The 115,343-nt window shown below is 72.3% G+C and carries 97 protein-coding genes, 5 pseudogenes and 1 riboswitch (2 of these 103 cut by a window edge); of the genes and pseudogenes, 66 read left to right on the top strand and 36 right to left on the bottom strand.

What is annotated here, in order from left to right:
• Together D6270_RS07705 and D6270_RS07700 are read left to right on the top strand one after the other, a co-directional pair.
• Positions 1-206, top strand: partial view of a response regulator gene (locus D6270_RS07705; RefSeq protein WP_109166108.1) — the 3' end only. 502 nt of this gene lie to the left of the window's left edge; the window shows 206 of its 708 coding nt (coding positions 503-708); the start codon falls outside the window, past its left edge; the stop codon is at positions 204-206.
• 152 nt (positions 207-358) lie between these two features.
• Positions 359-1,363, top strand: coding sequence for a 2-hydroxyacid dehydrogenase (locus D6270_RS07700; RefSeq protein ID WP_109166109.1), 1,005 nt, complete (start codon positions 359-361; stop codon positions 1,361-1,363).
• 30 nt (positions 1,364-1,393) lie between these two features.
• On the opposite strand, the gene D6270_RS07695 is transcribed toward D6270_RS07700, so the two are convergent.
• Entirely contained in the window at positions 1,394-3,328 is a 1,935-nt protein-coding gene (locus D6270_RS07695; protein WP_109166110.1) for an anthranilate synthase family protein, read from the bottom strand.
• 129 nt (positions 3,329-3,457) lie between these two features.
• Positions 3,458-3,526 (bottom strand): trp operon leader peptide, encoded by a 69-nt coding sequence (locus tag D6270_RS33920; RefSeq protein WP_109167551.1) that lies wholly within the window; start codon positions 3,524-3,526, stop codon positions 3,458-3,460.
• Positions 3,527-3,628: 102 nt separating this feature from the next.
• Between D6270_RS33920 and D6270_RS07685 the strand changes: the two genes are divergently transcribed.
• Complete coding sequence (locus D6270_RS07685) at positions 3,629-4,975, top strand: class II 3-deoxy-7-phosphoheptulonate synthase (protein ID WP_161032534.1); 1,347 nt, start codon at positions 3,629-3,631, stop codon at positions 4,973-4,975.
• A 177-nt stretch (positions 4,976-5,152) separates the two neighbouring features.
• Positions 5,153-5,461, top strand: a complete 309-nt coding sequence (locus D6270_RS07680) for a (2Fe-2S)-binding protein (RefSeq protein WP_109166111.1) — start codon at positions 5,153-5,155, stop codon at positions 5,459-5,461.
• Positions 5,462-5,484: 23 nt separating this feature from the next.
• Here the strand turns inward: D6270_RS07680 and bfr are convergent, their stop codons facing one another.
• A complete protein-coding gene (gene bfr, locus D6270_RS07675; RefSeq protein ID WP_030117819.1) occupies positions 5,485-5,964 on the bottom strand; it encodes a bacterioferritin in 480 nt (159 codons plus the stop codon).
• Positions 5,965-6,116: 152 nt separating this feature from the next.
• On the opposite strand from bfr, the gene D6270_RS07670 reads away from it, so the two are divergent.
• Positions 6,117-6,749: a sulfite oxidase-like oxidoreductase gene (locus D6270_RS07670; RefSeq protein ID WP_109166112.1), complete on the top strand. Its 633-nt coding sequence runs from the start codon at positions 6,117-6,119 to the stop codon at positions 6,747-6,749.
• Here the strand turns inward: D6270_RS07670 and D6270_RS07665 are convergent.
• The 5 genes from D6270_RS07665 to thiO all read right to left on the bottom strand — a co-directional run bounded on the left by D6270_RS07665 (position 6,746) and on the right by thiO (position 11,950).
• A complete protein-coding gene (locus D6270_RS07665) occupies positions 6,746-7,600 on the bottom strand; it encodes a deoxyribonuclease IV (RefSeq protein WP_109166113.1) in 855 nt (284 codons plus the stop codon). The two genes, D6270_RS07670 and D6270_RS07665, sit on opposite strands and share 4 nt — an antisense overlap.
• Positions 7,601-7,628: 28 nt before the next feature.
• Positions 7,629-9,557 (bottom strand): Stk1 family PASTA domain-containing Ser/Thr kinase, encoded by a 1,929-nt coding sequence (pknB, locus tag D6270_RS07660; protein ID WP_109166114.1) that lies wholly within the window; start codon positions 9,555-9,557, stop codon positions 7,629-7,631.
• A gap of 178 nt (positions 9,558-9,735) precedes the next feature.
• Positions 9,736-10,530, bottom strand: coding sequence for a thiazole synthase (locus tag D6270_RS07655; protein ID WP_109166115.1), 795 nt, complete (start codon positions 10,528-10,530; stop codon positions 9,736-9,738).
• A 2-nt stretch (positions 10,531-10,532) separates the two neighbouring features.
• Complete coding sequence (gene thiS, locus D6270_RS07650; RefSeq protein WP_109166116.1) at positions 10,533-10,745, bottom strand: sulfur carrier protein ThiS; 213 nt, start codon at positions 10,743-10,745, stop codon at positions 10,533-10,535.
• Complete coding sequence (gene thiO / locus D6270_RS07645; RefSeq protein ID WP_109166117.1) at positions 10,742-11,950, bottom strand: glycine oxidase ThiO; 1,209 nt, start codon at positions 11,948-11,950, stop codon at positions 10,742-10,744. Before thiO ends, thiS begins: the two co-directional genes overlap by 4 nt.
• Positions 11,948-12,060: riboswitch (TPP riboswitch) on the bottom strand. Its footprint overlaps the gene before it by 3 nt.
• 44 nt (positions 12,061-12,104) lie before the next feature.
• On the opposite strand from thiO, the gene D6270_RS07640 reads away from it, so the two are divergent.
• The 6 genes from D6270_RS07640 (at position 12,105) to D6270_RS07615 (ending at position 16,952) form a co-directional block, all read left to right on the top strand.
• Positions 12,105-12,446 (top strand): avidin-fold protein, encoded by a 342-nt coding sequence (locus D6270_RS07640; RefSeq protein WP_109166118.1) that lies wholly within the window; start codon positions 12,105-12,107, stop codon positions 12,444-12,446.
• Positions 12,447-12,475: 29 nt separating this feature from the next.
• Positions 12,476-13,720 carry an NAD(P)/FAD-dependent oxidoreductase gene (locus tag D6270_RS07635; protein ID WP_109166119.1) on the top strand — a complete coding sequence of 415 codons (1,245 nt, stop codon included), beginning with the start codon at positions 12,476-12,478 and terminating at the stop codon, positions 13,718-13,720.
• Between the two features lie 93 nt (positions 13,721-13,813).
• Positions 13,814-14,179 carry an Rv2175c family DNA-binding protein gene (locus tag D6270_RS07630; RefSeq protein ID WP_030564177.1) on the top strand — a complete coding sequence of 122 codons (366 nt, stop codon included), beginning with the start codon at positions 13,814-13,816 and terminating at the stop codon, positions 14,177-14,179.
• An 81-nt stretch (positions 14,180-14,260) separates the two neighbouring features.
• A complete protein-coding gene (gene thiE / locus D6270_RS07625) occupies positions 14,261-14,911 on the top strand; it encodes a thiamine phosphate synthase (protein WP_109166120.1) in 651 nt (216 codons plus the stop codon).
• Between the two features lie 121 nt (positions 14,912-15,032).
• A complete protein-coding gene (metF, locus tag D6270_RS07620; protein ID WP_109166121.1) occupies positions 15,033-15,950 on the top strand; it encodes a methylenetetrahydrofolate reductase [NAD(P)H] in 918 nt (305 codons plus the stop codon).
• A gap of 48 nt (positions 15,951-15,998) precedes the next feature.
• On the top strand, positions 15,999-16,952 hold the full coding sequence (locus D6270_RS07615; protein WP_109166122.1) for an SCO2102 family sporulation regulator: 954 nt from the start codon (positions 15,999-16,001) through the stop codon (positions 16,950-16,952).
• 201 nt (positions 16,953-17,153) lie between these two features.
• Here D6270_RS07615 and D6270_RS07610 read toward each other — a convergent pair whose 3' ends face one another.
• From D6270_RS07610 to D6270_RS07590, 5 genes are all read right to left on the bottom strand, one after another.
• Positions 17,154-18,656 (bottom strand): phytoene desaturase family protein, encoded by a 1,503-nt coding sequence (locus D6270_RS07610; protein ID WP_204117145.1) that lies wholly within the window; start codon positions 18,654-18,656, stop codon positions 17,154-17,156.
• Positions 18,657-18,687: 31 nt separating this feature from the next.
• Positions 18,688-19,305, bottom strand: a complete 618-nt coding sequence (locus D6270_RS07605) for a DUF4126 domain-containing protein (protein ID WP_109166124.1) — start codon at positions 19,303-19,305, stop codon at positions 18,688-18,690.
• A gap of 359 nt (positions 19,306-19,664) precedes the next feature.
• The gene (locus D6270_RS07600) at positions 19,665-20,276 is read right to left on the bottom strand and encodes a TetR/AcrR family transcriptional regulator (RefSeq protein ID WP_109166125.1); all 612 of its coding nucleotides are present in this window, start codon (positions 20,274-20,276) and stop codon (positions 19,665-19,667) included.
• Between the two features lie 29 nt (positions 20,277-20,305).
• Positions 20,306-22,393, bottom strand: a complete 2,088-nt coding sequence (locus D6270_RS07595; RefSeq protein WP_109166126.1) for a YhgE/Pip domain-containing protein — start codon at positions 22,391-22,393, stop codon at positions 20,306-20,308.
• Entirely contained in the window at positions 22,365-23,135 is a 771-nt protein-coding gene (locus D6270_RS07590) for an ATP-binding cassette domain-containing protein (RefSeq protein ID WP_109166127.1), read from the bottom strand. The genes D6270_RS07595 and D6270_RS07590 overlap by 29 nt, the downstream gene beginning before the upstream one ends.
• A 194-nt stretch (positions 23,136-23,329) precedes the next feature.
• Here D6270_RS07590 and D6270_RS07585 point away from each other — a divergent pair, with 194 nt between their 5' ends.
• From D6270_RS07585 to D6270_RS07575, 3 genes are all read left to right on the top strand, one after another.
• Positions 23,330-23,857: an SAV_6107 family HEPN domain-containing protein gene (locus tag D6270_RS07585; protein ID WP_109166128.1), complete on the top strand. Its 528-nt coding sequence runs from the start codon at positions 23,330-23,332 to the stop codon at positions 23,855-23,857.
• A 125-nt stretch (positions 23,858-23,982) separates the two neighbouring features.
• Positions 23,983-24,741 (top strand): class I SAM-dependent methyltransferase, encoded by a 759-nt coding sequence (locus D6270_RS07580; RefSeq protein WP_109166129.1) that lies wholly within the window; start codon positions 23,983-23,985, stop codon positions 24,739-24,741.
• 302 nt (positions 24,742-25,043) lie between these two features.
• Entirely contained in the window at positions 25,044-25,448 is a 405-nt protein-coding gene (locus D6270_RS07575; protein ID WP_109166130.1) for an SCO2097 family morphological protein, read from the top strand.
• 152 nt (positions 25,449-25,600) lie between these two features.
• Here the strand turns inward: D6270_RS07575 and D6270_RS07570 are convergent, their stop codons facing one another.
• The 4 genes from D6270_RS07570 to D6270_RS07555 form a co-directional block, all read right to left on the bottom strand.
• The gene (locus tag D6270_RS07570) at positions 25,601-28,021 is read right to left on the bottom strand and encodes a transglutaminase TgpA family protein (protein WP_109166131.1); all 2,421 of its coding nucleotides are present in this window, start codon (positions 28,019-28,021) and stop codon (positions 25,601-25,603) included.
• Entirely contained in the window at positions 28,018-29,400 is a 1,383-nt protein-coding gene (locus D6270_RS07565; protein ID WP_109166132.1) for a DUF58 domain-containing protein, read from the bottom strand. The genes D6270_RS07570 and D6270_RS07565 overlap by 4 nt, the downstream gene beginning before the upstream one ends.
• Positions 29,400-30,464, bottom strand: a complete 1,065-nt coding sequence (locus tag D6270_RS07560) for an AAA family ATPase (protein WP_109166133.1) — start codon at positions 30,462-30,464, stop codon at positions 29,400-29,402. The genes D6270_RS07565 and D6270_RS07560 overlap by 1 nt, the downstream gene beginning before the upstream one ends.
• 209 nt (positions 30,465-30,673) lie before the next feature.
• Positions 30,674-31,234: a beta-class carbonic anhydrase gene (locus D6270_RS07555; RefSeq protein ID WP_109166134.1), complete on the bottom strand. Its 561-nt coding sequence runs from the start codon at positions 31,232-31,234 to the stop codon at positions 30,674-30,676.
• 427 nt (positions 31,235-31,661) lie between these two features.
• Between D6270_RS07555 and rsmH the strand changes: the two genes are divergently transcribed.
• The 16 genes and pseudogenes from rsmH to D6270_RS07470 all read left to right on the top strand — a co-directional run bounded on the left by rsmH (position 31,662) and on the right by D6270_RS07470 (position 49,611).
• The gene (rsmH, locus tag D6270_RS07550) at positions 31,662-32,627 is read left to right on the top strand and encodes a 16S rRNA (cytosine(1402)-N(4))-methyltransferase RsmH (RefSeq protein WP_109166135.1); all 966 of its coding nucleotides are present in this window, start codon (positions 31,662-31,664) and stop codon (positions 32,625-32,627) included.
• Positions 32,628-32,646: 19 nt separating this feature from the next.
• Positions 32,647-33,321 carry a cell division protein FtsL gene (locus D6270_RS07545; protein ID WP_109166136.1) on the top strand — a complete coding sequence of 225 codons (675 nt, stop codon included), beginning with the start codon at positions 32,647-32,649 and terminating at the stop codon, positions 33,319-33,321.
• 4 nt (positions 33,322-33,325) lie between these two features.
• Positions 33,326-35,308, top strand: a complete 1,983-nt coding sequence (locus tag D6270_RS07540) for a peptidoglycan D,D-transpeptidase FtsI family protein (protein WP_109166137.1) — start codon at positions 33,326-33,328, stop codon at positions 35,306-35,308.
• A 40-nt stretch (positions 35,309-35,348) separates the two neighbouring features.
• Positions 35,349-37,067, top strand: coding sequence for a UDP-N-acetylmuramoyl-L-alanyl-D-glutamate--2,6-diaminopimelate ligase (locus D6270_RS07535; protein ID WP_109166138.1), 1,719 nt, complete (start codon positions 35,349-35,351; stop codon positions 37,065-37,067).
• 4 nt (positions 37,068-37,071) lie between these two features.
• Positions 37,072-38,492, top strand: a pseudogene (locus D6270_RS07530) (UDP-N-acetylmuramoyl-tripeptide--D-alanyl-D-alanine ligase).
• On the top strand, positions 38,489-39,559 hold the full coding sequence (gene mraY / locus D6270_RS07525) for a phospho-N-acetylmuramoyl-pentapeptide-transferase (protein WP_109166140.1): 1,071 nt from the start codon (positions 38,489-38,491) through the stop codon (positions 39,557-39,559). Before D6270_RS07530 ends, mraY begins: the two are co-directional and overlap by 4 nt.
• On the top strand, positions 39,541-40,983 hold the full coding sequence (gene murD / locus D6270_RS07520) for a UDP-N-acetylmuramoyl-L-alanine--D-glutamate ligase (RefSeq protein WP_202419193.1): 1,443 nt from the start codon (positions 39,541-39,543) through the stop codon (positions 40,981-40,983). The genes mraY and murD overlap by 19 nt, the downstream gene beginning before the upstream one ends.
• Positions 40,984-41,044: 61 nt before the next feature.
• Entirely contained in the window at positions 41,045-42,376 is a 1,332-nt protein-coding gene (ftsW, locus tag D6270_RS07515; protein WP_109166142.1) for a putative lipid II flippase FtsW, read from the top strand.
• Positions 42,377-42,382: 6 nt separating this feature from the next.
• Positions 42,383-43,471, top strand: coding sequence for an undecaprenyldiphospho-muramoylpentapeptide beta-N-acetylglucosaminyltransferase (gene murG, locus D6270_RS07510; protein WP_109166143.1), 1,089 nt, complete (start codon positions 42,383-42,385; stop codon positions 43,469-43,471).
• Between the two features lie 62 nt (positions 43,472-43,533).
• The gene (locus tag D6270_RS07505; RefSeq protein WP_109166144.1) at positions 43,534-44,328 is read left to right on the top strand and encodes a cell division protein FtsQ/DivIB; all 795 of its coding nucleotides are present in this window, start codon (positions 43,534-43,536) and stop codon (positions 44,326-44,328) included.
• Positions 44,329-44,604: 276 nt separating this feature from the next.
• Positions 44,605-45,828 (top strand): cell division protein FtsZ, encoded by a 1,224-nt coding sequence (gene ftsZ / locus D6270_RS07495; RefSeq protein ID WP_109166146.1) that lies wholly within the window; start codon positions 44,605-44,607, stop codon positions 45,826-45,828.
• Positions 45,825-46,565 (top strand): peptidoglycan editing factor PgeF, encoded by a 741-nt coding sequence (pgeF, locus tag D6270_RS07490; protein ID WP_109166147.1) that lies wholly within the window; start codon positions 45,825-45,827, stop codon positions 46,563-46,565. The genes ftsZ and pgeF overlap by 4 nt, the downstream gene beginning before the upstream one ends.
• 6 nt (positions 46,566-46,571) lie before the next feature.
• Entirely contained in the window at positions 46,572-47,291 is a 720-nt protein-coding gene (locus tag D6270_RS07485) for a YggS family pyridoxal phosphate-dependent enzyme (protein ID WP_109166148.1), read from the top strand.
• Between the two features lie 126 nt (positions 47,292-47,417).
• Positions 47,418-48,041, top strand: coding sequence for a cell division protein SepF (locus tag D6270_RS07480; protein ID WP_093686663.1), 624 nt, complete (start codon positions 47,418-47,420; stop codon positions 48,039-48,041).
• Between the two features lie 90 nt (positions 48,042-48,131).
• Entirely contained in the window at positions 48,132-48,416 is a 285-nt protein-coding gene (locus tag D6270_RS07475; RefSeq protein ID WP_006123846.1) for a YggT family protein, read from the top strand.
• Between the two features lie 49 nt (positions 48,417-48,465).
• Entirely contained in the window at positions 48,466-49,611 is a 1,146-nt protein-coding gene (locus D6270_RS07470; RefSeq protein ID WP_109166149.1) for a DivIVA domain-containing protein, read from the top strand.
• Positions 49,612-49,859: 248 nt separating this feature from the next.
• Here D6270_RS07470 and ileS read toward each other — a convergent pair whose 3' ends face one another.
• Positions 49,860-53,003, bottom strand: a complete 3,144-nt coding sequence (gene ileS, locus D6270_RS07465; protein WP_109166150.1) for an isoleucine--tRNA ligase — start codon at positions 53,001-53,003, stop codon at positions 49,860-49,862.
• Positions 53,004-53,577: 574 nt separating this feature from the next.
• Here ileS and D6270_RS07460 point away from each other — a divergent pair.
• The 5 genes from D6270_RS07460 to D6270_RS07440 all read left to right on the top strand — a co-directional run bounded on the left by D6270_RS07460 (position 53,578) and on the right by D6270_RS07440 (position 58,322).
• The gene (locus D6270_RS07460) at positions 53,578-54,423 is read left to right on the top strand and encodes a TraR/DksA family transcriptional regulator (protein ID WP_109166151.1); all 846 of its coding nucleotides are present in this window, start codon (positions 53,578-53,580) and stop codon (positions 54,421-54,423) included.
• 58 nt (positions 54,424-54,481) lie between these two features.
• Positions 54,482-55,072: a signal peptidase II gene (lspA, locus tag D6270_RS07455; RefSeq protein WP_109166152.1), complete on the top strand. Its 591-nt coding sequence runs from the start codon at positions 54,482-54,484 to the stop codon at positions 55,070-55,072.
• Between the two features lie 43 nt (positions 55,073-55,115).
• Positions 55,116-56,057 carry an RluA family pseudouridine synthase gene (locus D6270_RS07450; protein ID WP_109166153.1) on the top strand — a complete coding sequence of 314 codons (942 nt, stop codon included), beginning with the start codon at positions 55,116-55,118 and terminating at the stop codon, positions 56,055-56,057.
• Entirely contained in the window at positions 56,054-56,545 is a 492-nt protein-coding gene (locus D6270_RS07445; protein ID WP_109166154.1) for a GNAT family N-acetyltransferase, read from the top strand. Before D6270_RS07450 ends, D6270_RS07445 begins: the two co-directional genes overlap by 4 nt.
• Before the next feature lie 190 nt (positions 56,546-56,735).
• The gene (locus D6270_RS07440) at positions 56,736-58,322 is read left to right on the top strand and encodes a Na+/H+ antiporter (protein WP_109166155.1); all 1,587 of its coding nucleotides are present in this window, start codon (positions 56,736-56,738) and stop codon (positions 58,320-58,322) included.
• Positions 58,323-58,406: 84 nt separating this feature from the next.
• Here the strand turns inward: D6270_RS07440 and D6270_RS07435 are convergent, their stop codons facing one another.
• The gene (locus D6270_RS07435) at positions 58,407-59,558 is read right to left on the bottom strand and encodes a mechanosensitive ion channel family protein (RefSeq protein ID WP_109166156.1); all 1,152 of its coding nucleotides are present in this window, start codon (positions 59,556-59,558) and stop codon (positions 58,407-58,409) included.
• Between the two features lie 37 nt (positions 59,559-59,595).
• Between D6270_RS07435 and D6270_RS07430 the strand changes: the two genes are divergently transcribed.
• Positions 59,596-60,174 (top strand): dienelactone hydrolase family protein, encoded by a 579-nt coding sequence (locus tag D6270_RS07430; RefSeq protein WP_109166157.1) that lies wholly within the window; start codon positions 59,596-59,598, stop codon positions 60,172-60,174.
• A gap of 7 nt (positions 60,175-60,181) precedes the next feature.
• Here the strand turns inward: D6270_RS07430 and D6270_RS07425 are convergent, their stop codons facing one another.
• The 4 genes from D6270_RS07425 to D6270_RS07410 all read right to left on the bottom strand — a co-directional run bounded on the left by D6270_RS07425 (position 60,182) and on the right by D6270_RS07410 (position 65,087).
• Positions 60,182-61,873 (bottom strand): alkaline phosphatase D family protein, encoded by a 1,692-nt coding sequence (locus tag D6270_RS07425; RefSeq protein ID WP_109166158.1) that lies wholly within the window; start codon positions 61,871-61,873, stop codon positions 60,182-60,184.
• 197 nt (positions 61,874-62,070) lie between these two features.
• Complete coding sequence (locus tag D6270_RS07420) at positions 62,071-62,886, bottom strand: DsbA family protein (RefSeq protein ID WP_109166159.1); 816 nt, start codon at positions 62,884-62,886, stop codon at positions 62,071-62,073.
• A 64-nt stretch (positions 62,887-62,950) separates the two neighbouring features.
• Complete coding sequence (locus tag D6270_RS07415; RefSeq protein ID WP_109166160.1) at positions 62,951-63,682, bottom strand: hypothetical protein; 732 nt, start codon at positions 63,680-63,682, stop codon at positions 62,951-62,953.
• Between the two features lie 79 nt (positions 63,683-63,761).
• Positions 63,762-65,087, bottom strand: a complete 1,326-nt coding sequence (locus D6270_RS07410; RefSeq protein ID WP_109166161.1) for a DUF2252 domain-containing protein — start codon at positions 65,085-65,087, stop codon at positions 63,762-63,764.
• Positions 65,088-65,290: 203 nt separating this feature from the next.
• Here D6270_RS07410 and dnaE point away from each other — a divergent pair, with 203 nt between their 5' ends.
• Positions 65,291-68,827, top strand: coding sequence for a DNA polymerase III subunit alpha (dnaE, locus tag D6270_RS07405; RefSeq protein ID WP_109166162.1), 3,537 nt, complete (start codon positions 65,291-65,293; stop codon positions 68,825-68,827).
• Positions 68,828-68,924: 97 nt separating this feature from the next.
• Here the strand turns inward: dnaE and D6270_RS07400 are convergent, their stop codons facing one another.
• On the bottom strand, positions 68,925-69,104 hold the full coding sequence (locus D6270_RS07400) for a hypothetical protein (protein ID WP_109167553.1): 180 nt from the start codon (positions 69,102-69,104) through the stop codon (positions 68,925-68,927).
• A gap of 291 nt (positions 69,105-69,395) precedes the next feature.
• Between D6270_RS07400 and D6270_RS07395 the strand changes: the two genes are divergently transcribed.
• The 4 genes and pseudogenes from D6270_RS07395 to D6270_RS07380 all read left to right on the top strand — a co-directional run bounded on the left by D6270_RS07395 (position 69,396) and on the right by D6270_RS07380 (position 73,537).
• Positions 69,396-70,667: an NYN domain-containing protein gene (locus D6270_RS07395; RefSeq protein ID WP_204117147.1), complete on the top strand. Its 1,272-nt coding sequence runs from the start codon at positions 69,396-69,398 to the stop codon at positions 70,665-70,667.
• 140 nt (positions 70,668-70,807) lie between these two features.
• Positions 70,808-71,791 carry an ABC transporter ATP-binding protein gene (locus tag D6270_RS07390; RefSeq protein WP_109167554.1) on the top strand — a complete coding sequence of 328 codons (984 nt, stop codon included), beginning with the start codon at positions 70,808-70,810 and terminating at the stop codon, positions 71,789-71,791.
• 115 nt (positions 71,792-71,906) lie between these two features.
• Positions 71,907-72,752, top strand: coding sequence for an ABC transporter permease (locus D6270_RS07385; RefSeq protein ID WP_109166164.1), 846 nt, complete (start codon positions 71,907-71,909; stop codon positions 72,750-72,752).
• A 60-nt stretch (positions 72,753-72,812) separates the two neighbouring features.
• A pseudogene (locus D6270_RS07380) lies at positions 72,813-73,537 on the top strand (ABC transporter permease).
• A gap of 163 nt (positions 73,538-73,700) precedes the next feature.
• On the opposite strand, the gene ybaK reads toward D6270_RS07380, so the two are convergent.
• The 4 genes from ybaK to D6270_RS07360 all read right to left on the bottom strand — a co-directional run bounded on the left by ybaK (position 73,701) and on the right by D6270_RS07360 (position 77,849).
• Positions 73,701-74,198, bottom strand: coding sequence for a Cys-tRNA(Pro) deacylase (ybaK, locus tag D6270_RS07375; RefSeq protein WP_109166166.1), 498 nt, complete (start codon positions 74,196-74,198; stop codon positions 73,701-73,703).
• 17 nt (positions 74,199-74,215) lie between these two features.
• Positions 74,216-74,980 carry an LON peptidase substrate-binding domain-containing protein gene (locus tag D6270_RS07370; RefSeq protein WP_109166167.1) on the bottom strand — a complete coding sequence of 255 codons (765 nt, stop codon included), beginning with the start codon at positions 74,978-74,980 and terminating at the stop codon, positions 74,216-74,218.
• A gap of 5 nt (positions 74,981-74,985) precedes the next feature.
• Positions 74,986-76,026 (bottom strand): hypothetical protein, encoded by a 1,041-nt coding sequence (locus tag D6270_RS07365; protein WP_109166168.1) that lies wholly within the window; start codon positions 76,024-76,026, stop codon positions 74,986-74,988.
• A 221-nt stretch (positions 76,027-76,247) separates the two neighbouring features.
• Positions 76,248-77,849, bottom strand: coding sequence for an oxidoreductase (locus tag D6270_RS07360; RefSeq protein WP_109166169.1), 1,602 nt, complete (start codon positions 77,847-77,849; stop codon positions 76,248-76,250).
• A 168-nt stretch (positions 77,850-78,017) separates the two neighbouring features.
• Here D6270_RS07360 and hisD point away from each other — a divergent pair, with 168 nt between their 5' ends.
• From hisD to D6270_RS07310, 11 genes are all read left to right on the top strand, one after another.
• A complete protein-coding gene (gene hisD, locus D6270_RS07355; RefSeq protein ID WP_109166170.1) occupies positions 78,018-79,340 on the top strand; it encodes a histidinol dehydrogenase in 1,323 nt (440 codons plus the stop codon).
• Positions 79,341-79,383: 43 nt separating this feature from the next.
• Positions 79,384-80,466 (top strand): histidinol-phosphate transaminase, encoded by a 1,083-nt coding sequence (locus D6270_RS07350; protein ID WP_151414661.1) that lies wholly within the window; start codon positions 79,384-79,386, stop codon positions 80,464-80,466.
• Entirely contained in the window at positions 80,463-81,059 is a 597-nt protein-coding gene (hisB, locus tag D6270_RS07345) for an imidazoleglycerol-phosphate dehydratase HisB (RefSeq protein WP_109166172.1), read from the top strand. Before D6270_RS07350 ends, hisB begins: the two co-directional genes overlap by 4 nt.
• Entirely contained in the window at positions 81,056-81,223 is a 168-nt protein-coding gene (locus tag D6270_RS32850; RefSeq protein ID WP_003969742.1) for a CG2302 family histidine operon protein, read from the top strand. The genes hisB and D6270_RS32850 overlap by 4 nt, the downstream gene beginning before the upstream one ends.
• A 10-nt stretch (positions 81,224-81,233) precedes the next feature.
• Positions 81,234-81,875 carry an imidazole glycerol phosphate synthase subunit HisH gene (gene hisH, locus D6270_RS07340; protein WP_109166173.1) on the top strand — a complete coding sequence of 214 codons (642 nt, stop codon included), beginning with the start codon at positions 81,234-81,236 and terminating at the stop codon, positions 81,873-81,875.
• The gene (gene priA / locus D6270_RS07335; RefSeq protein WP_109166174.1) at positions 81,875-82,600 is read left to right on the top strand and encodes a bifunctional 1-(5-phosphoribosyl)-5-((5-phosphoribosylamino)methylideneamino)imidazole-4-carboxamide isomerase/phosphoribosylanthranilate isomerase PriA; all 726 of its coding nucleotides are present in this window, start codon (positions 81,875-81,877) and stop codon (positions 82,598-82,600) included. The genes hisH and priA overlap by 1 nt, the downstream gene beginning before the upstream one ends.
• Positions 82,597-83,010: a RidA family protein gene (locus D6270_RS07330; RefSeq protein ID WP_109166175.1), complete on the top strand. Its 414-nt coding sequence runs from the start codon at positions 82,597-82,599 to the stop codon at positions 83,008-83,010. The genes priA and D6270_RS07330 overlap by 4 nt, the downstream gene beginning before the upstream one ends.
• Positions 83,007-83,762, top strand: a complete 756-nt coding sequence (hisF, locus tag D6270_RS07325) for an imidazole glycerol phosphate synthase subunit HisF (protein ID WP_109166176.1) — start codon at positions 83,007-83,009, stop codon at positions 83,760-83,762. The genes D6270_RS07330 and hisF overlap by 4 nt, the downstream gene beginning before the upstream one ends.
• A gap of 203 nt (positions 83,763-83,965) precedes the next feature.
• The gene (locus tag D6270_RS07320; protein ID WP_109166177.1) at positions 83,966-84,898 is read left to right on the top strand and encodes a bis(hydroxyethyl) terephthalate hydrolase; all 933 of its coding nucleotides are present in this window, start codon (positions 83,966-83,968) and stop codon (positions 84,896-84,898) included.
• 190 nt (positions 84,899-85,088) lie between these two features.
• The gene (locus tag D6270_RS07315) at positions 85,089-88,256 is read left to right on the top strand and encodes a helix-turn-helix transcriptional regulator (protein ID WP_204117148.1); all 3,168 of its coding nucleotides are present in this window, start codon (positions 85,089-85,091) and stop codon (positions 88,254-88,256) included.
• A gap of 174 nt (positions 88,257-88,430) precedes the next feature.
• The gene (locus D6270_RS07310; RefSeq protein ID WP_109166178.1) at positions 88,431-90,026 is read left to right on the top strand and encodes an RsbRD N-terminal domain-containing protein; all 1,596 of its coding nucleotides are present in this window, start codon (positions 88,431-88,433) and stop codon (positions 90,024-90,026) included.
• An 18-nt stretch (positions 90,027-90,044) separates the two neighbouring features.
• Here D6270_RS07310 and D6270_RS07305 read toward each other — a convergent pair whose 3' ends face one another.
• Positions 90,045-90,677, bottom strand: coding sequence for a TIGR03085 family metal-binding protein (locus D6270_RS07305; protein ID WP_109166179.1), 633 nt, complete (start codon positions 90,675-90,677; stop codon positions 90,045-90,047).
• Positions 90,678-90,761: 84 nt separating this feature from the next.
• Here D6270_RS07305 and hisI point away from each other — a divergent pair, with 84 nt between their 5' ends.
• The 11 genes from hisI to lgt all read left to right on the top strand — a co-directional run bounded on the left by hisI (position 90,762) and on the right by lgt (position 100,111).
• Positions 90,762-91,142 (top strand): phosphoribosyl-AMP cyclohydrolase, encoded by a 381-nt coding sequence (hisI, locus tag D6270_RS07300; RefSeq protein WP_109166180.1) that lies wholly within the window; start codon positions 90,762-90,764, stop codon positions 91,140-91,142.
• Positions 91,143-91,151: 9 nt separating this feature from the next.
• Positions 91,152-92,645, top strand: coding sequence for an anthranilate synthase component I (locus D6270_RS07295; protein WP_109166181.1), 1,494 nt, complete (start codon positions 91,152-91,154; stop codon positions 92,643-92,645).
• A 14-nt stretch (positions 92,646-92,659) separates the two neighbouring features.
• On the top strand, positions 92,660-93,340 hold the full coding sequence (locus tag D6270_RS07290) for a TIGR02234 family membrane protein (protein WP_109166182.1): 681 nt from the start codon (positions 92,660-92,662) through the stop codon (positions 93,338-93,340).
• A 208-nt stretch (positions 93,341-93,548) separates the two neighbouring features.
• Positions 93,549-93,800, top strand: a complete 252-nt coding sequence (locus D6270_RS07285; RefSeq protein WP_018512043.1) for an HGxxPAAW family protein — start codon at positions 93,549-93,551, stop codon at positions 93,798-93,800.
• A 427-nt stretch (positions 93,801-94,227) separates the two neighbouring features.
• Complete coding sequence (locus tag D6270_RS07280; protein ID WP_109166183.1) at positions 94,228-94,731, top strand: DUF2752 domain-containing protein; 504 nt, start codon at positions 94,228-94,230, stop codon at positions 94,729-94,731.
• A 115-nt stretch (positions 94,732-94,846) separates the two neighbouring features.
• A complete protein-coding gene (trpC, locus tag D6270_RS07275) occupies positions 94,847-95,656 on the top strand; it encodes an indole-3-glycerol phosphate synthase TrpC (protein WP_109166184.1) in 810 nt (269 codons plus the stop codon).
• 16 nt (positions 95,657-95,672) lie between these two features.
• Positions 95,673-95,885 (top strand): tryptophan biosynthesis modulator TrpM, encoded by a 213-nt coding sequence (gene trpM, locus D6270_RS07270; RefSeq protein ID WP_109166185.1) that lies wholly within the window; start codon positions 95,673-95,675, stop codon positions 95,883-95,885.
• A 145-nt stretch (positions 95,886-96,030) separates the two neighbouring features.
• Positions 96,031-97,317: a tryptophan synthase subunit beta gene (trpB, locus tag D6270_RS07265; protein ID WP_109166186.1), complete on the top strand. Its 1,287-nt coding sequence runs from the start codon at positions 96,031-96,033 to the stop codon at positions 97,315-97,317.
• Entirely contained in the window at positions 97,314-98,126 is an 813-nt protein-coding gene (gene trpA / locus D6270_RS07260; protein ID WP_109166187.1) for a tryptophan synthase subunit alpha, read from the top strand. Before trpB ends, trpA begins: the two co-directional genes overlap by 4 nt.
• A 76-nt stretch (positions 98,127-98,202) precedes the next feature.
• Positions 98,203-99,030, top strand: a complete 828-nt coding sequence (locus D6270_RS07255) for a DsbA family protein (protein ID WP_109166188.1) — start codon at positions 98,203-98,205, stop codon at positions 99,028-99,030.
• 121 nt (positions 99,031-99,151) lie between these two features.
• On the top strand, positions 99,152-100,111 hold the full coding sequence (lgt, locus tag D6270_RS07250) for a prolipoprotein diacylglyceryl transferase (RefSeq protein ID WP_109166189.1): 960 nt from the start codon (positions 99,152-99,154) through the stop codon (positions 100,109-100,111).
• A gap of 46 nt (positions 100,112-100,157) precedes the next feature.
• Here lgt and D6270_RS07245 read toward each other — a convergent pair.
• The 7 genes and pseudogenes from D6270_RS07245 to D6270_RS07215 all read right to left on the bottom strand — a co-directional run bounded on the left by D6270_RS07245 (position 100,158) and on the right by D6270_RS07215 (position 108,693).
• A pseudogene (locus D6270_RS07245) lies at positions 100,158-101,004 on the bottom strand (HpcH/HpaI aldolase/citrate lyase family protein).
• Between the two features lie 11 nt (positions 101,005-101,015).
• Positions 101,016-102,215: a CaiB/BaiF CoA transferase family protein gene (locus D6270_RS07240; RefSeq protein ID WP_109166190.1), complete on the bottom strand. Its 1,200-nt coding sequence runs from the start codon at positions 102,213-102,215 to the stop codon at positions 101,016-101,018.
• A pseudogene (gene rbsK / locus D6270_RS07235) lies at positions 102,212-103,095 on the bottom strand (ribokinase). Before rbsK ends, D6270_RS07240 begins: the two are co-directional and overlap by 4 nt.
• A complete protein-coding gene (locus tag D6270_RS07230) occupies positions 103,092-104,630 on the bottom strand; it encodes an ADP-ribosylglycohydrolase family protein (protein ID WP_109167557.1) in 1,539 nt (512 codons plus the stop codon). The pseudogene rbsK and the gene D6270_RS07230 overlap by 4 nt, the downstream one beginning before the upstream one ends.
• Before the next feature lie 113 nt (positions 104,631-104,743).
• Positions 104,744-105,939, bottom strand: a pseudogene (locus D6270_RS07225) (ADP-ribosylglycohydrolase family protein).
• Positions 105,863-107,374, bottom strand: a complete 1,512-nt coding sequence (locus tag D6270_RS07220; protein ID WP_225976784.1) for an ADP-ribosylglycohydrolase family protein — start codon at positions 107,372-107,374, stop codon at positions 105,863-105,865. The pseudogene D6270_RS07225 and the gene D6270_RS07220 overlap by 77 nt, the downstream one beginning before the upstream one ends.
• A 224-nt stretch (positions 107,375-107,598) precedes the next feature.
• Positions 107,599-108,693, bottom strand: a complete 1,095-nt coding sequence (locus tag D6270_RS07215) for an ADP-ribosylglycohydrolase family protein (protein ID WP_109166194.1) — start codon at positions 108,691-108,693, stop codon at positions 107,599-107,601.
• A 297-nt stretch (positions 108,694-108,990) separates the two neighbouring features.
• Here D6270_RS07215 and D6270_RS07210 point away from each other — a divergent pair, with 297 nt between their 5' ends.
• The 3 genes from D6270_RS07210 to D6270_RS07200 all read left to right on the top strand — a co-directional run.
• On the top strand, positions 108,991-109,722 hold the full coding sequence (locus D6270_RS07210) for a VIT1/CCC1 transporter family protein (RefSeq protein WP_109166195.1): 732 nt from the start codon (positions 108,991-108,993) through the stop codon (positions 109,720-109,722).
• A 433-nt stretch (positions 109,723-110,155) separates the two neighbouring features.
• Positions 110,156-114,715: a glutamate synthase large subunit gene (gene gltB / locus D6270_RS07205; RefSeq protein WP_109166196.1), complete on the top strand. Its 4,560-nt coding sequence runs from the start codon at positions 110,156-110,158 to the stop codon at positions 114,713-114,715.
• Positions 114,708-115,343: the 5' portion of a glutamate synthase subunit beta gene (locus D6270_RS07200; RefSeq protein ID WP_109166197.1), read on the top strand. The gene runs 825 nt beyond the window's last position; only the first 636 of its 1,461 coding nucleotides appear in the window; its start codon is at positions 114,708-114,710; the stop codon falls past the right edge of the window. Before gltB ends, D6270_RS07200 begins: the two co-directional genes overlap by 8 nt.

Raw genomic sequence — 115,343 nt, 5'->3', positions numbered from 1 at the left:
CCAAGGCCCCGCAGCTCACCGACCGCGAGACCGAGGTGCTGCGGCTGGTCGCCAAGGGACTCTCGTACAAGCAGATCGCCGAGCGTCTGGTCATCTCGCACCGCACCGTCCAGAACCATGTGCAGAACACCCTGGGCAAGCTCCAGCTGCACAACCGGGTGGAGCTCGTGCGGTACGCGATCGAGCGCGGCCTCGACGACGTCTGATCCGGGCCGGCGACGACCGGGACCGGCGGCCGGACGACCGGGACCGGCGGCCGAACGACCGGACGACCGGCACCGGTGGCCGGGACCTTCGGCCCGGCCGGCGGGCCGTCCGGCCACAGGCGCGCCCGGCGGCACAGCCGTATATTCGCGCTATGGAGATCTTGGCGTTCGGTGTGCAGTCCGATGAGAAGCCCCTGATCGAGAAGGCCTTCGCGGGGCTGCACGAGGTCCGCTGCCTCGACGTCTTCCTGAACCGGGACACCGCCCCCATCGCGGCCGGGTACGAGATCATCTCCACCAGCGTCAACGCCGACCTCGACGCCAAGGTCCTCCAGACCCTGGCCACCGGCGGCACGCAGATGATCGCCCAGCGCTCCACCGGCTTCAACAACATCGACCTGGACGTCGCCGAGCGGCTCGCCCTGCGCGTCGCCCGGGTCTCGTACTACTCCCCGTACTCGGTCGCCGAATTCGCCTGGACCCTGGCCATGGCGGTCAACCGGCGCGTCATCCGGGCCGCGAGCCGCACCCGCGACTTCGACTTCCGCCTCGACGGGCTGCTCGGCCGCGACATGCACGGCCGGACCGTCGGCGTGGTCGGCACCGGCAAGATCGGTGAGGCGTTCACCCGGATCGCCCACGGCTTCGGGATGAGGCTGCTCGGCTGGGACGTCGCGGAGAACCCGGCCTGCCTGGAGCTGGGCATGGAGTACGTGGAGAAGGAGCGACTCTTCGCCGAGGCCGACCTGATCAGCCTCCACGTCCCGCTGCTCCCCGCCACCCAGCACATCATCAACGAGGCCGCCCTGAAGTCGATGAAGGACGACGCGATCCTCGTCAACTCCAGCCGTGGCGGCCTCATCGACACCGCCGCCCTGGTCACCGAGTTGCGCGCGGGCCGCTTCCTCGGCGTCGGACTGGACGTGTACGAGGCGGAGGCCGGGCTCTTCTTCCTCGACAAGTCCCTGGAGGGGGTCGACGACGACACCCTGGCCCGGCTGGTGACCTTCCCGAACGTGATCGTCACCTCGCACCAGGCGTACTACACCGAGGACGCGGTGGGCCAGATCATCGACGCGACGGTCCGGAACGTCACCGACTACCTGGCCGGCCGGCACAGCGAGAACGTCCTCGTCCCGCCGCCGCCCACCCGCTAGGGGCGGGCGGCGGCGGGAGGCGCGGAGGGTTCAGCTCAGCACCGGCAGCCCCGCCAGCAGCTCCGTCACGATCGCGGCCCCCCGCACGGTCAGCACCGACTCCGGGTGGAACTGCACCGAGGCGAAGCCCGGCCCGCGCAACGCGTGCAGTTCACCGCTCTCCTCGTCCCGGCTCACCTCGACGCCGTGCGCGGCCAGTTCGGCGGCGGCCGGTCCGTCGCACCGAGCGGTGAAGCTGTTGTAGAAGCCGACCGTCTCCGGCCGCCCGAACAGTTCGATCCGGGTCTGCGCGCCTTGGTACGGCACCGCCTTGCGCACGATCTCCATGCCCAGCTCGGCCGCGATCAGCTCATGCCCGAGGCAGACCCCGAGCAGCCCGTACCGGTGCTCCCGCACCAGCCCGGCCGCCACCTCCCGCAGCAGCCGCATCTTCGGGTCCGTGCGATCGCCCGGGTTCCCGGGACCGGGGCCCAGCACGACCGGCCCCTGATGCGCCCGCACCACCTCACGCAGTCCCGGCTCGTCGAACCGGCGCACCGAGACCTCCAGCCCCGACGAGCGCAGCAGATGGGCCAGCATCGCGGTGAACGTGTCCTCGCCGTCCACCACCAGCGCGTGCCCGGTCAGCTCCCGGGTGCGCTCCTGCATCCGCAGCCAGAACGGGGCGAGCCCGCCCCGCCGGTCGTCCAGCGCCGCCTGCACCCGGGGATCGGCGGCGAGCAGCGGACGGCCCGCCTCCGCCTCCGGCCGCCCCGGCCGCACGCCGAGCGCGGCCAGCACCCCGGCCGCCTTGGCATGCGTCTCGGCGACCTCGCTCCCGGGGTCCGAGTGGCGTACGAGGGTGGCCCCGACCGGCACCGCGAGCGAACCGTCCGGGGCGATGTCGGCGGTCCGGATCAGGATCGGCGAGTCCAGCGTCTGCGCCCCGTTCGCGTCCTGCCCCACCAGGGCCAGCGCACCCGCGTAGTAGCCGCGCCCGCCCTGCTCGTACCGCTCGATCACCCGGCAGGCGTTCTGCACCGGTGAGCCGGTGACGGTGGCCGCGAACATGGTCTCGCGCAGGACGTCCCGTACGTCCAGCGAGGAACGGCCCCGCAGCTCGTACTCCGTATGGGCGAGGTGGGCCATCTCCTTGAGCCGGGGCCCGACCACCACCCCGCCCATGTCGCCGACCGTGCACATCATCTTCAGCTCCTCGTCGACCACCATGGACAGCTCCTCGCTCTCCTTGCGGTCCCCGAGGAAGGCGAGCAGGCCCTCGGCGGTGGGGCCCTCGGCCGGGTAGCGGTAGGTCCCGCTGATCGGGTTCATCACGACCGTCCCGCCGGACATCCGCACGTGCACCTCCGGGCTCGCCCCGACCAGCGTCCGCCCACCCGTCGCCCGCCGCCCCGAATCGGAGGCCCCTTCGGTCCCGCTGCCTCCGGTGTGGACGACGAACGTCCAGTACGCGCCCCGCTCACCCGCCAGCAGCCGCCGGAACAGCGCCAGTGCGTCCGCCCGCCCGAACCCCGGGATCTCACCCCGGAACGTCCGCCGGATCACGAAGTTCGCGCCCTCGCCCTGCCCGATCTCGTCCCGGATCACCCGCCGCACGATCTCCGCGTACTCCCCGTCCGGCACGTCGAAGCCCCGGTCCTCCACCACCACGTCATGGGCGGGCAGCGCCGCCAGCACCTCCGCCAACTCCAGCTCGTGCGTCTCGTCGGCGACCAGCACGCTCAGCGGCGTCCCGTCGTCCTGTACGTCGAAGCCGCGCTCGGCGATCTGCCGGAACGGCACCAGCGCCAGCGCGGGCGCCGCGCCCACCGGCAGATCGGCCAGCCTCCCCGCCTCCCGCACCCGGCCGATCAGCACTTCCACGTGATCGTGGTCACGGCCGGGCGTACGCCGGCGCAGCAGGGCGAAGGGCGGGGCGTCGTCGGCCAGCAGCCGGCGGACGAGGTCAAAGGCGGTACGGGACATGGGAGCGGGTTCCTTCCGGACGGTCCGTACGAGGGCCTCGTACGGGATTCACGGGGGAGAGGAACGGCTCCGCAACGCAGAAAAGGCCGCCCCTCGGGCGGCCTTCGCGGTGTGTGTCAGCGCGATGTGTCAGCGGGCCGCCGGATGAGCGGTCCACCACCAGTTCTGGATCGAGATCTGGATCTGTCGCGTCGACATGCTCAGACCCTAGCGGACGTTCCGGGCATCGGAGCGGGTGTCTCAACTATTGAGCGCTCGGATGGACGCCTCCCGCGACCCCGTAATGTTGTGCACGTGACCGTGAACGCCAATACCTCCGTCGCCGGTGGCAACACCTGGCGAGACCTTCCCGCGGCGCAGCAGCCCGAGTACCCCGACTCCGAGGCCCTGCGCGATGTACTCGCGGACCTCGCGTCGTATCCGCCGCTCGTCTTCGCGGGCGAGTGCGACCAGCTGCGCGCCCGCCTGGGAGCCGTCGCCAAGGGCGAGGCGTTCCTGCTGCAGGGCGGCGACTGCGCCGAGGCCTTCGACGCCGTGTCCGCCGAGCACATCCGGGCCAAGCTGAAGACCCTGCTCCAGATGAGTGCCGTCCTGACCTACGCGGCCTCCGTGCCCGTGGTGAAGGTCGGCCGGATCGCGGGCCAGTACAGCAAGCCGCGCTCCAAGTCGACCGAGACCCGCGACGGCGTGACCCTGCCGACCTACCGGGGCGACTCGGTGAACGGCTTCGCCTTCACCGAAGAGGCCCGGATCCCGGACCCGCAGCGGCTGAAGCAGATGTACCACGCGTCCTCCTCGACGCTGAACCTGGTGCGCGCCTTCACCACCGGTGGTTACGCCGACCTGCGCCAGGTGCACGCCTGGAACCAGGACTTCGTGAAGTCGTCCCCGGCAGGCCAGCGCTACGAGGCCCTGGCCCGCGAGATCGACAACGCGCTCAACTTCATGAAGGCGTGCGGCACCGACCCGGCCGAGTTCAAGGCGGTCGAGTTCTACGCCTCGCACGAGGCGCTGCTGCTGGACTACGAGACGGCGCTGACCCGCACCGACTCGCGCACCGGCGAGCTGTACGACACCTCGGGCCACATGGTCTGGATCGGTGAGCGCACCCGGCAGATGGACGGTGCGCACATCGAGTTCGCCGCGAAGGTCCGCAACCCGATCGGCATCAAGCTCGGCCCGACGACCACCGTCGACGAGGCGCTCGGCTACGTCGACCGCCTCGACCCCGAGCGCGAGCCCGGCCGGCTGACCTTCATCGTCCGCATGGGCGCCGACAAGGTCCGCGACAGGCTCCCCGAGCTGGTCGAGAAAGTCACCGCGTCCGGCGCCACCGTGGCGTGGGTGACCGACCCGATGCACGGCAACACCTTCGAGGCCGCCTCCGGCCACAAGACGCGCCGCTTCGACGACGTCCTGGACGAGGTCAAGGGCTTCTTCGAGGTCCACAAGGGCCTGGGCACCCACCCGGGCGGCATCCACGTGGAGCTGACCGGCGACGACGTCACCGAGTGCGTGGGCGGCGGCCACGAGATCTTCGTGGACGACCTGCACCAGCGCTACGAGACGGCCTGCGACCCGCGGCTCAACCGCAGCCAGTCCCTCGACCTGGCCTTCCTCGTCGCCGAGATGTACCGCGACCAGTAAGCAGTCCCCGGTGGGTGTTTCCGCCGGACGCGCCTATGGGGCACGGATCCATGTGATCCGTGCCCCACAGTCCGTTCCGGGGCTTCTCCGCGCCTCGCCATGTGGGTAAGGTTAGGTTAGCCTCACCGATGAAGACGGGGACGGCGCCAGCGACCGACCCGCAGGGAGGTGAACCGCATGTACGTCTGCTCCTGCTTCGGCATCACCGAGGCGCAGGTCAAGAAGCACGCGGATGCCGGGGCCTGCACCCCGCGTCAGATCGCCTCGGCCTGCAAGGCCGGCACCGACTGCGGCGGCTGCGTCCGGCGGATCCAGGCCCTGCTGGGGCGCGACTGCTCGCGCCGCGACCTGGTGGGCCGGCAGCGGGAGCCCGCGGTGGCGCCCGTCACCCAGCCGGTCCCCGCGGCCGCATCGGTCGCTACCCCGGTCACGGCGGGGGCCGCCCTCTCCGCGATCCGGGACGTCCAGCTCTCCGACGCCGCCTGAACGGCCTCTCCTGACGCGTCGGCTCAGCTCTCCGGCTGTTCGATCAGCTGCGCGATGTACAGCGGCTCACCGAGCTTCTCCACCAGCTCCAGCTGGGTGTCGAGGTAGTCGATGTGGTGCTCCTCGTCCTCCAGGATCGACTCGAAGATGTTCGCCGAGGTGATGTCCCCCTTGGCGCGCATCACCTCGATCCCGCGCTTGAGGCGGTCGATCGCCTCCACCTCGACCTGGCGGTCCGCCTGGAACATCTCGGTCACCGTCTGGCCCACCCGGACGTGGAAGAGCCGCTGGTAGTTGGGCAGCCCGTCCAGGAACAGGATCCGGTCCGTGAGGATCTCGGCGTGCTTCATCTCGTCGAAGGACTCGGCCCTGGTGTACTTGGCGAGCTTGGTCCAGCCGAAGTTCTCCTGCATCTTCGCGTGCAGGAAGTACTGGTTGATAGCGGTCAGTTCGGCAGTCAGCTGTTCATTGAGGAACTCAAGGACCTCGGGGTCGCCCTGCATCGCAGAGGCTCCTTCCAAGCGTGATCGACAAGGTGGCCGCATCCTCGCACCGCACTCACCGGCCGTCCAGTAAGTGCACGCTTAGTACGAGTTGACCCCATGGGGGTCCGCCCTGGTCATGACCACCCCTGCCTGTCTGTCACCATGGAGGCATGGGTCAGCCGGAAAGCCGGGAATACCGCGAATCAGAACAGTCGGAGCTTCCACCGGGACAGCGACTGCAGCGCGGATGGCCGGTCACCCACTACGGACCCGTTCCCAAGTTCAAGCCGGAGCGCTGGGAGTTCCGGGTCTTCGGGGCCACCGCCGACGGCGACAAGCACTGCTGGAACCACCAGGACTTCTCGGCGCTGCCGTTCTCCTCGGTCGTCGCCGACCTGCACTGCGTGACGAAGTTCAGCATGATCGGCGCCGAGTGGGGCGGAGTCCTCGCCCGTACGGTGCTGGATCTGGCACCCCCCGCCCCCGACGCCACCCATGTGATGGTCTGGGCCGAGTACGGCTTCTCCTCGAACCTGCGCCTGGACGACTTCGCCTCCGAGCGCACCCTCTTCGCCACCCACAAGGACGGCGACCTCCTCACCGCCGAGCACGGCTTCCCGCTCCGCCTCGTCGTCCCGCACCTGTACGCCTGGAAGGGCCCTAAATGGGTCCGCGGCATCGAATACATGACGGCCGACCGGCGCGGGTTCTGGGAGGAGCGGGGCTACCACAACATCGGCGACCCCTGGAGCGAGCAGCGCTACTCCTACCAGGAGGAGCCCGGGGACGGCCCCGAGCTCTAGAGTCCCCGGAGCTGCTTGAGCCGGGCCACGTCCGCAGCGTGCCCCTCCCTGCCGCCCGGTGTCTCGATGACCAGGGGTACGCCCTCGGTCGCCGGGTGCGCGAACAGCTCCCGGAAGGGCTCCGCACCGATGTGACCGGCGCCGATGTTCTCGTGCCGGTCCTTGTGGGCGCCCACCACGTCCTTGGAGTCGTTGGCGTGGATCAGCTTCAGCCGCCCCTCACCGACCGTCTCCACCAGCAGGTCGAGTGTCTGCCGCATCCCCGAGGGGCCGGCCAGATCGTGTCCCGCCGCGTAGATGTGGCAGGTGTCCAGACAGATGCCCAGCTTGGGGTGGGCGTCCAACGCCTCGAAATACGGCCCGAAGTCCCACGTACGGGAGCAGAGCGAGGAGCCCTGGCCCGCGGTGGACTCCAGCAGCAGATACGGATCGTCGTCGTGGGTCAGCTCGTCCAGGAGCGGACGCAGGTGCTCCCGCACCTGGGCCAGCGCCTCGGAGCGGGGCCGTCCGCCGGTCGCCGAGCCGGTGTGCACCACCACACCCAGCGCGCCGATCTCCCGGGCCCGCCGCAGCGAGTGGCGCAGCGACTCCACGGACCTCTCGACCGTCGCCTCGGTGTGCGAGCCGAAATTGATCAGATACGGGGCATGGACGTACGCCGGTATCGACGCGGCCGCGCACTCCGAGCGGAACAGCTCGTCCTGGGCCGGGTTCCCGGCGGGCGTCGCCCAGCCGCGCGGGTTGGCGACGAAGACCTGCACGGTCTCGGCCGCCAGCTCCCGGGCGTAGGAGAGGCCGACCTTGGCCAGACCGCCGGCCACCGGGACATGTCCGCCTACGGGGTTACGCATAGATCGCTTCCGGCCTTCCCATGTGGTCCTAGAGCCCCTTGGTCCTGATAGTGATGGTGGAGCCCTCGGGGGCCTGTTCGCCGCCGTCCACGGACTGGCTCGCGATCGTGTCGCTGAAGGAGAGGAAGGGCCGGTCGACCTTCACCTCGAACCCCGCCTCCTCCAGGGTGTCCCGGGCCTCGTCGACGTCCCGGCCGGTGACGTCGGGGACGTCCAGCATCCGGGGGCCCTTGGAGACGGTCAACTCGATGGTGTCGCCCTCGGCCGCCTCGGTGCCCGCGCCGGGGGACTGCTTCGCGATGTCGCCGTCGGCCTCGGCGGAGTGGACCTTGCCGGGCAGCACCTCCACCTTCAGCCCCTCCTCCGCCAGCTCCTCGGTGGCGTCCTCGACCGAGAGGCCGGTGACGTCCGGGACCTCGACGGGGCTGCCCTTGCTGACGATCAGGGCCACCGCCGTGTCGGGGGCGCGGTCGGTGCCCGCGCGGGGATCCGTACGGATCACGTCACCGCGCGCCACGTCCTCGCTGAACTCCTTGGTCACCATGCCGGGGGCCAGGCCCACCTTCTTCAGGGAGCGCCGGGCGTCCGCGAGGGAGGAGCCCGCCACATCGGGGACCCGGACGATCTCCGGGCCGCGCGAGACGACGAGCTTCACCGAGCCGTTGCCCCGGATCCGGTCGCCGGAGGCGGGATCGCTGCCGACCACCGAGCCCCGCTCCACCGTGTCGCTGAAGACCCGCTCCACACCCTTCAGCCCGAGCCCCTCCTCCGAGAGCCGCTGCTCCGCCACCTTCTGGGTCTGGCCGAGCAGCGAAGGGACCTGGGTGAACTGGCCCGAGTTGATGTACCAGACGCCCGCACCGACGCCGAGCGTCAGCAGGACGGCGGTGACGATCGTGATCAGCTTGCGGTGCGGTCCGCCGAACGGGCCGCGCCGGGCGGCCCGGCGCCGGGGCGGGGCGACCGGCGGCGGCATCTCCAGGCGGCTGGTGCGGTGCACGCCGCCCCCGTCGCCGTTCACCGGAAAGGCACGGGGGAGCACGCTCGTACGGTCCTGCGCGCCGTCATGGGTGTCCGACAGGGCCTGCGGGGGTACGGCGTCCAGCTCGGCCTCGGTCAGCGCGGCGCGGGCCTCCCGGGCCTCGGCAAGGAGCAGCACCGCGTCGTGCGGGCGCACCTCGGGGTTGCGGGCGGTCGCGCTCGCCACCAGGGAGTCCAGCGCCACCGGGAGCCCCGGCACGACGGCGGACGGGGCCGGGACATCGGTGTTGAGGTGCTGGTAGATGACCTGGGCGGCGTTCTCCCCGGTGTGCGGCTTGGCGCCGGTCAGCATCTCGTAGAGCACGACCCCGCAGGCGTACACATCGCTGCGGGTGTCGGCGGTGCCGTGCTCGATCTGCTCGGGCGCCAGATACGACACCGTGCCCAGCAGCGAACCGGTGGTGTCGGTGGCGGTGCCGACCGCCCTGACCAAACCGAAGTCGGCGACCTTGACCCAGCCGTCGTCCCCTATCAGGACGTTCTCCGGCTTCATGTCGCGGTGGACGAACCCCGCCCGGTGCGCGGCGCCGAGCGCGGCGAGGACCGGCTCCAGGATGTCCAGCGCGGCCCGGGGCTGGAGGGCGCCGCGCTCGCGCAGGACGTCGCGCAGGGTGCAGCCCGCCACGTACTCCATCGCGAGATAGACGTACGCGCCCTGGGCGCCCTGGTCGAAGACCGCGACGACATTGGGGTGGGCGAGCCGGGCCACCGACTTGGCCTCGCGGATGAACCGCTCCACGAAGGCGGCGTCGGTGGCGAGCGCCGGGTGCATCACCTTGAGGGCGAGCACCCGGTCCAGGCGGGTGTCCACGGCCCGGTAGACCGTGGCCATCCCGCCGACGGCGATGCGCGCCTCAATGCGATACCGGCCGTCGAGAAGCTGCCCGACGAGAGGGTCCTGGAGGGTCGTGTCCACCCCGAGAGTCTACGAGCCGCCACCGACACCCCGGACGGGCCGGGGCATTCCCGGGGCCGTTCTGCAGCCGATCCGTGACAGGGACACGTCCCAGGTGGGGGCACGTCTCCGTAGGGCCGGCACCCCCGGGGCCCCGCCCCGCACCCCCCTCTCCGCCGACGCCGGAGGAGCTGGACGGTCAGAACGCCGGCCGCTCCGGATCCAGCGCCGCCCGCCCGGCCACCGGCGAGGACGCCTCGGCGAAGTGACGGCGCGGGATGCGGCCCGCCCGGTACGCCAGCCGCCCGCCCTCCACCGCGTGCCGCATCGCGCCCGCCATCAGCTCCGGCTCCTGGGCCCGGGTCACCGCCGAGGCGAGCATCACCGCCGCGCACCCCAGCTCCATCGCCAGCGCCGCGTCCGACGCGGTCCCGGCCCCCGCGTCCAGGATCACCGGCACCCCGGCCCGCTCCACGATCAGCTCGAAGTTGTGCGGGTTGCGGATGCCGAGGCCGGAGCCGATGGGGGAGCCGAGCGGCATGATCGCCGCACACCCCACGTCCTCCAGCTTCCGGGCCAGGACCGGGTCGTCGTTGGTGTACGGCAGCACGGTGAACCCGTCGTCGACCAGGATCTCCGCCGCGTCCAGCAGTTCGATCGGGTCGGGCAGCAGCGTCCGCTCGTCGGCCACCACCTCCAGCTTGACCCAGTCGGTGCCCAGCGCCTCCCGCGCCAGCCGCGCGGTCAGCACCGCCTCACCAGCCGTGAAGCAGCCCGCCGTGTTCGGCAGCACCTGGATGGAGAGCCGCTCCAGCACGGAGAGGACGGAGCCCCGCACGGTCGGGTCGAGCCGGCGCATCGCGACCGTGGTCAGCTCGGTGCCCGAGGCGACCAGGGCCCGCTCCAGCACCTCCAGGCTCGGTGCCCCGCCGGTACCCATGATCAGCCGGGAGCCGAAGGCGGCGGGTCCCAGGGTGAAGACGTCGTCGGACACGGTCAGCCTCCCTGGACGGCGGTCAGGACCTCGACGCGGTCGCCCTCGCCGAGCGTCGTCTCCGCCCACCGGCCGCGTGGCACCACGCACTCGTTGACGGCGGCGGCGACCCCGGAGGGCGCTGTGGTCAGGGCGGCGACGAGCCGGTCCAGCGCGGTGCCGGCGTCGAGGCTGCGCGGCTCCCCGTTGACCGAGACGGATACCTGAGGGGTCATACGGACTGCTCCTGGAGTACGGGGGCGGAGCCGGCGGACGTGAACCGGCCCGGGGTGAAGGGACGGGCCACCTCGGGCAGCTCGCCGGTGGTCAGCGCCTCGGCCATCGCGTCGCCGGTGACGGGCGTCAGCAGGACGCCGTTGCGGTGGTGGCCGGTGGCGAGGAGGAGACCAGGCAGGGCGGTCGGGCCGAGCAGCGGGGCGTTGTCGGGGGACGCGGGGCGCAGTCCGGCCCGGGTCTCGGTGAGCGGCAGCTCGGTGATGCCGGGCACCAGCTCGTGGGCGTCGCGCAGCAGCTCGTAGACGCCGCCGGCGGTGACCGTGGTGTCCCAGCCCATCTCCTCGCTGGTGGCGCCGACGACCAGCTCTCCGTTCTCGCGCGGTACGAGATAGAGGTGGCCGCCCCGGACGACGGCCCGCACGGTCCGGCTGAGGAAGGGGGCGTACGCCGGGGGCACGGTGAGCCGTAGGACCTGGCCCTTGACCGGCCGGACCGGCGGCAGAACCTCCTCGGGCACCCCCGCGAGCCGCCCGCTGAGACTGCCCGCCGCCAGCACGACCTGGTCGGCCGCCGGCTCCGTACCGTCACCGAGCATCGCCCCGGCGGCCCGGCCCCCGCTGACGGTGAGCCGCTCGGCGGCCGCCCTGCGGAACACCACCCCCGCCCGTTCGCACGCGGCCAGCAGCGCCGCCGCGAGCCGGCGCGGATCCACCTGGTGGTCACCGTCCACCCGCAGCCCGCCCCGCACCCCGGGCGCGAGCATCGGCTCCAGACGGCGGCACTCACGGCCGCTCAGCCAGACCGACTCCAGCCCCGAGCGCTCCTGGAGAGCGTGCAGCTCCCGCAGATGGGCCCGGTCGTCGGAGTCCAGCGCGACGGCCAGCGTGCCGCAGGTGCGGAAACCGGTCTCCCGGCCGCTCGCCGCCTCCAGCTCCGCGACGAACTCCGGATAGCGGGCGGCGGAGGCGAGGTTGAGGCCGAGCAGCATCTCCTCGCCGTAGTGCAGTTCGGTGACGGCGGCCAGCATGCCCGCCGCGACCTGGGCGGCGCCGCCGCCCGGATCGGGGTCGGCCACGGTGACGCCCAGCCCGCGCTGGGCCGCCCGCCAGGCGGTGACCAGGCCGATGATCCCGCCCCCGATGACGAGGACGTCGGATCCTGAGCTTCCCCCCGGGATTCCGGAGGCTTTCCCCGAGACGCGCATGGGTGTCCAGCCCCTCCCTTCGCCGGCATGACCCGGATCAGGTTCGTACGGTCGGAGGCCGCCCAGCCTCCCTCTCAGCCCGGTGCGTCCGGGCTCCCGCGAGTGTTCTACCGTGGCCAGCCTAACGCTCGCCGCCGACAAGGGAGCAGCCGCCGTGGCCCGTTCACTCGACGGACTCGTCCTGTCGCCCGTCGCCGACCAGGCCCCGGGCCAGGTCGGTACCCGCACCCGCTTCACCTACCACGAGCGGGGCGGCACGGTCTGGGCCGAGTACGCGGGCGGTGACGTGGTGCGCGGCCATCTCGTCGGCACCCGCCGGGGGGACGCCCTCGACTTCCGCTACGTCCAGCTCAAGGAGGACGGGACGACCTCTTCCGGACACTGCCTCTCCACCGTCTCCGAACTCCCGGACGGCCGGGTGCGGCTGGACGAGCGCTGGGCGTGGGAGTCCCAGGAGGGCGGCGGGACGAGCGTGGTGGAGGAAGTCATCATCTGATCCGTAGTCAGATGAATAGACTGGTACGCGTGAGCGAGCAGACGGAACACCACGCGGCGCGGCAGCGCACACGGAACGCCGTGATCGTCGGAGCGGGCATGGCGGGTGTGCAGACCGCCGTCGCCCTGCGGGAAGCCGGCTTCACCGGCACCGTCACCCTGATCGGCGCCGAACCCCACCAGCCCTACGACCGGCCGCCGCTGTCCAAGGCGGTGCTGCTCGGCAAGGCCGAGGACTCCGCCTTCGACGTCGACTTCGAGGCGCTGGAGATCACGCTCCGCCTCGGCCTGGACGTCACCGCCCTGCGCGCCGCCGACCATGTCCTGGACACGGCGGGCGGCCCCGTCCCCTACGACGTCCTCGTCCTGGCGACCGGTGCCGAGCCCATCGCCCTGCCCGGCACCGAGGGCGTCCCCGGCGTCCATCTGCTGCGCACCCTCGACGACGCCGCCCGGCTGCGGCCCGTCCTGGAGCAGAGCCACGACGTGGTCGTCGTCGGGGCGGGGTGGATCGGCGCCGAGTTCGCCACCGCCGCCCGCGCCGCCGGGTGCGCGGTCACCGTCGTCGAGGCCGCCGCCCGCCCGCTCGCCGGCACCCTGCCCGCCGAGGTCGCCGCCCCGATGGCCGACTGGTACGCGGAGAGTGGCGCCGAACTCCTCACCGAGGCCCGGGTGGAGCGCGTCGAGGGGTCCACCGTGGTCCTCGCGGACGGCCGGACCCTGCCCGCCGGAGCCGTCGTGGTCGGCATCGGCGCCCGCCCCGCCACCGGCTGGCTCGCCGGCTCCGGGATCGAACGCGGCCCGGACGGCTCGGTCACCGCCGACAGCGCCCTGCGCACCTCCCTGCCCGATGTGTACGCGGTCGGTGACTGCGCCTCCTTCCCCTCCGCCCGCTACGGCGAACGCCTGCTGATCCACCACTGGGACAACGCCCTTCAGGGGCCGCGCACCGCCGCCGCCGCGATCCTCGCCGCGGAGAGCGGCGCGCCGCTCCCGGTCCACGACCCCGTCCCGTACTTCTGGTCCGAGCAGTTCGGCCGCTTCGTGCAGTACGCCGGCCACCACGCCCACGCCGACGCCCTGGTCTGGCGCGGCGACGGTGCGGAGGCCACCTGGTCGGTGTGCTGGCTGAAGGCCGGGGCACTGGTCGCCGTCCTCGCGGTGGGCCGCCCGCGCGACCTCGCCCAGGGCCGCAAGCTCATCGAATCCGGGGCCGTCCTCGACCCCGACCGGGTCGCCGACCCCGCCGTACCGCTGAAGTCCACCGCCCTGTGACACCCCGGGCCGACCCCCTGTGACCACCCGGGCCCACCCCCGTACGGTCGGCCCGGCTACCGGCTGTCAGTCCCGGATGGCACGCTTGTCCTTGTGACCGAGATCGACGCAAAGACCGATGCACTCGTCCCCGCCTGGCTCCACCTCCCCGACATCGCGGAAAAGCTCGACGTCGAGGTGACGCGTGTACGGCAGCTGGTCAAGGAAGGCCAGCTCATCGCCGTACGCCGTGGTGAGAACCGGACGCTTCAGGTGCCTGCCGCCTTCATCGACGGCGACAAGGTGGTCAAGGGCCTCTCCGGCACCCTGACCCTCCTGAGGGACGACGGCTATTCCGACGAAGAGATGCTGGAGTGGCTCTTCACCCCCGACCCGACCCTGCCCGGCACCCCCGCCCAGGCGCTGAGCGAGAATCGCGGTACGGAGGTGAAGCGCCGCGCGCAGGCGCTCGCCGTCTGACCGACACGACAGGAAGCGGCGTACGGGCCCCGCGTGCAGCGCGCGGCCCGTGCACCGCCACGACCACGGGGGGACTCCACCATGCCCACGCCTCGCGAGCAGCTGTCCGATGCCCGGCTCTATCTGTGCACGGACGCCCGTAAGCGGCAGGGCGACCTTCCGGCCTTCCTGGACGCCGTGCTCTCCAGCGGTGTCGACGTGGTCCAGCTCCGGGACAAGGGCATGGAGGCCGCCGAGGAGCTGGAGCACCTCGAGGTCCTCGCTGACGCCTGCCGCCGCCACGGCAAGCTCCTCGCCGTCAACGACCGCGCCGATGTCGCGCACGCCATCGGCGCCGACGTCCTGCACCTGGGCCAGGGCGACCTGCCCGTGCCGGCCGCCCGCGCGATCATCGGGAACGACCGGCTGATCGGCCGCTCCACGCACGCCGAGTCCGAGGTCGACGCAGCCGTCGCCCAGGACGGTGTGGACTACTTCTGCACCGGCCCCTGCTGGCCCACCCCCACCAAGCCCGGCCGCCACGCCCCCGGCCTCGGCCTCGTGCGGTACGCCGCCTCCCTGGAGCAGCCCCGCCCCTGGTTCGCGATCGGCGGCATCGACGCGGGGAACCTGGACGAGGTGCTGGAGGCGGGCGCCCGCCGCATCGTCGTCGTCCGGGCGATCACCGCGGCGGACGACCCGGCGGCAGCCACCGCCGAGCTGGCGAAGCGGGTCCGGGCGCACGCCCTCTGAACAGCTCTTTCGCCCTCTCCGATGCGCTGCCGTCCCAAGGGGTGGACGACAAAACGGCAAAACGAGACAATCTCGGCCGCTCTGGTTGGGGAGGCGTCCACCCCCTGGTTAACCTCGCCATATGGCCCTTGGGACACCTTCCACCAGGACGGACCACGCACGCACGGTGCGTGACCTTCTCGCGACCGGCAAGACCTCGTACTCCTTCGAGTTCTGGGCGCCCAAGACCGAGAAGGGCGAGCGCAACCTCTGGAACGCGCTGCGCCGGATCGAGTCGGTGCGCCCGAGCTTCGTCTCGGTGACCTACGGGGCCGGTGGCTCCACCCGGTCCGGGACCGTGCGGGCGACCCAGCAGATCGCCGCCGACTCCACGCTCACCCCGGTCGCCCATCTCACCGCCGTCAGCCACTCGGTCGCCGAGCTGCGCAACATGATCGGCCAGTACGCCGACGCCGGGATCAGGAACATCCTCGCGGTCCGCGGCGACCCGCCCGGCGACCCGATGGGGGAGTGGGTGGAGCACCCGCAGGGCGTGAAGTACGCGGCCGACCTCGTCCGCCTCATCAAGGAGTCCGGCGACTTCTGCGTCGGCGTCGCCGCGTTCCCCGAGATGCACCCGCGCTCCACCGACTGGGAGAGCGATATCGGCCACTTCGTCGACAAGTGCCGGGCCGGGGCCGACTACGCGATCACCCAGATGTTCTTCCGCCCCGAGGACTACCTCCGGATGCGTGACCGGGTGGTCGCGGCCGGTTGCGATACGCCGGTGATCCCCGAGGTCATGCCGCTCACCAGTGTGAAGCAACTGGAAAGATTCTCCCGGCTCAGCAACGCGACCGTCCCTGAGCCGCTGAAAGAGCGGATCCTCGCGGTCAAGGACGATCCGGCCGCTGTACGCTCCATCGGTATCGAGTTCGCAACGGAGTTCTGCGCGAAACTGCTGTCCGAGGGTGTGCCCGGGCTGCACTTCATCACGCTCAACAACTCGACGGCAACGCTCGAAATCTACGAGAATCTCGGACTGCACAAGCAGTCGTGACCGGCCGTACCCGCCCCCGAGCGGCTGCGGCCGCAGGAGGGGGCGGGCGTGGGCTGGACGGTCCTCTACATCGCATTCGGCTTGGTGGCGCTGTGGCTGCTGGGTGAGGTGCTGCTGCAGTACAAGGCACGGCTGCGCTGGCGGCTCCTCGCCTTCGGCGGCTTCCTCGGCGTGGTCATGGGCGTCCTGCTCGCCTCCGTCCCGGTCATCGTCGTCGGCGCCCTCGCCTTCGCCACCGGCCAGACCTACGTGACGCTCTCCTTCCGGCGCGGCTTCTCCACCGGCTGGGCCATAGGCGGCAGTCCGGGCGAGAGCCGCCGTCGCAAGCGCGGCGAGGGCGCGGCGGCCAAGGAGCCCACGCTGGAGGTCTCCGGCCTGGAGGTCTCGGACCCCGCGGCGGAAGCGGACTTCGACTCCTTCGGTCACGGCTCCGGTACTCCGGCCGCCGCGTCCAACACCCCCACCTCGGTGTACGAGCCGCAGCCGCTGCCCGACGACACCGGCCAGTACGGCGTGTACAGCGACCCCGGCTACGCGGCGAACGGCGCCGGGGGCCAGGACCAGCACGGGTACGAGCCGGACCACGCGGCCCAGCCGCAGTTCGCCGCGTACGACCCGTACACCGGTTACGACCCGCAGCAGGGCCAGGACACCTACACGGGACCGTACGACTACGGGACCGGCCAGCAGAGTTACGCCGCCTACTCCGACCCGTACATCGGCACCACCAACGGGTCGTCCCCCTACGCCGGTTACGACGCCTACGGCAACGGCGGCACCGGCTACGACAGCCAGGGCGGCCAGCAAAGTTACGCCGACCCCCACGCGCAGGGCTACGGCGCGGACCCGTACACCACGGACACCCCGCCCGGGGGCGTCTGGGTCCCGCAGCAGCGCGACGCCGAGCAGCACCCCCCGATGCCTCCCGAGCAGCCCGCCCCGTACGGCCAGGGCAATGGCAACGGCTACGACACCGGCCAGAACGAGCAGTACCGCTACTGAGACGGACTCCGCGGCTCGTCAGGCCTTACGGCGAGCCGCGGACGTCGTCGCCGAGGACCCCGGAAGCGCGCACTGACGGCTGCGGGAGCTGTCGCCGAGGCCCCGTAAGCCCTCACCGCCAGCTGCGGAAGTCGTCGCCGAGAGGCTCCGGAAGTCCTCACCGCCGGCTGCGGGAGCCATCGTCGAGGACCCCGGAAGCCCTCACCGCGAGCCCCGGAATCCGTCGCCCTCCACCACGAGTCCGGCCACCAGCGTCCCCGACATCCCGGCGTGCGCCAGCCCGCCGCCCGGGTGCGCCCAGCCGCCCGCCAGATACAGCCCCGGCAGCCGGGTGAGGTTGCCGGGGTGCAGATACGCGCCCCCCGCACCCGCCAGCGCGGGCGGCGGCACCGCACCGCCCTCGGCCCCCGTCTCCGCCTCGGTCTCCGCAGGCGTACGGATCTCGGTGTGCAGGATCCGCTCCCGCAGCCCGGGCACGGCCGCCTCCGCCCGCTCCACCAGCACGTCCGCGAACCGCTGCCGCACCGCCGGGTCCGTCCACTCCACCGGGCCCCGCGGGGCCACCACCGCGCTCAGCGTCACCGCCTCGTGCGCCTCGTCCGGCCGGGTCGCCGGGTCGTCGGGGCGCAGCACCGTCACCGTCGGGTGCGCCGCGACCCGGCCGCCGAACACCGCCTCCCGCTCCGCCGCCGCGTCGGCGCTGTGCACCACGCTCCGGTGCGCCGCGCCCGCCTCCCGGCCCCCGCGCAGCGACAGCAGCACCACGAACCGCCCCGGCACCGTGCCCGCCCGGACCGTCACATCGTCCGCGCCCCACACCTGCTGACCCGGCACCAGCTCCTCGTGCGGCCGGACCCCCAGCACCACCCGGTCCGCCTCGGCCACCTCACCGCCCGTCAGCTCCACGCCCGCCGCCCGGCCGTCCTTCTCCACGACCCGGACCACCTCGGCCCGGAAGACGAACTCCACCCGCCGGGCCACGCACCGCTCGTACACCGCCCGGGCCAGCTCGCGCATCCCGCCCACCACGTACCAGCTGCCGAAGGTCTGCTCCATGTACGGCAGCAGCGCGGCGCTCGCGGGGGCGGCCCGCGGGTCGAGGCCGTACGAGAGCGCGTACGCGTCCAGCAGGGCGGCGAGCCGGGGGTCCGCCAGCTCCCAGGCGCCGGTCTCCGCCACGGTGGCCGCCTGCCGGGTGCGCAGCAGCCGCCGTTGTCTCAGGGCGGGATACGGGTCGCGGCCCAGCACCTGGTGGTCCGCCCGCAGCGGCTCCTCCAGCAGCGGCCGCCGCGACCGGTCCCAGGCGTCGCGGGCCCGCTCCAGGAACCCGGTCCACCGCTCCCCGGCGCCGGATCCGAGCGCCGCGTCCAGGGCGGAGGCCACTCCGGCCCGGGAGGCGTTGGGCAGGGAGACCGCCGTGCCGTCGGCGAAGAGATGGCGGCTCGCCGGGTCGACCTGGGTCAGCGTGACGCACTGCTCCAGGGACTCCTTGCCGGTCTTGACGAAGAGGTCCCGCTGGACGGCGGGCAGATGCAGCAGCCCGGGCCCGGTGTCGAAGACGAAGCCCTCGTGCTCATGGCGGCCGAGCGAGCCGCCGTAGCTCGCGGACCGCTCGTACACCGTCACCTTGTTGCCCGCGACGGCGAGCCGGGCGGCCGCCGCCATGGCGCCCGTCCCGGCGCCGATCACCGCAATTCGTGCCATGCCGGTGACTTTATCGACCACCACCGACAGCTCAGCCCGGAGGCCAGGGCCCCTCCGCTCCGGCCAGGCGTTTCTCCTCGCGGCGCTGGGCCCGGCGGCGCAGGAAGCGGCGGATCCGGGAGGTCAGGAAGACCACGAGGACGATCCCGAGCACCAGCAGCACCCCGGCGATGACGGCCGCCGCCACCGGGTTGAATATGGCGAACGTGACGACCCCGGCGACCCCGAGGTCCTCCACGACGCTCATCCCGATGTTGCTGAAGGGCTCCGGGGAGGTGTTGACCGCCATCCTCGTACCGGCCTTCACCAGATGGCTCATCAGCGCCGTCGATCCGCCGATCGCCCCGGCCGCCAGCTCCGGCAGCGAACCGCTCTCCCCGGCGAGCAGCGCGGCGATCACCGCACCCGCCACCGGGCGGATCACCGTGTGCGCGGTGTCCCAGACCGAGTCCACGTACGGGATCTTGTCGGCCACCACCTCGCAGAGGAAGAGCACACCGGCCACGATCAGGACGTCGGTGCGCTGCAACGCGGCGGGCACCTCGTCGGAGACGCCGGTCGCGCCGAAGACACCGAGCAGGAGGACCACCGCATAGGCGTTGATCCCGCTCGCCCAGCCACTTGTGAACACCAGAGGGATTACGGACACGGGGGAGATCGTAACGACCCGGTCGGACAAGGGGCTGGGGTCGGGTGCGCAGCCCTGAGTACCCGTACTCAGGGAGCGAGATGAGTAGCCGCGCGGATAGGCCCGGACCTGCGTGGACGGAAGAGTGGTGACCACGGAAGGGGCGCGGCGCCCGGACCGCCGGCACGGGGCGGCGGAACGGCGCGGCCCCTGACGGAACGGGGGTGCACGACGTCAGGACCCGGGGGCCGCGGGGGAACACACGGGGTCACGGGGAACGGGTCCGACGGATGCACGGAAGACGCCGGTCCGGTGGAGTTCGCAGGGGGGATGCGAACTCCGGCGGCCGGCGTCTTCGTGTTCTCCGGGAGCCGTGGCCCTCAGTGCCCGCTGACCCGCCCGTGCAGCAGCAGGGACAGCGCCGAGTGGACCTCGTCGATCGACCGCTCCGGCTGGAACGCCTGCCAGTCCAGCGCCGCCACCAGCACCATCCCGACCAGGGCCGCGGCGGTCAGCGGGATGTCGATCTCCTCGCTCAGCTCACCGCTGCGCACCGCCTCGCGCAGCACGCCCTCCACCACCGCGACGGCCTCCTGCCGCACCACCAGCAGCGTGGACTGCCAGGCGCGGTTGGTGCGCCAGAGCTCGGCCACGTACAGCTGGGTGAAGGCCGGGTAGCGGTCGATGAAGGCCAGTCCGGCCCGGATCATCGCGTCCAGCGCCTCGACCCGGGTGCCGCCGCGCTCCTCCGATTCCTCGGCGGCGGCCCGCAGCGAGGCCGTGAGCAGCCCGACGCCGTGCCGGAGCAGCTCCTCGAACAGTTCGGTCTTGCTCTTGAAGTTGTAATAGACCGTGCCCTTGGCGACCCCGGCCCGCTCGGCTATCTCGTCGACGGTGGTCGCCGAGAAGCCCTTCTCGGCGATGAGGGTCACCGCCGCCTCGTAGAGCCTCTGCCGGGTGGCCTGGCGGCGCGTGGTGCCACTGCTTTCCATGAGGCCGATTCTCCCAGCTTCCGGCACGCTCACAGGCTCAGCTCCGGGTGCAGCCGGCTCAGGCTCCACACCTGCTTGCGGCGTGCGGTGAACGCGGTCAGGGCGAGGGCGCCGACGGTGAAGGCCGCCAGCACCGCGCAGCCCAGCCAGACCGGTCCCAGGGGGCCGCCGGTGATGAGCCTGCGCAGCCCCTCGACGACGTACGTCATGGGCAGGTACGGGTGGATCGCGCCGAAGAAGCCGGGGCTGGTCTGGACGGGGTACGTGCCCCCGGCCGAGGTCAGCTGGAGCATCAGCACGACGAGCACCAGGATGCGCCCCGCCGCGCCGAAGCAGGCGTTGAGCCACTGCACGATCGCGCCGAAGCAGCAGGTCACCAGAGCCAGGAAGGCGATCGTCCCGGCGGAGCGCTCCATCTGGAGACCGAGGCCCCAGTGCAGGACGGCCATCAGGGCGCCGACCTGGAGGATGCCGATCGCGGCGACCGGGAGCCAGCCGGCGAAGGCGATCCGCCAGGCGGAGGCGCCGGTGGAGAGCGCCCGCTTGTTGAGCGGCTGGATGATCATGTACGCCACCATCGCGCCGACCCAGAGGGAGAGCGGGATGAAGTACGGGGCGAAACCGGTGCCGTAATTGGGTGCCGCGTGAAGGGACTTGGAGGCCAGTTTCACCGGGTCGGCCATGACGTCCGTACGGGCGTCGCGGTCCTTCTTGTCGTAGTCCGGGATCTTCTCGACGCCGTCGTTGAGGCCCTGGGCGAGCTCGGCCGAGCCGTCGCCGAGCCGGAACAGCCCGCCGTCCAGGTTCTCCGCGCCCGATTTGAGCTTGCCCATGCCGGTGTCCAGGTCGGCGGAGCCGGTACGGGCGCTGCCGAGGCCGGTGCGCAGGTCAGCCGCGCCCTTGGCGACCTTCTGGGCGCCGGTGTTGAGGGCGTTGACATCCTTGACGGCCTGTTCCAGGTCGTCGTCCAGGGCCGGCGCGCGCTTGGACAGCGCCTCGGCCTGCTTCTGGAAGGCGGCCAGATGGGCGTTGAGCTTCTTCAGGTCCCCGTTCTGGTTGGTGACCAGGGTGTTCACATCGGCGGCGATCCTCGCGACGTCGACGGCCGTGTTCCTGGCGCGCTCCAGCGGCGGGCAGACCGTCGCGTCCGGCTCGTCGGCCTCCGCGCACTGGGTCCGGTGGATCTCGGTCAGGTCGTCGGCCGCCTTCTTGGACTCGGCCGCGGCGGTGGGCGCGCTCTTCACGAGCACGTCGAGGTTGTTCTGTACGGCCTGCGAGGTGTCGGCGACCAGCCGTGCGGTGTCCCCGATGGACTTCCCGTTGTCCTTGAAGAAGGGGCGGACATCCCCGGCGATCGTGTTGACCTTGTCGGCCAGCGCCTGGGTGCCACCGGCCACCTGCCGTGAACCGGAGGCGAGTTCGCCCGCCCCGGTGTTCAGCTTGCCGATTCCGTCGGAGAGCCGCTTGCTGCCCGCCTTGGAGTCCTTGAGGCCGTCCGCGAGCTCCTTGGAGCCCTTCTTCGCCTTCGATATGCCGCCCTTGAGCTCGTCGGCGCCCTTGGCGGCGTCGGCGGTCTTGTCGTGCAGATCGGAGAAGTTGATGAAGATGCGGTCCAGGAAGCCCCGCGAGGCGTTGGTGGAGGCGGCGTTGCGCACCTCGCCGAAGACCGTCTTGGAGATCTGCCCGACGATGTAGTTGTTGGCGTCGTTCGTCCGCACCTGGAGCGCGCCCGTCTCGGGGGAGTCCCCGCCGCTGGACGCGATCTTCTCGCTGAAGTCGGCCGGCATCGTCAGCGAGAGGTAGTACGTCCCGTCCTCGACGCCCTTGTCCGCCTCCGCGGAGCTCACCTCATGCCAGGCGAACACCTGGGAGTCGAGGAGCTTGTCGCTGATCTCGTCCCCCGCGTCGACCCGCTTGCCGTCGTTCACGGCGCCCTTGTCGTTGTTGACCAGGGCGACGGGCAGCTTGTCGAGGTTCCCGTACGGGTCCCAGAACGAGAACAGGTACAGGGCGCCGTAGAGAAGCGGCAGGAGCAGCAGCGCGACCAGCGCGGCGGCCGGCAACTTCCCCCTGCGGAACCGCCTCAGCTCAAGCGCGGCCAGTTTCGGCGAACGCATCGGCCGTCTCCTCTTCGGTGGTGGGTGCGGTCGGGGCCTCGTCGGCGGCGGGCGTGGTGCGGACGACCTGGGCGTCCTCGGGGGCCTCGCTGCACACGGCGAGCACGGTGGTGCCCGAGTCGGCGATCGCGCGCAGCGTCCCCCAGGCCTCGGCGCGTTCGGCGGGGGAGAGCTTGAGGTCGGCGTCGTCCAGGGCCAGCAGCCGCGGGGTGCCGATCATCGCCAGGGCGACGGAGAGCCGCAGCGCTTCGAGCCGCTCCAGATCCCGTACGGAGGTCCGTTCGGCCTTGGGCAGGGTCGCGGGGTCCAGCCCCGCGGCCTCCAGCGCCGCGTCGATCCGGGCCCGGGCGGTGGCCCGGCGCTCGGCGCGCGGGCGCAGCAGGGTGCGCAGGGAGGACCCGTAGCGGCCCTGGAGCAGGGCCCGTTCGCGCAGGTGCTCGGCGACGGTGAAGGCGGGGTCCAGCTCGCTGACGCCGGGCACCGGGCCCAGGGCCGCGATCCGGCGGACGGCGGCCGCCTTGCGGGGCAGCGCGAGGCCGCCCACCTCCGCGCCGCCCTCGGTGGCGCGCATGCGACCGGTCAGGGCGAGCAGAAGGCAGGTGCGTCCGGAGCCGGACGGCCCCTCGACCGCGACGAGCGACCCCGGCGGAGCGCTGAACCCCACGTGGCGGAAGACCCAGCCGCGCGGCCCCTTGAGTCCGAAGTCCTCGGCGCCGAGCGCGGCGCCGTGCGGGCTCTCCACAGACCCTCCCCTGATCTCGTCCGTGATCCGGTCGCCACTCTTTTGAACTGACCGGTCAGTTCAAAAAGTTATCCCGAACTCGCGCTCGAAGCAAAACGGCAGGTCAGGGAAGGTTTCTGACCGATTGTCAGTGGTAACCGCCACCATGGACACATACGGCCATGGAGCCGTCACACGACGACAGGAGGTTCGTCATGGCCAGCTCGTCCGCAGCCGCCGCCCCGCGGCGCCGCGCAGGCAGCCCTGCCCCCTCACTGACCGGTCCCGCCGACGATGTGCACCCCGTGCTGCGCCGCACCACGGCACCGCCCGCCGCCCTCGACCTGCTCGCCAAGGCCCGCACCGGCCTGGACGAGGCCGCCGTGCTCCACGAACCGAACGAGCGCTACGCCACCGCCCACCTCGCGGCCCTGCGCACGGCGGCCGCCGTGCTGGCCGCCCGTGGCCGCCCCGAGACGAACAAGCGCGACCGCGACCGCATCCGGAGCGTCTGGGAAGTCCTCCCGGAGACCGCCCCGGAGCTGACCGACTGGAGCGACCTCTTCGCCTCCGGGGCGCCCCGGAGGGCCCGTGCGGAGGCCGGCATGCCCGGCGCCGCCGACGACCGGGACGCGGACGACCTGCTGCGCGACGCCGCCCAGTTCCTGCGCCTGGTGGAGCGGCTGCTGGTCCTCCAGCCGGTGCTCCCGCAGCCGAGGACGGAGAGGCCGGCCACGGGGTGAGACGGGCCGGTGCCGGATGACCGGGACGGCGGCGCGAGGCAATAGGGTGGTCAACGCTCGCATCACCACCCGCACTGTTCACGCTCCGCCGTCCCAGGCGGCACCGTGCCGAGGAGTCATCTGCCGTGTCGGACCAGCTGCGCCCCCGCGCCTCCCTCCGTACCGCCGTGGTCTGGGAGGTCCTGAAGGACGCTCTGGACCGTCAGGTCAAGGCGGCCGGCCGGGACGCCCTGGACGTTCTGGACACGGGCGGCGGCACCGGCAACTTCGCGGTCCCCGCCGCCCGACTCGGCCACCGCGTCACCGTGGTCGACCCCAGCCCCAACGCGCTCTTCGCGCTGGAGCGCCGCGCCGCCGAGGCCGGGGTCGCCGACCGGGTGCGGGGCGTCCAGGGCGACATCCTCGGCCTGTTCGACGTCGTGGAGCGCGGCGGCTTCGACGCGGTGCTCTGCCACGGCGTCCTGGAGTACGTCGACGACCCGGCCGAGGGCGTACGGAACGCGGTGGCGGCCCTGCGCCCCTCCGGCGCCCTCAGCCTGCTCGCCGCGGGCCTGGGCGGGGCCGTCCTGGCCCGTGCGCTGGCCGGCCACTTCACCGAGGCCCGGCAGGCGCTCGCCGACCCGGCGGGCCGCTGGGGCGAGGGCGACCCGGTGCCCCGCCGCTTCACCGCCGAGCAGCTCACCGAGCTGGTCTCCGGCGCGGGCCTGGAGGTCGGCGCCGTGCACGGCGTGCGGGTCTTCGCCGACCTCGTACCGGGCGTTCTGGTGGACACCGAGCCGGGCGCCGTGGACGCGCTCCTCAAGCTCGAAGCGGCCGTGGCCGAGCTGCCCGCCTTCCACTCCGTCGCGACCCAGCTGCACGTTCTCGGCGAGAAGCGCCCCTGAACCAGCCCTGCGGACCGGCCCCCGGGAGCACCCGCGCGAGCCGGTACGGGGCTGATCAGCAACGAAGCTGTACATGGAGTGGGACTCGGGACCCCCGTAGCGGGCAGGAGCCCCGTATGATCGGGTGACACCATCCGGCATGACGGATCGGTCGTCGGGGAATCTACGCCTCAGCAGCCGAGCCGACATAGCGGTCCGGACTGGCTGAGCGCTAGAGGGCGGGTTTCACGGGGGCGAATCCCTGCCTATCCTGGAAGGGCCGCATACCGGTCGCCCCCGCGGCCGACGACGAGGAGGATCCCGTGCCGCTCTCGGAGCACGAGCAGCGCATGCTCGAGCAGATGGAGCGAGCGCTGTACGCCGAAGATCCCAAGTTCGCGACAGCGCTTGAGGGAAGCGGGCTGCGTACGTACACCCGACGAAGGGTCTACCAGGCGGTCGCTGGCTTCCTGGTGGGTATCGCGCTCCTCATGGCCGGAATGGTCGCCCAGCAGATCTGGATCAGCGTGGTGGGGTTCCTCGTCATGCTCGGCTGTGCCGTGCTCGCGGTCACCGGATGGCGCAAGGCGCCCAAGCCCGGTGAGCAACAGCAGGCCGCCGCGGACAGCGGGGACAGCGGCTCGCGCCGCCGACCGAGACAACGCCGGTCGATGATGAACCGCATCGAGCAACGGTGGCAGCGCCGCCGCGACGAACAGGGCCAGTAGAACTCTCCACTCAGACCCGGCCCCGGAGCACATGACGGGGCGGGGCCTGCTGGACACGACGCACCACCTGGATACTTACGGGTGAGGGGCGGCCGCATTTCTGCGGCCGCCCCTCACCCGTCCAGCGCGTCGGCGCTCCCGGCCCGCGCCCTTCAGCCGTGCTGGCGCGACAGCCTGCGCCACCGGGCCGTCCAGCGGCCGGGTCCCGGGCGGTCCGTCCACCGCTGGACGAGCGAGGCCCGCCGGTCCGATACCGCCCACACCACCCGGACGGCCGAGCGGGGTGCCAGCTTCGCCCGCAGCCGTGCGCCCCGGCCCGCGTTGGCCTCCAGACCCGCCCGTACCGTCAGCGCGTCCTCGGTCAGACCGGCCGCGAGCCGCGGCTCGGGGGCGTACAGCACCTGCTCCACCGCGCCCGCGATCCGGTGCACGGCCTCGGCCGTCATGATGTCGAGACCGCCCAGACGCACGATCCGGGCCGCCGCCTTCCGGGGCGTCAGCGACTCGTCCGGCGCGATGCCGTAATCCCAGGCGCAGTCGGTGATCTCCTGCCAGGCCGCCAGGGCCCTGGCCGCCGCGTCCGCGGGCGTACGCCCCCCGGACCCCAGCCGCCGGTTCCTCGCCCGGATCCGCCAGAGCAGCGGCAGCAGGGGAAGCACCAGGACCAGGAGCGCCCCGAGAACCACCAGCAGGACCGTCCCGGCCGGGGTGCCCCGATCGGTCGGAGCCGTCGCGCCGGGTGCGGCGGAGAGACCGCACTCACCCTGTCGGCGCATCTGCGGCGAGCAACTTTCCGGGGCGGACGGGAGTGCGGACGGGGCGGCGGAGGCACCGGCCGACGGCTGCGCCGGATCGCTCGCGCCATCCGTGGGGGTCTCCGGCAGGGTGTACGTCGGGGCCGACCCCCGGCTCGGGGTCGGCTCGAACCGGGTCCACCCGACGCCCTCGAAGTACAGCTCGGGCCAGGCGTGCGCGTCACGCAGCCCGACCGAGTACGCGCCGTCCCCCTTGAGGGCCCCCGGGGTGAAACCCACCGCCACCCGGGACGGAATGTCCAGGGTCCGGGCCATCGCGGCCATCGTGAAGGAGAAGTGGATGCAGAACCCCTCCTTGTCACGGAGGAACCGCGCTATGGCCGAGGACCCCGTCCCCGAACTGACCGAGGTGCTGTACCTGAAGCCGCCCTCGGAGGCGAACCAGCTCTGGAGCTTCACGGCCCGCTCATAGGCGTTGGCCGAGCCCTCGGTGATCTTCTCGGCCTCCTCGGCCACCACGTTCGGCAGCGAGTCGGGGACCTGGGTGTACTCGCTGAGCAGCCCCCGCGGCGGCGGTCCGGCCGCCGCCAGCTGGGCCGCGGTCGGCTGCACGATCAGGCTGGAGACCTCGTACTGCGCGCCACCGGTGTTCTGCCCCTTGTCGCCGATGAGCGTGCGGCCCTCCGGCTCGTACCGCCAGCGGCCGCCGATCGCCACCTCGCTCGCCGGATAGGGGAGCGGCAGATAGTCCTGCTGGTACGAGGGCGAGGTGGAGATGTTCGTCCGTATCTCGGTGACGGAGACGTCCCGGCCCAGACCGGTGGGCTGCGGGAGGCGGTCCGGCACATCCGTCAGACGCCGGGTCGAGGAGCGCCACTCGCTGCCGTTGAACTCGTCCAGGGCCAGGATCCGCAGATAGAGGTCGCGTGGGTCCTGGGCGTTGGAGCGGTACGTCATCACCTCCCGGTTCTCCGGCTGGTTGAGGTTGTCCTTGAGGGACACCAGCGGGTTCACCGCGGTGATGGTGCCGCCACCGCTGCCCTTGCCGCTCCCGCCGCCCCGGCCGCCCAGCAGGCCGCTGTCCAAGGCGGGCAGGGCCAGGGGGACCACCAGGGCGATGCCCAGCGCCAGCACACCGATGCGCCGCCCGGTGCGGACCGGTGCGGACGCACCGCCGCTGCGGCCGGACAGTCCGTCCGACAGCCCTCCCGGCGACCGGTTGGCACCGCCGAAGACGCGCCCCCACTGGGAGAGCCGGTCGCGGCCCTCGGCCAGCAGGAGGAACAGATAACCGCAGGCCGCCAGCAGGAACCAGAGCCACCCCGTCCCGCCGTCGCCCAGCCCGGCGGCCACCGAGTACAGGGCGAGCAGCGGCAGTCCGGCCGGGGCCGCGCTGCGGAAGGTCACCGCCAGGGCGTCCACCGCCAGCCCGATCAGCACCACCCCGCCGACCACCATCAGCCGGATGCCGTCCGTCATCGGGGCCGGGACGGCGTACGTACCGATGTCCTCGCCGCCCGCCACCAGCAGCTCACCCAGGCGCATGACGGCCTGCGGGCCCGGGACCACACCGAACACGGCCTGGTCCCGCGCGAAGACCACGGTCAGCAGCAGCAGGGTCACCAGCGCCTGGGCGGCGATCGTCAGCGACCGGGCCAGCGGGACCCGGCGGGCGAGCGCGCCCACCCCGCCCTGGACCCCGAGCAGCAGCGCCGCCTGCAGAAGCCAGCCGGTCCCCTCCACCAGCGGGAGCAGGGCCCCCGACGCCAGGAGTGTCGCCGCGAAGGCGCAGAGCGCCAGCCGGGTCCGCCCGCTCATGACCATCCTCCCGGGAAGCCTGTCGAACCGCCCTTGCCGGCGGACTGCGTGTCGCTGCGCATCTGGCCCGCCAGCTGCCACAGCGCGGGCAGCTCGGCCCCGGGCTCCACGGGCACCACGATCCAGCCCGCCTCGCGCAGCCGGCGCACCCGCTCCTCGGCCCGGGTGGCCGTCGGGATCACCGAGAGCTCGCCGCCGCCGGGCCAGCGGGCGCTGTCCAGGACGAACGCGACCGCGGCCCCGGCGCGCTGCCGCATCCGGGCCGCCACCGCGGTCTGCTCCTCGTCGAGATCGCCGAAGAACGCGATCAGCAGCCCCTCGTTGCCACCGCGCAGCACGTCGTGGGCGCGTGAGAGGCCGCCGCCGTCGGAGTGGCCGACGACCGCGAGGGTGTCCAGCATCAGGCCCGCCGAGTCCGCGGACTCCTGGGTCGGCCCCGCGAAACCGTCGGACCCGTCCCCGGGCACCGCGTTCCCGTCGTCCGTGAGCAGCCGTACGGCGAAGCCGCGCTCCAGCATGTGCACCAGGGCGGAGGCCGCCCCCGAGACCGCCCACTCGAACGCCGAGTCGGGTCCGGCGCCCGCGTACCCGATCTGGCGGGTGTCCAGCAGCACCGTGCAGCGGGCGCGCTGGGGCTGCTCCTCACGGCGGACCATCAGCTCGCCGTAGCGTGCGGTGGAGCGCCAGTGGACCCGGCGCAGGTCGTCGCCGTGCCGGTAGCCGCGCGGGATGATGTCGTCCTCACCGGCCAGCGCGAGCGAGCGCTGCCGCCCGTCGCCGTACCCCGACGCCTCGCCCGCCAGCCGCAGGGTGGGCAGCGCCACCGTGCGCGGGATGACCACGAGGGTGTCGTACGCGCTGAAGGAACGGGTCAGCTCGCACATCCCGAACGGGTCGGTGAGCCGCAGCTGCAACGGGCCCAGCGGATAGCGGCCGCGCAGGTCGGAGCGGACCCGGTAGGACACCTCACGGCGACCGCCCGCCTCCACCCGGTCCAGCACGAACCGGGGCCGGGGCCCCAGCACGTACGGCACGCGGTCCTGGAGCATCAGCAGCCCCGTGGGCAGCCGGGAGATGTTGTCCATCCGCAGGTGCACCCGGGCCTCCGAGCCCGCGGGCACCCGGGACGGCGTCAGCCGCCGGGTCCCCGTCACCCGGTAGCGCGTGCGGTAGAGCACGATCACGCAGACCAGGGGCAGCACGGCCAGCAACAGCCCGACACGCAGCAGATCGGCCTGGCCCAGGACGTAGGCGCAGACGGCGGCGGCCACCCCGGCGGCGAGGAAGGACCGCCCCCGGGTGGTGAGCCCGCCGAAGGCCGCGCGCAGACCGCCCTTGCTGGAGCCGTCCTGCACGGCGCCGGGCTCGCCGGCCGTCATCACAGCCGCCGGGTGCCGGGCGGCTGCTGGCCGTACATCGGGCGGCCCGGCTCGTGCCCGCCCTGCGCCGGGGGCACGGGGCCGCCGCGCACGGCGCCGGGCTCGGTCGGGACGGGGGTGCGCTGGACGATCTCCAGCACCACCTGCTCCGCCGTGCGCCGGTTCAGCTGGGCCTGCGCGGTGGGCAGCAGCCGGTGGGCGAGCACGGGCGCGGCCAGGGCCTGGACGTCGTCCGGCAGGGCGTAGTCACGGCCGCTGAGCGCCGCCGAGGCCTTCGCGGCGCGCAGCAGGTGCAGCGTGGCGCGGGGTGAGGCCCCGAGTCTGAGGTCCGGGTGGCTGCGGGTGGCCCCGACCAGCTCCACCGCGTACCGCCGCACGGCGTCGGCGACGTGCACCGTACGAACCGCGTCGATCAGCTTGACGATGTCATGGGCGTGCGCCACCGGCTGGAGGTCGTCCAGCGGGGAGACGCCCCCGTGCACGTCCAGCATCTGCAGCTCGGCCTCCGGGCTCGGATAGCCGATGGAGACCCGGGCCATGAAGCGGTCGCGCTGGGCCTCGGGCAGCGGGTAGGTGCCCTCCATCTCCACCGGGTTCTGGGTGGCCACCACCATGAAGGGGTCGGGCAGCTCGTACGTCTTGCCGTCGATGGTGACCTGGCGCTCCTCCATCGACTCCAGCAGCGCCGACTGCGTCTTCGGCGAGGCGCGGTTGATCTCGTCGCCGATCACGATCTGCGCGAAGATCGCGCCGGGCTTGAACTCGAAGTCGCGCCGCTGCTGGTCGAAGATCGACACACCGGTGATGTCCGACGGCAGCAGGTCCGGCGTGAACTGGATGCGCCGCACCGAACAGTCGATGGACCGGGCCAGCGCCTTGGCCAGCATCGTCTTGCCGACCCCGGGCACATCCTCGATGAGGAGATGCCCCTCGGCGAGCAGCACGGTCAGCGAAAGCCGTACGACCTCAGGCTTGCCCTCGATCACACCCTCCACCGACCTGCGCACCCGCTCCGCTGTGGTGGTCAGATCTGTGAGGCTCGCTCGATCGTCATAGGTCGTCACCCGGCCCTCCTCGGCCCTTTTTGCGCATGGACCGGTGTGCGTACCCGCCCGGCCCACCCCGAAATACGGACACCCCTCCGGAAGGCCCGGTGGAGGTCACCCACGCATTCTTGTTGCCGTTACCGCTTCGTGTCACTCGCCTGTGGATAAGTGGGTGTGATTTGTCAGTCTCTGCCGTGTTTCGCCGGGTGGGCGGGGCGGGTGGAGGGTCAGGCGGGCTGGATCTCGCGGAGCAGGCCGGTGGTCACGTCGAAGACGAAACCGCGGATGTCGTCCGTGTGCAGGAGGAACGGCGAGGTCCGCACCCGCTGCATCGACTGACGTACGTCCTGGTCGGCGTCCGTGTAGGCCTCGACCGCCCAGACCGGCCGCTGGCCGACCTCGCGCTCCAGGTCCTGCCGGAACTCCTCGGTGATGGATTCCAGGCCGCAGCCCGTGTGGTGGATGAGGACGATGCTGCGGGTGCCGAGCGCCCGCTGGCTGATGGTGAGTGAGCGGATCACGTCGTCGGTGACGACACCGCCGGCGTTGCGGATGGTGTGGCAGTCGCCGAGTTCGAGACCCAGCGCGGCGTGGAGGTCGAGACGGGCGTCCATGCAGGCGACGATGGCGACCTGGAGGACCGGCCGGGCGTCCATGCCCGGGTCGCGGAAGCCCTTCGCGTACGTGGAGTTCGCCTGGACCAGCTGATCGGTGACCTGGCCCCCCTCGCGGACCGCCGCGGCGGTGGACGTCACGGAGTCGGCGGGGGAGTGAGCAGAAGTCGACATGGCTATGACGTTAGCCTTCCCACCTGGCCCGGGTGGGCTGTGGGAGCTGACAAAGAACGTCAACGCGGCTTGTTGTGAGCTAACCCACAAGCACCAGGAAACGCGCCCGTTCGGGTGAGGTCGCCGCTTCCGGACGGGTGGCGCGACTCGCTGCCCGGTTCGTTGATCGCGAATCGATCGAATGGCAGGGTGGACTAAAGTAACGCGAAGTCACCACCCTGAATCCGTAACACCCCCACTCCGCACACCCCGCACCTCCTGCATATTCCGTTTTTCCCCCGTGATCTGCGGCGTACGTGCGGCCCGGCCCTCTCCCGCTCTCGGTCGGCCGACGCCCCTTCCCCGGCGCCGGCGGACCTCCCCTTCAGAGCGGGCGGGGACCAGGACGTACGTACCGGCCGCGCGGGACAGAGCCTGAGAGGGCGCATTGAGCCAGACCCGACACGTCCCGGTGATGCTCCAGAGGTGTCTGGACCTGTTGGCCCCGGCTCTCCAGGACCCGGCCCACCCGGAGCCCGTGGTCGTCGACTGCACCCTCGGCCTCGGCGGCCACAGCGAGGCGCTCCTCGAGACCTTCCCCACCGCCCGGCTGATCGCCCTGGACCGGGACAAGGAGGCCCTGCGGCTCTCCGGCGAGCGGCTCGCCCGCTTCGGGGACCGCGCCACCCTCGTCCACGCCGTCTACGACGAACTCCCCGACGTACTCGCCCGGCTCGGCGTCCCCAAGGTGCAGGGCGTCCTGTTCGACCTCGGCGTCTCCTCCATGCAGCTGGACGAGGCCGACCGAGGTTTCGCGTACGCCCAGGACGCCCCCCTCGACATGCGGATGGACCAGTCCACCGGCATCGGCGCCGCCGAGGTGCTCAACACCTACCCGCCGGGCGAACTCGTGCGGATCCTGCGCGCGTACGGCGAGGAGAAGCAGGCCAAGCGGATCGTCTCCGCCGTCGTGCGCGAGCGCGAGAAGGAGCCGTTCAGCAACAGCGCCCGGCTCGTCGAGTTGATCCGCGACTCGCTGCCGCAGGCCGCCAAGCGCACCGGCGGCAACCCGGCCAAGCGGACCTTCCAGGCCCTGCGCATCGAGGTCAACGGCGAGCTCGGCGTTCTGGAGCGGGCCATCCCGGCGGCCGTCGCGAGCCTCGCGGTCGGCGGCCGGATCGCCGTCCTCTCCTACCACTCGCTGGAGGACCGGCTGGTCAAGCAGGTCTTCGCGGCCGGCGCCGCCAACACCGCGCCCCCCGGCCTGCCCGTCGTCCCCGAGCGTTACCAGCCCCGCCTCAAGCTGCTGACCCGGGGCGCCGAGCTGCCCACCGAGGAGGAGGTCGCCGAGAACCGGCGCGCCGCCCCCGCCCGGTTCCGCGGCGCCCAGCGCATCCGGGAGGACGAGCGATGAGCACCACGGGGGGCGCGCGGTGAGCAGGCCGTCCGCACCGCTGAAGGGGCGGGCCGGACGGCTCGCCCGGCTGATGCCGGCCGCGTCGCCCAGCAGCGCGGCCCGCACCCCCTTCGTGCTGCTGGTCGTGCTCCTCCTGGGCGGCGGGCTCATCACCCTGCTCCTGCTGAACTCCGCGCTCAACGAAGGATCGTTCAGGCTCAGCAAGCTCAAGCGGGACACCACCGAGCTCACCGACGAGCAGCAGGCCCTCCAGCGCGACGTCGACAGCTACTCCCAGCCCGACGCCCTGGAGCGTCGCGCCCGGGAACTCGGCATGGTCCCCGGCGGCAGCCCCGCCTTCCTCGACCCGGACGGCACGGTCCGCGGAGTCCCCACGAAGGCCACCGCCCCGCCGCCCAGCCCTACTCCCACCCCGAGCCCCGAGGCGACGCCGGAGGGCGGCGCGCAGGCCGAAGGTTCAGACCCCACAGACCCCACGGACCCCGCCACCCCCTCCGGCTCCGCGCGCCCCTCACCCGGCGCGTCCGCCGAGCCCGCAGACACCGCGCAGCCCGAGGCCCAGGGCGCGCCCGAGGCCCAAGGCACCCCAGCGGCCCCCCGGGCCCAGGCATCCACCGAACCCGAGGCCCCAGGCGCCCCCGCCTCGGAGGACACCCCGGCGCCCCCGCCCCCGACCACCCCCGGCAGGTGACGCAGTGCCGCCCAAGGAACCGCCGCGCCGCCGCGTACCCGGCCCGGCACGCCCCCGTAACGGGGCCAACGGCCGCTCCGGCGCGCGCCCCCCGGCTCGCCGCCCCCGCCCCGCCCCGGGCCGCACCACCGCACGCGGGCGCGCGCCCCGGTCCCTGCGGCTGGGCAGCCCGCGCCCCCGGCTGCGGCTGGTCAGCCTCGGGCTGACGCTGGTCATGCTGCTCTTCGTGGCCCGGCTGCTCCAGGTCCAGGCCGTCGACGCCACGGCGTACGCGGCCAAGGCCGAGAAGAACCGCTACCTGGAGTACACGGTCGCCGCCGAGCGCGGGGAGATCACCGACCGCAGGGGCGTCGCGCTGGCCACCAGCGTGGACGCGCACAACATCACGGCCGACCCGAAGATGTTCACGCCCGAGGACAGCAAGGCCCCCGACGCACCCCAGCAGGCCGCGGCCCTGCTCGCGCCGATCCTCGGCAAGGACGTCGACGAGCTCGTCAAGAAGCTCTCGGCCCCCAAGAGCCGCTACACCGTGCTCGCGTACCGGCAGACCCCCCAGGTCTGGAAGCAGATCAAGGACCTCAAGGCCGTCTTCGCCGAGAAGGCCGCCGAGGACGCGCTGAACGGCGGCACGGGCGCCAACGTCCTGGCCGGGGTCCTCCAGGAGCCCACCACCAAGCGGGTCTACCCCAACGGGGGCCTCGCCGCCGGGATACTGGGATTCGTCAGCGCCGACGGCAAGGGCGGCGGCGGCATCGAATCGCAGCTGGACAAGGAGCTCGCGGGCGAGGACGGCAAGATCCGTTACGCCCAGTCCGGCGGCCGCCGCGTCCCCACCGCGGGCAGCAGCGAGATCCCGGCCGTGCCCGGCTCCGACATCGAGCTGACCATCGACCGCGACATCCAGTGGGCCGCGCAGAAGGCCATCAGCGACCAGGTGGCCAGGTCCAAGGCCGACCGCGGCTACGTCATCGTGCAGAACACCCGGACCGGCGAGCTGCTGGCCATGGCCAACGCGCCCGGCTACGACCCCAACGACCTCTCCCAGGCCACCTCGGCGTCGCTCGGCAACGCGGCCCTCCAGGACGTGTACGAGCCCGGCTCCACCAGCAAGGTCATGTCGATGGCCGCCGTACTGGAGGAGAAGGCCGCGACCCCCGGCACCCACGTCACCGTCCCCAACCGGCTGCACCGGGGCGACCGGCTCTTCAAGGACGACGTCGACCACCCCACCTGGTACCTCACGCTCAACGGGGTCCTCGCCAAGTCCAGCAACATCGGCACCATCCTGGCGACCGGTCAGTTGGGCAAGAGCCAGGCGGAGTCGAACAAGGTGCTCTACGACTACCTGCGGAAGTTCGGCCTCGGCACCAAGACCGGGCTCGGCTACCCCGGCGAGTCGCCCGGCCTCCTGGCCCACCCCAAGGACTGGTCGACCTCGCAGCAGTACACGATCCCCTTCGGCCAGGGCCTCTCGCTCAACGCCGTCCAGGCCGCCTCGGTCTACTCCACCATCGCCAACGGCGGCGTCCGGATCGCCCCCACCCTCGTACGCGGGACGAAGGGCGCCGACGGCCGCTTCACCGCCGCCGACGCCCCCGAGGAGACCCGGGTGGTCAGCGAGAAGACCGCCAAGACCCTGGCGACCATGCTGGAATCCGTCGTCGACGACCAGGAGGGCACCGGCACCAAGGCCGCCATCCCCGGCTACCGGGTCGCGGGCAAGACCGGCACCGCCAACCGGGTCGACCCGGTCCGCGGCGTCTACAAGGGGTACACCGCCTCCTTCGCCGGCTTCGCCCCGGCCGACGATCCGCAGATCACCGTCTACTGCGCGATCCAGAACCCCACCAAGGGAAGCTACTTCGGCGGCCAGATCTGCGGCCCGATCTACAAGCAGGTCATGGAGTTCGCACTCAAGACGCTCCAGACCCCACCGTCCGGCAGCAAGCCGCCCCGGCTGCCGGTGTCCTTCAAACCCGGCGAGTGAACACGGGGATGCGCGAGCATCTCCTCCAAGGGAACCCTCAGTGACAACCATCACCCCCGATCCCGGGAACCGGAACGAGAACTTCCCGGCACCCGGTCCCTCGCTTCGCGAGAGCCCGCACCGGCCCGGTACGCTCACCGCCGTGCCCCACGCTGATCAGTCCCAAACCTCTCAGAAGGACGCGCCTGTGACCTACCCGGGAGCGCCCCGACCGGACCGGCTCCGGCCCACCCCCCTCGGCGAGCTGGCCGACCGGCTCGGCGCCGACGCGACGGGAGCCGGTGATGTCACCGGCATCACCCACGACTCGCGGGCCGTGCGCCCCGGAGACGTGTACGCGGCCCTGCCCGGCGCCCGGTTCCACGGCGCCGACTTCGCGGCCCAGGCCGCCGGCCTCGGCGCCGCCGCCGTCCTCACCGACCCGACGGGCGCCGAACGCGCCGCCGCGACCGGCCTGCCGGTCCTCGTCGTCGAGGACCCGCGCGCCGTCATGGGCGAGCTGGCCGCCGACATCTACGGGCGGCCCGGCATCGGCCTCCTCCAGATCGGCATCACCGGAACCTCCGGCAAGACCACCACCGCGTACCTGGTCGAGGGCGGACTGCGCGCCGCCGGCCGGGCCACCGGACTCATCGGCACCGTCGAGATGCGCATCGGCGACGAGCGCATCAAGTCCGAGCGCACCACCCCCGAAGCCACCGACCTCCAGGCCCTGTTCGCCGTCATGCGCGAACGCGGCGTCGAGGCCGTCGCGATGGAGGTCTCCAGCCACGCCCTCGTGCTCGGCCGGGTCGACGGCTGCGTCTTCGACGTCGCCGTCTTCAACAACCTCAGCCCGGAGCACATGGAGTTCCACTCCGGCATGGAGGACTACTTCCAGGCCAAGGCCCAGCTCTTCACCCCCGAGCGCAGCCACCGCGGCGTGGTGAACTTCGACGACGAGTACGGCCGCCGGCTCATCACCGAGTCCGGCGTCCCCGTCACCACCTTCTCCGCCGAGGGCCACCCGGACGCCGACTGGCACGCCGAGGACGTCCAGGTCGGCCCGCAGGACAGCACGTTCACCGTCGTCGGCCCCAAGGGCGAGCGGATCACCGCCCGCGCCCCGCTGCCCGGCCCGTTCAACGTCGCCAACACCCTCGCCGCGATCGTCACCCTGGCCGTCGCGGGCGTCGACCCGCAGATCGCCGCCGACGGTGTCGCCGCCGTCCCCGGTGTCCCGGGCCGGCTGGAGCGGGTGGACGCCGGACAGCCGTACCTCGCCGTCGTCGACTACGCGCACAAGACCGACGCCGTCGAGTCCGTGCTGCGCTCCCTCCAGAAGGTCACCGAGGGCCGGGTGCACATCGTCCTCGGCTGCGGCGGCGACCGCGACACCACCAAGCGCGGCCCGATGGGCGCCGCCGCGGCCCGCCTCGCCCACACCGCCGTCCTGACCTCCGACAACCCCCGCTCCGAGGACCCCCTCGCCATCCTCGCCGCGATGCTCTCCGGCGCCGCCGAGGTCCCCGTGCACGAACGCGGCGACGTCCTGGTCGACGCCGACCGCGCCTCGGCCATCGCCGCCGCCGTCGCCCGCGCCGAACCGGGCGACACCGTCCTCGTCGCCGGCAAGGGCCACGAGCAGGGCCAGGACATCCACGGGGTCGTACGGCCCTTCGACGACCGCAAGGTCCTGCACGACGCCATCGAGCGGTCCCTGGGGCGCAGCGGCGCCGCGGACCGTGCCCCTCACCACGAGAACAACAGTCAGGGATGACCAAGTGATCACCCTTTCCCTCGCCGAGATCGCCGAAATCGTCGGCGGGCAGCCGCACGACATACCGGACCCGGCAGTCACCGTCACCGGACCCGTCGTCATCGACTCCCGCGAGGTCGCGCCCGGCAGCCTGTTCGCCGCGTTCGCCGGCGAGCGGGTGGACGGCCACGACTACGCGCAGCGCGCCGTCGAGGCGGGCGCGGCAGCCGTCCTGGCCGCCCGTCCCGTCGGCGTTCCGGCGATCGTCGTGGACGACGTCGTCGGCGCGCTCGGCGCCCTCGCCCGTACCGTCGTCGAACGCCTCGGCACCGCCGTCGTCGCGCTCACCGGCTCCGCGGGCAAGACGTCCACCAAGGACCTGATCGCGCAGCTCCTCCAGCGCAAGGCCCCCACGGTCTGGACGCCGGGCTCCCTCAACAACGAGATCGGCCTGCCGCTCACCGCCCTCAGCGCCACCTCCGAGACCGAGCACCTGGTCCTGGAGATGGGCGCCCGCGGCATCGGGCACATCCGCTACCTCGCCGAGCTCACCCCGCCCCGCATCGGCCTGGTCCTCAACGTGGGCTCCGCCCACCTCGGGGAGTTCGGCAGCCGCGAGGCGATCGCCCAGGCCAAGGGCGAGCTGGTCGAGGCGCTCCCCGAGGACGGCTGCGCCGTGCTCAACGCCGACGACCTTCTCGTACGCGCGATGGCTTCGCGCACCAAGGCCCGCGTCCTGCTCTTCGGAGAAGCCCCGGAAGCGGACGTACGGGGCGAGAAGGTCCGGATGACCCCCGACGGGAGGCCCGCGTTCGAGCTCCACACACCCACCGGGTGCAGCGACGTGACCTTGCGCCTGTACGGTGAGCACCACGTGTCGAACGCGCTCGCCGCGGCCGCCGTCGCCCATGAGTTGGGCATGTCCGTGACCGAGATCGCCGATGCGCTCTCGGAGGCGGGCACCCTCTCCCGCTGGCGCATGGAGGTCACCGAGCGTCCGGACGGTGTGACGGTCGTCAACGACGCCTACAACGCGAACCCCGAATCCATGAGAGCCGCACTGCGTGCGCTGGCTGCCATGGGTCAGGCCCGAGCGGCCGACGGGGGACGCACCTGGGCGGTGCTCGGTCAGATGGCCGAGCTCGGTGACGCGTCGCTCGCCGAGCACGACGCGGTCGGACGGCTCGCCGTCCGGCTCAACGTCAGCAAGCTCGTCGCTGTCGGGGGAGAGAAGCCTCCTGGCTGCAACTGGGCGCATATAACGAGGGTTCGTGGGGTGAGGAGTCGGTGCACGTGTCCGACGCACAGGCGGCCGTCGACCTGCTGCGCAGTGAACTGCGCCCGGGAGACGTCGTGCTGGTGAAGGCGTCCCGGTCGGTCGGCCTGGAGAAGGTCGCCCAGGCACTGCTGGAGAACTCGACCGAGGGCGAGGTCGCCGGCCGATGAGGCAGATCCTCTTCGCGGGGGCCATCGGGCTCTTCCTGACCCTGGTCGGTACCCCGCTGCTGATCAAGCTGCTGGCCCGCAAGGGATACGGGCAGTTCATCCGGGACGACGGCCCGCGCACGCACGGCAGCAAGAAGGGCACGCCCACGATGGGCGGCATCGCCTTCATCCTGGCGACCGTCATCGCGTACTTCCTCGCGAAGGTGATCACCGGCGAGGACATCCGGTACTCCGGCATCCTCGTGCTGTTCCTGATGGCGGGGATGGGGCTCGTCGGCTTCCTCGACGACTACATCAAGATCGTCAAGCAGCGTTCGCTGGGTCTGCGGGCCAAGGCGAAGATGGCCGGCCAGCTGATCGTGGGTATCGCCTTCGCGGTGCTCTCGCTCCAGTTCGCCGACTCCCGGGGCAACACCCCCGCCTCCACCCGGCTCTCCTTCGTGGAGGACTTCGGCTGGTCGATCGGCCCGGTGCTGTTCTGCGTCTGGGCGCTGTTCATGATCCTCGCCATGTCCAACGGCGTGAACCTCACGGACGGCCTGGACGGACTGGCCACCGGCGCCTCGGTGATGGTCTTCGGCGCCTACACCTTCATCGGCCTCTGGCAGTTCCAGGAGTCCTGCGCCAACGCGGCCAACCTGACCAACCCCAGCGCCTGTTTCGAGGTACGCGACCCACTCGACCTGGCCGTCGTCGCCGCCGCCCTGATGGGCGCCTGCTTCGGCTTCCTGTGGTGGAACACCTCGCCCGCCAAGATCTTCATGGGCGACACCGGCTCGCTCGCCCTCGGCGGCGCGCTGGCGGGCCTCGCGATCCTCTCCCGCACCGAGTTCCTGCTCGCCATCCTCGGCGGCCTCTTCGTGATGATCACCATGTCCGTGGTCATCCAGGTCGGTTCGTTCAAGATGACCGGCAAGCGGGTCTTCCGGATGGCACCGCTCCAGCACCACTTCGAACTCAAGGGGTGGTCCGAAGTCCTGGTGGTGGTCCGCTTCTGGATCATCCAGGGCATGTGCGTGATCGTCGGCCTCGGCCTCTTCTACGCGGGATGGGCAGCCAAGAAGTGAGCACCGTGGACTGGCAGGGCAAGCACGTCACCGTCGCCGGACTCGGGGTCAGCGGCATCCCCGCGGCCCGCGCCCTGCACGAGCGCGGCGCGCTCGTCACCGTCGTCAACGACGGCGACGACGAGCGCGCCCGCGCGCAGGCGGCCGAACTGGAGGCGCTCGGCATCACCGTTCGCCTCGGCGACGGCGCCACCCTGCCGCCGTCCACGGAACTCGTCGTCACCGCCCCCGGCTGGCAGCCGGACAAGCCGCTCTTCCTGGCCGCCGCCGAGGCGGGCGTCGACATCTGGGGCGACGTCGAACTCGCCTGGCGGCTGCGCGGGACCAACGGCCGCGAGGCCGCCCCCTGGCTGGCCGTCACCGGCACCAACGGCAAGACCACCACCGTACGGATGCTGGCCTCGATCCTCGAAGCGGCCGGCCTGCGCACGGCGGCGGTCGGCAACATCGGCGTATCGCTGCTGGACGCGGTGCTCGGCGAGCAGGAGTACGACGTCCTCGCCGTCGAACTCTCCAGCTACCAGCTGCACTGGGCGCCCTCCCCGCGCGCCCACTCCGCCGCCGTCCTCAACCTGGCCCCCGACCACCTCGACTGGCACGGCTCCATGGAGGCGTACGCCGCCGACAAGGGCCGGGTCTACGAGGGCAACACGGTCGCCTGCGTCTACAACGCGGCCGACCCCGCCACCGAGGACCTGGTCCGCGAGGCCGACGTCGAGGAGGGCTGCCGGGCCATCGGCTTCACCCTGGGCCCCCCCGGCCCCTCGCAGCTCGGCGTGGTCGACGGCATCCTCGTCGACCGGGCCTTCGTGAAGAACCGCCAGAAGCAGGCCCAGGAGCTCGCCGAGGTCTCCGACGTCAACCCGCCCGCCCCGCACAACATCGCCAACGCGCTCGCCGCCGCCGCCCTCGCCCGCGCCTTCGGCGTGGAACCGGCCGCCGTCCGCGACGGGCTGCGCGCCTTCCGCCCCGACGCCCACCGCATCGAACACGTCGCGGACATCGGCGAAGTGGCCTACGTCGACGACTCGAAGGCCACCAACACCCACGCCACCGAGGCCTCCCTCGCCGCCTACGACTCCATCGTCTGGATCGCGGGCGGCCTCGCCAAGGGCGCCACCTTCGACGAGCTGGTCACCGGCGCGGCGAAGCGGCTGCGCGGGGTCGTGCTGATGGGCGCCGACCGCGCGCTGATCCATGAAGCCCTGACGCGACACGCCCCCGAAGTCCCGGTGGTCGACCTCGACCGGACCGACACTGGGGCGATGTCCGAGGCGGTGGAGCATGCCGCCCGGCTGGCGCGGCCGGGCGATACGGTACTGCTGGCCCCGGCCTGCGCCTCGATGGACATGTTCACCAACTACAACAAGCGGGGCGAGGCGTTCGCGGACGCGGTCCGCGCACGCGCCGAGACGAGCGCCTGACCGACCGGGCTCCGCGCCGGGGCCGCGCCCCCGGGCACGAGCAGTGGAGGGGACAGCGACAATGCCGGCCGAGAAGAGCTCCGCCGTACGCAGCCGCCGGCCGGCGCCGCCCCGTGGCGCGGGACGCGGCTCCCCGGCCCCCCGCACCCCGCGCGGCGGCGGCGTACGGCGCCTCTACGAGCAGGCACGCCGGGCCTGGGACCGGCCCCTGACGGCCTACTACGTGATCCTGGGCTCCAGCCTCCTGATCACCGTGCTGGGCCTGGTGATGGTCTACTCCGCCTCGATGATCAAGGCGTTGAGCATCGACAAGTCGTCGACGTACTTCTTCGGCAAGCAGTTCGTCGCCGCCGTCATCGGGGGCGCGCTCATGCTGGTCGCCTCCCGGATGCCGGTGAAACTCCACCGCGCGCTGGCCTACCCGATGCTGATGATCACGGTCTTCCTGATGGTCCTGGTCCAGGTGCCGGGGATAGGGATGTCGGTCAACGGCAACCAGAACTGGCTCTACCTGGGCGGCCCGTTCCAGATCCAGCCCAGCGAGTTCGGCAAGCTCGCGCTCATCCTCTGGGGCGCCGACCTGCTCGCCCGCAAGCAGGACAAGCGGTTGCTGACGCAGTGGAAGCACATGCTCGTCCCGCTCGTGCCGGTCGCCTTCATGGTGCTCGGGCTGATCATGCTGGGCGGCGACATGGGGACCGCGATCATTCTCACGGCGATCCTCTTCGGCCTGCTCTGGCTGGCCGGCGCCCCCACCCGGCTCTTCGCCGGGGTGCTCGGATTCGCCGCCGTCATCGCCTTCCTGCTGATCTGGACCAGCCCCAACCGGATGTCCCGGCTCTCCTGCATGGGCATCATCGGCGAACCCGACCCGGACGACGGCTGCTGGCAGGCGGCCCACGGAATCTACGCGCTGGCCTCCGGCGGATGGTTCGGTTCCGGGCTCGGTGCGAGTGTGGAAAAATGGGGTCAACTCCCGGAAGCCCACACCGACTTCATCTTCGCGATCACCGGTGAGGAACTGGGTCTTGCGGGGACGCTGTCCGTGCTCGCCCTGTTCGCGGCTCTAGGCTATGCGGGTATCCGCGTGGCCGGACGCACGGAGGACCCCTTCGTCAGGTATGCCGCGGGAGGCGTGACCACCTGGATCATGGCCCAGGCCGTGATCAACATCGGTGCGGTGCTCGGCCTGTTGCCGATCGCCGGTGTCCCGCTCCCGCTGTTCTCCTACGGAGGGTCCGCCCTGCTGCCGACGATGTTCGCGGTCGGGCTCATGATCGCCTTCGCGCGGGACGATCCCGCCGCGCGGGCGGCCCTGGCCATGCGGAGGCCCGGGGTGAGATGGAAGACGATGAGACGGCGCGTCAAGAAGCGTTCGTCCGGAGAGCGGTGAATTTCGGTGCATGTCGTACTCGCCGGCGGGGGGACCGCCGGACACATCGAGCCCGCGCTTGCCCTCGCAGACGCCCTGCGCAGGCAGGACCCGACCGTGGGAATCACTGCCCTCGGTACGGAACGCGGCCTGGAGACCAGGCTCGTACCCGAGCGGGGGTACGAGCTCGCCCTCATCCCTGCCGTGCCGCTGCCCCGTAAGCCCACCCCCGAGCTGATCACCGTCCCGGGCCGGCTGCGCGGCACGATCAAGGCCGCCGAGCAGATCCTGGAGCGCACCAAGGCGGACTGCGTGGTCGGCTTCGGCGGTTACGTCGCGCTGCCCGGCTACCTCGCCGCCAAGCGCGTCGGCGTACCGATCGTGGTCCACGAGGCCAACGCCCGACCCGGCCTCGCCAACAAGATCGGCTCCCGGTACGCCCACGGGGTCGCCGTCTCCACGCCGGACAGCAAGCTGCGCGGCGCCCGCTACATCGGCATCCCGCTGCGCCGCACCATCGCCACTCTGGACCGCGCCCGGGTCCGTCCGGAGGCCCGCGCCTCCTTCGGCCTCGACCCCAATCTGCCCACGCTGCTGGTCTCCGGCGGCTCGCAGGGCGCGCGCCACCTCAACGAGGTCGTCCAGCGGGTCGCGCCGCTGCTCCAGCGCTCCGGGATCCAGATCCTCCATGTGGTCGGCCCGAAGAACGAATTGCCGCGGATCGACAACATGCCCGGGATGCCGCCCTACATCCCGGTACCGTACGTGGACCGGATGGACCTCGCGTACGCCGCGGCCGACATGATGCTCTGCCGCGCGGGCGCGATGACCGTCGCCGAACTCTCCGCCGTCGGGCTTCCCGCCGCCTACGTCCCGCTGCCCATCGGCAACGGCGAACAGCGGCTGAACGCCCAGCCGGTGGTCAACGCCGGCGGCGGCCTGCTGGTGGACGACGCGGCACTGACCCCGGAGTGGGTGCAGGGCAACGTCCTGCCGGTGCTCTCGGACCCCCACCGGCTGTACGAAATGTCCCGTGCCGCCGCGGAGTTCGGCCGGCGCGACGCCGACGACCTGCTCGTCGGCATGGTGTACGAAGCGATCGCCTCACGCCACTAGGCGTGCGGCGCGAGGCGGTGCGGACCCGGGACGGGCGTCCCGGGTCCGGCGAAGGAGCGAGCGTGGCCGGACCGACGACCGCCCAGCGCGGCGCAGCGGGGCGTGCGGACACCCCCGCCCGCCCGCCGCACATCGGCCCCGAGGAGCGCCGGATCAGCCGCCGTACGCTGCTGATCCTGATCGGCGTCGCGGCGGCCCTGCTCACCGCGTTCACCGTCTGGGTGCTCTACGGCTCCTCCTGGCTCCGCGTCGAGGGCGTCTCCACGAGCGGCGTCGAGGTGCTGACCCGCGAGGAGGTGGAGGCCGTCGCCGCCGCCCCGGTCGGCGCTCCGCTGATCTCCGTGGACACCGGCGCCATGGAGGCCCGGTTGCGCCAGAAGTTGCCTCGTATCGACTCGGTGGATGTCGTACGGTCCTGGCCGCACCGCATCAGCCTTAAGGTGACCGAACGCAAACCGGTCCTGCTGGTCGAAAAGGGTGCGAAGTTCGTCGAAGTGGACGGTACGGGCTTCCGGTTCGCCACGGTGGACCGGGCTCCCAAGGGCGTACCCCTGCTGGAGCTGAAGCCGGAACGGTCGGCGAGTCTACGCCGGTTCGGCAGTGACCGTCTGTTGCGGGAGGCGGTTCAGATCGCGGGTGAACTCCCCGAGGGTGTCGCCAAGGACACCGAGGCCGTACGGATCACCTCGTACGACGCGGTCTCCTTGCGGCTCACCCGGGATCGGGTGGTGATCTGGGGCAGTGGTGAGGACGGGCCCGAGAAGGCGCGTGTTCTCACCGCTCTCATGAAGGCGGAGCCCAAAGCGGGACAGTTCGACGTGAGTGCCCCCAGCGCCCCTGCGGTATCAGGGAGTTGACGTGCATTTGTGCTGGCCAGCACCCTGGTTGGTCAGCGCTACGGGTGATCACATAGGGTGAAAAGAAAAACGGGAGGTTCGGCGTGTTCGTTGAACGTGCGCCACTTGTCGACTTAGTGTCCTGTTCGGAAGAGTCCAGGAAGCAGACACACTGGTAACCCTAAAGTTGAACGTTAGGGTTTGGGTCGGCGTTCGGACCGTCCCCATCGACATCAGTCGTCGCCGCGGGTCCTCCGCAGAGCGACGACACGTAACTCGAGGCGAGAGGCCTTCGACGTGGCAGCACCGCAGAACTACCTCGCAGTCATCAAGGTCATCGGTGTCGGCGGCGGTGGTGTCAATGCCATCAACCGAATGATCGAGGTCGGTCTCAAGGGCGTCGAGTTCATCGCGATCAACACGGACGCACAAGCCCTGTTGATGAGCGACGCCGACGTCAAGCTCGACGTCGGCCGTGAACTCACCCGGGGCCTCGGCGCCGGGGCGAACCCGGCCGTCGGTCGTAAGGCGGCAGAGGACCACCGTGAGGAGATCGAGGAGGTCCTCAAGGGGGCCGACATGGTCTTCGTCACCGCCGGAGAAGGCGGCGGCACCGGCACCGGCGGCGCACCCGTCGTCGCCAACATCGCGCGCTCGCTGGGCGCCCTGACGATCGGTGTGGTCACCCGCCCGTTCACCTTCGAGGGCCGGCGACGCGCCAACCAGGCGGAGGACGGCATCGCCGAACTCCGCGAAGAGGTCGACACCCTCATCGTCATCCCGAACGACCGCCTGCTGTCCATCTCGGACCGTCAGGTCAGCGTTCTCGACGCCTTCAAGTCGGCCGACCAGGTCCTGCTCTCGGGTGTCCAGGGCATCACCGACCTGATCACCACCCCGGGCCTGATCAACCTCGACTTCGCCGACGTCAAGTCGGTCATGTCCGAGGCCGGATCGGCGCTCATGGGCATCGGGTCGGCGCGTGGCGACGACCGCGCGGTCGCGGCGGCCGAGATGGCGATCTCCTCGCCGCTGCTGGAGGCGTCCATCGACGGCGCCCGAGGCGTCCTGCTCTCCATCTCCGGCGGCAGCGACCTCGGTCTCTTCGAGATCAACGAGGCCGCCCAGCTGGTGAGCGAGGCGGCCCACCCCGAGGCCAACATCATCTTCGGCGCCGTCATCGACGACGCCCTGGGTGACGAGGTGCGGGTCACCGTGATCGCGGCCGGGTTCGACGGCGGACAGCCGCCGACCCGCCGGGAGAGCGCCCTCGGGGGCAACACGAACAAGCGGGAGGAGCCGGCCGCTCCGGCCAGGCCCTCCGCCGAGTCCGCGCGCCCGGCCGGCGGCCTCGGTTCCGTACCTCCGCGCGAGGAGAGCCCGGCCCCGGCCGAGCCCACCCCCGCGTCGGCTTCGAGCGAGAGCCCGCTGTCGCCGGTCTCTCCGCCGCACGTCCCGCCGGCCCGTCCCTACCAGGACACCCAGGCCGAAGAGCTGGACGTACCGGACTTCTTGAAGTGATAGGTCACCACCAGGCGGAACCCGTCACGGGCAGCGCTCATTTCGCCTTCACCGACCGGTGGGGCGGAGTGAGCGCCGCTCCGTACGGTGAGCTCAACCTCGGCGGCGCGGTCGGTGACGACCCCGCCGCCGTCGGCGCGAACCGCGAGCGCGCGGCCCGCCGGCTCGGCCTCGACCCGGCCTCGGTCGTCTGGATGAACCAGGTGCACGGCCGGGACGTGGCGGTGGTCGACGGACCCTGGGGCGCGGACGCGGAGATCCCGGCCGTGGACGCGCTGGTGACCACGCGGCGCGGACTGGCGCTCGCCGTCCTCACCGCCGACTGCACCCCCGTCCTCCTCGTCGACCCGGTCACCGGAGTCGTGGGGGCGGCGCACGCCGGGCGGCCGGGGCTGGTCGCCGGAGTCGTCCCGGCCGTGGTCGAGGCGATGACCGCGCTGGGCGCACGCCCTTCCCGGATCACCGCGCACACCGGACCGGCCGTCTGCGGACGGTGCTACGAGGTGCCGGAGGAGATGCGCGCCGAGGTCGCCGCGGCGGTCCCCGGCACCTGGGCCGAGACCAGCTGGGGGACCCCGGCGGTCGACGTCACCGGCGGAGTCCACGCCCAGCTCACCGCTCTCGGCGTGAGTGACCTGCACCGTTCGCCGGTCTGCACCCGTGAATCGGGCGACCACTTCTCGTACCGCCGCGACCGCACCACCGGGCGGCTCGCCGGATATGTCTGGTTGGACTGATAGGGCATGACGGACCGTAAGGCTCAACTCGCGGCGAATCTGGCACAGGTGGAGGAAAGGATCACCTCCGCCTGCGCCGCGGCCGGCCGCGAGCGCGAGGAGGTGACCCTGATCGTGGTCACCAAGACCTACCCCGCGAGCGATGTACGGATGCTGCACGAACTGGGTGTGCGCCATGTCGCGGAGAATCGTGACCAGGACGCGGCACCCAAAGCCACCGCTTGTGCGGATCTTTCCCTGACATGGCACTTTGTCGGACAATTGCAGACGAACAAGGTTCGTTCTGTGATGAGTTATGCCGATGTCGTGCAGTCGGTGGACCGGATCAAGCTGGTCACGGCCCTCTCGGGGGCGGCGGTCCGCGCGGAGCGCGAACTGGGCTGTCTGATCCAGGTCGCCCTGGACGCGGAGAGCGGCGAGCGAGGCGAGCGCGGCGGGGTCGCGCCGGACGGGATCGAGGAGTTGGCGGCCGCGGTCGACGCGGCCGAGGGGCTGCGGCTGGACGGTCTGATGACCGTGGCGCCGCTGGCCGGACCGTTTGCCGGCAGGCAACGGGCCGCGTTCGACCGGCTGATGGAAATCGCCACCCGCCTGCGCACCGGTCATCCTGCTGCCACCATGGTCTCCGCAGGTATGAGCGCGGACCTCGAGGACGCGGTGGCGGCCGGAGCGACACATGTACGCGTCGGTACGGCGGTACTCGGAGTCCGACCCGGGCTCGGGTAACGTCGCGAAGCAAGTCGGACCACAGCAGAAAATATGGTCATTCCCCAGTACAACGGGGCGGACCACAGTGGATCGCGGGCACTTGGTGACGAATGCCGATCCACCACAGAGCGGAGGACTCGGAGCATGGCCGGCGCGATGCGCAAGATGGCGGTCTACCTCGGCCTCGTGGAGGACGATGGGTACGACGGTCCGGGGTTCGACCCCGACGACGAATTCGAACCTGAGCCGGAGCCCGAGCGGCGACGGCATCAGCCCCCGCACCAGGTGGAACGCGAGCGCGAGCGGGAGCGCGAAAGGGACGAACCGGTACGAGTGGTGCAACCGCCCGCTCAGCGCGAGCCGGTTCAGCTCCCCGCGGAAAGCGGGCGACCCGCCCGAATCGCCCCCGTGGCATCCATCACACCTGAACGTCCGAACATGGAGAAGAACGCACCGGTGATCATGCCCAAGGTCGTGTCCGAGCGGGAGCCGTACCGCATCACCACGCTGCACCCCAGGACCTACAACGAGGCCCGTACCATCGGGGAACACTTCCGTGAGGGCACTCCGGTGATCATGAATCTCACGGAGATGGACGATACGGACGCGAAGCGACTTGTCGACTTTGCCGCAGGACTCGTCTTCGGGCTCCATGGCAGCATTGAACGCGTGACGCAGAAGGTGTTCCTGTTGTCGCCTGCTAACGTCGATGTCACGGCGGAGGACAAGGCCCGCATCGCAGAGGGCGGATTCTTCAACCAGAGCTGAGAACACGACACCGGGAACAACCCGGCCGCGAGGCCGGAACCGGCCGAGCGGCCGGAGCTATGAGAGCCAGGGGAGAGGGAACAGCGGGACATGGGCGTCGCACTGGATGTGGTCTATATCGCGCTGATGTGTTTCCTCATCGTGCTGATCTTCCGGCTGGTCATGGACTACGTCTTCCAGTTCGCACGTTCATGGCAACCCGGCAAGGCGATGGTGGTCGTACTTGAGGCCACCTACACTGTCACCGATCCACCGCTCAAGCTTCTGCGGCGGTTCATCCCGCCGCTGCGTCTCGGGGGCGTGGCACTCGACCTGTCCTTCTTCGTTCTGATGATCATCGTCTACATCCTGATCAGCGTTGTGGTCAGGTTGTGAGCGATACGGTCTTGCCGACTGCCGACGACTACGTAGAGGTGAAGAAGAGATGCCGTTGACCCCCGAGGACGTGCGGAACAAGCAGTTCACGACCGTCCGCCTCCGAGAAGGCTATGACGAGGACGAGGTCGATGCCTTTCTCGACGAGGTCGAATCGGAGCTGACCCGTCTGCTCCGTGAGAACGAGGACCTGCGCGCCAAGCTGGCCGCCGCGACGCGTGCCGCCGCGCAGAACCAGCAGCAACAGCAGCAGCAGGGCATGCGCAAGCCCCCGGAGCAGCAGGATCGCCCGGGCGCTCCCGTACCCGCCGCCATATCTGGACCGCCGCAGCAGCAGCAGCCTCCGCAGATGGGTCCGCCCCAGCTGTCCGGTGGAGCTCCGCAGCTGCCTGCCGGCCCCAGCGGTCACGGCCCCCAGGGTGGTCACGGCGGCCCGCAGGGTCCGCACGGCCCCGGCCCGATGCAGGGCGGTCCCATGGGTGGCCCGATGGGCGGCCCCATGGGTCAGCACCCCCAGCAGCAGATGCAGCAGATGCAGCAGCCGCAGATGCAGCAGCAGGGGCAGGGTCCCGGTGGCGACAGCGCCGCCCGTGTCCTCTCGCTCGCGCAGCAGACCGCCGACCAGGCGATCGCGGAGGCCCGTTCCGAGGCCAACAAGATCGTCGGCGAGGCGCGCAGCCGTGCCGAGGGGCTGGAGCGCGACGCCCGTGCCAAGGCGGACGCCCTGGAGCGGGACGCGCAGGAGAAGCACCGCGTGGCGATGGGCTCGCTGGAGTCGGCCCGCGCGACGCTGGAGCGCAAGGTCGAGGACCTGCGCGGCTTCGAGCGCGAGTACCGCACCCGGCTGAAGTCCTACCTGGAGAGCCAGCTGCGTCAGCTGGAGACCCAGGCGGACGACTCGCTCGCCCCGCCGCGGACGCCGGCCGCCGCTTCGCTGCCGCCGTCGCCCTCGCTGGCTCCGGCCGGTGCGGGTGCGATGGGTCACTCCATGGGCAGCTCCAACCACGGTGGCCACGGTGGCCAGCAGATGGGTGGCGGTCAGTCCATGGGCGGTGCGCCGTCCTACGGTGGGCAGCAGCAGATGTCGCCCGCGATGACGCAGCCGATGGCGCCGGTTCGGCCTCAGGCGCCGCAGCCGATGCAGCAGGCGCCCTCGCCGATGCGCGGGTTCCTGATCGACGAGGACGACAACTGAGCGGATCGCGCTCGCTGAGCGCGTAGCCGTCGGCAGTCGAAGGGCCGGGCCCCGGGGTTTCCCCGGGGCCCGGCCCTTTGGCGTGGGAGCCGCCGGTGCTGCCGGTGACGGGAAGGGGCGGGGCGGGCCGCTCCCCGCCCCTTCCCTGCCCCCTTTGTCCTCAAGCGCCGGACGGGCTGGGGTTCCGGGGAGACGTGGAAGGGCCCGGCCGGGGCGTATCCGGCCGGGCCCTCTCGTAGGGGTACGGGCTACCGCTTGCGCAGACGGAACGTCAGGGACAGGCCCTCGTCCTCGAACGGCGTGCCGTACGTGTCGTCCGCCTCGCCCTCCGCGTACTCCACCGCCAGCACCTCGTCCGCGATCAGCGGCTTGTGCTCCGTGAGGGCCTCCACCGTGGCCGGGGACGTGGAGGTCCAGCGGACGGCGATGCGGTCCGCCACGTCCAGGCCGCTGTTCTTGCGGGCCTCCTGGATCAGGCGGATCGCGTCACGGGCCAGGCCCGCGCGGCGCAGCTCCGGGGTGATCTCCAGGTCCAGCGCCACCGTCGCACCCGCGTCCGAGGCGACCGACCAGCCCTCGCGCGGGGTCTCGGTGATGATGACCTCTTCGGGGGTGAGGGTGATCTGCTCGCCCTCCACCTCCACCGACGCCGTGCCCTCGCGCAGGGCCAGGGAGAGCGCCGCCGCGTCCGCGTTCGCGACCGCCTTGGCCACCGCCTGGACGCCCTTGCCGAACCGCTTGCCCAGCGCCCGGAAGTTCGCCTTCGCCGTCGTGTCGACCAGCGAGCCGCCCACCTCCGAGAGCGTGGCGAGCGATGTGACGTTCAGCTCCTCCGCGATCTGCGCCCGCAGGTCCGAGGGCAGTGCCTCGAAGCCGCTCGCCGCCACCAGCGCCCGCGACAGCGGCTGGCGCGTCTTCACGCCCGACTCCGCGCGCGTGGCCCGGCCCAGCTCCACCAGGCGGCGCACCAGCGCCATCTGCGTGGAGAGCGTCGGATCGATCGCCTCCAGGTCCGGCTTCGGCCACGAGGCCAGGTGCACCGACTCCGGGGCGTCCGGCGTCACCGGCGTGATCAGGTCCTGCCAGACCCGCTCCGTGATGAACGGGGTCAGCGGGGCCATCAGCCGGGTGACCGTCTCGACGACCTCGTGCAGTGTGCGCAGTGCCGCCTTGTCACCCTGCCAGAAGCGGCGGCGCGAGCGGCGTACGTACCAGTTGGAGAGGTCGTCCACGAACGCCGAGAGCAGCTTGCCGGCGCGCTGGGTGTCGTAACCCTCCATCGCGACCGTCATCTGGTCGACCAGCGCGTTGAGTTCGCTCAGCAGCCAGCGGTCCAGGACCGTGCGGTCCGCCGGGGCCGGGTCGGCCGCCGACGGGGCCCAGCCCGACGTGCGCGCGTACAGGGCCTGGAACGCGACCGTGTTCCAGTAGGTGAGGAGCGTCTTGCGGACGACCTCCTGGATCGTGCCGTGACCCACCCGGCGTGCCGCCCACGGGGAGCCGCCCGCCGCCATGAACCACCGCACCGCGTCCGCCCCGTGCTGGTCCATCAGCGGGATCGGCTGGAGGATGTTGCCCAGGTGCTTGGACATCTTGCGGCCGTCCTCGGCGAGGATGTGGCCCAGGCAGACCACGTTCTCGTAGGACGATTTGTCGAAGACCAGCGTGCCGACCGCCATCAGCGTGTAGAACCAGCCGCGGGTCTGGTCGATGGCCTCCGAGATGAACTGCGCCGGGTAGCGGCTCTCGAAGACTTCCTTGTTCTTGTACGGGTAGCCCCACTGCGCGAACGGCATCGAACCCGAGTCGTACCAGGCGTCGATGACCTCCGGGACCCGGTACGCCTCCAGCTGGCAGTTCTCGTGCGTGCAGGTGAAGGTGATCTCGTCGATGAACGGGCGGTGCGGGTCGAGGGACGACTGGTCCGTGCCCGTGAGTTCCGTCAGTTCCGCCCTCGAGCCCACGCACGTCAGGTGGTTGTCCTCGCAGCGCCAGACCGGCAGCGGTGTGCCCCAGTAGCGGTTACGGGAGAGCGCCCAGTCCACGTTGTTGTTCAGCCAGTCGCCGAAGCGGCCGTTCTTGACCGAGTCCGGGAACCAGTTGGTCTTCTCGTTCTCCTGGAGCAGGCGGTCCTTGATCGCCGTCGTCCTGATGTACCAGGACGGCTGCGCGTAGTAGAGCAGCGCCGTGTGGCAGCGCCAGCAGTGCGGGTAGCTGTGCTCGTACGGGACGTGGCGGAAGAGCTTCCCCCGCGCGTCCAGGTCCGCGGTGAGCGCCTCGTCGGCCTTCTTGAAGAAGACGCCGCCGACCAGGGGCAGCTCTTCCTCGAAGGTGCCGTCGGGGCGGACCGGGTTGACCACCGGCAGGCCGTACGCGCGGCAGACCAGGAGGTCGTCGGCGCCGAACGCGGGGGACTGGTGGACCAGACCCGTACCGTCCTCGGTGGTGACGTACTCCGCGTTGACCACGTAGTGGGCCTCCGCCGGGAAGTCGACCAGCGTGAACGGGCGCTCGTAGGTCCAGCGCTCCATCTCGGCGCCGGTGAACGACTGGCCGGTCGCCTCCCAGCCCTCGCCGAGGGCCTTCTCCAGGAGCGGCTCGGCGACGACGAGCTTCTCCTCGCCGTCCGTCGCGACGACGTAGCGGACCCCGGGGTGCGCGGCGACCGCCGTGTTGGAGACCAGGGTCCACGGCGTGGTCGTCCAGACCAGGAGCGCCGCCTCGCCGGCCAGCGGGCCGGAGGTGAGGGGGAAGCGGACGAAGACCGAGGGGTCGACGACCGTCTCGTACCCCTGGGCCAGCTCGTGGTCGGAGAGGCCCGTGCCGCAGCGCGGGCACCAGGGGGCGACGCGGTGGTCCTGGACCAGCAGGTCCTTGTTGAAGATCTCCTTCAGCGACCACCAGACGGAGTCGACGTACTCCGGGTCCATCGTGCGGTAGGCGTCGTCCAGGTCGACCCAGTAGCCCATACGCGTCGTGAGCTCGGTGAAGGCGTCGGTGTGGCGGGTCACCGACTCACGGCACTTGGCGTTGAACTCGGCGATGCCGAACGCCTCGATGTCCTTCTTGCCGTTGAAGCCCAGCTCCTTCTCGACGGCGAGTTCGACCGGCAGGCCGTGGCAGTCCCAGCCGGCCTTGCGGCCCACGTGGTAGCCCTGCATGGTCCGGAAGCGGGGGAAGACGTCCTTGAAGACGCGGGCCTCGATGTGGTGGGCGCCGGGCATGCCGTTGGCGGTGGGCGGGCCCTCGTAGAAGACCCACTCGGGGCGGCCCTCGGACTGGTCCAGGCTCTTGGCGAAGACCTTGTTCTCCTGCCAGAAGTCCAGAACGGCGTGTTCCAGTGCGGGCAGGTCGACCTGGGCGGGTACCTGGCGGTACTGCGGCGATGTCATGTGCGGCTTCCTCCGGCGGACGTATTCCACTTCCGTCGGAGGGACGAGAGCGTCTCGGCTCCCGCGGTACCACCCTCCTTGGCCCCGGGCGTGCCCGTGGCCCCCTCATTGGGGTCGCGACGCCGGGTCTAGTTGCCTCGGTCCCCCTGGGGCACAGCCCGTGGTCCGAGGCGTTCTTCCGGCGGCTCCGGGGTGATCTTCACGACGCGCTCGCCCCCGGGCTCCCACCGTCCCCGGGTCGCTGCTGGCTGCGTACGGCGCTACTCGTCCCGTCCATGCCTTTCGCTGGGCCCAGTGTACGGGCCCGTACGGCTGACGGCCGACCGGTTCAACCCGCGGCCGGGGCGTGACCCGAATGGCCAGTCGGGGCCTACCGAGTCGGCCGCGGCGGTCCGGGGGCGTCCGGGGGCTGGATTACCGGGCGGGGAGCTGGGAACAACGGAGGCAGGTGCGCCACGACCGGGTACGGGGAGGGGCGAAAGGGCGGCGTGCCCCGTTGCCGCGGAGCTGGGGTCGATTTATCGTCCCAGCACGATTCGCGTGCAAGATCACAATATGTGAAGGGGCCGCGGCCATGGTGGCGAAGAAGACGGCGGAAGAGACCGCGGCCGGGCAGAAGGCCGACGGGAAGCCACCGGCCGACGGAGCGTCCGAGGACGGGACGGTCGACGAGAAGGCGCCCGCGAAGAAGGCGGTCGGCAAGAAGGCGGTCGGTAAGAGAACGGCCGCCAAGAAGGCCGCCGCGAAGAAAGCGCCTGCCAAGAAGGCGGCGGCGAAGAAGACCGCCGCCAAGAAGAGCACCGCGAGCACCAAGAAGAGCACCACGAGCACCAAGAAGAGCGCCGCGAAGAAGAGCGCGGCCGAGAAGGCTTCGAAGACGGCCGCGGAGACGGCCACGGGGGCGGCTGCGGCCGCCGAGGAGACGGGAGCCCACACGGTGGTAGCCAAGAAGAGCGCGAGTCGCCCCGCAGCCGGTACGGACGAGGCGGCCGTGCCGCCCGCCCGGGCCGCCGCGACCGCTCCCGGCGAACTGGCGGTACGGCCCGGGGAGGACCCCTGGACGGCCGAGGAGGTCACCGAGGCCCGCACACTGCTGACCAGCGAGATCGCGCGGCTGCGCAGCGAGCTGGAGGCCTCCGGCGCCGCGCTGGCCGGGCTGATGCGGGACTCCGGCGACGGCGCGGGTGACGACGAGGCCGACACCGGCACCAAGAACATCACGCGTGAACACGAGCTGTCGCTCGCCGCCAACGCCCAGGAGATGCTGGAGCAGACCGAGCGGGCCCTCGCGCGGCTGGAGGCGGGGACCTACGGGCTCTGCGAGGTGTGCGGCAAGCCGATCGGCAAGGCACGGATGCAGGCGTTCCCCCGGGCCACCCTCTGCGTCGAGGACAAGCAGAAGCAGGAGCGGCGCGGCTGACCCGCGCAGGGGTGTCGTACCCTCGTCCTCAGTCAGGCACCTAGGTTGAGGGACTCACGTGGCAGAGGCGGAGCGCATCATCGGTACGCCGGACAATCCCGAGACCGAGCACACGGACCAAGGCGGCTCCACGGCCGCCGACGCCGCGGTGAACGCGGGTAGGGGCAAGCGCAAGATCCTGGTGCTCATCGGCGTCTCCGTCGTCGCCTACCTGCTGGACCTGGTCAGCAAGCTGATCGTGGTCGCCAAGCTGGAGCACCAGCCGCCGATCGACATCATCGGCGACTGGCTGCAGTTCCGGGCGCTGCGCAACCCGGGGGCCGCCTTCGGGTTCGGCGAGGCGTTCACGGTGATCTTCACCGTCATCGCGGCCGGGGTGATCGTGGTCGTGATCCGGCTGGCCCGCAAGCTTTACAGCCTGCCGTGGGCCATCGCCCTGGGGCTGCTTCTGGGCGGTGCGCTCGGCAACCTCACCGACCGGATCTTCCGGGCGCCCGGCGTGTTCGAAGGGGCGGTGGTCGACTTCATCGCCCCCAAGCACTTCGCCGTCTTCAACCTCGCCGACTCCGCCATCGTGTGCGGCGGCATCCTCATCGTCATCCTCTCCTTCAAGGGCCTGGACCCCGACGGGACCGTCCACAAGGACTGACCGGGCGGCGCGGGGACCGGTGGGCGCAAGGCATACTCGACAGGTGAGTACGCACCCCGAGATCCGCACCCTGCCCGTACCGGACGGCCTGGAAGGCGAGCGTGTCGACGCCGCCATCTCCAGGATGTTCGGTTTCTCCCGCACCAAGGCCGCCGAGCTGGCCGCTGCCGGGAAGGTCCAGGTGGACGGGTCGGTGGCCGGCAAGTCCGAGCGCGTGCACGGCGGCGCCTGGCTGGAGGTCGAGATGCCGCAGGCACCCGCCCCCGTCCAGGTCGTGGCCGAGCCCGTCGAGGGCATGGAGATCGTCCACGACGACGACGACATCGTGGTCATCATGAAGCCGGTCGGCGTCGCGGCCCACCCCAGCCCCGGCTGGACCGGCACCACCGTCATCGGCGGCCTCGCCGCCGCCGGGTACCGCATCTCCACGTCCGGCGCCGCCGAGCGCCAGGGCATCGTGCACCGCCTCGACGTCGGCACCTCCGGCCTGATGGTCGTCGCCAAGTCCGAGCGCGCCTACACCCTGCTGAAGGCCCAGTTCCGCGACCGGGTCGTCGACAAGAAGTACCACGCGCTCGTCCAGGGCCACCCGGACCCGATGAGCGGCACCATCGACGCCCCCATCGGGCGCCACCCCAACCACGACTACAAGTGGGCCGTCACCGCCGAGGGCAAGCCGTCGGTGACCCACTACGACCTGATCGAGGCGTACCGCGCCGCCAGCCTCCTGGACATCAAGCTGGAGACCGGCCGCACCCACCAGATCCGGGTCCACATGTCCGCCCACCGCCACCCCTGCGTCGGCGACCTGACGTACGGCGCCGACCCGACGCTGGCCAAGCGGCTCGGGCTGACCCGGCAGTGGCTGCACGCGGTGCGCCTGGGCTTCGAGCACCCGAGCGACGGCAGCTGGGTGGAGTTCTCCAGCACCTACCCGGCCGACCTCCAGCACGCCCTCGACACCATCGCCGCGGAGAGCCAGTGACCGCCGTACCACCCCCGTACACCACCCGCAGGGCCGTCGAGGAGAGCGACCTGGCGGCCTGCTTCCAGGTGCGCAAGGAGGTCTTCGTCGGCGAGCAGAACGTGCCCGAGGAGATCGAGTACGACGCCTACGACCCGACCGCCGTGCACGTCCTGGCCGTCGCGGCCGACGGCTCCGCCCTCGGTACGGGGCGGCTGCTGCACGGCGAGATCGCGGCCGGGAAGACCGGCGGCGACCTCACCCTCGGCTCGCTCGGCCGGCTCGCGGTGACCCGGCAGGCGCGCGGCCTCGGTGTCGGCGCGGCCCTGGTGCGGGCCATCGAGGACGAGGCGGCGCTGCTCGGCCTGGCCGCGGTCGACCTGCACGCCCAGACCCACGCCCTCGGCTTCTACGAACGGCTCGGATACGTCGCGTACGGTCCCGAGTTCCCGGACGCGGGCATCGCGCACCGGGCGATGCGGCGCGCACTGTCCCCGGCTCAGGACTGACTCCGTCCGCGGGGGGTCTCGCCCTTCTCGCCAACCGTGCGTGGCAGGGTGGAGGCCCTGCCCGGCCGGCGACCCGGCCGGGCTCCTTACGGCCGCTCACCCGGCCGGACCCGCAGGCACACCCAGCAGTGACCTGTACGTCGGTCCGGCGTGAGGGGGCCGGAACCGTACGCTCCGGAAGGCATCTCCCGTGGATCAAATGGCCCTGCTGCTCCTCTTGCTGCTCGGAGCCGTGGTCACGGTGCCGCTCGGCTCCCGCCTGGGGCTGCCGGCACCGGTCCTGATGACGCTGGCCGGGGTCGCGATGGCGTTCGCGCCCTTCGTGCCGAACGTCAGCATCCCGCCCGAGATCATCCTCCCGGCCCTGCTGCCGCCGCTGCTCTACGCCTCCGTGCAGCGCACCTCCTGGCGCCAGTTCGCCGCCAACAAACGCCCGATCTTCCTGCTGGCCGTCGCCCTGGTCTTCGTCACCACGGCCGCCGTCGCCGCGGTCGCCAACTCCATCGTGCCGGGGCTGCCGATCGCCGCCGCCGTCGCGCTGGGCGCGCTCGTCGCCCCGCCCGACCCGGTCGCCGCGACCGCCGTGGCCGGCTCGGTCGGGCTGCCGCGCAGGCTGGTGTCGATCCTGGAGGGCGAGGGGCTCTTCAACGACGTCACCGCGATCGTGCTGTACCACGTGGCCATCGCCGCGGCGGTGAGCGGCAGCTTCTCGGTGCCCGAGGCCTTCGGGCTGCTGATCCTCTCCGCCGTGGTCGCGATCGCCGTCGGCCTCGCGCTCGGCTGGCTCACCATCAAGCTGATGGGGCTCCTCGGCGACGCCACCCTCCAGGTCGGCCTGAGCCTCCTGGTGCCCTTCGTCGCCTACGTCCTCGCCGAGGAGCTGATGGGCTCCGGCGTGCTCGCCGTCCTGACCATCGCGCTCTACCTCGCCGAGCACACCGCCGACGCCGACGACGTGCTCGGCCGGCTCACCGGACGTACCTTCTGGGAGATCGTCGACACCCTGGTCACCGGCGTGGCCTTCGGGCTGATCGGCCTGGAACTGCACAGCGTGTTCGGCACCTCCGACGGCCGCGAGTTCCAGATGCTCGGCTGGGGGCTGGCGATCGTCGGGGTCGTCGTCGGCGTACGGCTGGCCTGGCTGCTCCCCGCCACCTGGCTCGCCAAACGGCTGCACACCCGGCGGGACGTGAGCGAGGAGATCCCCACCAGCTGGCGGGAGACCGTCGTCATGTGGTGGGCCGGGATGCGCGGCGTGGCCTCCGTCGCACTGGCGCTCGCCATCCCGCTGGAGACCGACGACGGACAGCCCTTCCCCGGCCGCGACGAGATCATCTTCATCGCCTTCTCCGTGATCATGGTCACCCTCGTCTTCCAGGGGCTCACCCTGCCCTGGCTGGTCCGCAAGCTCGGCGTACGCGCCGACGCGGATGCCGAGGAGGCCCTGGAGCGGGAGCTCGCCCTGCGCGCCGCCAAGGCCGCCAAGCACCGGCTCAAGGAGATCCAGGAGGTCGAGGAGTTTCCCGACGAGGTCATGGAGCGGCTCCAGCGGGGCGCGTACGACATCGGGGCCCGGATCAACCCGGAGATCGTCGACGAGGAGCGGCGCGAGGCGTACGCACAGCGGGCCGAGCGGTTCAAGGCGGTCAGCCGGGTCCAGCGCGAGATGATGTCGGCCGCCCGCCACGAGGTGCTCTCCGCCCGGAACGAGGCCGGCTCCGACCCGGAGGTCGTGGACCGGGTGCTGCGCTACCTGGACGTGCGCTCCCTGCGCTGAACACCCCGGGGTGTACGGAGCCGGCCGCGCGGCCCCCGGGGGCGTACCGGGATCATCCGCCTCGGACCCCCGGGCCCCGGCCCCTCAGCCGCGCCCCGTCCGGGGTGCCTTGGAGTCGTCCAGGTCGCGGGAGGGGCCGGAGCCGTTGCGGCCGGGCCGGGGCCGGGCCCCCGTCAGCTCGGCCCACTGCTCGCCCGGCGGCAGCGCGGCGGGGGAGCTGGCGATGCGCGGCAGCGCGTACGGATGGTGGTCGCGGAGCCAGCCGATCAGCTGCTCGCGCACCGCGCACCGCACCGTCCAGATGTCGTTCGCGTCCTTCGCCGTGACCACCGCCCGCACCTGGATCGTGGACGGCGTCGTGTCGGTGACGGCGAGCGACCAGTCCCGGCCGTCCCAGGCGGCGATGTCACCGAGGATGTCCCGCAGCTTCTTGCGCATGGCGGAGACCGGAGCCGCGTGGTCCAGGTGGAAGAAGACCGTGCCGGTCATCTGGACCCCGCCGCGCGACCAGTTCTCGAACGGCTTGCCGGTGAAGTACGAGACCGGCATCGTGATCCGCCGCTCGTCCCACGTCCGTACCGCCAGGAACGTCAGCGTGATCTCCTCGACCGTGCCCCACTCGCCGTCCACCACCACCGTGTCACCGATCCGGACCATGTCCCCGAACGCGATCTGGAGCCCCGCGAACAGATTGCCGAGCGTCGACTGGGCGGCCACACCGGCGACGATGCCGACCACCCCGGCCGAGGCCAGCATCGAGGTGCCGACCGCGCGCATCGCCGGGAGCGTCAGCATCATCGCGGCGAGGGCGACGACCGTCACCACCGCGATCACCACCCGCTGGATCAGCGTCACCTGCGTACGGACCCGGCGGACCCGGGCGGGGTCGCGGGTGGCCGTGGCGTACCGCGCGTAACTGGACTCGACGACCGTCGCGGCGACCCGGACCACCAGCCAGGCCGTGGCGCCGATCAGCACGAGCGAGAGGACCTGGCCGATCCCGACCCGGTGCTGCCACACCCAGGCGATGCCCGACTGGCGGTAGCTGCCGCGCAGCAGCGCGGTGATGATCACCACTTGCAGGGGTGGCCGGCAGCGCCGCAGCAGACCCCACAGCGGGGTCTCGTGGTGGCGGCTGTCGGCCCTGCGCAGCAGCCGGTCGACCAGCCAGCCGATCAGCAGGGTGATCACCACGGATCCGCCGAAGACGATCAGCGGGCGCAGCACGTTCTCCATCGTCCGGTCCTCCAAGCATTGAGGCACAACTGGCACCATGGGCCTCATGAACATCATGCTTTTCCACTCGACCTACGGGCTCACGCCCGCAGTGCACGCCGCGGCCGCACGTCTGAGGGACGCCGGCCACGAGGTGCGCGTGCCCGATCTGTTCGAGGGGCACACCTTTGACACGGTGGAGGAGGGCATGGCCTTCAAGGAGGAGGTCGGCAAGGAGGAGCTGCTGAAGCGCGCCGTGCTGGCCGCCGCGCCCTACTCCGACCAGGGGCTCGTCTACGCGGGCTTCTCCCTGGGCGCGGCGACCGCGCAGACCCTGGCCCTCGGCGACGCGAAGGCCCGCGGGCTGCTGCTCCTCCACGGCACCTCGGACATCGCCGAGAACGCGACGGTGGACGAGCTCCCCGTCCAGCTGCACGTCGCGGACCCGGACCCCTTCGAGTCCCACGACTGGCTCAACAGCTGGTACCTCCAGATGCAGCGCACCGGCGCGGACGTGGAGATCTACCGCTACCCCGGGGCCGGCCACCTGTTCACCGACCCCGATCTCCACGACTACGACCAGGCGGCCGCCGAGCAGACCTGGAAGGTCGCGCTCGGCTTCCTGGCCACGCTGTAGGGGCGGCTCAGCGCACCGGGCGGTCCACCCGCTCCACCCGCTGCGTGCCCCGGCGCGTCCGGTAGGAGCGGGACCAGGCGGAGGAGGCGTCCTCGGCGGTCTTGTCGGAGAGCACGTAGTAGTCCATCTGCGCCTGCTCGGCGGTGACGTCCAGGACGCCGTAGCCGTGCGAGTCCATGTCCACCCACTTCACATGGCGGTTGGCGGTGCGGACGGCCGCCGCCGCGGCCAGTGACACGGTCTGCGGCGCGACCCGCAGGATGTCGTCCAGGTTGTCCGAGGTCACCGACGTGACGACGAACTCCGTCGCCGCCGAGGGTGACAGCGGATACGTCGCCGCCCGCACCGGCACCTCGCTGGCCCAGGCCATGTGGATGTCACCGGTCAGGAAGACCGTGTCGGTGATCCCGCGCTCCCGCAGATGCGCGATCAGCTCCCGGCGGTCGTCGGTGTACCCGTCCCACTGGTCGACGTTGACCGCCAGCCCCTCCTTCGGCAGCCCCAGCAGCCCGGTGAGCGGCCCCAGCAGATGGGCGGGGAGAGCCCCGAAGGCGACCGGCGAGATCATCACCGACGTGCCCACCAGCTTCCACACCGCGTCCGACCCGGCCAGCCCCGCCTTCAGCCAGTCCAGCTGGGCCCGGCCGGTGATCGTACGCTCCGGAGCGTCCACCGCGCCGTTGCCGATGGACGCCTGCTCGGAACGGAAGCTCCGCAGGTCCAGCAGGTGCAGATCGGCCAGCCGTCCGAACCGCAGCCGCCGGTAGACGGTCCCCTCGGTGGAGGCGCGGACCGGCATCCACTCGAAGTACGCCTGCTTGGCGGCCGCCACCCGCTCCTCCCACACCCCCTCCGTACCCGGGGTGTGGTTCTGCGCCCCGCCCGACCAGGCGTCGTTGGCGAACTCGTGGTCGTCCCAGATCGCGATGACCGGGTGCGCGGCGTGCAGCGCCTGGAGGTCGGTGTCGGTCTTGTAGGTGCCGTGCCGGAGGCGGTAGTCGGCCAGGTTCAGGATCTCGTGGGCGGGCCGGTGCTCGCGCAGGGCCGCGCCCTGGGCCGGGTAGCCGCCGCTCGCGTACTCGTAGAGGTAGTCGCCCAGGTGCAGCACCGCGTCCAGGTCGGCCCGGGCGGCGAGATGGCGGTACGCGGAGAACCAGCCCGCCTCCCAGTTGGCGCAGGACACCACACCGAACCGGACCCCCGCCACGCTCGCCCCGGTGGCGGGGGCGGTGCGGGTGCGGCCGACGGGGGAGCGGACCTCGGCGTCCTCCCCGGTCCCGCCGCCCCCGCCGTTCGCCGTGAAGCGGAAGTAGTACGAGGTGGCCGGCCGCAGTCCGCGGACGTCGGCCTTCACCGTGTGGTCGGAGGCGGCCGAGGCGAGCGTCGTCCCGCTCGCGGTCAGCGCGGTGAACTCCCGGTCCTCCGCGACCTCCCAGCGCACCGGCGTATCGGCCCCGCGCCCCGAACCGGGCTCCGCGCCGGGCTCGGGGGTGACGCGGGTCCACAGCAAAACCCCGTCGGGCAGCGGGTCACCGGAGGCGACGCCGTGCAGGAAGGCGGGTGCCGGGGCAGCCGCCCCCGATGCGGGGGAGGCGGAAGCGGACGCGGTGACGGAGAGTACCGGAACGGCTGCGGCGGTCGCGGCGGCGGCCCGGACGACCGTGCGGCGGCTCGGCGAGGGTGCGTGTCGACTGGTCACGGCCGATCACCCTACTGGCGCGTACAGCGAACGGGCGGGCGAACAGGGGAAGTTCGCCCGCCCGTCGGTGAACGGTCGCCGGGAGGTGGGCCGCCGGTCGGTGGAGCGCCCGGCTCCGGTCGGCCGAGCGCCCGGAAGCGGACGCTCCGGAGGCGGTCACGCCATCAGCGCCTCGCCGGTCGCCACCCTCTGAGGCCTTACGCCTTCAGCGCCTTGTCCACCGCCGCCGTGAAGTCGGCCACCGTCATCGGGGCGTTGTCGCTGCCCTCGGCCGTGACCTTCTTCCCGTCCATCTTCAGCGTCGGCGTGCCCTTGACGCCGCTCTTGTCGAACGCGGCGGACATCTTCATCGCCCAGGCGTCGTACGTACCGTCCTCGACGTCCTTCTGAAAGGCCTTGTTCCCCTTCAGGGCGTCCACCGAATCGGCGACCTCGATGAGGTAGCTGTCCTTGGCGAACTTGTCCTCGCTCTCCTGCGGGTGGAACTTCGCGGAGTAGAGCGCGGCCTTGTACTCCATGAACGCCTCGGGGCTCACGTTCAGCGCGGCGCCGAGGGCGCTCAGGGCGTTCTTGGAGCCCTCACCGTTGTCGGTGTTGTCGATGAAGGTCGCACCGACGTACTTGACCTTGTACTTGCCGGCGTCGACGTCCTTCGTGACGGTCTCGCCGACGCCCTGCTCGAACGTGGCGCAGACCGGGCAGCGGGAGTCCTCGTACAGCTCCAGGGTCTTCTTGGCGTCGGACTTGCCGATCACCACGGTGGTGCCGTCCTTGCCCGAGGTGTTCTTCGGCGCTGTGACGTTCTTCGCGTCGGCGGCGGCGTCCCAGGCGGAGGGCTTGTTCAGCTGCATCACGCCGTAGCTGATGCCGCCGACGACGGCGAGGGCCGCGACGACCGAGACGCCGACGACGAGCTGCTTGCGGGTCTTGTCCTTCTTGGCCTGCGCCTCGCGCTCGGCGCGCAGCCGCTCACGGGCCGCTGCCTTGTTCTGCTGGGTGTTGCGCTTGCTCATGGTGGTGTTCTCCGTGAATGCGTGGGGAGTGGAAGGGTGCTGCTCGGCGCCGGCCGCCCTGCCCTCAGGCAGCGGTGGCGTACGCGGTGAGCGGCGGCCCCCTCCGTCCCACGGAGTGCACGAGGAGACGGGCCGGGGAGAGCGGGTGCACGCGCCCGGCGGCACGGGGAGGACGGGCTGCGGAGCGGACGGACCCGCGCACCACGGCGACCGCGGTGAGCAGCGGCCGGAACGCCACCAGGGCCGCCGCGCGCAGCAGCCCCGCCAGCGCCGCCTCGCCGCGCCGCAGCCAGGCGGCGGCGAGCAGCCCGAGGGCCACATGGGCGGCGAGCAGCAGCCACGGCACGGCCGGACCCGGCTGCGCCAGCAGGGCCGCCGCGCGGTCGCCCGCACCGGTCACCCCGGCGAGCGGGGTGCCCACCGTGCCGACGCCCGCGAGGTGCGCCCCCTTGGCGCCGACCTCGCCGCCCCCGCAGAGCACATCGAAGCCGACCGAGCGCAGCGGACCCGCGATGGGCCCGCCGGCCGCCCCGTAACAGAGGTGCTGGCCGGTGGTGAAGAGCGTGTCGGCCGCCAGCTCCAGCGGCACCAGCAGCCCCGCGATGGCGCCGAAGCCACGCTCCCGGCCGGCCAGGGCGTACGCCACGGTGAAGACGGCCGCCGCGAGGAGCGCGACGGCCGTCAGCGGCAGCGGGACCCCGGAGAGCAGCACATGGGACGCGGTGGACAGGGTGACGACGAGCGCGGCGAAAAGCGCCGCGCGCACCACCCTGAGCTGCGTACCTGAGATGTCCATCGCCGGAAAGTGTGTCATGTGCGGAGGTAAGCGGACCTTAAAAGATGCTGAGAGTCACAGCACGGCCGGACCCGGACGCCTACAGGCCCGGGATCTTCCCGTTGCGGAAGAGGTCCACGAAGATCTGGTGGTCCGCGCGGGCCCGCGCCCCGTAGCTGTGGGCGAAGTCGGCCAGCAGCTCGCCGAACCCCTCCTCGTCGGCCGCGATGGCCGCGTCGATCGCCCGCTCCGTGGAGAACGGCACCAGCGAGTGGCCGCTCTCGTCGTCCGCCGCCGCGTGCATGGTGGCCGTGGCCCGGCCCAGGTCGGCGACGACCGCCGCGATCTCGTCCATCTCGTCGATCTCGGACCAGTCCAGGTCGACCGCGTACGGCGAGACCTCGGCGACCAGCTGGCCCGCGCCGTCCAGCTCGGTCCAGCCGAGCCACGGGTCCGCGTGCGCCTGGAGCGCGCGCTGCGAGATCACCGTGCGGTGCCCCTCGTGCTGGAAGTAGTCCCGCACGGCGGCGTCCGTGATGTGCCGGGAGACCGCCGGGGTCTGTGCCTGCTTGAGGTAGATCACCACATCGTTCTCCAGGGCGTCGCTGTTGCCCTCCAGGAGGATGTTGTACGAGGGCAGCCCGGCCGATCCGATGCCGATGCCCCGGCGGCCCACCACGTCCTTGACCCGGTAGGAGTCGGGGCGGGTGAGACTCGACTCCGGCAGCGTCTCCAGATAGCCGTCGAACGCGGCCAGCACCTTGTACCGCGTGGCGGCGTCCAGGTCGATCGCGCCGCCGCCGTCCGCGAACCGCCGCTCGAAGTCCCGGATCACCGTCATCGAGTCCAGCAGCGAGAACCGGGTCAGCGAACGGGCGGCGCGCAGCGCGTCCAGCAGCGGGCCCTCGGCGGTGTCCAGCGTGAAGGGCGGCACCTCGTCGTTCTTCGCGCCTGTCGCCAGCGCGTGGATGCGCTCCCGGTAGGCGGCGGCGAAGATCCGGACCAGGTCGGTGATCTGCTCGTCGGACAGCGCCTTGGCGTACCCGATGAGCGCCACGGAGGCGGCGAACCGCTTCAGGTCCCAGGTGAAGGGGCCTACGTACGCCTCGTCGAAATCGTTGACGTTGAAGACGAGGCGGCCGTTGGCGTCCATGTAGGTGCCGAAATTCTCCGCGTGGAGATCACCGTGGATCCAGACCCGGCCGGTGCGCTCGTCCAGATACGGGCCGCCGCGCTGCTCCCGCTCCAGGTCGGTGTAGAACAGGCAGGCGGTGCCCCGGTAGAAGGCGAAGGCCGAGCCCGCCATCTTGCGGAACTTGACCCGGAAGGCGGCCGGATCGGCGGCCAGCAGCTCCCCGAAGGCGGTGTCGAAAACGGCGAGAATCTGCTCCCCGCGCTGCGCTGCGCCGGTCTGCGTTTCCGACATCTCTTGCTGCCTCCTGCTGTCGTTGGCGTGCCTGCCCGGGAACCCGGTGCGCTTGACGGAGTGCATGACAAAACGGGCACCCGCCCCGCCCTCTCCAACGCTCGGCGGAAGCCGGGAGTGCCCGTCGTCCGGGTCCGTCACGTCGTAGACTTCCACGCTGTCCCCCCGTCCGTCATCGCCCGACTTCCCGGAGGCCCGACGCCGTGACCAAGCCGCCCTTCACGCACCTGCACGTTCACACCCAGTACTCGCTGCTGGACGGTGCGGCGCGGCTCAAGGACATGTTCGAGGCGGCCAACGAGATGGGCATGACGCACATCGCGATGACCGACCACGGCAACCTCCACGGGGCCTACGACTTCTTCCACTCGGCGAAGAAGGCGGACGTCACGCCGATCATCGGCATCGAGGCGTACGTCGCTCCGGAGTCGCGCAAACACAAGCGGAAGGTGCAGTGGGGACAGCCGCACCAGAAGCGCGACGATGTGTCCGGATCCGGTGGGTACACCCACAAGACGATCTGGGCGTCCAACAAGACCGGGCTGCACAACCTCTTCCGGCTCTCCTCGGACGCGTACGCCGAGGGCTGGCTCCAGAAGTGGCCCCGGATGGACAAGGAGACCATCTCCCAGTGGTCCGAGGGGCTCATCGCCTCCACCGGCTGCCCCTCCGGCGAGGTGCAGACCCGGCTGCGGCTCGGCCAGTTCGACGAGGCGGTGCAGGCGGCCTCCGACTACAAGGACATCTTCGGGGCGGACAAGTACTTCCTGGAGCTGATGGACCACGGCATCGAGATCGAGCGCCGGGTCCGTGACGGGCTGCTGGAGATCGGCAAGAAGCTGGACATCCCGCCGCTGGTCACCAACGACTCCCACTACACGTACGCCCACGAGGCGACCGCCCACGACGCCCTGCTCTGCATCCAGACCGGCAAGAACCTCTCCGACCCGGACCGCTTCCGCTTCGACGGCACCGGCTACTACCTGAAGACGACGGACGAGATGTACGCCGTCGACTCCTCCGACGCCTGGCAGCAGGGGTGCGCCAACACCCTGCTGGTCGCCCAGCAGATCGACACCACCGGCATGTTCGAGGCGAAGAACCTCATGCCGAAGTTCGAGATCCCGGACGGCTTCACGGAGATCACCTGGTTCCAGGAGGAGGTCCGGACCGGCATGGCCCGCCGGTTCCCGAACGGGGTCCCCGACGACCGGCAGAAGCAGGTCGAGTACGAGATGGACATCATCATCCAGATGGGGTTCCCGGGGTACTTCCTGGTCGTCGCCGACTTCATCATGTGGGCCAAGAACAACGGCATCGCGGTGGGACCGGGGCGTGGTTCGGCGGCCGGTTCGATCGTGGCGTACGCGATGGGCATCACCGACCTCGACCCGATCGAGCACGGGCTGATCTTCGAGCGGTTCCTCAACCCCGAGCGCGTCTCCATGCCTGATGTCGACATCGACTTCGACGAGCGTCGGCGCGTCGAGGTGATCCGGTACGTCACCGAGAAGTACGGCGCCGACAAGGTCGCCATGATCGGCACCTACGGCAAGATCAAGGCCAAGAACGCCATCAAGGACTCGGCCCGCGTGCTGGGCTACCCGTACGCGATGGGCGACCGCCTCACCAAGGCGATGCCCGCCGACGTCCTGGGCAAGGGCATCGACCTCAACGGCATCACCGACCCCAAGCACCCGCGCTACAGCGAGGCGGGCGAGATCCGGGGGATGTACGAGAACGAACCGGACGTCAAGAAGGTCATCGACACCGCGAAGGGCGTCGAGGGACTGGTCCGGCAGATGGGCGTGCACGCCGCCGGCGTCATCATGTCCAGCGAGCCGATCGTCGACCACGCACCGGTCTGGGTCCGGCACACCGACGGCGTCACCATCACGCAGTGGGACTACCCGCAGTGCGAGTCGCTCGGGCTGCTGAAGATGGACTTCCTGGGCCTGCGCAACCTGACGATCATGGACGACGCCATCAAGATGGTGAAGTCCAACAAGGGCATCGATCTGGAGATGCTCTCACTGCCGCTGGACGACCCCAAGACGTACGAACTGCTCTGCCGCGGTGACACGCTCGGCGTCTTCCAGTTCGACGGCGGGCCGATGCGCTCCCTGCTCCGCCAGATGCAGCCCGACAACTTCGAGGACATCTCCGCCGTCTCGGCCCTCTACCGGCCGGGCCCGATGGGCATGAACTCGCACACGAACTACGCGGAGCGCAAGAACGGCCGCCAGGAGATCACCCCGATCCACCCGGAGCTGGAGGAGCCTCTCAAGGAGGTCCTCGGCCTCACCTACGGTCTGATCGTCTACCAGGAGCAGGTCCAGAAGGCAGCCCAGATCGTCGCCGGGTACTCGCTCGGCGAGGCCGACATCCTGCGACGCGTGATGGGCAAGAAGAAGCCCGAGGAGCTGGCGAAGAACTTCGTCCTCTTCGAGAAGGGCGCCAAGGAGAAGGGCTTCTCCGACGCGGCGATCAAGGCGCTGTGGGACGTCCTGGTGCCGTTCGCCGGGTACGCGTTCAACAAGGCGCACTCCTCGGCGTACGGCCTGGTCACCTACTGGACCGCCTACCTGAAGGCGAACTATCCCGCCGAGTACATGGCCGCCCTGCTGACCTCGGTCAAGGACGACAAGGACAAGTCCGCGGTCTACCTCAACGAGTGCCGCCGCATGCGGATCAAGGTGCTCCCGCCGAACGTCAACGAGTCGCTGTCCAACTTCGCCGCCCAGGGCGACGACGTGATCCTCTTCGGGCTGACCGCCATCCGCAACGTCGGCCAGAACGTCGTGGACTCGATCATCCGGTCCCGCAAGGCGAAGGGGAAGTACAGCACCTTCCCCGACTTCCTGGACAAGGTCGAGGCGGTCGTCTGCAACAAGCGCACCGTCGAATCGCTGATCAAGGCCGGCGCCTTCGACGAGATGGGCCACACCCGCAAGGGGCTCGTCGCCCACCACGAGCCGATGATCGACAACGTGGTGCAGGTCAAGCGCAAGGAGGCCGAGGGGCAGTTCGACCTGTTCGGCGGCGGCGAGGAGGAGAGCGGCGAGCCGGGCTTCGGCCTCGACGTGGAGTTCTCCGACATCGAGTGGGAGAAGGCCTACCTGCTCGCCCAGGAGCGGGAGATGCTCGGCCTGTACGTCTCCGACCACCCGCTGTTCGGCCTGGAGCACGTGCTGTCCGACAAGGCCGACTCCTCGATCTCCCAGCTCATGGGCGGGGATTACGGGGACGGTGCGATCGTCACCGTCGGCGGCATCATCTCCGGCCTCCAGCGCAAGATGACCAAGCAGGGCAACGCCTGGGCCATCGCCACCGTGGAGGACCTGGCCGGCTCCATCGAGTGCATGTTCTTCCCCGCCACCTACCAGCTGGTCTCCACCCAGCTCGTCGAGGACACCGTCGTCTTCGTCAAGGGCCGTCTCGACAAGCGCGAGGACGTACCCCGGCTGGTCGCCATGGAGATGCAGGTCCCCGACATCTCCAACGCCGGGACCAACGCGCCCGTCGTCCTCACCATCCCGACCGTGAAGATCACCCCGCCGATGGTCACCCGGCTCGGCGAGGTGCTCAGCCACCACCGGGGCGACACCGAGGTGCGCATCAAGCTCCAGGGCCCCCGCACGACCACCGTCCTGCGCCTGGACCGCCACCGGGTCAAGGCCGATTCGGCCCTCTTCGGCGATCTGAAGGTGCTGCTCGGCCCGGCCTGCCTGGCCGGCTGAGCGGCGCGGGGTCTTCCGAAGGGCGTACGAGGACGAGAGGGGCGTCCCGCACCGTGCGGGACGCCCCTCTCGTGCATGACCGCGAGCGGCCGACGCGTCAGTTGTGACCGAAGCGCCGCTGGTGCTTGCGCGCCACGTCGGACGGGCTGCCCTGGGACTGCGACTGCGACTGGCCCTGCGACTCGAACACCGTCGACTTGGCCTGCTCGGCGCTACGCTCCGACGCGGACGCGCGATCGTGCTGGCTGCCCTGCTTGCGGTTCTTGTTCTTGGCCATGGTGAATGCCTCCTGTGGGGAATCCTGGGGGGCCAGGACCATCGTCAGACTCACATAGCGCCGCAAACCGTGCATGTTGGATCATTACCGTGCGTAGCGGTATCCGCAGAGAGGGCCGTTCCGGCCTTGATCCCCAGACCTTTTCCAGCCCTTTCCCGATTCGCCACGCCGATGATCGAGTTCCGGCCGTTAACCCCTGTGCGGTCGGGCAGACTCGAAAGAAACCCTGGGTAAGCGGACCCGGTCATCGAGGGGCGGGCCGCTGAACCGTTCCCGAACTCCTGGAAGAGGGTGGAACGCGTGGACCGTTGCGTCGTCCTGGTGGACGCCGGCTACTTGCTGGGCGCAGCCGCGAGTCTGCTGGCCGGAGAGCCCGCCCGTTCCCGCATCACCGTCGACCACGCGGCCCTGATCCAGGGGCTGCGCGAGCGCGCCGAGGCCGATACGCAGCAGCCGCTGCTGCGGATCTACTGGTTCGACGGCGCCCCCGACCGGGTGCCCCAGCCCGAGCACCGCAGACTCCGCGTGATGCCCCGCGTGACCGTACGGCTGGGAGCCCTGACCCGCAGCGACGGACGCTGGGCGCAGAAGGGCGTGGACGCCGCCATGCACGCCGAGCTCACCGAACTGGCCAGGAACCGGGCCTGCTCGGACGTGGTCCTGGTGACCGGCGACGGCGATCTGCTGCCCGGCCTGATGTCCGCCAAGGAGCACGGGGTCGCCGTCCACCTGTGGGCCGTGCAGGCCGCCGACGGCGACTACAACCAGTCCGAGGACCTCGTCGCCGAGGCGGACGAACGCCGCGTCCTCGACCGGGCCTGGATCACCAAGGCCGTCCGCGCCAAGGACACCGGCGGCGCCTGCGCCCCGCCGCCCGCCCCGCGGCCCGAGATCGCCGCCATCCTCTCCGCACCGCTGCCCGAGGCCGCCCTCGCCGCCTCCGCCGAGCGGGCCTCCGAGGCGGCGCAGGCAGCCCGGGCCGCCGCCCGCAACGGGCCCGCCGAACCCCCCGAGCCCGGCCCCGCCGAGCCCGCGCCCGCCGCCGGCCACAGGACCGTCCCCACCCCCAAGGACCTCGCCGCCCTCCGCGCCCACGCCACCCACCCCGACCGGACGGCCGCCCAGAACGCGGCTCCGGCCAACGCCACCCTGCGCTGGTCCTCCGACAAGGGCTGGGTGGAGCGCTCCGGCCCCCTGGGCGAACCGGCCGAGACCGCCTCCCTGCCGACCCTCGCCCAGCTCACCAGCGCCGAACAGCGCTGGGCCGACCGCGAGGAGGACATCACCACCGTCGGCGGCGACCCCTTCGAGGTCGGCCAGGTCTTCGCCCGCCGCTGGATGGAGCGCCTCCCGGAGACCGTCCACCTGCAGAAGCTCTCCACCATGTACCCGCGCATCCCGCACCGCATCGACGGCGAACTCCTGCGGTACGCGGCCCGCTTCGGCCTCCTCGCCCACAAGGACGACCAGATCGACGAGCACGACCGCTATGCGATCCGGGCCGGGTTCTGGCGCGAGATCGACGTGCGCGCGGCGGCGGAGCACGTGCCCGCCGGGGAGTAGGGGCGTACGGAGGGCGTGAGCAGCCCGTCCGGGGGCTGCGCGACGCGGGGTGGCCCCGAGCGCAAACCGGGGCGTGTGACCCCGTACCCTCGTACCTCGTGAGTACGGGCACAGCACAGGCGCAGAGCGACACCGGCACCGTGTGCGCGGTGCGTGACCTCGTCAAGACCTATCCCGCCGTCCGGGGCCGCCGCGGCGCGCCCGCCACGCCCGAGGTGCGCGCCACCGACGGGATCAGCCTCGATGTCGAACGCGGCGAGATCTTCGGACTGCTCGGCCCCAACGGCGCCGGAAAGTCCACCCTGGTCCGCCAGCTCACCGGGCTGATGCGCCCCGACTCCGGCTCCGTCGAGGTCCTCGGCCACGACCTCGTACGCCACCCCGAGCGGGCCTCCCGGCTGATCGGCTACCTCGGGCAGGAGTCCACCGCCCTCGACGAGCTGACCGTCTCCCTGGCCGCCGAGACCACCGGACGGCTGCGCGGCCTCCACCTCCGCGAGGCCCGCGCCGAACGCGACGCCGTACTGGAGGAGCTCGGCCTCACCGAGCTCGCCGGGCGGCCGCTGAAGAAGCTCTCCGGCGGTCAGCGCAGGCTCGCCTGCTTCGCCGCCACGCTCGTCGGGGACCGGCCCGTGCTGGTCCTGGACGAGCCGACGACCGGCATGGACCCGGTGGCCCGGCGGGCCGTCTGGGCCGCCGTCGACCGCCGCCGGGCCGAGCGCGGCGCCACCGTCCTGCTGGTCACCCACAACGTCATCGAGGCCGAGACCGTCCTCGACCGGGTCGCCGTCCTGGAGCGCGGCCGGGTCATCGCCTGCGACACCCCCTCCGGGCTCAAGGAGAAGGTCGCCGGCGAGGTCCGCGTCGAGCTGATGTGGCGTGAGCGGGCCCCGCTGGACGTCCCGGAGGTCGCGGCGCTGCGCCCGTCCGCCCAGGAGTCCGGGCGCCGCTGGGTGCTGCGGCTCAGCCCCGACGAGGCGCGGGCCGCGGTCGCCGCGGTGACGGGCGGCGCGGCCTTCGCCGCACTCGACGATTTCACCCTGGCCACACCCAGCCTGGAAGATGTGTACCTGGCGCTCGGGGGAGACGCGGCCAATGCGAGCAAGGGGCTGGTGAAGGCGTGAGGATCCGGGGACGCGGGGCGCGGGTGCTGAACGGTGCGCGGGCGCGGTGCGTCATGCGGTACGTGATGGTGGGCGCGGTGCATGCGCCGGACGGGTGTAAGGGGAGCGGCCTCAGGTGACGAGCATCATTCCGGCCCGGACCGCTCCGTCGCGGCCCCGGCCCCTGCCCCGCCCCTCCGGTCCCGGCTCCGCCGCGCGGACCGTGCCCGCGCCTCTCGCGCCGCGCGCCCGGCTGCTGCCCTCGCTGGCCGCCGTCTACCGCGCCCAGCTCTCCCGGGCACGGGTCGCCCGGATCCCGCTGCTCTTCGTGGCGACCTTCCAGTCCGTCGGGATCATGGTCCTGATGCGCGGTGTCGTCGACGGCGGGTCCGAGGCGCGTGCGGTGGTCGCCGGCTCCAGCGTGCTGGTGGTGGCGTTCGTCGCGCTCAACCTGCTCGCCCAGTACTTCGGCCAGCTGCGGGCCGGCGGCGGACTCGACCACTACGCCACCCTGCCGGTGCCGCCCGCCGCCGTGGTGCTGGGGGCGGCGGCCGCGTACGCCTCGTTCACCGTGCCCGGCACGGTCTTCACGGCGATCACCGGGAGCGTGCTGTTCCAGCTCCCGATGACCCATCTGTGGGTCCTGGTCGCCGTCATCCCGCTCTCCGGCGCCGCACTGGCCGGTCTCGGGGCGGCCCTCGGGCTGCTCGCCCCGCGCCAGGAGCTGGCCACCCTGCTGGGGCAGCTGGGCATGTCCGCCGCCCTGCTGCTCGGGGTGCTGCCGGCCGACCGGCTGCCGGGGCCGGTGGGGTGGGCGCGTGACCTGCTGCCCTCGACGTACGGGGTGGAGGCGCTGGCCCGTTCCTTCGACGCCTCTCCCGACTGGGGCATGATCGGCCTCTTCCTCGCCGTCTGCGCGGTGGTGGGGGTGCTGTCGCTGGCGGTGGCCACGTGGGCGTACCGGCGGGCGGCCGTACGGTAGGCGGGGCCACCGGTGTGTCCCGTACGCACGGGTGCGGTATCCGGTGAGGCGCCGCACAGGGTGGCCTGGCACGATGGCACGGTGACCGCACCTCTGACGCCGCCTCACCAGCCGAACCCCCACGATCCGTGGCAGTCCCCGCCCTCGGGCTCCCACCTCGCGCCCGCCTCCGGCTCGCCCGACGACCCGGACACGGCGACGGAGCTCCGTCAGTCCGGGCTGGTCGTCGTGGCCGTGGCGCTCGCCGGGATCGCGCTCGGGCTGCTGTGGCTGTGGCTGGCCCCCGGATCCCTCTGGTCTCCGACGGCAGCGCCGTCTTCCTGCAGAACAGTGAGGGCGAGGAGGCGATCGGGGCGGACGGAACGTTTGTCCTGCTGGCGGCCGGGTTCGGGGTGCTCTCGGCGGCGGCCGTCTTCTGGCGGCTGCGGCGGGGCGGTGTCTTCGTCGTGGTGGGTCTGGCGCTGGGCGGGGTGCTCGGCTCGCTGCTGGCCTGGCGGGTCGGGGTCTGGCTGGGGCCGTCCTCCGACGTGGTGGCCCGGGCGCGGGAGGTCGGTAAGGGAGTCGTCTTCGACGCGCCGCTGGAGCTGCACGCGGTGGCGGTGGCGGTGCTGGTGTGGCCGTTCGTGGCGCTGGCGCTGCATCTGCTGCTGACTGCGGCGTTCGGGCCTCGGGAGCCGGAGCCGGAGTGGGCGGGATGGGGCTCGTCCTACGGGGGGCCGGGGGTGGAGGGGGCCGGTGGGCCGCCTGTGCCTCCGGCGCCGGGTGGGGATTCGAGGGCGTCGTAGCGGCGGTGCGGGCGGGGTGCCCGCGGTGGGCTGTTCCCCGACCCGCCCCTTGCCGGAACCGGGGCGCTGCCCCGGGCACCGCTCTGTCCTCAAGCGCCGGACGGGCTGGGACGGCCGGCCCGGACGGGCTGCGATGAGCCCGGCCTGATCCGAACGAGAGGCCCTAGGCGCGGCCGATCTCCGCGAACACCGCCCCCGTCAACCCCGCCAGATCCTCCGCCGCCAGCTCCACCTCCAGGCCCCGGCGCCCCGCCGAGACGCAGATCGTGGGGTGGGTGCGGGCCGACGCGTCCAGCACCGTGCGGAGGCGTTTGCGCTGGCCCAGGGGGGAGATGCCGCCGCGGACGTAGCCCGTGGTGCGTTCCGCCGCCACCGGGTCCGCCATCGTGGCGCGTTTGCCGCCGACCGCCGCGGCCAGGGCCTTGAGGTCCAGGGAGCCGGCCACCGGGACGACCGCGACCGTCAGTTCGCCGTCGACGTCGGCCACCAGGGTCTTGAAGACCCGGCCGGGGGAGACGCCCAGGGCCTCCGCGGCCTCCTCGCCGTAGGAGGGGGAGGCCGGGTCGTGGTCGTAGGCGTGGACCGTGAAGGCGGTGCCCGCCCGGGTCAGGGCGACCGTGGCGGGGGTGCCGCCCGACTGCTTCTTCGGCTTCTTCGCCACCGGTGCGGAGTCCTCGGTCAGTTGGGGTGTGTCGGGGCGCGGGTCAGGTCGGACGCGGGGAGCGAGGGGAGGTGGCGGATGACCGCCGTCTCCCGGCGCAGCAGCGTCAGCTCCTCACGCAGGCGGGTCGCGGTGTCCGGGGCCTGGAGGAGGCCCTGTTTGGTGGGGATGTCCAGGACGGTTGCCGCGGCGACCAGGTAGGAGACGACGGAGGGGTCGTCGGGGAGCTCGGCGCCGGTGGCGAGGGAGCGTTCGGTCGCCCCGGCCAGGCGCTTCTGGTACGAGCGGAACGCCCGCAGGACGCCCTCGGCGAGGGCTCCGGCCTCGTCGGCCTCGTCCTCGCCGGGCGGCTCCTCGGTGACCTCCTCGACCTCGGCGCTCAGATACGGGCCGCTCGCGTCGATCGAGAGCAGCCTGACCCGGGTGGTGCCGGTGGCCAGGACCTCGTAGCTGCCGTCGGGGCGCTCACGGATGGTCGCCGCGTCGGCGATGCAGCCCACCCGGTGGAAGGTCTGGATGGGGTCGGGGCCGAAGCCCTCGGCGGGGGCGCGCTCGGCGGGGGGCGCGGAGGCGACGGGGTCCGGCATCCCGGTGCCGGTCACCGCGGTCTCGCGGCCGTCGCGGATGGCGACCACGACGAAACGGCGAGGTTCGTCCTCGTCGCTCTTCAGCAGCTCCCGCATCATGGCGCGGTAGCGCTCCTCGAAGACGTTGAGCGGCAGCACGAGGCCGGGGAACAGCACCGTGTTGAGCGGGAAAAGGGGGAGGCGGGCGGTGGTCACAACGCTCAAGCGTAATGGCCGCGCGGACGTCCGCGGTCGGCCCGGTTGCGCAAGGGGGTCACGGAGGCCACCTGGAGCCGTGCGCCGTCCCGTGCGTCGAGGAATCGGCCCAGCGCGTCGTCGGAGACCGAGGACCACGGGAACGAGGTCGCGTGCTGCCCGATCAGCGTGAACTGCTCCAGCGCCTCGGCCCAGCGCCCACGGGCGAGGAGCACGTACACGAGGAGGTTCCGGACCTCGGCGGGCCACGGGTCGCCGGGCCGGTAGGCGGCCGACAGCCGGATCGCTGCGTCGGCCGCCGCGTCGATCCGCTCCTCCAGTACGGAGGTGGCGCGGCCCACCGCCTGCGGGTCCAGGAGCAGCGCGAAGGCCGCCCGGACCGGCAGGGCCTGCACCAGCGAGTGGGGTGCGGCGTCCTCGGCCGCCCGCTCGGCGAAGTCGAAGCACTCGCGGTGCGAGCCGTACCAGGCGGCCGAGAGGTAGCGCAGCGCCGCCACATGGCAGCCGTAGTGGTGCGCGGAGCGCCGTATGGCCTGTTCCCACAGCGACTCGAAAGCGGTGTGCGTGGCGTGGGTGCCCCGCGCGTGGTCCAGGGCGAGCCGCCAGGGCACCGGGTCGCGCGGGTCGGCCTCGGCGGCGGCGGTGATCAGCGGGCCGACCTCGTGGAGCCGTTCCGCGCGGGCGGGCGACTCCCAGGCCCGGCGGACCGCCAGCTCCGCCTTGACCAGCAGGGCGTCGGGGTCGCGCGGGGCGGCGGCCAGCCAGTCGGCGAGCCAGCCGTCCCGGTGCCGGGCGAAGGTGACGAGCCGGCCGAGGTAGCGGTCCCGGTTCTCCCAGTCGGCGGCTTCGCGGGTGGTGGACAGGAGTCCGGCGGCCGGTTCGGGGTCGCCGAGGGCAGCGGCCACCAGCGCCGGGGAGAGCCGCTCGTCGGGGGCGTCGAGCAGCACGGCGTCATCCGCGGGCAGTCCGGCGGACAGCGGAGGGCTGTGCCGGATCATGCGCGCGGTACTGAGCAGAGCGCGAAGGAAGGCCATGGTGCAGACCATTGAAAAGCGCTGGTGAGGGCCGCGCCAGGGGTGCGCTGTGAAGCTTCTGTGCCGAGTGGATGGGTTGTATCGGGTCGGGTCAAGAAAGGGCAAAGGAAATGTCCGGGGATGGCTTGAACATGACCATCGGGGCACCTCGTCACCGGCGCCGCAGCGGCCCCGTCCATCCCTCGGATCCGCCGGTCCCGGCCTCCTCCACCCACTTCGAGCTGCCCTTTCGGTCAGCCCCTGCGCAGCAGCCGAGAGGCGCCGGCGGCCACCGTCGTGGCCAATATCCACCCCACGAGCACCAGGGCGGCCGCGGCCCACTGCCAGCCGCCCTCCATCCGCCAGTAACCGTCCTGGCCGAGGTTGATCACCGGGATGAGGAGGTCCAGCGCGTAGAGCGCCGGATTCCACATCGGCGACTCGTCGTCCTTGATCGACGCCGGGTCGTACTGCGAGAAGGCCGCCGTGCCCGCCGCCCACAGCACCGCCATCCACACCGCCGCCCGCCCGGGCCGGTACCCGTACGCCACCGTCCAGTCCTGGAGGAACCCCCAGGCCTTCGCGGCGGGCGGCAGCGTCTCGCGGCGGCGCCGCTGCTTGGCCAGCAGCACCTCCCGCGCGTCGGAGTCCTCCCCGCTGCCGCGCAGCACCGCCGCGAGCCGCTCGTACGGCTCGGGGACGTACTCCGGGGTCGCCGCCAGCACCCACTCCAGCCGCCGTGAGAGCGGGAAATGGCCGTAGGGAACGAGGTTCTCGTAGACGAAACCGCCCATCGCCAGGCCGCCGGGCCCCGGCCAGCTGGTGGAGAGGTCGATCAGTGTCACCACCTTCGCCCCGTTCAGCACGACCCGGCCCTCCTCCGGCCGCTCCGCGTTGAACCGCAGCTCCGGCGTGACGATCCTGCGCAGCGACAGCTCCTCCTGCCGGGTCATCGAGAACCGGGCCTTGTGCAGGTCCACCGCGTCCCCGAACCGCCCGTCGTCCAGCCGCACCCCGCCCTTGCACTCGAAGATCTGCGACCGGGTCCCGCGCGCCGGGGTCGGGGCGTAGACCACGCCGTACGGGGGAGTCGTGCCCTGGTTCCCGGTGTCGACGCTCACCCACGCCTCGGTCATGTAGAGCGTCCGCTCCACCGTCAGCTGCGGCGCGTTCAGCGCGCGCCGGTCCTCCGCCGCCCGCAGGTGGCTGCCGCGCAGACTCAGCGAGCCGCCCACCTTCGCCCCGCGCAGGCTCAGCTCCCCGTGCGTCTCGATCATCTCGGCCTGAAGGTCCTGGGCGACCGACATCCCGTCCCCGACGAAGGCCCGCCCGTGCCGGTCAGGTCCCACGCTGAGCTGGTTGATCAGCAGGTCCGTGCCGATCTGGGCGTCGGTGAGCCGGATGCCCCGGTCGATCCGGCAGCGCGGCAGATGCAGATCGCCCTCCGTGTGCAGCCGGGCCGCCTCCAGCCGGGGCAGCAGACAGCCCACCATCCGCAACGTCGTGAAGTGGCACTCCGGCAGCACCACCTCCTGCTCGAAGCGGCACCCCGTCAGCTCCACGTACGGCGCGACCCGGCCGCCCGCCAGATCCAGCTTCCCGGTGATCCGCACCCCCCGGAGCTTGAGCGCCGGCACCCGCCCCGGCCGCGCGGGCGGCCCGCTCAGCAGCAGCCGCGCCACCGTCCGCGCGCCCACACTCCGCTCGGGCCCCCAGGAGTGCGGGCCGAACGGATCGTTGCGGGCGGAGTCGTACGTACGTAAGTCATAGGTCGTCCCGTTCCGGAAGGACTGCCACATGCCCAGCTCCGCCGCGCTGAGTCCGTCCGGGATATCGCCTTCGTGCGGCTCGGTCACGGCCGCTCCCTCCGTGCGCACATGCTGTAGTGCTGTTCTTCCCTCTGTGTGACGGTGTGAAAGCTATCGGTCAGCAGTGACAACGGGTGCGGCCCGAGTTGGCCGAGACATGTATCAGCCAGTGATACGGGCGACCGGCGCTCCTGAGCGGTCTGCGAGAATTGCGGAGTGATCTCTCGAATCGATCTGCGCGGCGACACCCTCCCCGAGGGTGCTGCCCTGCGCGACCTGCTGCCCCGTGCCGAGTTCGACGTGGAAGCCGCCCTGGAGACGGTGCGGCCCATCTGCGAGGACGTGCGCCATCGTGGCTCGGCGGCAGTGATCGAGTGGGGGGAGAAGTTCGACGGTGTCCGGATCTCATCGGTCCGGGTGCCGGCCGAGGCGCTGACCCGGGCGCTGGACGAGCTGGACCCCGCCGTCCGCGCCGCGCTGGAGGAGTCGATCCGCCGCGCCCGCCTGGTCCACCGCGAGCAGCGCCGCACCACGCACACCACCCAGGTCGTCCCCGGCGGCACCGTCACCGAGAAGTGGGTCCCGGTCGAACGCGTGGGGCTCTACGTCCCCGGCGGACGCTCGGTCTACCCCTCCTCCGTCGTGATGAACGTCGTCCCGGCCCAGGAGGCGGGCGTCGAGGGCATCGCCGTCGCCTCCCCGCCGCAGAAGGACTTCGACGGCCTCCCGCACCCCACGATCCTCGCCGCCTGCGCCCTGCTCGGGGTGGACGAGGTGTACGCGGCGGGCGGCGCCCAGGCCGTCGCGATGTTCGCGTACGGCACCGAGGACTGCCTCCCGGTCAACCTGGTCACCGGCCCGGGCAACATCTACGTCGCCGCCGCCAAGCGCCTCCTCAAGGGCCGCATCGGCATCGACGCCGAGGCCGGGCCCACCGAGATCGCGATCCTCGCCGACGCCACCGCCGACCCGGTGCACGTCGCCGCCGACCTGATCAGCCAGGCCGAGCACGACCCGATGGCCGCCGCCGTCCTGGTCACCGACTCCGCGGAGCTGGCCGCCGCCACCGAGGCGGAGCTGGCCCCCCAGGTCGCCGCGACCAAGCACGTCAAGGACCGGATCGAACCCGCGCTGGCCGGGCGCCAGTCCGCGATCGTCCTGGTCTCCTCGGTGGAGGACGGCCTCAGGGTCGTCGACGCGTACGGCGCCGAGCACCTGGAGATCCAGACCGCCGACGCGGCCGCCGTCGCCGACCGGGTCCGCAACGCCGGAGCGATCTTCGTCGGCCCCTGGGCCCCCGTCTCGCTCGGCGACTACTGCGCCGGCTCCAACCACGTCCTGCCCACCGGCGGCTGCGCCTGCCACTCCTCGGGCCTCTCCGTGCAGTCCTTCCTGCGCGGCATCCACATCGTGGACTACACCCGTGACGCGCTCGCCGAGGTCACCCACCATGTCGTGACCCTCGCCGAGGCGGAGGACCTCCCCGCCCACGGCGCCGCCCTCAAGGCACGGTTCGGCTGGAAGGTTCCGCAGCAGTGACGTACGACAGCACCACCCCGGCAACCCCTGGGACGAGCTCCCCATCCGCGACGAGCTGCGCGGCCAGTCCCCGTACGGCGCCCCCCAACTCGACGTCCCGGTACGCCTCAACACCAACGAGAACCCGTACCCGCTCCCCGAGGCCCTGGTCGACCGGATCGCGGAGCGGGTCCGCGAGGCCGCCCGCGACCTCAACCGCTACCCCGACCGGGACGCGGTCGAGCTGCGCACCGAGCTGGCCCGCTACCTCACCCGGACCGCCGGGCACCCGGTGACGGCGGCCGACGTCTGGGCGGCCAACGGCTCCAACGAGGTCCTCCAGCAACTGCTCCAGACCTTCGGCGGTCCCGGGCGTACGGCGATCGGCTTCGAACCCTCGTACTCGATGCACGCCCTGATCTCCCGTGGCACCGGCACCGGCTGGATCTCCGGGCCGCGCAACGACGACTTCACCATCGACGTCGAGGCCGCCCGCGCCGCCATCGCCGAGCACCGCCCCGAGGTCGTCTTCATCACCTCGCCCAACAACCCCACCGGCACCGCCGTGGACGCCGACACCGTCCTCGCCCTCTACGACGCCGCCCAGGCCGCCGGGCCCTCGATCGTCGTCGTCGACGAGGCGTACGGCGAGTTCAGCCACCACCCCTCGCTGCTCCCGCTGATCGAGGGCCGCCGCCACCTGATCGTCTCGCGGACCATGTCCAAGGCGTTCGGCGCGGCCGGGCTGCGCCTGGGCTACCTCGCCGCCGACCCCGCCGTGGTCGACGCGGTCCAGCTGGTGCGGCTGCCGTACCACCTCTCCTCCGTCACCCAGGCCACCGCGCTCGCCGCCCTGGAGCACACCGATACGCTGCTGGGGTACGTCGCGCAGCTCAAGAGCGAGCGCGACCGGCTGGTGGCCGAGCTGCGCGCCACCGGCTACGAGGTCACCGAGTCGGACGCCAACTTCGTCCAGTTCGGCCGCTTCGACGACAGCCACGCCGTCTGGCAGCAGATCCTCGACCGGGGCGTCCTGGTCCGGGACAACGGCGTACCGGGATGGCTGCGGGTCACCGCGGGAACCCCGGCAGAGAACGACGCGTTCCTCGATGCGGTACGCGAACTCAAGAAGGAGCACGACGCATGAGCCCCCGCGTAGGCCGCGTGGAACGCACCACGAAGGAAACGTCCGTGCTGGTCGAGATCAACCTCGACGGCACCGGAAAGGTCGATGTCGCCACCGGGGTCGGCTTCTACGACCACATGCTGGACCAGCTCGGCCGGCACGGCCTCTTCGACCTCACGGTCAAGACCGAGGGCGACCTGCACATCGACAGCCACCACACCATCGAGGACACCGCGCTCGCGCTCGGCGCCGCCTTCAGGCAGGCCCTCGGCGACAAGGTCGGCATCTACCGCTTCGGCAACTGCACCGTCCCGCTGGACGAGTCGCTCGCCCAGGTCACCGTCGACCTCTCCGGCCGCCCCTACCTCGTGCACACCGAGCCCGAGAAGATGGCGCCGATGATCGGCGAGTACGACACGACGATGACCCGGCACATCCTGGAGTCCTTCGTCGCCCAGGCGCAGATCGCCCTCCACGTCCACGTGCCGTACGGGCGCAACGCCCACCACATCGTGGAGTGCCAGTTCAAGGCGCTCGCCCGCGCCCTGCGGTACGCCTCCGAGCACGACCCGCGCGCCGCCGGCATCCTGCCCTCCACGAAGGGCGCACTGTGACCGGCCTCAACACCATTTTGATCGTCGTCGGCCTCTTCCTGGCCGGCGGCGTCTACTCCTTCGCCAAGCAGGGGATGCCCAAGGGCGTCATCGTGCTGCTGTCGATCGGCTCCGTGATGTGCCTGGTGGCGGGCATCCTGCGGATCCAGGGCCTGTGGGACTGAGGGGCACGCTGTGACTGACTCCAAGAAGGTCGTCGTCTTCGACTACGGCTTCGGCAACGTCCGCTCCGCAGAGCGGGCCCTCGCCCACGTCGGCGCGGATGTCGAGATCACCCGCGACTACGACCGCGCGATGAACGCCGACGGGCTGCTCGTCCCCGGCGTCGGTGCCTTCTCCGCCTGCATGGACGGGCTGAAGCGGGCCCGCGGTGACTGGATCGTCGGCCGCAGGCTCGCCGGCGGCCGCCCTGTGATGGGCATCTGTGTCGGGATGCAGATCCTGTTCGAGCGCGGCATCGAGCACGGCGTGGAGACCGAGGGCCTGGACGAATGGCCCGGTACGGTCGGACCCCTGAAGGCCGACGTCGTCCCGCACATGGGGTGGAACACCGTGGAGGCCCCCGAGGACTCCCGGCTCTTCGCGGGCCTGGACCCCGAGGCCCGCTTCTACTTCGTGCACTCCTACGCGGCGCACGACTGGTCCCTCGAAGTCACCAACGCCAAGATCCGTGCCCCCAAGGTCACCTGGGCCACGCACGGCGAACGGTTCGTGGCCGCCGTGGAGAACGGCGCGCTGTGGGCCACCCAGTTCCACCCCGAGAAGTCCGGCGATGCCGGCGCCCAGCTGCTGACCAACTGGATCGAGACGCTGTAATGCCGAAGCTTGAACTGCTCCCCGCCGTCGATGTCCGCGACGGCCAGGCCGTCCGCCTCGTGCACGGCGAGTCCGGCTCCGAGACCTCCTACGGCTCCCCGCTGGAGGCCGCCCTCGCCTGGCAGAGCGCCGGTGCCGAGTGGCTGCACCTCGTCGACCTGGACGCCGCCTTCGGCACCGGTGACAACCGGGACCTGATCGCCGAGGTCGCCGGGGCCATGGACATCAAGGTGGAGCTCTCCGGCGGCATCCGCGACGACGCCTCGCTCGCCGCCGCGCTCGCCACCGGCTGCCGCCGCGTCAACCTCGGCACCGCCGCCCTGGAGACCCCGGAGTGGGTCGCCAAGGTCATCGCCGAGCACGGCGACAAGATCGCCGTCGGCCTCGACGTCCGGGGCACCACCCTGCGCGGCCGGGGCTGGACCCGCGACGGCGGCGACCTCTACGAGACCCTCGCCCGCCTCGACTCCGAAGGGTGCGCGCGGTACGTCGTCACCGACATCGCCAAGGACGGCACCCTCCAGGGCCCCAACCTGGGCCTCCTGCGCGACGTCTGCGCCGTCACCGACCGCCCGGTCGTCGCCTCCGGCGGCGTCTCCTCCCTCGCCGACCTCCGCGCGATCTCCCTCCTCGTCCCCGAAGGCGTCGAGGGCGCGATCGTCGGCAAGGCGCTGTACGCGAAGGAGTTCACGCTGGAAGAGGCGCTCAAGGCGGTAGCCGCATGACGGAGCCCACCGCTTCGGCCTCCGTGCGCCGGATCTCCACCGGCGCCCCCTGGGAGGAGAAGTTCGGCTACTCGCGCGCGGTCGAACTCCCCAACGGCCTCGTCCTGGTGGCCGGCTGCACCTCGGTGATCAACGGCGAGATCGCCGCCGGCTCCCCGTACGAGCAGGCCATCACCTCCTTCGACGTCGCGTTCGCGGCGCTGGAGCAGGTGGGGCTCACCCGTGAGGACGTCGTCCGCACCCGGATGTACCTCACGCACGCCCGGGACGTGGACGACGTCGGCCGCGCCCACAAGGAGCTGTTCGACGCCGTACGCCCCGCCGCCTCCATGATCATCGTGTCCGGGTTCGTCGACCCGAGCCTGGTCGTCGAGGTAGAGGTCGAGGCCTATCGGGGAGGCGCCGGGTGACTCTCGCCGTACGGGTCATCCCCTGCCTCGACGTCGACAACGGCCGGGTCGTCAAGGGCGTCAACTTCCAGAACCTGCGGGATGCGGGCGACCCCGTCGAGATGGCCAAGCTGTACGACGCCGAGGGCGCCGACGAGCTGACCTTCCTCGACATCACCGCCTCCAGCGGTGACCGTGAGACCACGTACGACGTGGTCCGCCGCACCGCCGAGCAGGTCTTCATCCCGCTCACCGTCGGCGGCGGCGTCCGCACCCCCGACGACGTGGACAAGCTGCTGCGCGCCGGAGCGGACAAGGTCGGCGTCAACACCGCCGCGATCGCCCGCCCCGACCTCATCCGCGAGATCGCCGAACGCTTCGGCCGCCAGGTCCTGGTGCTCTCGGTGGACGCCCGCCGTACCCCGTCCGGCACCTTCGAGGTCACCACCCACGGCGGCCGCAAGGGCACCGGCATCGACGCCGTCGAGTGGGCCCACCGCGCCGCCGGGCTGGGCGCGGGCGAGATCCTGCTCAACTCGATGGACGCGGACGGCACGAAGGACGGGTACGACACGGAGATGATCGAGGCGGTACGGAAGCACGTCACCGTCCCCGTCATCGCCTCCGGCGGCGCGGGCCGCCTCGCCGACTTCGCCCCGGCCATCGAGGCGGGCGCGGACGCGGTGCTCGCCGCGTCGGTGTTCCACTTCGGCGACCTGCGGATCTCCGAGGTCAAGGACGCGCTGCGGGAGGCGGGCCACCCGGTCCGCTGAGTTCATACGGAGTGCAGGCGGTATCACCGGTCCGCCAAGACCGGTGATACCGCCGATGCGTATCCACGGGAAGCACCGTGAGAGTGGCGATCGCCGACGAACGACGACGGCAGCCACGCGGTGCACCCCGACAGCCCCGGACGACGGGCTCGTGGGTCTCGCGTGGTGTGGTTCCCCCCCGCCACCACCGAGAGGATCCCCCCGTGCAGCAGCACCGCCTCCTCCCCGCCCGCCAGCACTCCCCACGCCCGAGCCGCCCCCGTAGGCTGACGGGCCTGCTGGCCTCCGCCGCGGCCACCGCCGGCCTCCTGCTGACGGCCCTGGCGCCCGGCTCCCAGGCCGCCGTCGCCGCCAACCCCTACGAGCGCGGCCCGGCCCCCACCAACGCCTCCATCGAGGCGAGCCGCGGCTCGTACGCCACCTCGCAGACCTCGGTCTCCTCGCTCGCCGCGAGCGGTTTCGGCGGCGGCACGATCTACTACCCGACCTCCACCGCCGACGGCACCTTCGGCGCGGTCGTCATCTCGCCCGGCTTCACCGCCTACCAGTCCTCCATCGCCTGGCTCGGCCCGCGCCTGGCCTCACAGGGCTTCGTGGTCTTCACCATCGACACCAACACCACCCTCGACCAGCCCGACAGCCGAGGCCGCCAGCTCCTGTCCGCGCTGGACTATCTGACCCAGCGCAGCTCGGTACGGACCCGGGTCGACGCCACCCGGCTCGGCGTGATGGGCCACTCGATGGGCGGCGGAGGCTCGCTGGAAGCCGCCAAGAGCCGTACGTCGTTGAAGGCGGCGATCCCGCTGACCGGCTGGAACACGGACAAGACCTGGCCCGAACTCCGTACGCCCACCCTGGTGGTGGGGGCGGACGGCGACACGGTCGCGCCGGTCGCCACGCACTCGAAGCCGTTCTACGAGTCGCTGCCCGGCTCGCTGGACAAGGCGTATCTGGAGCTGCGCGGTGCCTCGCACTTCACGCCGAACTCGTCCGACACCACGATCGCGAAGTACAGCCTTTCGTGGCTGAAGCGCTTCATCGACAACGACACCCGCTACGAGCAGTTCCTCTGCCCGATCCCGCGGCCGAGCCTGACCATCGCGGAGTACCGGGGCACCTGCCCGCACACCTCGTAGAACCGGCGTAGCCGGTACGCGACCGGCGCGGAAACCGTCGCGCGTCCGGCGCGGAACCGGTCACCCGGCGGCTCCGGCACTGTGCCCGCGCACAGCGCCGGAGCCGTCCTGCTGGGAGCCCGCACCGGCCAGGACGGGCCGCCGGACGCGCACCTTCCGCCCCGGCCCGCACGGTCCTACCGTGCCGGACGTGACCTCATCGACGACCGTGCACAGTCCGCTCCGGCTGTACGGCCGCAGCGGTGAACTCGCTACCCTGGAAGGGCTGCTGGCCCGGCTGGGCCAGGGCGACGGCGGCGCCCTCGTCCTGTCGGCACCGCCCGGACTCGGCCGCACGGCGCTGTTGCGCGAGGCGGCCGCCGCACACCGGCCCCGGGGCCCGGTGCTGTACGCCACCGCCGCCCCCGCCGAACGCGCCCTGCCCCACAGCGGGGTGCACGCCCTGCTCGGCTCGGCCCCCCTCACCCGGCCCACCCCGCAGTCGCTGCTCGCCCGTCTGCGGGAACTGGGCGCCGCCCGCCCGCTGCTGGTCTGCGCCGACGACGCCCACGCCTGGGACCCGGCCTCCCGCACCGCCCTCGGCTCCGCGGCCCGCGGACTCGGCACGGGCAGCCGGGTCGCCATCCTGATCACGGCAGACGACGGCCCCGCCTTCGCCGGCCTTCCCACACTCCGCCTCGGCCCACTGGACGAGGAGGCGTCATCGGCGTTGCTGGAGCGGCTGATCGGGGTTGCGGAGGGAGCGGTCGGCGGTGGGGAGGGGCTTGGGCGTGGTGCGGGGTTCATCGGTGGTGCGGAGGGCTTCGCCGGTGGTGCGGAAGGCCTTGGGCGTGGCGTGGGGCTCAGCGGTGGTGCGGAGGACTTCACCGGTGAGGTGAGGGGTTGCGGCGTCGCGGGGCGGCTTGCCCGTGGCGCGGGCGAGGGCTTTTCCGGTGGTGTGTGGCCTTCCGGCATTGCGGAGGCCCCCGGCCGCCGTCCGCGAACGCTTTCCAGCGTCACGGGGGGACTCGACCCGGTCGTCCGCGCCGAGCTTCTCCGGGAGGCGGCCGGCAACCCCCGCCTCCTCACCGGGCTCACCGCCCGCCTCACCCCGGACCAGCTCGCCGGGCGGACCCCGCTGCCCTGTCCGCTGCCCGGCGCAGAGGGCGTGCTGGCCGCGCACGCGGACCGCCTCGACGGGCTTCCGGCGTACACCCGGGCGCTGCTCCTGCTGGCGGCCGCCGCCCAGGAGCACGAGCCCGCCGGCGCGGGGGCGGACGCGTTGCTCCTGCTGCGCGCCGGCACCCGGACCGGGCTGCCCCGGGACTTCCTGGACGGCCTCCTGTCCGGTTCGGCCGCCACCGAGGGGTTGCTCCAACGGGCGGGAAGCCGGGTCCACTTCAGCCACCCGCTGTTCGCCCGCGCGGTCCTGCACCACGCCCCGCCCGCCCGCCGCCGCGCCACCCACGAGCTGCTGGCCACGCTGCTGGCGGAGACCGGCGACCGCGCCACCGCCCCTGCCGCGTCGACGCCTGCCGGCGGCCACCCAGCCTCGCCGGGCGCGCCGGTGCGCTCCGGCCGGGGGCCCGAAGAGGCGGGGCACTCCGGTTGCGTACCCGGCCAGGTCCTCTTCGTCGGCCACCCCGCCCCCCTCGCCTCCCTCGTCCAGCTGGCCTGCGCCGCCCCCGGCCCGGACAGGGGGCTCGCCGCCCGGCTGGAGGCCGCCGCGACCGTCCCGTACCCGCATGCCGAACGCTCCTCGGCCCTGGCCCGCGCCGCCGCGCTCACCACCGACCAGCCCCTGCGCTCGGCCCGGTTCGCGGCGGCGGCCGAACAGGCGGCCCTCGCCGGGGACCCGGACCGGGCCCGCGCCCTGCTGGCCCGTACCGGGGCGGCGGTGGAGCAGGCCGCCACACCCCGCCACGGGCTCGCCCCCTACGTCCACGGCCTGCTCGCCCTGCGCACCGGGCCCGCCGCCGACGCCCACGCGGCCCTCCTCGCCGCAGCCGCGCTGCTCGGCCCGTACGACCCCCGGCGGGCCCTCGACGCCCTCCTCGGTGCGGCCGAGGCGGCCTGGGTGATGGGGGACGCGGCCGGCTACCTGGAGGCCATGGGCCGCATCGACCCCACCCCGTACGACCGTGAGTTCGCCGCCTACCGGGCCGGGATGTGCGCGGTGCTCGCCGGACGCACGGAGACGGGGCACGCGCTGCTCCGACAGTGCCTGCACCCGGCGGACCGGGCGGACGCGGTGAGCCGCGCCGCCCTCACCGACCCCGCCGCCCTCCTCCGCTCCGGGGTCGCCGCCCTCGTCGTCGGGGAGGTCGCCACCGCCTGCCGGACCGGGGCGCGGGCACTCGCCGCCGTACGGACCGGTGGGCCCGACGCACTGTTGCCGCAGGCCCTGGAGCACCTCGCCTACGCCGAGCTGCGGGCCGGGCTCCACGCCGGGGCCCGCGCCCACGCCCTGGAGGGGCTGCACGCCGCCCGCCGTACCGGGCAGCCCAACAGCTCCGTCCACCTGCACGCCGTCCTGGCCCTCGCCGCCTCCGTGGAGGGGCCCGCCGAGGCCTGCGCCGCCCACTGCGACGCCGCGCTCGCCGGGGCGGGGCCGCACGGGCTCGCCCAGCCCGCGACCCTCGCCACCTGGGCCAGGGCCCGGGCCGACCTGGCCGCCGGACGCTCCGAGGAGGCGGCCGCCCGGCTCGGCCCGCTGGTGCGCCCCGGGCCCCGGCAGGGCCACTTCGCCGCCCGGATGCTCGCCGTGCCCTGCTACATCGAGGCCGCCGTCCTCGCGGGCCGGACAGCCGAGGAGGCCGGCGAGCTCCACACCGCCGTCGCCGAGTTCGCCGGGTGGACCGCCCGGACCGCCGACCCGCAGGCCCCCGCCCAACTCGCCCGCTGCCAAGCCCTGCTGGCCACCGCCGACGAGGCCGACGCCCGGTACGCGCAGGCCCTGGCCCACCACGAACGGGCGGGCGGAGACTTCGAACGGGCCCGTACCCAGCTCCTGTACGGGCAGTGGCTCCGCCGCCGCCGGCGTACCCGCGAGGCCCGCACCCCGCTGCGCGACGCCCTCGTCGCCTTCCAGCGCTGCTCGGCCCGCGCCTGGGCGGAGCGAGCGGCCGGCGAGTTACGGGCGGCGGGGGAGCAGGGCCCCTCGGTGCGGCCCGCGACGGGCGGCGCGCTCTCCACGCTCACTCCGCAGCAACAGCGCATCGCCCGCTGCGTCGCCGAAGGCGCCACCAACCGCGAGGTCGCGCTCCGCCTCTCGCTCAGCCCGCGTACGGTCGACCACCACCTCCGCAACGTCTTCGCCGCCCTCGGCATCCGCTCCCGCACCGAGCTGGCCCGGCTCCTGGGTCCCGAGGGCCTGTGAAGGCCGGTGGTTGCGAGACCGTGATGACAAAGTTCCGCGCAGACCCCTAGGTACCGACCGGGCGGTATGTCATTCTGCGGGCGTCAGGATCATTCGGCTGCGCTCGTGCCCTGCCGGGCCGGGTGCTCCGAGCCGGCCGATCGCGCAGCCGGCCGATTCCCGGTGGAGGCCGCCATGCCACAGGTCGTACGTTCCCGGATCGCGGTGCTGCGGGGCACCCACCCCGTGTCGCCGTTGCCCCAGCGCCTGCGTTCCCTGGCCGACCGCGAAGCCGTCGAGGTGCTGCACCGGGCCGCGCGGGTCCTCGTCGCCTCGCTCCCGGTCCTCACCGACCGGCTCGTCGACGCCCTGTACGAACAGGAACCCGGCTACCGGGCGGCGATCGACGCCGACCGGGGCGAGGTCTGGCAGGAGGTCCACCACTCGCTGCGGCACAACGTCGGCTCGCTGATCCAGCCCCGGGAGTACCGCGAGGCCGCCCACCGCACCTCCCGCTGGATCGGCGAGATCCGCGCCGAACAGGGCGTGCCCCTCGACGCCGTCCTCCACGCCTTCCGGATGGGCGGCGCGATGGTCTGGCAGGACCTGGTGGACGAGACGGCCCGCCGCGACCCCGACGACGTACGGCTGCTCGTCCATGTCGCCGCCGACGTGTGGAACTTCGTCGACGAACACTGCGGCATCGTCGGCGACGCCTACCGGCAGGCCGAGCGGCGGCTGTCCTGGCGGCGCGAGAACCAGCAGCGGCTGATGATCGCGGCGCTGCTGGACGGGACCGCCCGGATCGCGGACCTCTGCGAGGCGGCGGCCATGCTGGGACTGCCGGAACAGGGGCGGTACGCCGTACTCGCGGTGGCCTCCGCCCCGGGGGGCCCGCAACAGCCGGGCTCCATCCGGCCTTCGCTGAACCTGCCGTCCGCGCTGGCCCCGGGCGCGGCTCCGGACGGGCGGACAGGGCCGGAGGGGCGGACAGAGCCGGACGGGCGGACCGGATCGGAGGGGCGGACGGCCCTGGACGGGCGGACCGCGTCGGACGGGCGCTCGGGCGCGGCGCCGGGCCCCGGACGGGACGGGCGCCCGCATGCTGCCCCGAGCCCGGCACGGGACTGGAATCCTCACGCGGCCCCGAGCCCGGTCCAGGACGGGCGCCCGCACGTGGTCCCGAGCCCGGCCCCGTACGCGGCCCCGACCCCGTCCCCGGACGGGCCCCCGCACACGCCCCCCGCCAACGCCCCCCTCTGGCACACCGGCCCCGACGCGGAGTTCGCCATCCTCCGGCTCACCGGCCAAGCAGACGACCCCGGCGAGCTCCGCGCCATCGCCGCCGCCCTGAGCGCCCCCGCCGGCACCCGGGCCGGGATCGGCTCCGCCGTGGACGGCCTGGCCGCGCTCGGGGACGCGCGGCGGCTGGCGGAGACCGCGCTCCGCGCCTGCCCGGCCTCCGGGGGCACCGTCCTGCTGGACGAGCACCTCCCGGACGCCCTCGTCGTCTCCTCCCCGGCCCTCGGCTCCGCCCTCGCCGACCGGGTGCTCGGCCCGCTGGACCGGCTGGACCCCTCGGACCGGGACGTCATCGTGGAGACTCTGACGGCCTGGCTGGACGCGGACGGCTCGGCGCAGCGGGCGGGCGCGCGGCTCTACTGCCACCGGAACACCGTCCTCAACCGGCTGCGCCGCTTCGAACAGCTCACCGGCCGCTGTCTGACCCGCCCCCGGGACGCCGTCGAGGTCTCCCTCGCCCTGGCGGCCCGGCGGCTGCTGGCAACGTAGGAGCCACCCGGAGGGCGGTCACATCCCCAGCGCGGCCCGGTGCAGCCGGTCCACCGCCTCCTTCTCGCCCTCCACCTGCACGTCCGCGGCATCCTGCCGGCCGGACGCGAACAGCAGCAGCTCCGAGGGCTCCCCGGTCACCGTCACCACCGGGGCGCCCTTGTGGGCCACCGCCGTCCGGCCGTCCGGACGGCGCAGCACAAGACCCACCGGGGACTTGCGCCCCATCACCCGGGCGGTCTTCTCGACGTTGGACCAGAGCGCGTCGGCGAAGACCGGGTCCAGCTCGCGCCGGGACCAGTCCGGCTGGGCCCGGCGCACGTCCTCCGCGTGGACGAAGAACTCCACCGTGTTCGCCGCCTCGTCGATCTGCTTGAGGGACATCGGGGAGAACCGGGGCGGCCCCGTACGGATCAGCTGGATCAGCTCCTCGTACGGCTTCGCCGCGAACTCGCCCTGCACCCGCTCAAGACGGTTCTTCAGGGCGGAGATCACCAGCCCGCCCGCCGCGTCGGCGCGGCGCTCACGGACCACCACATGGGCGGCCAGATCACGGGTCTTCCAGCCTTCGCACAGGGTCGGTGCCTCGGGACCGGCCGCTTCCAACAGATCGGCGAGCAGAAGACGTTCACGCTTCGCATGGGTCGACATGCCAGCCAGCGTACGACCGTCACCCGGGGTCCGCCCAGTGGACGTCCGCCCGGAAGGCCCCCGCCGCCACGGCACAATGGGCCCATGACCAGCACGCCCGGCCCCACGCCGCCCGCCAGCAGCCTCGACCCCGCCATCGCCGCCCGCCTCAGGCGCGGCGCCGACGGCCTGGTCCCGGCCATCGCCCAGCAGTACGACACCGGCGAGGTGCTGATGCTCGGCTGGATGGACGACGAGGCGCTGCACCGCACCCTCACCACGGGCCGCTGCACCTACTGGTCGCGCAGCCGCCAGGAGTACTGGGTCAAGGGCGACACCTCCGGCCACATCCAGCGGGTGAAGTCCGTCGCCCTGGACTGCGACGCCGACACCGTGCTGGTCAAGGTCGACCAGACGGGCGCCGCCTGCCACACGGGCGACCGCACCTGCTTCGACGCCGACGTCCTCACCCTCCTCGACAGCTAAGGTCCGGCCATGGATCTCGACACCTTCCGCAAGCTGGCCGTCGACCGGCGCGTCGTCCCCGTCAGCCGCCGCCTCCTCGCGGACGGCGACACCCCGGTCGGCCTGTACCGCAAGCTCGCCGCCGAGCGCCCCGGCACCTTCCTGCTGGAGTCCGCGGAGAACGGCCGCACCTGGTCGCGCTACTCCTTCATCGGCGTACGCAGCGACGCCACCCTCACCGCCCGCGACGGCGCGGCCCACTGGCTCGGCACCCCGCCCGTCGGCGTCCCGGTCGACGGCGACCCGCTGGAGGCCCTGCGCGCCACCGTCGAGACCCTCCACACCCCGCGCGACCTGGTGAGCGACGCGGGCCTGCCGCCCTTCACCGGCGGCATGGTCGGCTACCTCGGCTACGACGTCGTCCGCCGCCTGGAGAAGATCGGCGAGCACGGCGGCGACGACCTGAGGCTCCCCGAGCTGACCATGCTCCTCACCTCGGACCTCGCCGTCCTCGACCACCAGAACGGCACCGTCCTGCTGATCGCCAACGCGATCAACCACAACGACCTCTCCACCGGCGTCGACGAGGCCTACGCGGACGCCGTCGCCCGCCTCGACACGATGGAGCAGGACCTGCGCCGCCCGGTCGAGAACGCCCCGGCGGTCCTGCCGCCGTCCGAGCTGCCGCCGTACACCGCGCTCTGGGGCGGCGAGGCCTACCAGGACGCCGTCAAGGACATCAAGGAGCGCATCCGGGCGGGCGAGGCCTTCCAGGTCGTCCCCTCCCAGCGCTTCGAGACCCCGTGCACGGCGAGCGCCCTGGACGTCTACCGGGTGTTGCGGGCCACCAACCCGTCCCCGTACATGTACCTCTTCCGCTTCGACGGGTTCGACGTCGTCGGCTCCAGCCCCGAGGCCCTCGTCAAGGTCGAGGACGGGCGGGCCATGGTCCACCCGATCGCCGGGACCCGGCACCGCGGCGCCACCCCGCAGGAGGACCAGGCGCTCGCCGAGGAACTGCTCGCCGACCCCAAGGAGCGGGCCGAGCACCTGATGCTCGTCGACCTCGGCCGCAACGACCTGGGCCGGGTCTGCGAACCGGGCAGCGTGGAGGTCGTCGACTTCATGTCGATCGAGCGGTACTCCCACGTCATGCACATCGTCTCCACCGTCACCGGCCGCGTCACCGAGGACCGCACCGCCTTCGACGTCCTCACCGCCTGCTTCCCCGCGGGTACCCTCTCCGGCGCCCCCAAGCCGCGCGCCATGCAGATCATCGAGGAGCTGGAGCCGAGCCGCCGGGGCCTGTACGGGGGGTGCGTCGGCTATCTCGACTTCGCCGGGGACTCCGACACCGCGATCGCCATCCGTACCGCGCTGCTGCGGGACGGTACGGCGTACGTGCAGGCCGGAGCGGGTGTCGTAGCCGACTCGGACCCGGTCGCGGAGGACACCGAGTGCCGTAACAAGGCGGCCGCCGTGCTGCGCGCCGTCCATACCGCCAACCGGCTCCACGACCGCTGAGGCCGTAAGGGATAGTGGATGACGTGAGTGCTGTCCCCGTACCCCAGCCCCGTGCCCGAACCGCCGACGACGTGCCCGACGCGTCCTCCGGAGCCGCGCCCGACTCCTCGGGCAGCCGCCGGTCGCTCGCGGCCGCGCTGCTCCTGGGTGCGGCCGGTGCGACCGTCGTCCTCCTGGCCTCCGGCCAGATCTGGGCCGAGGGCCGGGCGGCGACCGGCGGCGGCGCCCTGCCGCTGACCGCCGACGGCCGGGACGTCACCGGTGCCCCGGCGGCCCTGGCGATCGTCGGCCTGGCCGCCCTCGTCGCCGTCTTCGCCGTGCGCGGCGCGGGCCGCCGTGTCGTCGCCGCGCTGCTCGCCCTCAGCGGCCTCGGGGCCGCGCTCAGCGCCTGGGCCGGCGCCTCCGACAGCACGGCCCTCGACGAGGAGGCCGCCCGCACCACCGGTGACACGGCGGCCACCATCGACGCCCTCACCCACACCGCCTGGCCGTACGTCACCGCCGCCGGGGGCCTGTTGATCCTGCTCGCCGGGCTGCTCGCCCTCCGCTTCGGCGGCCGCTGGCCCACGATGTCGGGCCGGTACGAACGCGACGGCACCCCGCGCCCCCGCAAGGCGCCCCGCACCGCCCCGGACCCGGACCGGCCCGAGGAGCTGTGGAAGGCGCTGGACCGGGGCGAGGACCCGACGGGCTGAACCCCTCCCTGAGGGGCGCCCCGGCCCACCTGCGACGGCCCCGTACGGGACAGACCCCCGGCCGACCTCCGACGGCCCCGTACAGGACAGACCCCCGGCTCATCCCCGGTGGCCCCGTACGGGACAATGGAGGCGAGCCGTCCCCCGAGCGACAGCTGCAGCGACACCTACGCGATACCCACCGCGCAACACCAACAAGGAGCAACTCATGGCGGGCACGAGCCACGGACACACCCCGGCCGCCTGGACCGGTGTCATCATCGCCTTCATCGGCTTCTGCGTCGCAGGCGTCTTCATGGTCGCGGCCAACCCGCTCGGCTTCTGGGCCGGTATCGCCGTCATCTTCGCCGGTGGCATCGTCGGTTACGCCATGAAGCTCGCGGGCCTCGGCATGCCGAAGGAGTCCGCCGAGCTGGTGGAGGCCCGGGCGCGCGCCGGCGAGGCCCAGGTCTCGCACTGACCCGCGCGTCCGACACGCAGCGAGGCGCAGCCCCGGGTGGGCTGCGCCTTTCCGTATGACCGGGGACAATCACGGGGTGGACGCCACCCCGAACCCGCCCCCCGAAGCCGCCCCCCAGGGGGTCGGCCCCGCCGACCGGCCCCGCCCGGAGACCGCCCCCCAGGGCGTCGGCCCCTGGAACATGCCCTTGACGGTCTGCCCAACCCCAGAAATGGCCCGGCCCCTCCCGGCCGACCCGGCGCCCGGGGACGAGCCCTCCGCCCCTTCAGCCCGTCCGGCTTCCGGGGACGGAACCCGCGCGATTCCAGCCCGTCCGGCTTCCGGGGACGGAACCCGCGCCATTCCAGCCCGTCCGGCGTTTGAGGACGGAACCCTTGCCGGGGTGGCCCCGGAGCTCACAGGGCCCTCGGGTGAGGACCCTTCTCAGATGCCCGGCCCCCAGAGCCACCGTTCCGTCCTCGAACGCCGGACGGGCTGGATGGCGCCCCGGACCGCCCAGACAGGCTCTCCAGCGCGCCAGCCAGGCCCTCCGGCCACCCGGGTACGCCGCCTGGCCACCCCTCTCGGCGTCCTCGCCACCGTCACCGCCGCCTTCGCCTACGTCGGCACCGTCGATCCCAACGAGCCCGGCCACTACCCCGTCTGCCCCCTGCTCAAGATCACCGGCGCGTTCTGCCCCGGCTGCGGCGGACTCCGCAGTGCCCATGCCTTCATCCACGGCGACCTCGGCGCCGCGTTCTCCTCCAACGCGCTCGCCACCACCGGCTACTTCCTCTTCGCCGCCGTCTGGGTCCTGTGGCTGGTCCGGGCCTGGCGCGGACAGTCGCTGCGGATCGTTCTCGCGCCCGCCTGGTGGTGGGGCATCGGCGCCCTGCTCCTGATCTTCACCGTGGTCCGGAATCTGCCGTTCGGCTCGGCGCTGGCGCCCTGAATGCCCAGGTAGTGGGACGCGGCGTGGCCGGATGCGGGCCCCGGGGCCTCCTGCGGATACCATCGGTATGGCTGATCCTGTTCACCGTCAACCGTTCCGGAAGGGGGCCGCTCGCGTGAGTGTGCTCGACGAGATCATCGACGGCGTCCGCGCCGACCTCGCGGAGCGGCAGGCGCGCGTCAGCCTCGACGAGCTGAAGGAGCGCGCCGCCCGCGCCCCCCAGGCCAAGGACGGAGTCGCCGCCCTGCGCGGCGAGGGCGTCACCGTCATCTGCGAGGTCAAGCGCTCGTCCCCGTCCAAGGGGGCCCTTGCCGCCATCGCGGACCCCGCCGCGCTCGCCGCGGACTACGAGGCCGGTGGCGCGTCCGTCATCTCGGTCCTCACCGAGGAGCGCCGGTTCGGCGGTTCGCTCGCCGACCTGGAGGCCGTCCGCGCCAAGGTCGACACCCCGATCCTGCGCAAGGACTTCATCGTCACCTCGTACCAGCTGTGGGAGGCCCGGGCGTACGGCGCCGACCTCGCCCTGCTGATCGTCGCCGCCCTCGACCAGGAGGCGCTGGTCTCCCTGATCGAGCGCGCCGAGTCGATCGGGCTCACCCCGATCGTCGAGGCGCACGACGAAGAGGAGGCGGAGCGCGCCGTGGACGCCGGGGCGAGGATCATCGGTGTCAACGCGCGCAACCTGAAGGACCTCAAGGTCGACCGCTCCACCTTCGAGCGCGTCGCCCCCGAGATCCCCGACCACATCGTCAAGATCGCCGAGTCCGGCGTCCGGGGCCCGCACGACCTGATCGCGTACGCCAACGCCGGCGCCGACGCCGTCCTCGTCGGCGAGTCCCTGGTCACCGGCCGCGACCCGCGCGCCGCCGTCGCCGACCTGGTCGCCGCCGGCGCCCACCCGGCCCTCCGCCACGGCCGCGGCTGACCGGGAGCGCCACGACATGACCGACCACCCCGTGCCCCGCACCCGGCCGGGCCTGCGCCCCGCCGGGGCACCGGCCCGGGACCCGCACGCCCCGCTGGCGCGCGGGTGCAGGCCGCGAGGCTGCCGCGCCCCCGCCCGGCGTGTGCACGGACGGCGTGTGCGGTACGTGATCGGTGACGAGCCCGGCCAGGTGAACGGGATGCGATGGCGCCCGGGGTCCGCGCAGTAGCGAGCCCCGGCCGACGTACCGCAGCACCCCACATCTCCACCCGTACGTACGACCGCACTGCCCCGACCGCACGCCGGTCCCGGTGGCGCTCGCTCCTTCGCGCATACGGTGAACCCACCCGTTGCCAGGCCAAGGAGCACGTCGCATGACGTCCGAATTCTTCATCCCGGACCCCGAGGGTCTGATCCCCAGCGCCGAGGGCTACTTCGGTGCGTACGGCGGCAAGTTCATCCCGGAGGCGCTCGTCGCCGCCGTGGACGAGGTCGCCGTCGAGTACGACAAGGCCAAGTCCGACCCGGCCTTCGCCGCCGAGCTCAACGAGCTCATGGTCAACTACACCGGCCGCCCCAGCGCGCTGACCGAGGTCCCGCGCTTCGCCGAACACGCGGGCGGCGCCCGGGTCTTCCTCAAGCGCGAGGACCTGAACCACACCGGATCGCACAAGATCAACAACGTGCTCGGCCAGGCGCTGCTCACCCGGCGCATGGGCAAGACCCGGGTTATCGCCGAGACCGGAGCCGGCCAGCACGGCGTCGCCACCGCCACCGCCTGCGCCCTCTTCGGCCTCGACTGCACCATCTACATGGGCGAGATCGACACCGAGCGCCAGGCGCTCAACGTGGCCCGGATGCGGATGCTCGGCGCCGAGGTCGTCGCCGTGAAGTCCGGCTCCCGGACCCTCAAGGACGCCATCAACGAGGCGTTCCGCGACTGGGTCGCCAACGTGGACCGTACGCACTACCTCTTCGGTACGGTCGCGGGACCGCACCCCTTCCCCGCGATGGTCCGCGACTTCCACCGCGTCATCGGCGTCGAGGCCCGCCGCCAGCTCCTGGAGCGCACCGGCCGCCTCCCCGACGCGGCGGTCGCCTGCGTCGGCGGCGGCTCCAACGCCATCGGCCTCTTCCACGCCTTCATCCCGGACGCCGAGGTCCGCCTGGTGGGCTGCGAGCCCGCCGGGCACGGCGTGGAGACCGGCGAGCACGCGGCGACCCTGACGGCGGGGGAGCCCGGCATCCTGCACGGGTCGCGCTCCTACGTCCTCCAGGACGACGAGGGCCAGATCACCGAGCCGTACTCCATCTCCGCCGGTCTGGACTACCCGGGCATCGGCCCGGAGCACTCCTACCTCAAGGACATCGGGCGCGGCGAGTACCGCGCGGTCACCGACGACGCCGCCATGCAGGCCCTGCGCCTGCTCTCCCGCACCGAGGGGATCATCCCGGCCATCGAGAGCGCCCACGCGCTCGCCGGTGCGCTGGACCTCGGCAAGGAGCTGGGCAAGGACGGGCTGATCCTCATCAACCTGTCCGGCCGGGGCGACAAGGACATGGACACCGCTGCCCGCTACTTCGGGCTGTACGACACCGACGCCGCCGTCGAGGCGGACGCCGACAGCGACCGCGCCGAGATCGAGGGGGACGCCAAGTGAGCGGCAACATCGAGCTGTTGAGCACCACCCTCGCCGCCGCCAAGGCGGAGGACCGGGCCGCGCTGATCGCCTACCTCCCGGCCGGCTTCCCGACCGTCGACGGCGGCATCGAGGCGGTCAAGGCCGTCGTCGCGGGCGGTGCCGACGTCGTGGAGGTCGGGCTCCCGCACAGCGACCCGGTCCTCGACGGGCCGGTCATCCAGACCGCCGACGACATCGCCCTGCGCGGCGGCGTCCGCATCGCCGACGTGATGCGGACGGTCCGCGAGGCGTACGAGGCCACCGGCGTCCCGATCCTGGTCATGACGTACTGGAACCCCATCGACCGGTACGGCGTGGAGCGTTTCACCGCCGAGCTGGCCGAGGCAGGCGGTGCCGGGTGCATCCTGCCCGACCTGCCGGTCCAGGAGTCCGCGCTGTGGCGCGAGCACGCCGACAAGCACGGCCTGGCCACCGTCTTCGTCGTCGCCCCCAGCAGCCAGGACGCCCGCCTCGCCACCATCACGGCGGCCGGCAGCGGCTTCGTCTACGCCGCCTCCCTGATGGGTGTCACCGGCACCCGCGCATCGGTCGGCGCCCAGGCCCAGGAGCTGGTGGGCCGCACCCGCGCCACCACCGACCTGCCGGTCTGCGTCGGCCTCGGGGTCTCCAACGCCGAGCAGGCCGCCGAGGTCGCCGGATTCGCCGACGGGGTGATCGTCGGCTCGGCCTTCGTCAAGGCGATCCTGGACGCCCCGGACGAGGCCGCCGGCCTCGACGCCGTCCGGTCCCTGGCGGGCGAGCTGGCCCAGGGCGTTCGAAAGCGGTGACCCTCGAAGTCACCTGAACGGGTGGAATATGGACCGGGGAGGCGCGTACGTGCCTCCCCGGTTCGTTGCTGCGGGTGTGAGCGACAAGATTCCTGAGGGAAACCGAAGTGCGCGTGAGCGCCTGGCCCAGCAGCGCGAGCGGGAGAAGGGCCGCGAGAAGCGCCGCCGTACGCTGATCGTCTCCTCCGCCGTGGTCGGCGTCCTGGCGCTGGCCGCCGTGGTCGGCCTGATCGCGGCCAACGTGGGCAAGGACAGTGGCGGCGACAGCGCCTCCGGCCCCGCCATCACCCCGTCGGGGGCGACCGGCGAGGACTCCCTGACCCTCCCGGTCGGCGCCTCCGACGCCCCGTCCACGCTCACGATCTGGGAGGACTTCCGCTGCCCGGTCTGCGCCCAGTTCGAGAACGCCTTCCGGGACACCGTCACCGAGCTGGTCGAAGCGGGTCAGCTCAAGGTGGAGTACCACCTGGCCACGATCATCGACGGCAACCTCGGCGGCAAGGGCTCGCTGCGCGCCGCCAACGCCGCCGCCTGCGCCCAGGACGTCGGCAAGTTCGCCCCCTACCACGACGTGCTCTTCCGCAACCAGCCCCCCGAGCCCGACGACGCCTTCGCCAAGAACAGCCGGCTGATCGAGCTGGCCGGCGAGGTCGAAGGCCTCGACACGCCGGGCTTCCGCAGCTGTGTGGAGAGCGGCGAGCACGACAGCTGGGTCCAGAAGTCCGACACGGCGTTCCGTGAGGGCGGCTTCCAGGGCACCCCGACCGCCCTCCTCAACGGCGAGTCGATCTTCCCGAAGAAGGGCGACGAGCAGATCTCCGTGGAGAACCTGAAGAAGTGGGTCGCCGAGGCCAACAAGGGCAAGAAGCCCGGCACCGCCACCCCGTCCGCGCCCGCTTCCTGAGGGGCGCGGGGGAGCCCTCCGAGGGGCGGGCGGCACGGGCCCGTGACCGGGCCCTCGTTATCCAGACGTTGCCGGGTGGCTTGCCGTACCCACCGCCCGGCAAGGTAGCGTCGACCCCGTCATGAACCTTGCCTCCATTCCCAGCCCGTCGACCGGCGTGATCGAGCTCGGCCCGATCCCGCTCCGCGGCTACGCGTTCTGCATCATCATCGGTGTCTTCGTCGCCGTCTGGATCGGCAACAAGCGCTGGGTCGCCCGTGGCGGCAGAGCGGGCACCGTCGCCGACATCGCCGTCTGGGCCGTGCCCTTCGGCCTCGTCGGCGGCCGGCTCTACCACGTGATCACCGACTACCAGCTCTACTTCAGCGACGGCCAGAACTGGGTCGACGCCTTCAAGATCTGGGAGGGCGGCCTCGGCATCTGGGGCGCCATCGCCCTCGGCGCGGTCGGCGCGTGGATCGGCTGCCGCCGCCGGGGCATCCCGCTGCCCGCCTGGGCGGACGCGCTGGCCCCCGGTATCGCCATCGCCCAGGCGATCGGCCGCTGGGGCAACTGGTTCAACCAGGAGCTGTACGGCAAGCCGACCGACCTCCCCTGGGCGCTGGAGATCAGCGAGGGCCCCAACCGGGTCGCCGGGACGTACCACCCGACCTTCCTCTACGAGTCGCTGTGGTGCGTCGGCGTCGCGCTGCTGGTCATCTGGGCCGACCGCCGCTTCAAGCTCGGCCACGGACGGGCGTTCGCGCTGTACGTCGCGGCCTACTGCGCCGGTCGCGGCTGGATCGAGTACATGCGGGTCGACGAGGCCCACCACGTCCTCGGCCTGCGCCTGAACGTGTGGACCGCGATCACCGTCTTCGCCCTCGCCGTCGCCTACATCGTGATCTCCGCGAAGCTCCGCCCGGGCCGCGAGGAGATCGTGGAGCCGGACCGGGACGCGGAGGCCGCCGCGAAGAAGGACGAGCCCGAGGACACGGACGCCCCCGAGACCTCCGGCGACCCGCTGAAGAAGGACACGGACACGGCGGACGCCGAGGCCCCGGCCGAGGACTCCGCCCCCGAGGCCGCCGACAAGCGCTGACCTCGCGCACGCACTGCCCCCGATCGCCGGGCGGACCTGGGGAACCTCAGGACCGCCCGGCGATCGCCAGTGTGCGGCGCGCCGACGCCACCACCGCCGCGTCCACGAACCGCCCGTCGGGCAGTGCCAGCGCCCCCGCCTCCACCGCCGACGCCGCGACGATCTCCTCCGCCGCCTCGATCTCCCGGGCCGACGGCCAAAACGCCCTCTCGATCACCTCCAGCTGACGCGGATGGATCGCCGCCCGGCCCAGCAGCCCGAGCCCCCGCCCCCGTACGCACGAGGCCCACAGCCCGTCCAGGTCCCGTACGTCCGGGAAGACCGACTGCGCGGGCGGCGGCAGCGCGGCCGCCCGGGCCGCCACCACCAGCCGGCTGCGCGACCAGTCCAGCCCGCTGTCCTCCCGTACGCCGAGATCGGCACGGAGATCCGCCTCGCCCAGCGCGATGCCCCGGACGGCGGGGTCGGCCGAGGCGATCGAGTACGCGTGCTCCATGGCGAGCGCCGACTCCAGGAGCGGATAGAGCGGTACGCCGGGTGCCACCGCCGCCACATGGTGCACGGAGACCGCGTGCGTGATCTTCGGCAGCCGGAGACCGGAGAGGCCCGGGAGCGCCATCAGCGCCCGGATGTCGTCCTCGCCGTGCACCCGGACATGGACCGGCACGGCGTCGGCGGTGGTCACCGGGTCGGCGAGGAGTTCGGCGGTGGCGGCGCGCGCGTACTCCTTACGGTCGGGGGCGACGGCGTCCTCCAGGTCGACGATCACCACGTCCGCCCCGCAGCCGAGCGCCTTCGCCACCACCTCCGGCCGGTCCCGGGGACGTACAGCCAGGTCAGCGGGGGCCTGCCGACCGGCGGAGGAGGCCCTCCGGCAGCGGCGGACCCGGGATCGGCCGGCCGTTCACAGCGCCCCCTGGTCCCGCAGCGCGGCGATCCGGTTCTCCGAGAGGCCGAGCCCGGCCAGGATCTCCTCGGTGTCCGCGCCGTGCGGGCGGCCCGCCCAGCGGATGGCGCCCGGGGTCTCCGAGAGCCGGAAGAGGACGTTCTGCATCCGCAGCGGCCCCAACTCCGGGTCGTCGACCTCGGCGATCGTGCCCAGCGCCCGGTACTGCGGATCCTCCATCACCTCCCGTACGTCATGGATCGGCGCCACGGCCGCCTCCGCCTTCTCGAAGCCGTTCAGCACCTCCTCGCGGCTGTGGCGGGAGATCCAGTGGCCGACGGCCTCGTCCAGCTCCTCCGTGTGTTCGGCCCGGGTGGTGCCCGCGCCGAACCAGGGCTCCTCGATCAGCTCCGGGCGGCCCACCAGCCGCATCACCCGCTCGGCGACGGACTGGGCGGAGGTGGAGACCGCGACCCAGTGGCCGTCGGCGGTGCGGTAGGTGTTGCGCGGGGCGTTGTTGCGGGAGCGGTTGCCGGTGCGCGGCTGGACGTAGCCGAGCTGGTCGTACCAGAGCGGCTGCGGCCCCAGCACGGTCAGGATCGGTTCGATGATCGCCAGGTCCACCACCTGCCCCTCGCCCGTCCTCTCCCGCCCGGCGAGCGCGGCCATCACCGCGTACGCCGTCGCCAGCGCCGCGATGGAGTCCGCCAGCCCGAACGGCGGCAGCGTCGGTGGCCCGTCCGGCTCCCCGGTGATCGCCGCGAACCCGCTCATCGCCTCGGCCAGCGTGCCGAACCCGGGCCGGTGCGCGTACGGCCCGAACTGCCCGAAGCCGGTGACCCGCGCCAGCACCAGCCGAGGGTTGACGGCACGCAGCTCGTCCGGTCCGAGGCCCCAGCGCTCCAGGGTCCCCGGCCGGAAGTTCTCGACGATGACGTCGGTCTCGGCGGCCAGCTGGAGGAGCACGTCCCGGCCGCCGGGGGCGGACAGGTCCAGCGTCAGGGTGCGCTTGTTGCGGCCGAGCAGCTTCCACCACAGGCCGACCCCGTCCTTGGCGGGCCCGTGCCCACGTGAGGGGTCCGGCTTGCTGGGGTGCTCCACCTTGATCACATCGGCGCCGAAGTCCCCGAGCATGGTGGCGGCGAGCGGCCCGGCGAAGAGGGTGGCAAGGTCGATCACCTTCAGCCCGGTCAGGGGCCCTGTCGCTGTCGTACTCATGCTGCCTCGATCTCGCTGCGGTACGGCATGGACGTGGACGCGCCCGGCCTCTGGACGCAGAGGGCGGCGGCCGAGGAGGCGAACGCCAGCGCCTTCGCCACCGGCCGCCCTCCCCGAGCGCCACCGCCAGCGCCCCGACGAAGGTGTCCCCGGCCCCGGTCGTGTCGACGGCCCGCACCTCGGGCGCCTCGAACAGCACCGGCTCGCCGCCCCGGGCCGCGTACAGGCTGCCCCTCGCACCGAGCGTGATGATCACCTCGGGCACCTGGCGCAGCAGGATCTCCGCCGCCGCGTGCGGTTCGGCCTGTCCGGAGAGTTCGGCGGCCTCGTGCTCGTTGGGCACCAGCAGGTCGATGTGGTCCAGGAGTTCATCGGGCAGTGGCTGTACGGGGGAGGGGGTGAGGATGGTCCGTACGCCCTGGGCGCGGGCGGCGCGGGCGCCCTCCACGACGGCGGAGAGCGGGAGTTCGAGCTGCATCAGCAGCAGGTCGGCGGCGGCGATGGCCGCGATCTCGCCGGGGCCGAGCGCGGTGACGACGCCGTTGGCGCCGGGGATCACCACGATGGCGTTGGACCCGGAGTCGTCCACCACGATGTGCGCGGTGCCGCTGGGGCCCTCGGCGGTGTGCAGCAAGTCCGTGTCGACACCGGCGTGTTCGAGGCCGTCGCGCAGCTGGGCGCCGTACGCGTCGTCGCCGACCGCGCCGATCATCGTCACCTCGCCGCCCGCGTGGGCGGCGGCGACGGCCTGGTTGGCGCCCTTGCCGCCGGGGACGGTCCGGAACTCCCGGCCGGTGACCGTCTCCCCGCGTTCCGGGGCGCGGGCGGTGTAGGCGACGAGATCCATGTTGGTGCTGCCGAGCACCGCGATACGGGTCATGGGCGCAGAGCCTCCTGGTGGGTCAGTGCGGCGAGGGTGTCGAAGCCGACCTGGCCGAAGCCGGGTACGGAGGTGGCGAGGCGGTTCTTCAGAGGGGCCGTCCAGTGGTCGGGCAGGGCGGCCGGGGTGCCCGCGAGGAGTCCGGCGAGGGAGCCGGCGGTGGCCCCGTTGGAGTCGGTGTCCCAGCCGCCCGAGACCGCGTTGCCGATCGACCGGGTGAAGTCGCCGTCGGCGTGGGTGAGAGCGGCGGCGACGAGGGCGGCGTTGGGCAGCACGTGTACCCAGTGGTGGGTGCCGGCATACGCGGCGTGCAGCCGGTCCACGACGGTGTCGAACTCCCCTTCCGCGCACGCCGTTCCGATGCCCAGCCGGACCGCCCGGGCGTACCGCGAATGCGGCGGCACCACCCGCAGCCCGGCGGCCAGGCAGCCGTGCACATCGCTCTCACCGCCCGCTGCCGCGGCGAGCGCGGCCGCCGTGAACATCGCGCCGTAGACCCCGTTGGCGGTGTGGGTCAGGACCGCGTCGCGGTGGGCCTGCGCGGCTGCTCCGGCCGGGTCGCCGGGGTGGGTCCAGCCGTGCACATCGGCCCGGATCTGGGCGCCGATCCACTCACGGAAGGGGTTGCGGAGGCGGGCGGTCCGCGGGGGTTCGACGCCCGCGAGGAGATTGCCGTACGCGATCCGCTCGGCGGTGAAGGTGCGGCCCGCCGGGAGTTCGTCCAGCCAGAGGCGGGCCAGGTCGGCGGTGGTGAAGGAGCGCCCGTGCCGTTGGAGCAACAGCAGGGTGAGGAGAGGGTAGTTGAGGTCGTCGTCCTCCGGCATGCCGTCGATGTTCTCGGCGAGCGAGGTGGGGGCCGAGCGGCGGTTCCAGGGGTGGGCGGCGAGGAGTTCGGCGGGTACGCCGTGTGCGGTGAAATAGGTGGTGAGGGGCCAGTTGCCGGTGGCGCGGGCGAGGGCGCGGATGCCGTGCAGCGGCAGTTTCTCCACCGGCTTCCCGAGCAGACAGCCGGCCGCCCGGCCGAGCCAGGCGGCGTGCAGGCGGGCGAGGGTGATGGCGGGCGTGCGGTCCCGGCCGGCGTCGGGCAGCCTGTCCCGGCCGGTGGTGGCCGTCCCGTCCTGCCCGCCACCGGCCGTCCCGTCCAGGCCGGTGGCGCGTGTCGGGTCCGGTCCGGCCGGCGCCTGATCGCGGCCCGCGACGGCGATTCCGCCCCGGCTGGCGGCGGCCGCCCCGGCCCGGCCCGCGACCGCCGGGCCGGTCTCCGGGGGTCCCGGCCACTGCGGGCAGGCGGCCACGATCCCGTCCAGGCCGGTCGGCTCGTCGGCCGCCAACGGCGATTCCAGCGTGGCGAGTTCGTCCAGCAGCTCACCGGCCAGTGCGCGCAGGCGCGGTGATGCGGCCGGCTCGGAGGCGCCCGCACGGTCCGGGGCGGGGGAGCCCCCGGCCGCGTACCACCGCTCCTCGATCCCCCGGGCGTCCCGCCCGTCCTGCGCGGCCTGCCGCAGCTCGTGCCCGACCAGGTCCTCGGGCTGCACCCAGGTGAGGCGGACGGGCGGGCCCTGGGGCGTAGGGGCATGCGGGGCCTCGGGCTGGGCCCGGGTGGTGCACGCGTAAGGGCCTCCGGACCGTGCCCCGCTCAGGTCGACGCTCACCGCGTGCCTGCCAGCGCGGTGAAGGCCTCCTCGTGGGCCCGGCGGCGCTCCAGGTCCCGGGCGAAGACCTCCCGGGTCACCCGCGCCAGGGTCCGGGCCGGGGCCTGAAGGTCCAGCCGGCTCGCCTCCGCCACCGTCTCCGCCCAGTCGTCCGGGACCTCACCGCCCAGCGCGCCCGCGATGGCGCCGCTCATCGTGGCGATGGAGTCGCAGTCCCGCCCGTAGTTGACCGAACCGAGCACCGTACGCCGGTAGTCGCCGCCTCCGACCAGCAACATGCCCAGGGCGATGGGCAGTTCCTCGATGGCGTGCAGCCGGGAGGGGCGGCGGGCGCCGAGCGAGGGGGAGCGGTAGTCGGGGCCGACGGTGTCGAACGGCTCCACGGCGGCGCGCAGCGGGGCGAGCGCGGACTCGAAGTCGTCGTGGTGCGCGGCGACTTCGCAGACGGCTTCGATCGCGGACCGGGTGCCGTCCTTCGCGAGCGCGAGGGCCGCGTCGACCACCGTGCCCGGCGTCGCGCCCGGGCGGCAGGCGGCGGCCACGGCGGCGGCGAAGACCCCGGCGGCCTCCCGCCCGTAGGAGGACTGGTGGGGCGCGGCGACCTCCAGCGCCTCGGCGTAAGCGGCCTCCGGGTGCCCGGCGTTCACCAGCCCGACCGGGGCCATGTACATCGCGGCCCCGCAGTTGACGATGTTCCCCGCGCCGGCCTCGCGCGGGTCGACGTGCCCGTAGTGCAGCCGGGCCACGATCCACTTCTCCGCCAGGAAGATCCGCTGGAGGGGAGGGCGTCCGCCTCCAGCTCCGGGATCCAGCGCGGGGAGAGCAGATCCGGTACGAGGTGATCGGCGACGGCGTACGCGTCGAGGTGGTCGCGTACGCGGTCGTAGACCCGGACCAGGGCGTGGGTCATCAGGGTGTCGTCGGTGACGTGCCCGTCGCCCTTGTGGTACGGGGCGATGGGGCGTGCGGTGCGCCAGTTCTCGCCGTGCCAGGGGCCGACGATCCCGGTCACCCGGCCGCCGTGGCGCTCGGCGATCTGCTCGGGCGTCCAGCCCTCGACCGGGCCGCCGAGGGCGTCCCCGACGGCGGCGCCGACGAGGGCCCGGGTGATGCGGTCATCGAGGCCGGGAGGGGAGTGCGGTGTCGAGGGGGCGGGGACGGGCTCGGCTGCCGTGGCCGTTGTGGGCGTCATGCCGGAATTGTCCACCCGGGGTGTCCGGTTCCGTGGCTGCGAGCAACCCGGCGAGTTCGATCAGATCCACGCCCGCGAGCCGGGGGAGCGCACAGCCCGCGAGCGTCCGGCACGCCTCGCGCCAGCCCGCCGGTACGGCGGTGACCGAGCCGATCGCCCCGGTCAGCGCTCCGGCCAGGGCGGGCGCGGAGTCCGCGACCCGGGAGAGACAGGCGGCGGCCGGGACGGCCTGGGCGATCTCGCCGCGAGCCGCGGTGGTGAGGGCCAGGGCGACGGGTACGGTCTCGGCGGCGGCGATCCCGTAGCTGTAGACGTGGTCCACGATCTGGTGCTCCAGGACCGGGACCAGGGAGAACGCCCCGGCGGGCTCGTCCGCGAACTCCCGGGCCAGGCGGACCGCGTGTTCGGCGTTGCGGGCGATCTCGGTGCCGCCGGGGAGCTGGGCGAGGGCGGCGTTCACCACCGTGTCCACGTCCGCCCCGGACAGCGCCACGGCGATCGCGGCGGCCATGGCGCGGGCCCCGTGCACCCCGTCGCCGTCCTGGGTGTAGCGGGCGTCGAACTCCGCGAGCGCCGCCGCCTCCTCGGGGGCGCCCGGGTGGACGACGGCGAGGACGGCGGCCCGTACGCAGGCGGCGTCGTCGAAGTAGTGCGGGTTGTCGTGCCCGGTGGCGGGCGGCCGCAGCCCGGCGGCCAGATTGCCGAGCCCGGCCCGCACCGAGATCCGGGCCCGCAGCGGCAGCACCGCCGCCTCCACCTCGGGGGCCCGGGCGCTCGCGGCGGCGACGGTGGCGGCCAGCGCGTTCCAGGCCCGGTCCACCGCGTCCCGCATCCGGCGCCCCGGGGAGAGGCCGTCCGCGTCGTCGGCCGCCGCCAGCACCGTACGGGCGGCGAACGCGGCCCACTCGGCGTCGTCGGACGGCCCGAGCCGCAGCGGCTCGGGCGGCTGGTTGAGCGCGATGGGCACGGGGAGCGTGGTGGTCGCGTTCTGCTCGGCGAAGGTGTCCAGCTCCCGGGTGAGCCGCCGCGTCCACTCGGGCATCCGGGCCGCCCGATGCCGCGCGGCCGGCCACCCGGCGGCGTCCCCGGAGGCGAGCCCGAGGAGCAGGCCCTCGATACGGGCGCGGCGGGAGGGGGCGGGGGCACCGGGATCTGCCGGGCGGGGCGCTCGCTCGGGCGTGCGTGCCTGCTCGCGGGTCTCGGGCGCCACCGTCGCTTCCGGGCCCCGGACGGGCCCGGGGTCACCCGGTGTGCGGTCCGGGGCGGCGGTCCCCGGAGAGCTGGGCCCCTCACGCTCGGCCTCCGCCGCCGCGAGGCCCGGAGCATCCGGTGGCCCGTCGGCCACCGGGGCTCGCCCCGGGGCCGCCGGCCAGGACCGCACGCAGGCCTCCGCCGCCGGGAGGCCGGACCCGGATACCGCCGGAGCACCGTTCATCTCGTGTACGGCCGCGGCTCCCGCAGCCGCCTCGCCCGTCGTGGTCGTGGTGGGTCGTCCTGTGCGGGGTGGGGGCTGGTCGGTCGTGGTTGTGGTCGGTCGTCCTGTGCGAGGTGGGGGCTGGTCCGTCGTGGCTGTGGTCGGTCGTCCTGTACCGGGTGGAGGCTGGCCTGTCGTCGCCATGGTCGGTCCTCCCGTACGGGGTCGCGGCTCGCCTGCCGTCGTCATCGCCGCTCCTCCCGTACGGGCTCGAAGTCGGCCGATACCGACGCCATCTCCCGTACCGCCGAGGGCTCGCGACCTCCGCCGCCCCGCTCCTGCGGGCTCCCCACCGCCTCCGCCCCCTCCGGTGTCAGCCGGTCCGCGATGTCCAGCACGTGGTACCCCCGCATCGAGGGCAGGCAGCTGCCCCGCACCGGGCCGATCGCCGACGCCCACTCCGGCGGGATCGCGACCGCCCCGTGCAGCGCCCCGGCCAGGGCCCCCGCCACCGCCGCCGTCGTATCCGCGTCGCGGCCCATGTTCACGGCCGTCAGCACCGCCGTACGGAAGTCCCCCCGGGCCGCCGTGAACGCTCCGAAGGCCAGGCCCACCGCCTCCGGCGCCAGATCCGTCCACGGGTAGCCGCCGATCACCACCGCCGAGCGCACCGCCCGCTCCATCGTGAGGCGGTCCGGGTACGGGCGCTGGGCCGCTGCCACCGCGCGGCGCAGTGAGCGGGCCGTCCAGGAGTCCATCGGGACCACCGACAGCGCCGCCGCGATCACCGAGGCGAGGCCCGCGCCGACCATGGCCGCCGCCACCCCGGCCGCCACCGCCTGGCCCCCGTAGATCCCCTCACCCTCGTGGCTCACCCGGCCGTCCACCGCCACCAGCCGGGCCGCCTCGGCGGGGCGTCCCGCCGCGAACACCCCGAAGGGGGCCGCGCGCATCGCGAGGCCGTCGCTCCAGGCGTGCCGGTGCTGGGCCGAGATCGGTGCGGCGAGGCCCCGGCGCAGGTTCTCCAGGGTGCCGCGCTCACTGAACCCGGCGCCCCGGAACGGGCCCTCGTCGAGATCGGCGATCCAGTGGTGCCAGGCCCGCTCCACCTGGGAGACGGTGAGCGCGGAGCCGTGCCGGGCCAGCAGCAGCCCGGAGAAGATCGCGTACTCCGTGTCGTCGGTGCCCGCCGGGTCCTCGCTCACGAACCCCTCGATCCGCCCCCAGCGGCGGCGGATCTCCGAGGGCCGCAGATTCTCCGCCGGGGCGCCGAGCGCGTCCCCGACCGCCAGACCCAGCAGTGCGCCCCTGGCCCGTTCCTTGCCGACGGCCGTGTCCATGGCGTCGCCCTCCGCTCGTCCGGCGCGTCCGATTCCGGGTCCGTTTCCGGGCCCTGTCCGCATATGTGCCACGTGGGGCGCGGCCGGAGGTCGGACGGCGGCAGAAAGGGGCCACTCGGATGACCGGCCAGGAAAGCTGAGCCTGGCCTTTCTTCGCAGGTCAGAGGGGTGGTAAGTCAGGCCTGCCTTGCTGGCGGAGGTCGCCCGTCCGGCGTACCTTGGACTTTGTCGAAAGTTGTACAGGTAACCGCTTGGTGGGGTGACGGCCCGCCGGGGGAACAAGGGGAGACGTAGACCGTGGCCATCATCGAGACCGACGCCGTCCTGCACGAGGCGCACCGGGACAACCACACCCACCGGGACGTGAACGGCGGCTGGCTGCGCCCCGCCGTCTTCGGCGCCATGGACGGTCTGGTCTCCAACCTCGCCCTGATGACCGGTGTCGCGGGCGGCGCGGTCTCGCAGCAGACCATCGTGATCACGGGGCTCGCGGGCCTGGCCGCCGGCGCGTTCTCCATGGCGGCCGGTGAGTACACCTCCGTCGCCTCGCAGCGCGAGCTGGTGGAGGCCGAGCTGGCCGTGGAGCGCCGGGAGCTGCGTAAGCACCCCAAGGACGAGATGGCCGAGCTGGCCGCGCTCTACGAGGCCCGGGGCGTGGATGCCCCACTGGCCGGCGAGGTGGCCCGGCAGCTCTCGCGCGACCCGGAGCAGGCGCTGGAGATCCACGCCCGCGAGGAGCTGGGCATCGACCCGAACGACCTGCCCTCCCCGCTCGTGGCCGCCGCCTCTTCTTTCGGCGCCTTCGCCCTCGGTGCCCTGCTCCCCGTCCTGCCCTACCTCCTCGGCGCGAGCGCCCTGTGGCCCTCGGTGCTCCTCGCCCTGGCCGGCCTCTTCGGCTGCGGCGCGGTGGTGGCCCGGGTGACGGCCCGCAGCTGGTGGTTCAGCGGACTGCGCCAGCTCGCCCTCGGCGGCGCCGCTGCGGCCCTGACGTACGGGCTGGGCACGCTCTTCGGTGTGGCGGCCGGCTGACCGCACGGGCGTAACAGGACCGCCCGAACGGCTTAACCGTGGGGCAACCCGTGTGACGTACGTCTTGGCGCCGCCCTCTGGGCGGGGCGGACCCCGCCGCCGTAAAATGAGACTCTATGCAGGGCTGCACATAAGTAGCCGTTACCCGGTGGTTTCGTTTCCTTTGCCGCCGGGCATGAGCCGTAGGCACCGCAGGCAACGACGCCTGCTCTCTGCGGGTCCCCCGGGCGCCGATCGTTCCGACAGCGACCCACCCCTGGTCAGCCGGTCACCTCTGGTCACCCAGTAACTTCCGGTCACCACGGTGTCCGTATGTTGGAACAAGCCTTCCGCTTCTTGAGAAGCGCCCCATCATGTAACCTGCACGAAATTTCGCAGAGGGCCAACGTCGTCCCTCGGCACCGCAAATGCCACGACGACGACGGGAGAGCCGATGCGTATCGACGCCTGGTCGCCCATGGACGGTCGCCCCGCCCAGCAGGGGATGTACGACCCCCGTAACGAGCACGACGCCTGTGGCGTCGGGTTCGTGGCCACTCTGACCGGTGTGGCCAGCCATGAGCTGGTCGAGCAGGCGCTGACCGTACTGCGCAACCTCGAACACCGCGGCGCCACCGGCTCCGAGCCCGACTCCGGCGACGGCGCCGGCATCCTCTGCCAGGTCCCCGACGCCTTCCTGCGCGCCGAGACCCCTTTCGAGCTTCCCGAGGCGGGTTCGTACGCCGTCGGTATCGCCTTCCTCCCCGCCGACGGTTCCACCGAGGCCGTCCGCACGATCGAGGAGATCGCCACCCAGGAGGGCCTCACCGTCCTCGGCTGGCGCGACGTCCCGGTCACCCCCGCACTTCTCGGCAACGGCGCCCGCGCCACCATGCCCACCTTCCGCCAGCTCTTCGTCGCCGACGGCGAGTCCACCGGCATCGTCCTGGACCGCAAGGCGTTCGTCCTGCGCAAGCGTGCCGAGCGTGAGGCCGGGGTGTACTTCCCCTCGCTCTCCGCCCGCACCATCGTCTACAAGGGCATGCTCACCACCGGGCAGCTGGAGCCCTTCTTCCCGGACCTCTCCGACCGCCGCTTCGCCTCCACGGTCGCGCTGGTCCACTCCCGCTTCTCGACCAACACCTTCCCGAGCTGGCCGCTGGCCCACCCGTACCGCTTCGTCGCGCACAACGGCGAGATCAACACGGTCAAGGGCAACCGCAACTGGATGAAGGCCCGGGAGTCCCAGCTCGCCTCCTCCCTCTTCGGCTCCGAGCAGCTGGACCGGATCTTCCCCGTCTGCACCCCGGACGCCTCCGACTCGGCCTCCTTCGACGAGGTCCTGGAGCTGCTCCACCTCGGCGGGCGCTCGCTGCCGCACGCGGTGCTGATGATGGTCCCCGAGGCGTGGGAGAACCACGACTCCATGGACCCGGCCCGGCGCGCCTTCTACCAGTACCACTCCGCGATGATGGAGCCCTGGGACGGCCCGGCCTGCGTCACCTTCACCGACGGCGTCCAGGTCGGCGCGGTCCTCGACCGCAACGGGCTGCGCCCCGGCCGCTACTGGGTCACCGACGACGGCCTCGTCGTGCTCTCCTCCGAGGTCGGCGTCCTGGACATCGACCCGGCGAAGGTCGTCCGCAAGGGCCGCCTTCAGCCCGGTCGGATGTTCCTCGTCGACACCGCCGAGCACCGCATCATCGAGGACGACGAGATCAAGGCGTCCCTCGCCGCCGAGCAGCCCTACCAGGAGTGGCTGGAGACCGGCGAGATCGAGCTGAGCGACCTGCCCGAGCGTGAGCACATCGTGCACACCCACGCCTCGGTCACCCGCCGCCAGCAGACCTTCGGCTACACCGAGGAAGAGCTGCGCGTCATCCTCGCGCCGATGGCCCGCACCGCCGGTGAGCCGCTCGGCTCCATGGGCACCGACTCGCCGATCGCCGCGCTCTCCGAGCGCCCCCGGCTCCTCTTCGACTACTTCACCCAGCTCTTCGCCCAGGTCACCAACCCGCCGCTGGACGCCATCCGCGAGGAGCTCGTCACCTCGCTGCGCTCCTCGCTCGGCCCCCAGGGCAACATCCTGGAGCCGACCGCCGCCGCGGCCCGCAGCGTCACGCTGCCGTTCCCGGTGATCGACAACGACGAGCTCGCCAAGCTGATACACATCAACGCCGACGGCGACATGCCGGGCATGCGCGCCGCCACCCTCTCCGGCCTCTACCGGGTCAGCGGCGGCGGCGACGCCCTGGCCGCCCGGCTGGAGAAGATCTGCGACGAGGTCGACACCGCCATCGAGGACGGCGCCCGCCTCATCGTCCTCTCCGACCGGCACTCCGACGCCGAGCACGCCCCGATCCCCTCGCTGCTGCTCACCTCCGCCGTCCACCACCACCTCATCCGCACCAAGCAGCGCACCCAGGTGGGCCTGCTGGTCGAGGCCGGGGACGTCCGCGAGGTCCACCACGTCGCCCTGCTCATCGGTTACGGCGCCGCCGCGGTCAACCCTTACCTCGCGATGGAGTCCGTCGAGGACCTGGTCCGCGCCGGCACGTTCATCGAGGGCATCGAGGCCGAGCAGGCCATCCGGAACCTGATCTACGCGCTCGGCAAGGGCGTCCTCAAGGTCATGTCCAAGATGGGCATCTCCACCGTCGCCTCCTACCGTGGCGCCCAGGTCTTCGAGGCCGTCGGCCTGGACGAGGACTTCGTCACGACGTACTTCAACGGCACCGCCACCAAGATCGGCGGCGCCGGCCTGGAGATCGTCGCCAAGGAGGTCGCCGCCCGGCACACCAAGGCGTACCCCGCCTCCGGTATCGCGGCCTCGCACCGCGCGCTGGAGATCGGCGGCGAGTACCAGTGGCGCCGCGAGGGCGAGCCGCACCTGTTCGACCCGGAAACGGTCTTCCGCCTCCAGCACGCCACCCGCAACCGGCGGTACGACATCTTCAAGCAGTACACGGACCGGGTGAACGAGCAGTCCGAGCGGCTGATGACGCTCCGCGGCCTCTTCGGCTTCACCTCAGGCCGTGCCCCGATCTCCATCGACGAGGTGGAGCCCGCCTCGGAGATCGTCAAGCGGTTCTCCACCGGCGCCATGTCGTACGGCTCCATCTCCCGCGAGGCGCACGAGACCCTCGCCATCGCGATGAACCAGCTCGGCGGGAAGTCCAACACCGGCGAAGGCGGCGAGGACGCCGACCGCCTCTACGACCCGGCGCGCCGCTCCTCCATCAAGCAGGTCGCCTCCGGCCGCTTCGGTGTGACCAGCGAATACCTGGTCAACGCGGACGACATCCAGATCAAGATGGCCCAGGGCGCCAAGCCCGGCGAGGGCGGCCAGCTGCCCGGCCACAAGGTCTACCCGTGGGTCGCCAAGACGCGGCACTCGACGCCCGGCGTCGGCCTCATCTCGCCGCCGCCGCACCACGACATCTACTCCATCGAAGACCTCGCGCAGCTGATCCACGACCTCAAGAACGCCAACCCGCAGGCCCGCATCCACGTGAAGCTGGTCTCCGAGGTCGGCGTCGGCACGGTCGCCGCCGGTGTCTCCAAGGCCCACGCGGACGTCGTCCTCATCTCCGGCCACGACGGCGGAACCGGCGCATCCCCGCTCACCTCGCTCAAGCACGCGGGCGGCCCCTGGGAGCTGGGTCTCGCCGAGACCCAGCAGACGCTGCTGCTCAACGGGCTGCGGGACCGCATCGTCGTCCAGACCGACGGCCAGCTCAAGACCGGCCGCGACGTCGTGATCGCCGCGCTGCTCGGCGCCGAGGAGTTCGGTTTCGCGACCGCGCCGCTCGTCGTCTCGGGCTGCGTCATGATGCGCGTCTGCCACCTGGACACCTGCCCGGTCGGTATCGCCACCCAGAACCCGGTGCTCCGCGACCGGTTCTCCGGCAAGGCCGAGTACGTCGTCAACTTCTTCGAGTTCATCGCCGAAGAGGTCCGCGAGATCCTCGCCGAGCTGGGCTTCCGCACCATCGAGGAGGCCGTCGGCCACGCCGAACTCCTCGACAAGGACCGGGCGATCACCCACTGGAAGGCGCAGGGCCTCGACCTCACCCCGCTCTTCCACGTGCCCGAGCTGCCCGAGGGCGCGGTCCGCCACCGGATCGTGGAGCAGGACCACGGTCTGACCAAGGCACTCGACAACCAGCTGATCAAGCTGGCCGCCGACGCGCTCGGCGCCGACAGCCCCGAGGCCGCCCAGCCGGTCCGGGCCCAGGTCGCCATCCGCAACATCAACCGCACGGTCGGCACCATGCTCGGCCACGAGGTGACGAAGAAGTTCGGCGGTGCGGGCCTGCCCGAGAACACCGTCGACATCACCTTCACCGGCTCGGCCGGCCAGTCCTTCGGCGCCTTCCTCCCGAGCGGGGTCACCCTGCGCCTGGAGGGCGACGCCAACGACTACGTCGGCAAGGGCCTCTCCGGCGGCCGCGTGATCGTCCGCCCGGACCGGGGCGCCGACCACCTCGCCGAGTACAGCACCATCGCCGGAAACACCATCGGCTACGGAGCCACCGGCGGCGAGCTGTTCCTGCGCGGCCGCACCGGCGAGCGCTTCTGCGTCCGCAACTCCGGCGCCCTCGTCGTCTCCGAAGGCGTCGGCGACCACGGCTGCGAGTACATGACCGGCGGCCAGGCGGTCGTCCTCGGCGAGACCGGCCGCAACTTCGCCGCCGGTATGTCGGGCGGCGTCGCGTACGTCATCGACCTGGACCGCGACAACGTCAACGTCGGCAACCTCGGCGCGGTCGAGGAGCTCACGGACACCGACCGGCAGTGGCTGCACGACGTCGTGCGCCGCCACCACGAGGAGACCGGCTCCACCGTCGCGGAGAAGCTCCTCGCCGAGTGGGACACCGCCGTGACCCGCTTCAGCAAGATCATCCCGTCCACGTACAAGGCAGTGCTCGCCGCCAAGGACGCCGCTGAGCTCGCCGGTCTCTCCGAGCAGGAGACCACCGAGAAGATGATGGAGGCGGCGACCAATGGCTGACCCCAAGGGCTTCCTGACCACCGGACGCGAGGTCGCCCAGACCCGCCCCGTGGCCGAGCGCGTCAAGGACTGGAACGAGGTCTACGTTCCGGGCTCGCTGCTCCCGATCATCAGCAAGCAGGCCGGCCGCTGCATGGACTGCGGCATCCCGTTCTGCCACAACGGCTGCCCGCTGGGGAACCTCATCCCCGAGTGGAACGACTACGCCTACCGCGAGGACTGGACCGCCGCCTCCGAGCGGCTGCACGCCACGAACAACTTCCCGGAGTTCACCGGGCGGCTCTGCCCGGCCCCGTGCGAGTCGGCGTGCGTCCTCGGCATCAACCAGCCGGCCGTCACCATCAAGAACGTCGAAGTCGCCATCATCGACAAGGCGTGGGACAGCGGCGACGTCACCCCGCAGCCGCCCGAGCGCCTCTCCGGCAAGACCGTCGCGGTCATCGGCTCCGGCCCGGCGGGACTCGCCGCCGCCCAGCAGCTGACCCGGGCCGGCCACACCGTCGTCGTCTACGAGCGCGCGGACCGCATCGGGGGCCTCCTCCGCTACGGCATCCCCGAGTTCAAGATGGAGAAGTCGCACATCAACCGCCGCATCGAGCAGATGCGCCTGGAGGGCACCAAGTTCCGC

The organism is Streptomyces griseus subsp. griseus (assembly GCF_003610995.1).
In the GTDB taxonomy this organism is placed as follows: Bacteria; Actinomycetota; Actinomycetes; order Streptomycetales; family Streptomycetaceae; genus Streptomyces.
The sequence above is the reverse complement of the archived record's forward strand: the minus strand, read 5'-3'. Positions and strand labels throughout refer to the sequence as shown.

Bases quoted from the DNA above. Each gene is read 5' to 3' on its own strand.
- D6270_RS07415 (WP_109166160.1), bottom strand. From the start codon at position 63,682: ATGGACATCTCAGGTACGCAGCTCAGGGTGGTGCGCGCGGCGCTTTTC.
- D6270_RS07480 (WP_093686663.1), top strand. From the start codon at position 47,418: ATGGCCGGCGCGATGCGCAAGATGGCGGTCTACCTCGGCCTCGTGGAG.
- D6270_RS07585 (WP_109166128.1), top strand. From the start codon at position 23,330: ATGGCCAGCTCGTCCGCAGCCGCCGCCCCGCGGCGCCGCGCAGGCAGC.
- trpM (WP_109166185.1), top strand. From the start codon at position 95,673: ATGACCGACCACCCCGTGCCCCGCACCCGGCCGGGCCTGCGCCCCGCC.
- lgt (WP_109166189.1), top strand. From the start codon at position 99,152: ATGAACCTTGCCTCCATTCCCAGCCCGTCGACCGGCGTGATCGAGCTC.
- D6270_RS07330 (WP_109166175.1), top strand. From the start codon at position 82,597: ATGACGGAGCCCACCGCTTCGGCCTCCGTGCGCCGGATCTCCACCGGC.
- D6270_RS07665 (WP_109166113.1), bottom strand. From the start codon at position 7,600: ATGCGTAACCCCGTAGGCGGACATGTCCCGGTGGCCGGCGGTCTGGCC.
- gltB (WP_109166196.1), top strand. From the start codon at position 110,156: ATGCGTATCGACGCCTGGTCGCCCATGGACGGTCGCCCCGCCCAGCAG.
- mraY (WP_109166140.1), top strand. From the start codon at position 38,489: ATGAGGCAGATCCTCTTCGCGGGGGCCATCGGGCTCTTCCTGACCCTG.
- D6270_RS07365 (WP_109166168.1), bottom strand. From the start codon at position 76,026: ATGGTCTGCACCATGGCCTTCCTTCGCGCTCTGCTCAGTACCGCGCGC.
- ileS (WP_109166150.1), bottom strand. From the start codon at position 53,003: ATGACATCGCCGCAGTACCGCCAGGTACCCGCCCAGGTCGACCTGCCC.
- bfr (WP_030117819.1), bottom strand. From the start codon at position 5,964: ATGCAGGGCGACCCCGAGGTCCTTGAGTTCCTCAATGAACAGCTGACT.
- D6270_RS07565 (WP_109166132.1), bottom strand. From the start codon at position 29,400: ATGACGGCCGGCGAGCCCGGCGCCGTGCAGGACGGCTCCAGCAAGGGC.
- D6270_RS07280 (WP_109166183.1), top strand. From the start codon at position 94,228: ATGCCCGGCCCCCAGAGCCACCGTTCCGTCCTCGAACGCCGGACGGGC.
- D6270_RS07475 (WP_006123846.1), top strand. From the start codon at position 48,132: ATGGGCGTCGCACTGGATGTGGTCTATATCGCGCTGATGTGTTTCCTC.
- D6270_RS07700 (WP_109166109.1), top strand. From the start codon at position 359: ATGGAGATCTTGGCGTTCGGTGTGCAGTCCGATGAGAAGCCCCTGATC.
- D6270_RS07435 (WP_109166156.1), bottom strand. From the start codon at position 59,558: ATGGAGAACGTGCTGCGCCCGCTGATCGTCTTCGGCGGATCCGTGGTG.
- priA (WP_109166174.1), top strand. From the start codon at position 81,875: ATGCCGAAGCTTGAACTGCTCCCCGCCGTCGATGTCCGCGACGGCCAG.
- D6270_RS07310 (WP_109166178.1), top strand. From the start codon at position 88,431: ATGCCACAGGTCGTACGTTCCCGGATCGCGGTGCTGCGGGGCACCCAC.
- hisB (WP_109166172.1), top strand. From the start codon at position 80,463: ATGAGCCCCCGCGTAGGCCGCGTGGAACGCACCACGAAGGAAACGTCC.
- D6270_RS07555 (WP_109166134.1), bottom strand. From the start codon at position 31,234: ATGTCGACTTCTGCTCACTCCCCCGCCGACTCCGTGACGTCCACCGCC.
- D6270_RS07420 (WP_109166159.1), bottom strand. From the start codon at position 62,886: ATGAGCAAGCGCAACACCCAGCAGAACAAGGCAGCGGCCCGTGAGCGG.
- D6270_RS07400 (WP_109167553.1), bottom strand. From the start codon at position 69,104: ATGGCCAAGAACAAGAACCGCAAGCAGGGCAGCCAGCACGATCGCGCG.
- D6270_RS07600 (WP_109166125.1), bottom strand. From the start codon at position 20,276: ATGGAAAGCAGTGGCACCACGCGCCGCCAGGCCACCCGGCAGAGGCTC.
- D6270_RS07240 (WP_109166190.1), bottom strand. From the start codon at position 102,215: ATGAGTACGACAGCGACAGGGCCCCTGACCGGGCTGAAGGTGATCGAC.
- murD (WP_202419193.1), top strand. From the start codon at position 39,541: ATGGGCAGCCAAGAAGTGAGCACCGTGGACTGGCAGGGCAAGCACGTC.
- D6270_RS07215 (WP_109166194.1), bottom strand. From the start codon at position 108,693: ATGGACACGGCCGTCGGCAAGGAACGGGCCAGGGGCGCACTGCTGGGT.
- D6270_RS07485 (WP_109166148.1), top strand. From the start codon at position 46,572: ATGACGGACCGTAAGGCTCAACTCGCGGCGAATCTGGCACAGGTGGAG.
- thiE (WP_109166120.1), top strand. From the start codon at position 14,261: ATGCCCACGCCTCGCGAGCAGCTGTCCGATGCCCGGCTCTATCTGTGC.
- D6270_RS07295 (WP_109166181.1), top strand. From the start codon at position 91,152: ATGGATCTCGACACCTTCCGCAAGCTGGCCGTCGACCGGCGCGTCGTC.
- D6270_RS07695 (WP_109166110.1), bottom strand. From the start codon at position 3,328: ATGTCCCGTACCGCCTTTGACCTCGTCCGCCGGCTGCTGGCCGACGAC.
- D6270_RS07410 (WP_109166161.1), bottom strand. From the start codon at position 65,087: ATGTCGGAAACGCAGACCGGCGCAGCGCAGCGCGGGGAGCAGATTCTC.
- D6270_RS07305 (WP_109166179.1), bottom strand. From the start codon at position 90,677: ATGTCGACCCATGCGAAGCGTGAACGTCTTCTGCTCGCCGATCTGTTG.
- hisI (WP_109166180.1), top strand. From the start codon at position 90,762: ATGACCAGCACGCCCGGCCCCACGCCGCCCGCCAGCAGCCTCGACCCC.
- thiS (WP_109166116.1), bottom strand. From the start codon at position 10,745: ATGACCCCTCAGGTATCCGTCTCGGTCAACGGGGAGCCGCGCAGCCTC.
- D6270_RS07670 (WP_109166112.1), top strand. From the start codon at position 6,117: ATGGGTCAGCCGGAAAGCCGGGAATACCGCGAATCAGAACAGTCGGAG.
- D6270_RS07680 (WP_109166111.1), top strand. From the start codon at position 5,153: ATGTACGTCTGCTCCTGCTTCGGCATCACCGAGGCGCAGGTCAAGAAG.
- D6270_RS07220 (WP_225976784.1), bottom strand. From the start codon at position 107,374: ATGAACGGTGCTCCGGCGGTATCCGGGTCCGGCCTCCCGGCGGCGGAG.
- metF (WP_109166121.1), top strand. From the start codon at position 15,033: ATGGCCCTTGGGACACCTTCCACCAGGACGGACCACGCACGCACGGTG.
- D6270_RS07430 (WP_109166157.1), top strand. From the start codon at position 59,596: ATGGGCCTCATGAACATCATGCTTTTCCACTCGACCTACGGGCTCACG.
- D6270_RS07470 (WP_109166149.1), top strand. From the start codon at position 48,466: ATGCCGTTGACCCCCGAGGACGTGCGGAACAAGCAGTTCACGACCGTC.
- D6270_RS07285 (WP_018512043.1), top strand. From the start codon at position 93,549: ATGGCGGGCACGAGCCACGGACACACCCCGGCCGCCTGGACCGGTGTC.
- ftsW (WP_109166142.1), top strand. From the start codon at position 41,045: ATGCCGGCCGAGAAGAGCTCCGCCGTACGCAGCCGCCGGCCGGCGCCG.
- trpB (WP_109166186.1), top strand. From the start codon at position 96,031: ATGACGTCCGAATTCTTCATCCCGGACCCCGAGGGTCTGATCCCCAGC.
- thiO (WP_109166117.1), bottom strand. From the start codon at position 11,950: ATGCGCGTCTCGGGGAAAGCCTCCGGAATCCCGGGGGGAAGCTCAGGA.
- D6270_RS07595 (WP_109166126.1), bottom strand. From the start codon at position 22,393: ATGCGTTCGCCGAAACTGGCCGCGCTTGAGCTGAGGCGGTTCCGCAGG.
- D6270_RS07610 (WP_204117145.1), bottom strand. From the start codon at position 18,656: ATGGCACGAATTGCGGTGATCGGCGCCGGGACGGGCGCCATGGCGGCG.
- D6270_RS07570 (WP_109166131.1), bottom strand. From the start codon at position 28,021: ATGAGCGGGCGGACCCGGCTGGCGCTCTGCGCCTTCGCGGCGACACTC.
- D6270_RS07460 (WP_109166151.1), top strand. From the start codon at position 53,578: ATGGTGGCGAAGAAGACGGCGGAAGAGACCGCGGCCGGGCAGAAGGCC.